This is a genomic window from Verrucosispora sp. WMMA2121, assembly GCF_027460185.1.
Taxonomy (GTDB): Bacteria; Actinomycetota; Actinomycetes; order Mycobacteriales; family Micromonosporaceae; genus Micromonospora; species Micromonospora palythoicola.
On the sequence record NZ_JAPZBH010000004.1, the window covers coordinates 344765 to 457898 of the forward strand.

General features: G+C 71.9%; 104 protein-coding genes, 2 tRNA genes, 1 pseudogene and 1 riboswitch (2 of these 108 cut by a window edge). Of the genes and pseudogenes, 47 read left to right on the plus strand and 60 right to left on the minus strand.

Annotated elements, in window-relative coordinates:
- Positions 1 to 346 carry the 5' portion of a carbonic anhydrase gene (locus O7605_RS02185; protein ID WP_269737657.1) on the minus strand. 311 nt of this gene lie to the left of the window's left edge, so the window shows 346 of its 657 coding nt (coding positions 1-346); it begins with the start codon at positions 344 to 346; the stop codon falls past the left edge of the window.
- A gap of 149 nt (positions 347 to 495) precedes the next feature.
- Here O7605_RS02185 and O7605_RS02190 point away from each other — a divergent pair, with 149 nt between their 5' ends.
- The 6 genes from O7605_RS02190 (at position 496) to surE (ending at position 8042) form a co-directional block, all read left to right on the plus strand.
- A complete protein-coding gene (locus O7605_RS02190; RefSeq protein WP_269737658.1) occupies positions 496 to 1419 on the plus strand; it encodes an alpha/beta fold hydrolase in 924 nt (307 codons plus the stop codon).
- Positions 1420 to 1516: 97 nt separating this feature from the next.
- Positions 1517 to 3631, plus strand: a complete 2115-nt coding sequence (locus O7605_RS02195) for a HelD family protein (RefSeq protein WP_269737659.1) — start codon at positions 1517 to 1519, stop codon at positions 3629 to 3631.
- Positions 3632 to 3714: 83 nt separating this feature from the next.
- A complete protein-coding gene (locus O7605_RS02200; RefSeq protein ID WP_269737660.1) occupies positions 3715 to 4632 on the plus strand; it encodes a cation diffusion facilitator family transporter in 918 nt (305 codons plus the stop codon).
- Between the two features lie 152 nt (positions 4633 to 4784).
- Positions 4785 to 4916: riboswitch (cyclic di-AMP (ydaO/yuaA leader) on the plus strand.
- 4 nt (positions 4917 to 4920) lie between these two features.
- The gene (locus tag O7605_RS02205; RefSeq protein ID WP_269737661.1) at positions 4921 to 6024 is read left to right on the plus strand and encodes a coiled-coil domain-containing protein; all 1104 of its coding nucleotides are present in this window, start codon (positions 4921 to 4923) and stop codon (positions 6022 to 6024) included.
- 216 nt (positions 6025 to 6240) lie between these two features.
- Complete coding sequence (locus O7605_RS02210; RefSeq protein ID WP_269737662.1) at positions 6241 to 7221, plus strand: 1-phosphofructokinase family hexose kinase; 981 nt, start codon at positions 6241 to 6243, stop codon at positions 7219 to 7221.
- The gene (gene surE, locus O7605_RS02215) at positions 7218 to 8042 is read left to right on the plus strand and encodes a 5'/3'-nucleotidase SurE (protein WP_269737663.1); all 825 of its coding nucleotides are present in this window, start codon (positions 7218 to 7220) and stop codon (positions 8040 to 8042) included. Before O7605_RS02210 ends, surE begins: the two co-directional genes overlap by 4 nt.
- Before the next feature lie 27 nt (positions 8043 to 8069).
- Here the strand turns inward: surE and O7605_RS02220 are convergent, their stop codons facing one another.
- Complete coding sequence (locus O7605_RS02220) at positions 8070 to 8435, minus strand: STAS domain-containing protein (RefSeq protein WP_210826839.1); 366 nt, start codon at positions 8433 to 8435, stop codon at positions 8070 to 8072.
- A 336-nt stretch (positions 8436 to 8771) separates the two neighbouring features.
- Here O7605_RS02220 and O7605_RS02225 point away from each other — a divergent pair, with 336 nt between their 5' ends.
- From O7605_RS02225 to O7605_RS02240, 4 genes are all read left to right on the plus strand, one after another.
- Positions 8772 to 8924 carry a hypothetical protein gene (locus tag O7605_RS02225; protein ID WP_269737664.1) on the plus strand — a complete coding sequence of 51 codons (153 nt, stop codon included), beginning with the start codon at positions 8772 to 8774 and terminating at the stop codon, positions 8922 to 8924.
- Positions 8925 to 9113: 189 nt separating this feature from the next.
- Entirely contained in the window at positions 9114 to 9527 is a 414-nt protein-coding gene (locus O7605_RS02230; RefSeq protein WP_164449346.1) for a hypothetical protein, read from the plus strand.
- Between the two features lie 416 nt (positions 9528 to 9943).
- A complete protein-coding gene (locus O7605_RS02235; protein ID WP_269737665.1) occupies positions 9944 to 10633 on the plus strand; it encodes a BON domain-containing protein in 690 nt (229 codons plus the stop codon).
- 77 nt (positions 10634 to 10710) lie between these two features.
- Complete coding sequence (locus O7605_RS02240) at positions 10711 to 11256, plus strand: DsbA family protein (protein WP_269738680.1); 546 nt, start codon at positions 10711 to 10713, stop codon at positions 11254 to 11256.
- A gap of 103 nt (positions 11257 to 11359) precedes the next feature.
- Here O7605_RS02240 and O7605_RS02245 read toward each other — a convergent pair whose 3' ends face one another.
- Complete coding sequence (locus O7605_RS02245) at positions 11360 to 14149, minus strand: LuxR C-terminal-related transcriptional regulator (RefSeq protein WP_269737666.1); 2790 nt, start codon at positions 14147 to 14149, stop codon at positions 11360 to 11362.
- A 181-nt stretch (positions 14150 to 14330) separates the two neighbouring features.
- On the opposite strand from O7605_RS02245, the gene O7605_RS02250 reads away from it, so the two are divergent.
- From O7605_RS02250 to serS, 5 genes are all read left to right on the plus strand, one after another.
- Positions 14331 to 14834 carry a hypothetical protein gene (locus O7605_RS02250; RefSeq protein WP_269737667.1) on the plus strand — a complete coding sequence of 168 codons (504 nt, stop codon included), beginning with the start codon at positions 14331 to 14333 and terminating at the stop codon, positions 14832 to 14834.
- Positions 14831 to 15985: an alcohol dehydrogenase catalytic domain-containing protein gene (locus O7605_RS02255; protein WP_269737668.1), complete on the plus strand. Its 1155-nt coding sequence runs from the start codon at positions 14831 to 14833 to the stop codon at positions 15983 to 15985. Before O7605_RS02250 ends, O7605_RS02255 begins: the two co-directional genes overlap by 4 nt.
- A 43-nt stretch (positions 15986 to 16028) precedes the next feature.
- Positions 16029 to 17219: a saccharopine dehydrogenase family protein gene (locus tag O7605_RS02260; RefSeq protein ID WP_269737669.1), complete on the plus strand. Its 1191-nt coding sequence runs from the start codon at positions 16029 to 16031 to the stop codon at positions 17217 to 17219.
- Between the two features lie 89 nt (positions 17220 to 17308).
- Positions 17309 to 18388 carry a MerR family DNA-binding transcriptional regulator gene (locus tag O7605_RS02265; protein ID WP_443083892.1) on the plus strand — a complete coding sequence of 360 codons (1080 nt, stop codon included), beginning with the start codon at positions 17309 to 17311 and terminating at the stop codon, positions 18386 to 18388.
- Between the two features lie 101 nt (positions 18389 to 18489).
- Positions 18490 to 19770, plus strand: a complete 1281-nt coding sequence (serS, locus tag O7605_RS02270; RefSeq protein ID WP_269737671.1) for a serine--tRNA ligase — start codon at positions 18490 to 18492, stop codon at positions 19768 to 19770.
- A gap of 127 nt (positions 19771 to 19897) precedes the next feature.
- Here the strand turns inward: serS and O7605_RS02275 are convergent, their stop codons facing one another.
- The 3 genes from O7605_RS02275 to O7605_RS02285 form a co-directional block, all read right to left on the minus strand.
- Positions 19898 to 20485, minus strand: coding sequence for a TlpA family protein disulfide reductase (locus tag O7605_RS02275; protein WP_269737672.1), 588 nt, complete (start codon positions 20483 to 20485; stop codon positions 19898 to 19900).
- Positions 20486 to 20546: 61 nt separating this feature from the next.
- A complete protein-coding gene (locus O7605_RS02280; RefSeq protein WP_269737673.1) occupies positions 20547 to 22013 on the minus strand; it encodes an NADH-quinone oxidoreductase subunit NuoF family protein in 1467 nt (488 codons plus the stop codon).
- Positions 22010 to 23815 (minus strand): ferric reductase-like transmembrane domain-containing protein, encoded by a 1806-nt coding sequence (locus O7605_RS02285; protein ID WP_269737674.1) that lies wholly within the window; start codon positions 23813 to 23815, stop codon positions 22010 to 22012. The genes O7605_RS02280 and O7605_RS02285 overlap by 4 nt, the downstream gene beginning before the upstream one ends.
- A 255-nt stretch (positions 23816 to 24070) precedes the next feature.
- Between O7605_RS02285 and O7605_RS02290 the strand changes: the two genes are divergently transcribed.
- Both O7605_RS02290 and O7605_RS02295 read left to right on the plus strand, forming a co-directional pair.
- Entirely contained in the window at positions 24071 to 25519 is a 1449-nt protein-coding gene (locus tag O7605_RS02290; protein ID WP_269737675.1) for an alpha-amylase, read from the plus strand.
- A gap of 277 nt (positions 25520 to 25796) precedes the next feature.
- A complete protein-coding gene (locus O7605_RS02295) occupies positions 25797 to 26651 on the plus strand; it encodes a L,D-transpeptidase family protein (RefSeq protein WP_269737676.1) in 855 nt (284 codons plus the stop codon).
- A gap of 51 nt (positions 26652 to 26702) precedes the next feature.
- On the opposite strand, the gene O7605_RS02300 is transcribed toward O7605_RS02295, so the two are convergent.
- Positions 26703 to 28799 carry a prolyl oligopeptidase family serine peptidase gene (locus tag O7605_RS02300; RefSeq protein WP_269737677.1) on the minus strand — a complete coding sequence of 699 codons (2097 nt, stop codon included), beginning with the start codon at positions 28797 to 28799 and terminating at the stop codon, positions 26703 to 26705.
- Between the two features lie 166 nt (positions 28800 to 28965).
- Between O7605_RS02300 and O7605_RS02305 the strand changes: the two genes are divergently transcribed.
- The 3 genes from O7605_RS02305 (at position 28966) to O7605_RS02315 (ending at position 30853) form a co-directional block, all read left to right on the plus strand.
- A complete protein-coding gene (locus O7605_RS02305; protein ID WP_269737678.1) occupies positions 28966 to 29172 on the plus strand; it encodes a type II toxin-antitoxin system VapB family antitoxin in 207 nt (68 codons plus the stop codon).
- Positions 29169 to 29588: a PIN domain nuclease gene (locus tag O7605_RS02310; protein ID WP_269737679.1), complete on the plus strand. Its 420-nt coding sequence runs from the start codon at positions 29169 to 29171 to the stop codon at positions 29586 to 29588. The genes O7605_RS02305 and O7605_RS02310 overlap by 4 nt, the downstream gene beginning before the upstream one ends.
- Positions 29589 to 29707: 119 nt before the next feature.
- Positions 29708 to 30853, plus strand: a complete 1146-nt coding sequence (locus tag O7605_RS02315; RefSeq protein WP_269737680.1) for a site-2 protease family protein — start codon at positions 29708 to 29710, stop codon at positions 30851 to 30853.
- 25 nt (positions 30854 to 30878) lie between these two features.
- On the opposite strand, the gene O7605_RS02320 is transcribed toward O7605_RS02315, so the two are convergent.
- Positions 30879 to 31433, minus strand: coding sequence for a Uma2 family endonuclease (locus O7605_RS02320; RefSeq protein WP_269737681.1), 555 nt, complete (start codon positions 31431 to 31433; stop codon positions 30879 to 30881).
- Between the two features lie 59 nt (positions 31434 to 31492).
- On the minus strand, positions 31493 to 32728 hold the full coding sequence (locus O7605_RS02325) for a D-arabinono-1,4-lactone oxidase (RefSeq protein WP_269737682.1): 1236 nt from the start codon (positions 32726 to 32728) through the stop codon (positions 31493 to 31495).
- Between the two features lie 59 nt (positions 32729 to 32787).
- Between O7605_RS02325 and O7605_RS02330 the strand changes: the two genes are divergently transcribed.
- Entirely contained in the window at positions 32788 to 33216 is a 429-nt protein-coding gene (locus O7605_RS02330; protein WP_269737683.1) for a hypothetical protein, read from the plus strand.
- Positions 33217 to 33304: 88 nt separating this feature from the next.
- Here O7605_RS02330 and O7605_RS02335 read toward each other — a convergent pair whose 3' ends face one another.
- The 4 genes from O7605_RS02335 to O7605_RS02350 form a co-directional block, all read right to left on the minus strand.
- On the minus strand, positions 33305 to 34234 hold the full coding sequence (locus O7605_RS02335; protein WP_269737684.1) for an LLM class F420-dependent oxidoreductase: 930 nt from the start codon (positions 34232 to 34234) through the stop codon (positions 33305 to 33307).
- 100 nt (positions 34235 to 34334) lie between these two features.
- Complete coding sequence (locus O7605_RS02340; protein WP_269737685.1) at positions 34335 to 35030, minus strand: ABC transporter permease; 696 nt, start codon at positions 35028 to 35030, stop codon at positions 34335 to 34337.
- The gene (locus tag O7605_RS02345; protein ID WP_269737686.1) at positions 35027 to 35947 is read right to left on the minus strand and encodes an ABC transporter ATP-binding protein; all 921 of its coding nucleotides are present in this window, start codon (positions 35945 to 35947) and stop codon (positions 35027 to 35029) included. Before O7605_RS02345 ends, O7605_RS02340 begins: the two co-directional genes overlap by 4 nt.
- The gene (locus O7605_RS02350; protein ID WP_269737687.1) at positions 35944 to 36303 is read right to left on the minus strand and encodes a GntR family transcriptional regulator; all 360 of its coding nucleotides are present in this window, start codon (positions 36301 to 36303) and stop codon (positions 35944 to 35946) included. Before O7605_RS02350 ends, O7605_RS02345 begins: the two co-directional genes overlap by 4 nt.
- 149 nt (positions 36304 to 36452) lie before the next feature.
- Between O7605_RS02350 and O7605_RS02355 the strand changes: the two genes are divergently transcribed.
- The gene (locus O7605_RS02355; RefSeq protein ID WP_269737688.1) at positions 36453 to 36980 is read left to right on the plus strand and encodes a SigE family RNA polymerase sigma factor; all 528 of its coding nucleotides are present in this window, start codon (positions 36453 to 36455) and stop codon (positions 36978 to 36980) included.
- Positions 36977 to 38128, plus strand: a complete 1152-nt coding sequence (locus O7605_RS02360) for a hypothetical protein (RefSeq protein WP_269737689.1) — start codon at positions 36977 to 36979, stop codon at positions 38126 to 38128. Before O7605_RS02355 ends, O7605_RS02360 begins: the two co-directional genes overlap by 4 nt.
- 95 nt (positions 38129 to 38223) lie before the next feature.
- Here O7605_RS02360 and O7605_RS02365 read toward each other — a convergent pair whose 3' ends face one another.
- Both O7605_RS02365 and O7605_RS02370 read right to left on the minus strand, forming a co-directional pair.
- Entirely contained in the window at positions 38224 to 39261 is a 1038-nt protein-coding gene (locus O7605_RS02365; protein WP_269737690.1) for a hypothetical protein, read from the minus strand.
- On the minus strand, positions 39261 to 39530 hold the full coding sequence (locus tag O7605_RS02370) for a hypothetical protein (RefSeq protein WP_269737691.1): 270 nt from the start codon (positions 39528 to 39530) through the stop codon (positions 39261 to 39263). The genes O7605_RS02365 and O7605_RS02370 overlap by 1 nt, the downstream gene beginning before the upstream one ends.
- Before the next feature lie 268 nt (positions 39531 to 39798).
- Here O7605_RS02370 and O7605_RS02375 point away from each other — a divergent pair, with 268 nt between their 5' ends.
- From O7605_RS02375 to O7605_RS02385, 3 genes are all read left to right on the plus strand, one after another.
- Positions 39799 to 40167, plus strand: a complete 369-nt coding sequence (locus tag O7605_RS02375) for a YciI family protein (RefSeq protein WP_269737692.1) — start codon at positions 39799 to 39801, stop codon at positions 40165 to 40167.
- Positions 40164 to 41441, plus strand: a complete 1278-nt coding sequence (locus tag O7605_RS02380) for an RNA polymerase sigma factor (RefSeq protein WP_269738681.1) — start codon at positions 40164 to 40166, stop codon at positions 41439 to 41441. Before O7605_RS02375 ends, O7605_RS02380 begins: the two co-directional genes overlap by 4 nt.
- Before the next feature lie 77 nt (positions 41442 to 41518).
- On the plus strand, positions 41519 to 42208 hold the full coding sequence (locus O7605_RS02385) for a dihydrofolate reductase family protein (RefSeq protein ID WP_269737693.1): 690 nt from the start codon (positions 41519 to 41521) through the stop codon (positions 42206 to 42208).
- Between the two features lie 25 nt (positions 42209 to 42233).
- Here the strand turns inward: O7605_RS02385 and O7605_RS02390 are convergent, their stop codons facing one another.
- Together O7605_RS02390 and O7605_RS02395 are read right to left on the minus strand one after the other, a co-directional pair.
- Complete coding sequence (locus O7605_RS02390; protein WP_269737694.1) at positions 42234 to 43472, minus strand: acyl-CoA thioesterase/bile acid-CoA:amino acid N-acyltransferase family protein; 1239 nt, start codon at positions 43470 to 43472, stop codon at positions 42234 to 42236.
- 42 nt (positions 43473 to 43514) lie between these two features.
- Positions 43515 to 44411 (minus strand): aminoglycoside phosphotransferase family protein, encoded by an 897-nt coding sequence (locus tag O7605_RS02395; RefSeq protein ID WP_269738682.1) that lies wholly within the window; start codon positions 44409 to 44411, stop codon positions 43515 to 43517.
- Positions 44412 to 44598: 187 nt separating this feature from the next.
- Here O7605_RS02395 and O7605_RS02400 point away from each other — a divergent pair, with 187 nt between their 5' ends.
- Positions 44599 to 45684 (plus strand): hypothetical protein, encoded by a 1086-nt coding sequence (locus tag O7605_RS02400; protein ID WP_269737695.1) that lies wholly within the window; start codon positions 44599 to 44601, stop codon positions 45682 to 45684.
- Positions 45685 to 45749: 65 nt separating this feature from the next.
- Here the strand turns inward: O7605_RS02400 and O7605_RS02405 are convergent, their stop codons facing one another.
- Complete coding sequence (locus O7605_RS02405) at positions 45750 to 46658, minus strand: LysR family transcriptional regulator (RefSeq protein WP_269737696.1); 909 nt, start codon at positions 46656 to 46658, stop codon at positions 45750 to 45752.
- A gap of 70 nt (positions 46659 to 46728) precedes the next feature.
- On the opposite strand from O7605_RS02405, the gene O7605_RS02410 reads away from it, so the two are divergent.
- The 6 genes from O7605_RS02410 to O7605_RS02435 all read left to right on the plus strand — a co-directional run bounded on the left by O7605_RS02410 (position 46729) and on the right by O7605_RS02435 (position 52485).
- Entirely contained in the window at positions 46729 to 47631 is a 903-nt protein-coding gene (locus O7605_RS02410; RefSeq protein WP_269737697.1) for a dihydrodipicolinate synthase family protein, read from the plus strand.
- Between the two features lie 92 nt (positions 47632 to 47723).
- Positions 47724 to 48131 carry a YciI family protein gene (locus O7605_RS02415; protein WP_269737698.1) on the plus strand — a complete coding sequence of 136 codons (408 nt, stop codon included), beginning with the start codon at positions 47724 to 47726 and terminating at the stop codon, positions 48129 to 48131.
- A 6-nt stretch (positions 48132 to 48137) separates the two neighbouring features.
- The gene (locus O7605_RS02420; RefSeq protein ID WP_269737699.1) at positions 48138 to 49283 is read left to right on the plus strand and encodes an RNA polymerase sigma factor; all 1146 of its coding nucleotides are present in this window, start codon (positions 48138 to 48140) and stop codon (positions 49281 to 49283) included.
- 223 nt (positions 49284 to 49506) lie between these two features.
- Positions 49507 to 50085 (plus strand): LemA family protein, encoded by a 579-nt coding sequence (locus O7605_RS02425; protein ID WP_269737700.1) that lies wholly within the window; start codon positions 49507 to 49509, stop codon positions 50083 to 50085.
- 14 nt (positions 50086 to 50099) lie between these two features.
- Positions 50100 to 51611 (plus strand): DUF2207 family protein, encoded by a 1512-nt coding sequence (locus O7605_RS02430; protein WP_269737701.1) that lies wholly within the window; start codon positions 50100 to 50102, stop codon positions 51609 to 51611.
- Positions 51612 to 51636: 25 nt separating this feature from the next.
- Positions 51637 to 52485 carry an aminoglycoside phosphotransferase family protein gene (locus tag O7605_RS02435; RefSeq protein ID WP_269737702.1) on the plus strand — a complete coding sequence of 283 codons (849 nt, stop codon included), beginning with the start codon at positions 51637 to 51639 and terminating at the stop codon, positions 52483 to 52485.
- 93 nt (positions 52486 to 52578) lie between these two features.
- On the opposite strand, the gene O7605_RS02440 is transcribed toward O7605_RS02435, so the two are convergent.
- The 4 genes from O7605_RS02440 to O7605_RS02455 are packed head-to-tail and all read right to left on the minus strand — an operon-like array spanning position 52579 to position 54867.
- Positions 52579 to 53343 (minus strand): ABC transporter permease, encoded by a 765-nt coding sequence (locus O7605_RS02440; protein ID WP_269737703.1) that lies wholly within the window; start codon positions 53341 to 53343, stop codon positions 52579 to 52581.
- Positions 53340 to 54152, minus strand: a complete 813-nt coding sequence (locus O7605_RS02445) for an ABC transporter ATP-binding protein (RefSeq protein ID WP_269737704.1) — start codon at positions 54150 to 54152, stop codon at positions 53340 to 53342. The genes O7605_RS02440 and O7605_RS02445 overlap by 4 nt, the downstream gene beginning before the upstream one ends.
- Positions 54149 to 54529, minus strand: coding sequence for a DUF1048 domain-containing protein (locus O7605_RS02450; RefSeq protein WP_269737705.1), 381 nt, complete (start codon positions 54527 to 54529; stop codon positions 54149 to 54151). Before O7605_RS02450 ends, O7605_RS02445 begins: the two co-directional genes overlap by 4 nt.
- Positions 54530 to 54531: 2 nt before the next feature.
- Positions 54532 to 54867 (minus strand): PadR family transcriptional regulator, encoded by a 336-nt coding sequence (locus O7605_RS02455; RefSeq protein ID WP_269737706.1) that lies wholly within the window; start codon positions 54865 to 54867, stop codon positions 54532 to 54534.
- Positions 54868 to 55360: 493 nt separating this feature from the next.
- Here O7605_RS02455 and O7605_RS02460 point away from each other — a divergent pair.
- Positions 55361 to 55516 (plus strand): annotated as a pseudogene (locus O7605_RS02460) (cupin domain-containing protein); the annotation flags it as partial.
- Positions 55517 to 55570: 54 nt separating this feature from the next.
- Here the strand turns inward: O7605_RS02460 and O7605_RS02465 are convergent.
- Complete coding sequence (locus tag O7605_RS02465) at positions 55571 to 55711, minus strand: hypothetical protein (RefSeq protein WP_269738764.1); 141 nt, start codon at positions 55709 to 55711, stop codon at positions 55571 to 55573.
- A gap of 514 nt (positions 55712 to 56225) precedes the next feature.
- Here O7605_RS02465 and O7605_RS02470 point away from each other — a divergent pair.
- Complete coding sequence (locus tag O7605_RS02470) at positions 56226 to 57065, plus strand: hypothetical protein (protein ID WP_269737707.1); 840 nt, start codon at positions 56226 to 56228, stop codon at positions 57063 to 57065.
- On the opposite strand, the gene O7605_RS02475 is transcribed toward O7605_RS02470, so the two are convergent.
- Positions 57031 to 57507 (minus strand): DUF488 domain-containing protein, encoded by a 477-nt coding sequence (locus O7605_RS02475; protein WP_269737708.1) that lies wholly within the window; start codon positions 57505 to 57507, stop codon positions 57031 to 57033. The genes O7605_RS02470 and O7605_RS02475 overlap by 35 nt on opposite strands.
- A gap of 284 nt (positions 57508 to 57791) precedes the next feature.
- Here O7605_RS02475 and O7605_RS02480 point away from each other — a divergent pair, with 284 nt between their 5' ends.
- Positions 57792 to 58100: a PASTA domain-containing protein gene (locus O7605_RS02480; RefSeq protein WP_269737709.1), complete on the plus strand. Its 309-nt coding sequence runs from the start codon at positions 57792 to 57794 to the stop codon at positions 58098 to 58100.
- Positions 58101 to 58436: 336 nt separating this feature from the next.
- Here the strand turns inward: O7605_RS02480 and O7605_RS02485 are convergent, their stop codons facing one another.
- Entirely contained in the window at positions 58437 to 59042 is a 606-nt protein-coding gene (locus O7605_RS02485; protein ID WP_269737710.1) for a TetR/AcrR family transcriptional regulator, read from the minus strand.
- A gap of 132 nt (positions 59043 to 59174) precedes the next feature.
- Between O7605_RS02485 and O7605_RS02490 the strand changes: the two genes are divergently transcribed.
- Together O7605_RS02490 and O7605_RS02495 are read left to right on the plus strand one after the other, a co-directional pair.
- A complete protein-coding gene (locus O7605_RS02490) occupies positions 59175 to 60278 on the plus strand; it encodes an aldo/keto reductase (protein ID WP_269737711.1) in 1104 nt (367 codons plus the stop codon).
- Positions 60279 to 60522: 244 nt separating this feature from the next.
- Positions 60523 to 61440 carry an NADP-dependent oxidoreductase gene (locus O7605_RS02495; RefSeq protein WP_269737712.1) on the plus strand — a complete coding sequence of 306 codons (918 nt, stop codon included), beginning with the start codon at positions 60523 to 60525 and terminating at the stop codon, positions 61438 to 61440.
- 167 nt (positions 61441 to 61607) lie between these two features.
- On the opposite strand, the gene O7605_RS02500 is transcribed toward O7605_RS02495, so the two are convergent.
- From O7605_RS02500 to O7605_RS02520, 5 genes are all read right to left on the minus strand, one after another.
- A tRNA-Ile gene (locus O7605_RS02500) sits at positions 61608 to 61681 on the minus strand.
- A gap of 120 nt (positions 61682 to 61801) precedes the next feature.
- Positions 61802 to 63499, minus strand: coding sequence for an insulinase family protein (locus tag O7605_RS02505; protein ID WP_269737713.1), 1698 nt, complete (start codon positions 63497 to 63499; stop codon positions 61802 to 61804).
- Positions 63496 to 64446 (minus strand): tetratricopeptide repeat protein, encoded by a 951-nt coding sequence (locus O7605_RS02510; RefSeq protein WP_269737714.1) that lies wholly within the window; start codon positions 64444 to 64446, stop codon positions 63496 to 63498. The genes O7605_RS02505 and O7605_RS02510 overlap by 4 nt, the downstream gene beginning before the upstream one ends.
- 46 nt (positions 64447 to 64492) lie before the next feature.
- Entirely contained in the window at positions 64493 to 65728 is a 1236-nt protein-coding gene (locus O7605_RS02515) for an NAD(P)/FAD-dependent oxidoreductase (protein ID WP_269737715.1), read from the minus strand.
- Positions 65729 to 65851: 123 nt separating this feature from the next.
- Positions 65852 to 65924: transfer RNA gene (locus O7605_RS02520), tRNA-Asn, on the minus strand.
- Between the two features lie 276 nt (positions 65925 to 66200).
- Here O7605_RS02520 and O7605_RS02525 point away from each other — a divergent pair.
- Together O7605_RS02525 and O7605_RS02530 are read left to right on the plus strand one after the other, a co-directional pair.
- Entirely contained in the window at positions 66201 to 66584 is a 384-nt protein-coding gene (locus O7605_RS02525; RefSeq protein WP_269737716.1) for a hypothetical protein, read from the plus strand.
- Positions 66585 to 66757: 173 nt separating this feature from the next.
- On the plus strand, positions 66758 to 67936 hold the full coding sequence (locus O7605_RS02530) for an ROK family transcriptional regulator (RefSeq protein WP_269737717.1): 1179 nt from the start codon (positions 66758 to 66760) through the stop codon (positions 67934 to 67936).
- A 37-nt stretch (positions 67937 to 67973) separates the two neighbouring features.
- Here O7605_RS02530 and O7605_RS02535 read toward each other — a convergent pair whose 3' ends face one another.
- The 17 genes from O7605_RS02535 to O7605_RS02615 form a co-directional block, all read right to left on the minus strand.
- Positions 67974 to 68981: a sugar phosphate isomerase/epimerase family protein gene (locus tag O7605_RS02535; protein WP_269737718.1), complete on the minus strand. Its 1008-nt coding sequence runs from the start codon at positions 68979 to 68981 to the stop codon at positions 67974 to 67976.
- Between the two features lie 250 nt (positions 68982 to 69231).
- Entirely contained in the window at positions 69232 to 70953 is a 1722-nt protein-coding gene (locus tag O7605_RS02540) for a ThuA domain-containing protein (protein WP_269737719.1), read from the minus strand.
- An 80-nt stretch (positions 70954 to 71033) separates the two neighbouring features.
- Positions 71034 to 73874: a PQQ-dependent sugar dehydrogenase gene (locus O7605_RS02545; RefSeq protein ID WP_269737720.1), complete on the minus strand. Its 2841-nt coding sequence runs from the start codon at positions 73872 to 73874 to the stop codon at positions 71034 to 71036.
- A gap of 252 nt (positions 73875 to 74126) precedes the next feature.
- The gene (locus tag O7605_RS02550; RefSeq protein WP_269737721.1) at positions 74127 to 75194 is read right to left on the minus strand and encodes a polyprenyl synthetase family protein; all 1068 of its coding nucleotides are present in this window, start codon (positions 75192 to 75194) and stop codon (positions 74127 to 74129) included.
- A complete protein-coding gene (locus tag O7605_RS02555) occupies positions 75191 to 76579 on the minus strand; it encodes an alkaline phosphatase family protein (protein WP_269737722.1) in 1389 nt (462 codons plus the stop codon). The genes O7605_RS02550 and O7605_RS02555 overlap by 4 nt, the downstream gene beginning before the upstream one ends.
- A complete protein-coding gene (gene eboE, locus O7605_RS02560; protein WP_269737723.1) occupies positions 76576 to 77850 on the minus strand; it encodes a metabolite traffic protein EboE in 1275 nt (424 codons plus the stop codon). The genes O7605_RS02555 and eboE overlap by 4 nt, the downstream gene beginning before the upstream one ends.
- On the minus strand, positions 77850 to 78698 hold the full coding sequence (locus O7605_RS02565; protein ID WP_269737724.1) for a TatD family hydrolase: 849 nt from the start codon (positions 78696 to 78698) through the stop codon (positions 77850 to 77852). Before O7605_RS02565 ends, eboE begins: the two co-directional genes overlap by 1 nt.
- Positions 78698 to 79315: an EboA domain-containing protein gene (locus O7605_RS02570; RefSeq protein ID WP_269737725.1), complete on the minus strand. Its 618-nt coding sequence runs from the start codon at positions 79313 to 79315 to the stop codon at positions 78698 to 78700. The genes O7605_RS02565 and O7605_RS02570 overlap by 1 nt, the downstream gene beginning before the upstream one ends.
- A 70-nt stretch (positions 79316 to 79385) precedes the next feature.
- Positions 79386 to 80321, minus strand: coding sequence for a sugar phosphate isomerase/epimerase family protein (locus O7605_RS02575; RefSeq protein WP_269737726.1), 936 nt, complete (start codon positions 80319 to 80321; stop codon positions 79386 to 79388).
- The gene (locus tag O7605_RS02580; protein WP_269737727.1) at positions 80318 to 81295 is read right to left on the minus strand and encodes an SCO3242 family prenyltransferase; all 978 of its coding nucleotides are present in this window, start codon (positions 81293 to 81295) and stop codon (positions 80318 to 80320) included. Before O7605_RS02580 ends, O7605_RS02575 begins: the two co-directional genes overlap by 4 nt.
- Positions 81279 to 82439 carry an inositol-3-phosphate synthase gene (locus O7605_RS02585; protein ID WP_269737728.1) on the minus strand — a complete coding sequence of 387 codons (1161 nt, stop codon included), beginning with the start codon at positions 82437 to 82439 and terminating at the stop codon, positions 81279 to 81281. Before O7605_RS02585 ends, O7605_RS02580 begins: the two co-directional genes overlap by 17 nt.
- A 501-nt stretch (positions 82440 to 82940) precedes the next feature.
- On the minus strand, positions 82941 to 84116 hold the full coding sequence (locus tag O7605_RS02590) for a Gfo/Idh/MocA family protein (RefSeq protein WP_443083893.1): 1176 nt from the start codon (positions 84114 to 84116) through the stop codon (positions 82941 to 82943).
- Positions 84117 to 84170: 54 nt separating this feature from the next.
- On the minus strand, positions 84171 to 85223 hold the full coding sequence (locus tag O7605_RS02595) for a substrate-binding domain-containing protein (protein ID WP_269737730.1): 1053 nt from the start codon (positions 85221 to 85223) through the stop codon (positions 84171 to 84173).
- 90 nt (positions 85224 to 85313) lie between these two features.
- Positions 85314 to 86432, minus strand: a complete 1119-nt coding sequence (locus tag O7605_RS02600) for an ABC transporter permease (RefSeq protein WP_269737731.1) — start codon at positions 86430 to 86432, stop codon at positions 85314 to 85316.
- On the minus strand, positions 86429 to 88003 hold the full coding sequence (locus tag O7605_RS02605) for a sugar ABC transporter ATP-binding protein (RefSeq protein ID WP_269737732.1): 1575 nt from the start codon (positions 88001 to 88003) through the stop codon (positions 86429 to 86431). Before O7605_RS02605 ends, O7605_RS02600 begins: the two co-directional genes overlap by 4 nt.
- Positions 88000 to 89178: an ROK family transcriptional regulator gene (locus tag O7605_RS02610; RefSeq protein ID WP_269737733.1), complete on the minus strand. Its 1179-nt coding sequence runs from the start codon at positions 89176 to 89178 to the stop codon at positions 88000 to 88002. Before O7605_RS02610 ends, O7605_RS02605 begins: the two co-directional genes overlap by 4 nt.
- Positions 89179 to 89361: 183 nt before the next feature.
- Positions 89362 to 90483 (minus strand): YihY/virulence factor BrkB family protein, encoded by a 1122-nt coding sequence (locus O7605_RS02615; RefSeq protein ID WP_269737734.1) that lies wholly within the window; start codon positions 90481 to 90483, stop codon positions 89362 to 89364.
- A gap of 693 nt (positions 90484 to 91176) precedes the next feature.
- Between O7605_RS02615 and O7605_RS02620 the strand changes: the two genes are divergently transcribed.
- From O7605_RS02620 to O7605_RS02640, 5 genes are all read left to right on the plus strand, one after another.
- Positions 91177 to 93291 carry a TRAP transporter permease gene (locus O7605_RS02620; RefSeq protein WP_269737735.1) on the plus strand — a complete coding sequence of 705 codons (2115 nt, stop codon included), beginning with the start codon at positions 91177 to 91179 and terminating at the stop codon, positions 93289 to 93291.
- A gap of 17 nt (positions 93292 to 93308) precedes the next feature.
- The gene (locus O7605_RS02625; RefSeq protein ID WP_269737736.1) at positions 93309 to 94328 is read left to right on the plus strand and encodes a TAXI family TRAP transporter solute-binding subunit; all 1020 of its coding nucleotides are present in this window, start codon (positions 93309 to 93311) and stop codon (positions 94326 to 94328) included.
- 62 nt (positions 94329 to 94390) lie between these two features.
- Positions 94391 to 96808: a sensor histidine kinase gene (locus O7605_RS02630; protein WP_269737737.1), complete on the plus strand. Its 2418-nt coding sequence runs from the start codon at positions 94391 to 94393 to the stop codon at positions 96806 to 96808.
- Complete coding sequence (locus O7605_RS02635; protein WP_269737738.1) at positions 96809 to 97231, plus strand: roadblock/LC7 domain-containing protein; 423 nt, start codon at positions 96809 to 96811, stop codon at positions 97229 to 97231. It abuts the gene before it with no gap.
- Positions 97228 to 98196 (plus strand): TAXI family TRAP transporter solute-binding subunit, encoded by a 969-nt coding sequence (locus tag O7605_RS02640; RefSeq protein ID WP_269737739.1) that lies wholly within the window; start codon positions 97228 to 97230, stop codon positions 98194 to 98196. The genes O7605_RS02635 and O7605_RS02640 overlap by 4 nt, the downstream gene beginning before the upstream one ends.
- Positions 98197 to 98340: 144 nt before the next feature.
- Here O7605_RS02640 and O7605_RS02645 read toward each other — a convergent pair whose 3' ends face one another.
- From O7605_RS02645 to O7605_RS02655, 3 genes are all read right to left on the minus strand, one after another.
- On the minus strand, positions 98341 to 99300 hold the full coding sequence (locus O7605_RS02645) for a hypothetical protein (protein WP_269737740.1): 960 nt from the start codon (positions 99298 to 99300) through the stop codon (positions 98341 to 98343).
- 124 nt (positions 99301 to 99424) lie between these two features.
- A complete protein-coding gene (locus O7605_RS02650; RefSeq protein ID WP_269737741.1) occupies positions 99425 to 99616 on the minus strand; it encodes a DUF397 domain-containing protein in 192 nt (63 codons plus the stop codon).
- Positions 99607 to 100410 carry a helix-turn-helix domain-containing protein gene (locus O7605_RS02655; RefSeq protein WP_269737742.1) on the minus strand — a complete coding sequence of 268 codons (804 nt, stop codon included), beginning with the start codon at positions 100408 to 100410 and terminating at the stop codon, positions 99607 to 99609. Before O7605_RS02655 ends, O7605_RS02650 begins: the two co-directional genes overlap by 10 nt.
- Before the next feature lie 674 nt (positions 100411 to 101084).
- On the opposite strand from O7605_RS02655, the gene O7605_RS02660 reads away from it, so the two are divergent.
- Entirely contained in the window at positions 101085 to 101321 is a 237-nt protein-coding gene (locus O7605_RS02660) for a flavin reductase (RefSeq protein WP_269737743.1), read from the plus strand.
- A 327-nt stretch (positions 101322 to 101648) separates the two neighbouring features.
- Here O7605_RS02660 and O7605_RS02665 read toward each other — a convergent pair whose 3' ends face one another.
- From O7605_RS02665 to O7605_RS02705, 9 genes are all read right to left on the minus strand, one after another.
- The gene (locus O7605_RS02665) at positions 101649 to 102458 is read right to left on the minus strand and encodes an ABC transporter permease (protein WP_269737744.1); all 810 of its coding nucleotides are present in this window, start codon (positions 102456 to 102458) and stop codon (positions 101649 to 101651) included.
- Between the two features lie 9 nt (positions 102459 to 102467).
- A complete protein-coding gene (locus O7605_RS02670; protein ID WP_443083860.1) occupies positions 102468 to 103265 on the minus strand; it encodes an ABC transporter permease in 798 nt (265 codons plus the stop codon).
- A 19-nt stretch (positions 103266 to 103284) separates the two neighbouring features.
- On the minus strand, positions 103285 to 104217 hold the full coding sequence (locus O7605_RS02675) for an ABC transporter ATP-binding protein (RefSeq protein WP_269737746.1): 933 nt from the start codon (positions 104215 to 104217) through the stop codon (positions 103285 to 103287).
- Between the two features lie 47 nt (positions 104218 to 104264).
- Positions 104265 to 104801: a hypothetical protein gene (locus O7605_RS02680; protein ID WP_269737747.1), complete on the minus strand. Its 537-nt coding sequence runs from the start codon at positions 104799 to 104801 to the stop codon at positions 104265 to 104267.
- A gap of 2 nt (positions 104802 to 104803) precedes the next feature.
- Positions 104804 to 106669, minus strand: a complete 1866-nt coding sequence (dnaG, locus tag O7605_RS02685) for a DNA primase (protein ID WP_269737748.1) — start codon at positions 106667 to 106669, stop codon at positions 104804 to 104806.
- 178 nt (positions 106670 to 106847) lie between these two features.
- A complete protein-coding gene (locus tag O7605_RS02690) occupies positions 106848 to 108431 on the minus strand; it encodes a BCCT family transporter (protein WP_408631903.1) in 1584 nt (527 codons plus the stop codon).
- A 198-nt stretch (positions 108432 to 108629) separates the two neighbouring features.
- Positions 108630 to 109475, minus strand: a complete 846-nt coding sequence (locus O7605_RS02695) for a siderophore-interacting protein (protein WP_269737750.1) — start codon at positions 109473 to 109475, stop codon at positions 108630 to 108632.
- 53 nt (positions 109476 to 109528) lie between these two features.
- Positions 109529 to 110770 carry a deoxyguanosinetriphosphate triphosphohydrolase gene (locus tag O7605_RS02700; RefSeq protein WP_269737751.1) on the minus strand — a complete coding sequence of 414 codons (1242 nt, stop codon included), beginning with the start codon at positions 110768 to 110770 and terminating at the stop codon, positions 109529 to 109531.
- Positions 110767 to 111120 carry a VOC family protein gene (locus O7605_RS02705; RefSeq protein ID WP_164449447.1) on the minus strand — a complete coding sequence of 118 codons (354 nt, stop codon included), beginning with the start codon at positions 111118 to 111120 and terminating at the stop codon, positions 110767 to 110769. The genes O7605_RS02700 and O7605_RS02705 overlap by 4 nt, the downstream gene beginning before the upstream one ends.
- A gap of 290 nt (positions 111121 to 111410) precedes the next feature.
- Between O7605_RS02705 and O7605_RS02710 the strand changes: the two genes are divergently transcribed.
- Positions 111411 to 111911: a roadblock/LC7 domain-containing protein gene (locus tag O7605_RS02710; protein ID WP_269737752.1), complete on the plus strand. Its 501-nt coding sequence runs from the start codon at positions 111411 to 111413 to the stop codon at positions 111909 to 111911.
- 210 nt (positions 111912 to 112121) lie between these two features.
- Here the strand turns inward: O7605_RS02710 and ppdK are convergent, their stop codons facing one another.
- Positions 112122 to 113134, minus strand: the 3' end of a protein-coding gene (gene ppdK / locus O7605_RS02715) for a pyruvate, phosphate dikinase (protein ID WP_269737753.1). Its footprint extends 1750 nt past the window's final position; only the last 1013 of its 2763 coding nucleotides appear in the window; its start codon lies off the right edge, out of view; it ends in the stop codon at positions 112122 to 112124.

Below are 113134 nucleotides of genomic sequence, written 5' to 3' on the forward strand. Positions count from 1 at the left end.
TCACCAGCGGCACGCCCAACACCTCGACCACGTACTCGATCGAGCCCAGCACCGCCCGGTCCAGCACCTGCGCCCCGGTGCGGATGACGCAGATCGATCCGAAGGTCTGGTCGAAGATCGCCTCCAACGGCACCCGCGAGTCGATGCAGCCCAGCACCACGGCGTACGGCTGCTGGTCGCCCGAGGCGGTCGCGGCCGCCGCGGTGACGTCGTGGCCGTGCACCGGTTGCCCGCTGACGAACCGCCGGTTGCCGGCGAGCAGCTCGGCCAGGGCCGCGCGCGGCGTGCCTCCGCGGGCCTGGCCAGCGAGCGCGGAGCCGGCGGGTGTGCCACTCCTGGTTGCCATGCCTCTCAGCCTGGCCGCGTCGTCGCCCCGGCGGAGCCGATCGACGAGATCTTCTCAACACCCCGGTTGGCGTGTTGTCATGACGGGTAGCCGGTGTTACCACCGGGTATCCCCGGTGTTACGCAACCGTGCGCCGTGGGGAGGTGGCAATGCCGGAGCCGACCGAGGTACGGCTGGGCGACGACGTACGCCTGCACGTGGAGACCACCGGCCCGACCGACGCCGAGGTGACCGCCGTGCTGCTGCACGGCTGGACCCTGGACGGACGCAGTTGGCACCGGCAGCTGGCCGCCATCCGCGAGACGTTCGGCTCGGTCCGGGTGGTCACCTACGACGCGCGTGGGCACGGCCGGTCCAGCTGCATGGCCCTACCCACGGCCACCCTGGCCCAGCTCGGTGACGACCTGGCCGCGGTGCTGGACACGGTGGCGCCCACCGGCCCGGTGGTGCTGGTCGGCCACTCGATGGGCGGCATGACGATCATGGAGTACGCACACCGCCACCCGGACCACTTCTCCCGGCGTACCGCCGGTCTGGTCTTCGTCTCCACCACGGCCGAGGGCCACACCCACACCGTCTACGGCCTTTCTCCCCGGATCGCCCGGATCATCCGGCTGGCCGAGACCACCGGCGCGGGAGTCCTCGCCCGCTGCGGTGCCTGGCGACCGCCCCGGGCGCTGCTGCGGGCGCTGCGCCCGAGCATCCGGTGGATGCTCTTCGGGGACCGCTGCGACCCCACGGACATCCGGCTGGTCACCTCGGCCGTCGCCCGCGCCTCGCTGCGGTCGATCGGCGGGTTCCGGGCCTCCATCGGCACCCAGCACCGGCTGGACACGCTCACCGCGCTGGCTCACCTGCCGGCCGCGGCACTGGTCGGTGACCGGGACCGGCTCACCCCGCCGCCGTGCGCGGAGTCGATCGCCGCCGCGCTGCCGGCCACCGACCTGACCGTCTGCCCCGGTGCCGGACACATGCTGATGATGGAGCGGCCCGAGGAGGTGAACGCCGCCCTGGCCGGCGTGTTGCGCCGGGTTCTCGATGATCTCCCGGCCGGACGGCGCGTCTCCGGCTGACCGCCGACGACCTCGGCCAAGGTGCCCCTCCGGCCAGGTCGGACGCGGGGCGTAATCTCGTGCGGTTGGTCGGGCGGCGTCACGAGGAGAGCGAGCGGTGGACCAGAGCACCCTGGATCAGGAGATCGCCGCCGAGCAACGGCATCTCGACCGGGTGTACGCGCGACTGGCCGAGCTGCGCCGATCCGCCGTCCGCGCGGAGCGGGAGGGCTACCGGCTCGCCCGGGTCGGCAACTTCGGTGCGCTCGTCGAGCGGGACGCGATGGTCTTCCACGCCGCGCAGCGACGTCACCTGCTCGACGCCGAGTACGAGGGGCTGGTCTTCGGCCGCCTCGACCTGCGGGACGGGCAGACCCTGTACGTCGGGCGACTCGGTATCCGCGACGAGGACGCCACCACTCTGGTGGTGGACTGGCGGGCCCCGGCCGCCGCCGCCTTCTACCAGGCGACGCCGGCCGAGCCGCTCGGCGTCGTCCGGCGCCGCACGATCCAGTCCAGCCGCGAGCGGGTCACCCGGATCGAGGACGACCTGCTCGACCCGGACGCCGCCCCACCGGACATGCCGGTGGTCGGCGACGGCGCGCTGCTGGCCACGCTGTCCCGGACCACCGGACGCGGCATGCGGGACATCGTGGCCACCATCCAGCGCGAGCAGGACGAGGCGATCCGCTCCCCCGGCTCGGGAGTCACGATCGTCTCCGGTGGCCCGGGCACCGGCAAGACGGCGGTGGCGCTGCATCGCGCGGCGTACCTGCTCTACACCGACCGCAGCCGGTACGCCGGGGGCGGCATCCTGGTGATCGGCCCCTCTTCCGTCTTCGTCGAGTACATCGCCTCGGTGCTGCCGTCGCTCGGTGAGGACACCGCCACCCTGCACTCGCTGGGCACCCTGTTCCCCGGGGTGGTGGCCACCCGCACCGACCCGCCCGAGGTGGCGGCGGTCAAGGGTTCACTGCGGATGCGCCGGGTGCTGGACCGGGCCGCCCGGGACGCGGTGCCCGACGCCCCGCCCGAGCTGCGCCTGCTGTATCGGGGCACGCTGCTGCGGCTGGAGCGGGCCGAGCTGGACGCCATCCGGGACCGCGCGCTGCCCCGTGGCGCCCGCCGCAACGAGGTGCGTCGGGCCGGCTTCGACGGCGTGCTCGCCGCGCTCTGGGCGCAGGCCCGCCGGCTGGGCATCGCCGGGCTGCCCGAGCAGCGTGCCTTCGAGGACGAGCTGATCGACCGGACCGATTTCCGCGACTTCCTGAAGGCGTGGTGGCCCCGGCTGCACCCGCGGCACGTGCTCGCCTGGTTGGCCGATCCGCAGCGGTTGCGCCGGTACGGCGCGGGACTGCTCTCGGGTGCCGAGATCCGGCTGCTCGGCTCGGCGTACCAGGGGTTGGCCACGGACGGTCTGACCGTCGCCGACGTCGCGCTGCTGGACGAGCTGGACGCGCTGCTCGGCAAGCCGATGCGCGCCGCCCGCCCGAAGCGGGACCCGTTCCAGCTGGCCGGTGGGGTACGCGAGCTGAGCACGTTCGCGGACCGGCAGCGGGCCGCCCGGCAGGCCGCTCGGGAGCGCCCGGAGGACTACCGCGACTACGCCCACCTGGTGGTCGACGAGTCCCAGGACGTCTCACCGATGCAGTGGCGGATGGTGGGCCGGCGCGGCCGGTTGGCGTCCTGGACGGTGGTGGGCGACCCGGCGCAGACCGCGTGGACGGGGGATCCGCAGGAGTTGGCCCGGGCCCGTGACCAGGCGCTGGGTCGCCGTCGTCGGCACCGCTTCACCCTCACCACGAACTACCGGAACTCGGCCGAGATCTTCGCGGTGGCGGCGGCCGAGATCCGGCGGGCGTACCCCGATCTCGCGCTGCCCACCGCGGTCCGCTCCACCGGGATCGATCCGGTGCGGCTCGTGGTGCCGGCCCCCGATCTGGAGGCGACCGTCGTGACGGCCGCCAGCGCCCTGCTCGGCGAGGTGGAGGGCACCGTCGGGGTGATCACCCCGGTGCCCCGACGGGACCGGGTCGCGGCCTGGCTGGGGGCGCGTGGCGGCGATCGGTTGCAGGTGGTGACCAGCCTGGAGGCCAAGGGCATGGAGTACGACGGGGTGGTGCTGGTCGCCCCGGCGGAGATCCGGGCGGAGCCCGGGTCCGGTGTCCGTACTCTCTACGTCGCGCTGTCCCGGGCCACCCAGCGGCTGACCACCGTGGACCCGACCGGGTAGCGATCGCGAGGCCGGACGGTTGCACTCATAGCGATGTTGGCATAGGTCCGTCCCCGGCTCGCCGGACGACGGAAGGTGTCTGGGTGGGCGCCGGCCATGACCACCACCACGCTGCGGTGTCGACCGCCGCGCGCCGCCACTCCGGCCGGCTGTGGGCAGCGTTCGCCCTGCTCGGTGCGCTGACGGTGATCGAGGCGGTCACCGCGTTGCGGACCGGTTCGCTGGCCCTGCTCTCCGACGCCGGACACATGTTCACCGATGTGCTGGGCATCGGGATGGCCCTCGCGGCCGTGGCCGCCACCCGGCGGGCCGACACCGATCCGCAACGCACCTTCGGGCTCTACCGGCTGGAGGTGCTCGCGGCCCTGGCCAACGCGGTACTGCTCTCGGGCGTCGCGGTGTACGTGCTGGTCGAGGCGGTACGTCGCTTCGGGGATCCGCCCGAGGTGCTCGCCGGCCCGGTTCTGGTGGTGGCGGCGCTCGGCCTGCTCGCCAACCTCGCCGCGTTCGCACTGTTGCGTCCGGGCGCGCGGGAGAGCATCAACCTGCGGGGGGCCTACCTGGAGGTGCTGGCGGACCTGCTGGGCTCACTGGGGGTGATCGCGGCCGCCCTGCTGATCGCGGTGACCGAGTGGTGGTGGGCCGATCCGGTGGTGGCGGTCGCGATCGCCGTGTTCATCCTGCCCCGGACCTGGCGCCTGGGCCGGGCGGCGGTACGCATCCTGGTCCAGGCCGCACCGGAACACCTGCAGGTCACCGCCGTGCACGACCGGCTGGCCGCGGTGCCGGGCGTGGCCGGCGTCCACGACCTGCACGTCTGGACGTTGACCTCCGGCATGGAGGTCGCCTCCGCACACCTGACCGTCAGGCCGGACGCCGATGTCGGCACCGTCCTGGCGGCGGCCCGTTCGGCGCTGCACGAGGACTTCCAGATCGAGCACGCGACCCTCCAGGTCGAGCCGCGCACCGACCCCGGGGGTTGCGGGGCGGTGCGGTGGTGACCAGGCCAATCGGGGAAAAGTAGGTTGTTGTCCGATTTGCTCTGGTTCACTAGTCAACAACCGAACACCAGCAGTAACAGCAGCTGCACCGGTCACGTGCGCACCGGTAGGCTCTGACCCGGCCATCGCCAGGCGGCACCCACCGGTGCCGGCGGCGGCCGCCGCCTAATCGCCCGCCAGGGCGAACCGGGGAACCATGTTCCTGGGGTGTATCCGCGCCAGCGGTAGGGATCTTCCGTCCCGAACCCGTCAGCTAACCCGGTCGGCGGCTGACGGAAGGACATGTGCATGCCAGCAGTGGCAACGGTAAGACCGGCCGCCCGTACGGCGGCCCTGATCGCCGCCGCGCTCGCCCTCACCCTCGGCGTCGCGCTGGCTCCCTTCTCCCCAGCGACCGCCGCGCCGCAGGGGTTGCGGGCGGCGGCACCGGGAGATGTGGACGACGAGGGTGGCACCCCGGCACTACGGGCCCAGCTGGAGGCTGCCAGCAAGGGCTACCTCGACGCCAAGACCGCGCTCGACCGCTCGGTGAAGCGGCAGAAGAAGCTGGCCGAACGGCTCAAGACGACCGAGAGCCAGGTCGCCGAGCGCGGTACCAACGTCGCCGAGATTGCCGCGCAGGCGTACCGCACCGGACGGCTGGGTGCCGCTTCGGCGCTGCTCAACAGCGGGTCACCGGCCGGTTTCATGGATCGGGCGGCGGCGCTGGACGCGGTGGCCGCGAACGAGGACCGCGCGCTGCGGGAACTCCAGACCGCCCGGGACGAGGTCAGCGCCACCAAGCAGGCCCTGGACGCGGAAATCCAGGAGCAGCGCAAGCAGGTGGCCGTGATGGCCAAGCGCAAGGACCAGGCCGAGCGGGCGTTGACCGTGGCCATCGAGCGGGACGAGGCGGCCGAGCGGGCCAGGGCTGCCGAACGGGCCGCCCGGTCACCGTCGCGTAGCGGCGGGTCGAGCCCCACCGCCAAGCCGGCTCCGCGCAACTCCGACGGGTCGTGGCCCTCGGAGTCGTGCAGCGTCAACGACCCCACCCCGGCCAACGGCTGCATCACCCCACGCACCCTGCACGCGTTGAAGCAGGCCAAGTCGGCCGGCTTCACCCGGTACGTCTCCTGCTACCGCTCCGGCGGCTCGGGCGAGCACCCGAAGGGTCGGGCCTGCGACTTCGCGGCCCAGAAGAACGGCTTCGGCGGGGACGCGACCGGCGGTGACCGCTCGTACGGCAACAACCTGGCGGCGTACTTCGTCAACAACGCCGACCGGCTCGCGGTGCTCTACGTGATCTGGTACAGGCAGATCTGGTTGCCCAGCAGCGGCTGGAAGTCGTACAGCGGTGCCCGCGGCGACCCGTCCAGCGACCACACCAACCACGTCCACCTGTCGGTGTACTGACCTCCTCGTCGCGCCGGGTGAACCGCTCTTCACGAGCGGTTCACCCGGCGTTGCGTTTTCCGGTCGGCCGGCGGGGCACCGTCCCTTCGGCACGCGTCGACGCGTCTCGTTGGATACCGTCGTACCAGGAAGCGGTATTTGTCCGCTAGCGGGAGGAACGCCCATGGACGAGCGAATCGCCAGGCCCGGCGACGGTACGGACGACGGAGTGCGTTCGTGAGCGGCCGCGTCATGATCTTCGCGCCGACCCCCCTGCTGACCGTCACCATCGACCAGCCGAGCGACGCGCCGGAGCTGCACCTGCACCCGGGCGGGCAGGGGGTGTGGCAGGCCAGGATGGTGCTGTCCCTCGGCGTGGAGGTGGTGCTCTGCGCGGCACTCGGCGGCGAGGTCGGGCAGGTGCTGGAGCCGTTGCTGGTCAGCGAGGGAGTCGATCTCAAGGTGGTGGCCCGCGACTCCGGCGGCACCGGCGGATACGTGCATGACCGCCGCGAAGGTACCCGTCGGGAGGTCGTCGACGTGATCGGCCAACCGCTGAGCCGGCACGAGCTGGACGAGTTGTACAACCTCGCGCTCGGCGAGGGCCTGCGCGCTCCGGTGAGCGTGTTGAGCGGGCCGAACCATCCGTCCCTGGTCCCCGCCGACCTCTACCGGCGCTTTGCCGCCGATCTCGGCGCCAACGGCGGCCGAGTGGTGGTGGACCTCTGCGGCGAGCATCTGACGGCCGTCCTGGACAGCGGGGTCTTCTTCCTCAAGATCAGTCACGAGGAACTGCTCGCCGACGGCCGGGCTGCGGGCGACGACGAGGAGCAGCTCACCCGCGCCATGTACGACCTGCACGCCTCGGGCGCCGAGAACGTCGTGGTCAGTCGGGCCGACAAACCGGCGTTGGCGCTTGTCGACGGCGAGGTGTTCGAGGTGCTGATGCCGCGGCTGGAGGCGGCCGACCCACGCGGGGCGGGCGACTCGATGACCGCCGGGGTGGCCGCCGTGGTGGCCCGGGGCGGCGATGTGCGCACGGCGATCCGCACCGGCGCGGCGGCCGGCGCACTCAACGTCACCCGGCACGGCCTCGGCACCGGCCGACTCGACTCGATCAACGGCCTCGTCGACCGGGTCCGACTCGAACCGGCGGGCAGCCGTCCGCAGGAGCGGACCACCCCCGACGAACTGGCGCAACGGGCGGGTGGCCGGTGAGGCTACGGGTCCTGATCACCAACGATGACGGGATCGCCGCGCCGGGCATTCAGGCGCTGGCCCGGGCGGCCGTCGACCGGGGCCTGGACGTGGTGGTGGCCGCCCCGCTGGAGGAGGCCAGCGGCACCAGCGCCGCGATGAGCGCGATGGAGCAGGACGGGCAGGTGGTGGTCCGCGAGCATCCGCTGCCGGAACTCGACGGCGTGCCGGCGTTCGGCGTCGGTGGCTCACCCGGATTCATCGCGCTCATCGCCGTGCACGGTGCCTTCGGACCGCCGCCGTCGGTGCTGCTGTCGGGCATCAACCGGGGCGCCAACGCGGGACGCGCGGTGCTGCACTCCGGCACGGTGGGAGCCGCCTTCACCGCCGCCGCGAACGGCTGCCGGGCGATGGCGGTCTCGCTGGACGTGCTCTCGGCCGGTGAGGCGACCGCGGCCAGCGGCGGTGCCGCGGTGGCGGCTGCCGCCCGGGTACGCGACGCCGAACGGAACTGGGCCACCGCCGCCCGGGTCGCTCTGGACCTGCTGCCCCGGCTGACCGCGGCGCCGACGGAGAGCGTCCTGAACGTCAACTCGCCGGATCTACCGCTGGGTCGGCTGCGCGGGGTACGCCGGGCCACCCTGGCGACCTTCGGCCAGGTGCAGATGACCGTCGCCGAGTCCGGGCACGGCTTCGTACGCACGTCGTTGGAGGAGCCGGGCCAGGCGGTACAGCCCGGCACGGACCTGGCTCTGCTCGCCGACGGTTACGCCTCGGTGACCGCGGTGCGGGCGATCACCGAGGTGGCTGACGTGGACCTGTCCGGCATCGACGGGGAGTGACCCGGCCCGTCGGCCGGTCGGGGCGGGTCAGGCCCCGGGGACCACCTCGGAGGCCGTGGCGGCCCCGGCGTAATAGGGCTCGGGCGCGCCGAAGAGACCGAGCAGACCGGTCACCCAGAGCTGCCGGTGGACGAACCGGCTCGGCTCGGTGACGATCAGCTTCACTCCGCTGACCTCGGCGGTCTGGAACCCGGCGACCATGGCGCTGATGCCCACCGAGTCGATGAAGGTGACCAGCCGCATGTTGAGCTCGATCCGGGCCGGCCGCCCCTTGGCCAGCACCTCGGCGATGGCCTCTTTCACCTCGTACGCGGTGTCGACGTCGATCTCGCCTCGAGGGGCGATCTCGATGACACCACCGGGCCGAACCGTCTGCAGGATCGACAGGCTCACGCGAGCACCTCCACTCGCCCGTACGACGGGCGCCTCATCAGTACGCGGGCCGCGACCGACAGTATTCCTTCAACCGCCTCGGTCGCCACCCCTCGGGATGAGCAATTCACGGACAGGGGCAGGGCAAATCACCCATATCCGAACTTTATTGGCTTTATCACTTGGCGCTCGGGCATGCCGACGCCGCCGAACCAGGGTAGCGGGCCGAGGCCACCCCCGTCGTTTCCCGCTGGTGCCGGCGTGCCCCGCGAGAACCGGTCTGACCTGCGCGCGACGGACGAGGGTGGCGCGGTGTGCCTAGCATCACGGGTGACCCCTATGACGGGAGGACCCATCATGCTTCGCAGACTCGCCGCGCTCGCCGGTGTCGGTGCCCTGCTCGCCCTCGTGCTGGCCTGCGGATTCGGCGGGGGTGACGGTGACGACGACGACGATGACGACGACTTCGCCTTCGCCCGGCCAGCGGCGGTGGCGGTGGTCACCGGCTGACCCGGCCCGAGCCGGCTGCGGAGCGCACCCGGAGCATGCGCCGATTCCTCGGGGCCGGACGACAGCAGCTGAGGGTTTGCGGCCCGGCCGGTGGGGGCACAGCCTCCGATGCGAACCGCCACCGGCCGGACAACGCCGCCGACAGCTGATGCGCGCACCGGCTCCGGCTCTGTCGAGGAGGGAACCATCATGTTCGGAACACATCTGCTGGACCGCCGTAGCAAGCCGGAGCGGATCGCGGACCAGGCGTGGCAACACCTCGTCTCAGCGGTGAACAGCGCGGGCGACAGCATCCGCGACACCGCCCGCACCGCCCGCCACAGCTCCGCCGGTCTCGCCGGTGACGCCGGGGACCTGGTCGAGTCGGCCGCCGAAGAGGCCCGGCACCGCGCCAGCCTCGCCTTCGACGCGCTCGCCGGACGCCGGCCGGCGCTGCCGTGGACGTTGCTGATCGGTGCCGCCCTGGTCGGTGCGGCGGTCGGCTGGGCGGCCGGCACCGCCGCACGCGCCGCCGGAAGTCGTGACCGGGCCATGGAGGACATCGAGTTCGTCGACGTGGACCGACCCGACTCCCCCGCCGACCCCACCGCACCCGTCAACTGACGCATCCGGTGACGACGGGCCCCACCGACCGACGAGGCCGGGCGGGGCCCGTCGTGCTTCCCGACCGGCACCCTCACCAGCGAGCGCGGACGTCGGCCCGAGGCACCGTGTGTCGCCGGAACTGTCTCGGCCGCCGGCAGGGTCGTCGACGCCGTTCCTCGTCCGATCCGGGTGAGGCAGCCTCATCCGCACACCCACCAGGCTCGGTCGTGGCGGACCTGGCCAGCCGACCCGGACACGGGTCGCGCGCCGGGGCCTGCCTGGGCCGGACCCGGCGCGGGTTCTGCGCCCGGATCTGCCTGCGCCGGACCCGGCGCGGGTCAGGGCCGCGTGGGCGGCGGTGCCGCAGTGGCGAACGGTTCGCGGCGGCGCTGCCGCGCAGTCCGCGCCCACCCCTGCGGAGAAGGGAGCGACCGATGGCCAGCATCTCGACGATCAACCGCACCGACCAGGACATCCAGTCCGCGGTGCTCGACGAACTCGGCTGGGAGCCCCGGGTACGGCCGCACGAGATCGGAGTGGCCGTCACCGAGGGCGTGGTGACCCTGACCGGGAGGGTGGACAGCTACGCCAAGAAGTGGGCGGCCGAGCGTGCCGCGCACCGGGTCACGCAGGTGCGGGCGGTGGCCAACGACCTCGCGGTGCGACTGGTGACCGGTGCCGAACACACCGACCCGGAGATCGCCGCCGCGGTCCAGCACGCCCTGCGGTGGCAGGCGTTCGTGCCGGTCGACGCGCTCGACGTGACGGTTTCCCAGGGCTGGGTCACCCTGCACGGCGAGCTCGAGTGGGAGTACCAGCGCCGCGCCGCCGAGCGGGCCGTCGGCCAGCTGAACGGCGTACGTGGGGTCAGCGACGGCATGACCGTCCGGCCGCGGGTACGCCCGGACGGTGCCCTCCTGGCCCGGCGCATCGTGGACGCGCTGGCCCGCAACCGCGCCACCGACGCCGAGCAGGTGACGGTACGCGTGCACGGCGACACGGTGCTGCTGGGCGGGCTGGTGCACTCGATGCCGGAACGCGCCGAGGTGGAACGGGTCGTCTGGTCCGCACCCGGCATCCGGGAGGTGCAGAACCACATCGCGGTCGCCCCGGTGCTGCGCTGAGCCGTGGCGGAACCACCCGGGTCGGGTGAGCCGCGCTCACCCGACCGGACCCGAGGCTGGGGGATATGACCGACCAGCTGACCACGCCCCTGCAGGTGACCGCGCGACTGCGCACCCCCGTCACGGAGCACGACCACATCCGTGGTCCGCGCAGCGCACCGGTGACGATCGTCGAGTACGGCGACTTCCAGTGCCCCTTCTGCGGCCTGGTCCACGCCAACCTGACGGAGGTGCTGCGGCAGCGCGCCGACACCGTCCGGCACGTCTACCGACACTTCCCGATCACCAATGTGCACCCGTACGCCGAGCGGGCCGCCGAGGCCGCCGAGGCCGCCGGGCGGCGCGGCCGGTTCTGGGAGATGCACGACTGGCTCTACGACCACCAGGACCAGTTGGATCCGGTGCACCTGACGCTCGGCGTCGAGCAGCTCGGCCTGCCCGTCGACGAGGTCGAGGCGGAGATCGGACGCCACGCGCACGGCGACCGGATCCGGCACGACTTCGTCGGCGCCATTCGCAGCGGCGTGGACGCCACCCCCACCCTCTTCGTCAACGACATCCGCCACGACGCCGACTTCTCCCCCGCCACCCTCCTCACCGCCATCGACGCCGCCACCCCCTGACCCAGGTTGATCATGAGGTTGTTGTCGCGCCACGCCGAACGGCGGGACGACAACCTCATGATCAACGAGACGGTCGCGGGGTGGGGCGGGTCGGGTGGGCGGGTCAGATGAGGTGGAGTTGGCGGGCGCGGCGGACGGCGTCGCGGCGGCGGGTCGCGTCGAGTTTGCGGTAGATGTTGCGGACGTGGGTCTTGACGGTGTTGACCGAGACCGACAGCTCCGCCGCGATCTCCACGTTGGAGAGGATGCTCTGCAGGTAGCGCAGGATCGTCAGTTCCCGCTCGGTGAGCGGCTCGTCCAACGGTGCCACCACGTCGTCGGCGGTGTCGGTGCCGCCCGTCGGCGCGGCCGGTGTGTCGACGGCGCGTACCAGGTCGCTCACCAGGGACCAGTGGGCGGTGCCGGAGTCGAGATGGGCGGCGAGCAGCTCCCGCACTCCCGGCTCGGCCCGCAGGAACGGACGGCGGTGATCCTCCGGTGCGGCCAGGTCCAGCGCCTGCTCCAACATCCGGCCCGCCCGACGGTCGTCACCGGCCCGGACGGCCAGCACCGTGGCCAGCAGGGCGGCGTCGAGGCGTACCGGCAGCGGCCAGTCGGCCGCCGGTGCGGCGGTCCAGTCCGGCAGCAGCCGGTCGGCGGCACGTGGGTCACCGGCCCGAAGCTCGGTCCGGGCCGCGGCGACGGCCAGCGCCGCCGACGCGCCGGTCGCCGGTTCGGACGTCCGGTCGCCGGCCAGCTCCCGGGCGGTCCGCACGTCGCCCCGCGCGCTGTGCAGATCCAGCTCGGCCGCGCGCAACCACGCGCCCAGCTCGCCACCGCGCACGCCCCACCCGTCGCGGGCCTCCACCAGCAGCCGGTGGCCGACGCTCAACTCACCCTCGTCGTGGCGCAGCCACGCGCGGCACCAACCGGCGACCGCGCCGGGCACCGGATCGCCATCGGCAGGTGCGGCCAGCCCCAGGTGGGCCTCGGCCTCCACCGGCTGGTCCCGGTGCAGCGCCACGACCGCCAGCGCCAACTGCGCGTACCCGCAGTCGCGCAACGCCGCCCAGCCCTGCCCGGACGGCAGGGCGAGCGCCGCCCGGGCCGCCTCCTCCGCGGCGCGCAGGTGCCCACGCAGTGCCGCGACCAGCGACCATCGGCTGGCGCAGACCAGCTCGGTGCGTGGACGTCCCGCCGCACGGGCGGCCACCAGAGCTTCGGCGAAACCGCTCGCCGCGCCGGTCAGGTCGCCGTCGTCCAGCGCCAGCAGGGCCAACGCGGCACCGCTGACGGCCCGCACGTCGGCGTCCTCACCGGCGTGGCCGCGCATCCCGGCGACACCGCCGCCGGTTGGCGGCGCGTCGGAGCCGACGACGGCACCACCGACCTGCCGGTCGCCGGTCGGATGTGCGCCGTCCGTGGCGAGCAGGTCGGCGGCTGCGGCGCGTACGGTCTGCGGATCGTCGGCCAACCGGGCCAGGGTGAGTTCGACCGCGGCGACCAGCCGACCGAACCGGGCCCGACGCGGTTGTGGCAACCGTCGGGTGTGTCCGCCGGCCTGCCGAAGGTAGGCCACGGCCGCTGCGACGTCGCCGTCGAGGGCGCGTTCGGCGGCGCAGGCCAGCGCGAGTTCGGGGTCGCGCTCCACCGCTTCCGGCGGGGGTGGCGAGGGCGCCGGTCCGACGCCGGCCGGCCGCTCGTAGGGCATCAGTTCCGGCCACTGGATCACGAACAGGTCGGTGGCTGCCGTCCAGTCACCGGCGGCGAGCGCGTGGCGCAACGCGGCGGCGGGCCGGCCGTTGCCGGCGTACCAGCCGGCCGCCCGCAGGTGCAGGTCGTGCAGCTCGTCCACGGGCAACCGGGTCAGTTCGCGGTGCAGCAGGTCGGCCACGAGCGGATGACACCGGTACCAGAGCGGCCGGCCGCCGTCATGGTGCAGCAGCCCGCTGTCGGCGGCCAGCGTGCTCAGGCGTTCCTCGGCGTCCGTGGCACCGCTGAGCGCGGCGGCCAGATCCGCGCAGACGGCGTCGACAATCGCCGCTCGGCGCAGCAACTCCCGGTCCCCCGGCGCCAACCCGGCCAACGGCTCCGCCCGCAGATAACCCGCGATCTCCGGCTGGTCGGCGCCGAGCTCGCTGATCCACCGCTCCGGGTCCGGTCGTTCGCGCAGGGCGAGTGCGGCGATCCGCAGCACGGCCGCCCAGCCCCCGGTCCGCTGCCGCAGCCGGGCCACGGCGGCGGCCGGTACCGCCACCCCGTGTGCGGTGAGCAGGTCGGCGATCTCGTCGCCGGTGAAAGCCAGGTCGTCCGGACCGATCTCGGTCAGTTCCCCGGCCAGCCGCAACCGGTGCACCGCCAGCGGCGGACCGCTCCGTCCGGCCGCCACCAGCCGCAGCCGCTGCTCGCTGTGGCGCAGCAGGAACTCCAGACCGGCCAGCGCCGCCGGTTCGGTGATCCGGTGCAGGTCGTCCACGATCAGCACCACCGACCGGTCCCGGGCGGCCAGGGCGGCGGCGAGGATCTCCAACTCGTCCGGGCGCGGCGCCCGGTCGGGCAGCGGCGTTTCCGCCGGGTCCACGACGGAACGCAGCGCGGCACCGAGGTACGACCAGAGGCGGTCCGGGTCGTCACCCGCCTCGACCGACACCCAGGCCGGCATCGGGGTGCCCGGGTCAGCCTCCTGCCGGGTCCCCCGCCAGGTGGCCAGCAGCGTGGTCTTGCCCCAGCCGGCGGGTGCCCGGAGCAGGGTGACCGGGCGGCTCACCGCGTCGTCGAGCAACCGGGCCAGCCGGGGCCGCAGGACCATCGGTTCTCCCGGCACGGCGGGTGCCAGCCGGGAGGCCAGCAGGGGTGGGCCGCCCGGTGCTCGGACCGCCGTGTCGACCCGGACGGTGCTGCGGTCATCCGGCATCCGGCCCACCCCCACGGACGCGTGTTTCCTCCCCCGGTCCTGCGGCGGGCGGTTACCCGACCCGCGTCGGTTCACCCCTTCCGGGGGAACCGGGTTCACCCGGAACGTGGCGACACTGGCGATGAGCTGGGCGGACGCGTCGCGGATCCCACCGAATCAACCGCCGACGCCGCTCGGTGTCATGGGACGACACGGTCGGGAGCGGGGGCTGGAGGTACGAGTGGGACGGGTCGGGACAGTTGTCGCGGTGGCCGGCACTCTCGGCGTGGCGGCGGTCCGGGCCGCGCGTACCGCCGTCCTTCGGCGGCGGGCCCGGCCCGCCCGGCGCGCCCCGGGCTGGCAGGTGGTGACGATCGACCGGCCACCGGAGCAGGTGCTGCCCGCCGCGGTCTGGCCGGAGCCGCTGCGCCGCCTCGACGGTGCCGTCGAGGTCGCGGTGCGGCGGGCGCCGGGCGGCCGGGGCACCGAACTGGCGGCTCGGCCACGGCCGCACGCGGCCTGGCCCGGGCTCGCCGCGCACCTGGTGGGCGACGATCCCGGCCTGCTGGTACGGCGGACGCTGTGGCAGGTCAAGCAGCTCGCCGAGACCGGTGAGGTGCTGCGTGCCGACCGTGTGCCGGGCGAGCGCGGGCCCGTGGTGCCGGTCGGCACCTTCCCACCGCCGACGGACGGGCGGTCACCGTGAGAGCGCTGTGCTGGACCGCCGACGGCGGGTTGGCCGTAGGCCAGGTCCCCGATCCGGAGCTGCGCAACGACCACGACGTGATCGTCCGGGTGCGGCGCAGCGCCACCTGCGGCGCCGACCTGCCGCTGCTCACCGGTCAGGCGCCGGGTCTGGCCGCCGGCGACGTGCTCGGCCACGAGTTCCTCGGCGACGTGGTCGAGGTGGGTGCCGCGGTACGCCGGCACCGGATCGGCGACCGGGTGGTGGTCTGCGCGTCGGTGGCCTGTGGTGCCTGCTGGTACTGCCGGCAGGGGCTGCCGTCGTGCTGCGACAACGGCAGCACCGATCCGAGCACGAGCGAGGCGGAGTGGGGTCATCCGGTGGCGGGCTGTTTCGGCCAGCCCCGCGCCGCGGGTGGCTTCGCCGGCGGCCACGCCGAGTACGTACGGGTGCCCTACGCCGATGTCGGAGCGTTCCCGGTGCCGGAGTCCGTCGGTGACGACCGGGCCCTGTTCGCCTCGGACGCCGCACCGGCCGGCTGGTTGGGCGCCGAGGCGGGCGAGGTGCGGCCCGGTGACGTGGTGGCGGTGTGGGGAGCGGGCGCGGTCGGTCAGCTCGCCGCCCGGGCGGCCTGGCTGCTGGGCGCCGAACGGGTGGTCGTCGTGGACCGGCACCCCGCGCGGCTGCTGATGGCGCGGCAGCACGTCGGCGCCGAGACCATCGACCGGCGGAACGCCGACGTCGCGGCACAGCTGCGGGATCTCAGCGGTGGTCGCGGGCCGGACGTGTGCGTCGAGGCGGTCGGCGGTCCCGCCGGGGAACACCGGTCGCTCGCCGACCGGTTCACCGGCCGCGCCCGGCTGCCGGAGGCGGTCCGGGAGGCGGTGTACGCCTGCCGCAAGGGTGGCCGCGTCTTCGTGCTCAACGGCGGTGTCCGTCATGTCGACGCGTTCCCGGCCGGCGCCGTGGTGCACAAGGGGCTGGCCGTGCGCGGCGGACGCCAGCACGGCCAGCGACACATCCCGATGCTGCTGGACCGGATGGCCCGCGACGAGCTGCGTACCGAGTACCTGGCCACGCACCATTTCCCGCTGGACCGGGCCGCCGAGGGATACGCCCTGTTCCGGGACCGGCCGCAGGAGTGCGTGCGCGCGGTGTTCACCCCGCACTGACCGACGACGGGCGGACCGGCGGCGACGATGGCATGATCGCGGGATGGCTGCCCAACGGTCGTACGACGTGGTGCTGTTCGGGGCGACCGGGTTCACCGGCGGGCTCACCGCACGCTACCTGGCCCGGCACGCGCCGCCCGGGTTGCGCTGGGCGATCGCCGGGCGCAATCCCGACAAGCTGGCCACGGTCCGGGACCAGCTGGCCGCGATCGATCCGTCGCTGGCCGGGTTGCCGCTGCTCACCGCCGACGTCACCGACCCCGCCTCGCTGCGCGCCGTGGCCACCGACGCCCGGGTGGTGGCCAGCACCGTCGGCCCGTACGTCCAGCACGGTGAACCGCTGGTGGCCGCCTGCGCCGCCGCCGGCACCGACTACCTCGACATCACCGGCGAGCCGGAGTTCGTCGATCGGACGTACCTGCGCCACCACGCCGAGGCGGTACGCACCGGCGCTCGGCTGGTGCACGCCTGCGGCTTCGACTCGATCCCGCACGACCTCGGTGTCTGGTTCACCGTCAAACAGCTTCCCGCCGACGCCGCGATAACCGTGGACGGGTACGTACGTGCGGGCGGGCGGTTCTCCGCGGGTACGTACCACTCGGCGCTGACCGCCTTCTCCCGTACCGCCGAGGCGTCGCGGGCGGCCCGCGAACGCCGCGCCGCCGAGCCTCGCCCCACCGACCGCCGGGTCCGGGCCGTGCCGGGCCGGCTGGCCCGCTCGCGGGACCTGCCGGTCTGGGCGGTGCCGCTGCCGACGATCGACCCGCAGGTGGTCCGCCGCTCGGCGGCGGCCCGCCCCGAGTACGGTCCGGACTTCCGCTACCGGCACTTCGCCGCGGTGCGGCGGCTGCCGACGGTGCTGGCCGCCGGCGCGGGGCTCGGTGCCGTGGTCGGGCTGGTGAAGCTGCCGCCGACCCGACGCTGGCTGCTCGGTCGGCTCGCCTCCGGGCAGGGACCGAGCGCCGAGCAGCGGGCGAAGTCGTGGTTCAGAGTGCGGTTCGTCGGCGTCGGCGGCGGTCGCCGCGTGGTGACGGAGGTGGCCGGCGGCGACCCCGGCTACGACGAGACCGCGAAGATGCTCGCCGAGTCGGCGCTCTGCCTGGCCTGCGACGACCTGCCGGCCACCGCCGGTCAGGTCACACCGGTCACCGCGATGGGCGACGCGCTGCTGCACCGACTCACCGCCGCCGGCATCACCTTCCGGACGTTGGAGGAAGGAACGGCGCCTTCCTGACCTCTGCCGGCCTCTGCCGGGCCCCGCGAGCCGGTCGGGCTTGACCCTCGACCAGGTCGAGGGGGCAGGATCGGGCCGTGGACAGTGACCTGCGCAGCATCGGAGAGCTGGCCCGGGCCAGTGGGCTGACGGTGAGCGCGCTGCGGTTCTACGACGCCGCCGGGGTGCTGATCCCGGTCCGGGTCGATCCGGTCACCGGGTACCGCTGGTACGCCGACGACCAGGTGGCACCGGCCCAGCTGGTGGCCGGGCTGCGTCGGATCGGCCTGCCGGTCGCCGAGATCGCCCGGGCGGTACGCGCGGAACCTCCGGTGGTGCACCGCCTGATCGAGTCGCACCTCGGGCGGCTGGCGGACGGGCTGGCCGAGGCGCGTGCCGAGGCCGCCCGGATCCGTCGCCTGCTCACCGCCGACCATGCCCCGCAGGTCACCCGGCTCGTCCTGGCCGGGCAGGAACTGTCCGCCGCCGTGGACGCCGTGCGGTTCGCGGTCGGCACCGACCCGGCGCTGCCGGGACTGGCCGGTGTGCTGCTCGACGTGACCGACGAGGGTGTCCGGCTGGTGGCGACCGACCGGCACCGGATGGCGGTGGCGACGGCCGGTGCGACGGTACGCGGTCCGGCGGTGCGGGCGCTGCTGCCGGTGGCCGCCGTCGACCGGTTGCGCCGGCTGTCCGGCGAGGCGGCCACCGGCGAGGTGCGGCTGACGCTGGTCGGCCGGCAGGTCGTCGCCGACGTCGCCAGGCGTCGGTTGCGGGTGACGACCCTGCCGTACGACTTCCCCGACTACCACGCCCTGTTGCCGGGAACGACGGGCGCGCCGGCCCGCCGGGTGCCGGTCGACGCGCCGTGGCTGGTCGCCGCACTGCGCTCCGGCACCCCCACGGTGACCCGTGAACACGCGGGCGGCCCGCTGCCGGTGACCGTGCTGGGGCTGGGTGGCCGGGACCCGCTACGCCTGCTCGGCCCGGACGAACTGGCCGACAGCGGTGCCGGTCGGGCCGAGGTGGAGCTGCGGGTCGGCGTCAACGGGGAGTACCTGCTCGACGCGTTGCGCGCGGCGGGTGGCCCGCGCCTGGTGCTGGAACTGGACGGCCCGGTCACCCCGCTGGCCATCCGCCGCCCCGACGATCCGGCCGCCTTCTCCGTCCTGATGCCGATCCGGCTCTGACCGCCGGATCCGGGGAAGCGGGTGCGGGAGGCGGGGCGATTCGGGCGCGACGGTAGCATCTGGAGGTCCACCCGAGCCCGGACGGAGGCGTACGGAGCAGCATGCTCGACATGGAGTTGATCCGGAAGGATCGCGACGCGGTGGCGGCCGCGCTGGCGAAGCGGCTGGACGCCGCCGAGGTCGACCGGGTGCTGGCGGAGATCCAGCAGCTCGACCGGGAGCGCCGCCGGCTGATCACGGAGATCGACGGGGAACGCCAGCGCCGCAAGGCCGAGGCCCGGGCGTACGCGCAGGCGAAACGGGCCGGTGTCGAGCCGCAGGTCACCTCGGAGGCCGGTCGGAAGCAGGTCGCCGAACTCGAGGCGGAACTCGACGAGGTGCAGGCGCGGCTGCACACCACCATGAGCGAGCTGCCCAACCTGCCGGCCGAGGACGTGGTGCCCGGCGGCAAGGAGGCCAACCGGGTGGTGAAGACCTTCGGTGCGCCACCGGCCATCGAGAAGGTCCGCGACCATGTCGAGTTGAGCCGGATGCTGGGTCTGGTCGACCACGAACGCGGCGTCAAGCTCGGCGGCTCCGGCTTCTGGATGTACACCGGCCTGGGTGCCCGGTTGGAGTGGGCGCTGGTCAACTGGCTGATCGAGCGGAACATCGAGGCCGGGTACGAGTTCCTCCTGCCGCCGCACCTGCTGCTGGACAGCGCCGGTTTCGCCGCCGGCCAGTTCCCCAAGTTCTACGACGACGTGTACCACCTGGACAAGCAGTCCGCGCCGCGCGGACAGTTCCTGCTGCCGACGGCGGAGACGGCGATCCTCGGTGCGTACCAGGACGAGATCCTGGAGACCGCGAAGCTGCCGCTGAAGGTGTTCGCGTACACCCCGTGCTACCGGCGCGAGGCGGCCGGCTCGCACTCCGACGAGCGGGGCACCGTGCGGGGCCACCAGTTCAACAAGGTGGAGATCTTCCAGTTCACCCTGCCCGAGCAGGCCGACGCGGCGCTGGAGCAGATGGTCAGCCATGCGGAGAGCCTGGTCGAAGGGCTGGGTCTGCACTACCAGCGCAGCCTGCTCGCGGCCGGCGATTCCAGCGCCTCGATGCGTAAGACGCTGGACATCGAGGTGTGGATGCCCAGCACCGGGAAGTACAAGGAGGTCTCGTCGGTCTCCTGGGGCGGTGACTACCAGGCCCGCCGGGCGGCGATCCGCTACCGCGAGCCGGGGGGCAAGCAGACCCGCTTCGTGCACACCCTCAACGGCTCGGCCCTGGCCACCAGCCGCCTCCTCCCGGCCATCCTGGAACAGTTCCAGCAGCCCGACGGCTCGGTCCTGGTTCCCGAAGTCCTCCGCCCCCGCCTCAACACCGACCACCTGACCCCCCGCTGACCCCACCCCCACCCCACCCACTCACCCACCCACCCACTCGTATTGATCATGACGTTAGCGGCAGTCCTGGAGATCAACAGCGCCGCTAACGTCATGATCAACAGGGCGGTGGGTGGGGTGGGGCGGGTCAGGGGGTGGCTAGGGCGGTTACTCGGCGGGTGAGGTCTTCGCCGTCGAGCCAGCCCTGGTGGATGATCCGGCCGTCGCGGTCGATGATGACGAAGGTGCTCTGCTCGACCACCTCGAAGCGGCGCCAGATCGCTCCCGCACGGTCCTCGATCTGCGGCATCGGGCCCAGTTCGAACTCGGTGACGAAGTCGGTCATCGCCTTGCGTTCGCCGAGCCCCGCGACACCGATGATCGGCACGGTCTCCCGGAAACCGGGCTCGATCTCGGCGATCGTCCACGCCTGGCTGGCGCAGGTGGCACACCAGGGTGCCCAGAACCAGAGCACCACCGGTCGGCCGGCCAGGGTGGCGGCGTCGAAGGCCGCGCCATCCAGGGTGGTGCCGGTGAACCGCAGGGTGTCCGGCACCGGGACGGTCGGCCCGGCCGACGGGGACGCGGTGTCGACGGCGGTGGACGGCGGGCCACCGGCCGGCGGGGCCGCCTCGGCGCCCGGACCGGCACCACATCCGGCGGTGGCCAGCACGGCGGCGAGCAGGGCGGCGGTGACCGCCCCGGTGAACCGTCCCGTCGGTGGCAGCGACCCCATCCGCGTCTCCTTCGATCCACTCACCCGTCAGCCGGCAGCGGAGCCGCCGCGGTCGGTGCGCTCAGGCATCGGTCAGCCGCAGTGCCAGCGCCGGGCAGACCTTCACCGCCTTCACCGCACCCTCCCGCAACCAGGTCGGTACGGGGGTGGGCGGGAACGCGGGGTACCCGTTCTGGTCGAGCCGGATGAAGTCCGGCACCACGTGGGCGCAGAGGCCGTGCCCGTCACACCGGGACCAGTCCAGGACCAGCTTCTGCGGGTCGGGATCGGGGGCGCCGGGCAGGCCCATCATGCCCTTGACCCGCCGACCGCAGCCCTCGCCGGTGGTGTGCTTCTTCAGGTCGTCGGCGAAGACCTCCATCGCCGAGAGCGCGAACCGGGACGTACCGTCGGGGTGGCTGCACGCGCCACGGCCCTTGACGTCGCCGGCGGCGGCCCGGACGACCTCCACCGGCGCGCTGCCGGAAACCGCCAGGTCGACGGCGCGGGCCAGGTCGGGCAGCCCCCGCTTGCACGGGCCGCACTGCCCGGCGGACTCCCCGGCCAGGTAACGCACCACCTGCGCCGCCTCGCCCAGTGGGCAGGTGTCGTCGGCGAGCGGGACGATGATGCCGGCGCCGAGCGTGCCACCGACCGCGGCGAGGCCCTTGCGGGAGACCTCGGCCCGCTCGGCCGCCTCCCTGGTGATCCACTTGCCGTGGTAGCCGCCCATGAGGATGCCGGGGCCGTCCGGCACCTCGCACAGTTCGAGGATCTCGGCCAACGGGGTGCCGGCCGCGCACTCCACCACCGCGTGCCGGTTCGCCGCGCCGGTGACGCTGAGCAGCACCGTGCCGGGTTCGTCGTCGGTGCCGAGCGCCGCGTACTCGTACGGGCCGAGTCGGGCGGCGACCGCCACCTGGGCGTACGTCTCGGCGTTCGACAGCAGGGTCGGCAGCCCGCCGACGCCGGAGTCGCTGGCCCGCTTCTTGGTGCCGGGCGGGATGTGCGGCAGCCCGTTGATCCCGTTCACCAGCGCGCCGCCCTCACCGCTGATGAACCGGTGCGGCACCGTCACGACGCTCGTCGGCACCGGCATCCGGCGCTCGTCCAGAGCCTCCATCAGGGACTCCCGGCCGACCATGTCGTCGGCCACACAGAGCACGATCTCCTCGGCGTCCAGCGCGAACGCGGCGAGCGCGGCACCGTCGAGGATCAGGTGCGGCGCCCGGGTGAGCAGGACCTTGTCCTTCCAGCTGGCCGGCTCGCCCTCGGTCGCGTTGACCACCACCACGGGCGGCAGATCCTGGCGTTCACAGGACTCCAGCACCGCCCGCAGCTTGCGCGCGAACGGGAAGCCGGCCCCGCCCTTGCCCTTGAGCTGGATGCCCTCGGCCAGCCGCAGCAGGTTGGACGGCTCCATCGGGCTGATCGGGCCGTGCACCATCTCGTGAGCGCGCAGGTCGAGCCGGCCGAACTCGGCGAACCCCGCGGTGAGCCGGGGCTCACCGACGGCGGCCACCGGGGGAACGGTGGTCCGCGTCGTCACTTGGCCTCGCCCCGCAGCCCGGCCCAGTAGGCGCCGTCCACCGAGTCCGGATCCGCCCGCCGGCGGCGCCGACTCTCCGCCGAGGAGGCTCGGCGGGCCCGCCGGGAGGCGAGGTCGACCAGGGTCGGGGTGTCGTCGTCGGCCACGTCGTCCGGGGCGTACCGGGCCGGCGGACGCCAGTAGTCGGTCTCCGCCTCCGGCAGGTCGTCCTCGGCGCTGTGCCGCCCTCCGCCGCTGCGCGGCTCGGCGGAGATCGGCGAGCCGGAGATGGGTGCACCGGAGATCGGGCCGGCCGAGATCGGGTTGCTCGACTCCCACCGCCGAGGGCTGTCCCACGGCTCCTCCGGCTCATCGACCATGCGCTGCGGCGGGGCCGAGTACCGGCTGTCGGGCCGGGACCGGCGGGAACGGCCGTACTCCTCCTCGTCGTCGGGGTCGCGGCGGCGGCGCACCGGCTCCTCGTACTCGTAGTCCACCAGGTCCTCGTCGCGGCGGGCCGCACGACGGCCCACCGGCTCGCGCTCCACCTCGCGCCGCGACCGGCGGCCGGTCGGTTCCTCGTCGCGCCGGGACCGGCGGACCACCGGCTCCAGGTCCTCCTCCACCCGCGCCGCTCGCCGCCCGGTGGTCTCCAGATCCTCGTCACGGCGGGCGGAACGCCGGCCGATCGGCTCGGCATCGCGGCGCCGACGTGCCACCGGTTCCAGCACCTCGGTCTCGCGGCGCACGACCCGCTCCAGTTCCTCCTCCTCGCGGCGCGAGGCGCGCCGGACGACCGGCTCGAACTCCTCGTCGCGACGGTCCCGGCCGGACCGGACCGGCTCCCGCAACGTGCCCGGCTCGGGGACCACCGGCACGGTGAACCGTTCCGGGTCGTTGCGCCGGATGGTGGGGCTGGCCCAGGTGCCGGAGGTGCTGTCGGCCCAGCTGGTGTCGCGACGGACCCGCTTCTCCCGGCCGTCGTCGGCTTCCTCGCGCCGGCCGGTCAGGGTGCCCAGCAGGGACTTGCCCCGGGTCTCCTCGGTGGACTTGGCCCCGCTCATGACCTCGTTCAGCACCGCGGCCTGCTGCTGCTCGCGGCTGCGCCGTTGCAGGGTGACCGAAAGGCGGACCATCAGGGCGATCACCACCAGCAGTACGCAGGCGAAGTAGCTCAGGCCCACCCAGGTGGCCGGCGGACGGCCGGCGAGCAGGCCGTGGAAGATGGCGAACGGCCAGGACACGTACGCCATCGAGTGCAGGGCACGCCACACCCACTTCGGGCCGACATCGGCGAACCGGGCCCGGATGATGCCGGTCCAGAGCACACCCACCATGAGCAGCGCGGCGATGGTGCCCAGTCCGACATAGAGGCCCCGGCCACCGACGAACGGCACCGCGGCGTCGGTCATCCCCGCCCGGCCGCTGGCGATCTTCGTGATGACGTGGAAGGCCAGCCCGGCCACGCCGAGGATGCCGGTCGCCCGGTGCGCGGACTGCAACAGCACCCGGTGCCGGATGAGCAGCACCAGCCGGTCGGTGGCGAGCAGCCCCATCATCACCGTGAGGCTCAGCGCGACAAGCGCGATCACGCCGGCGAAGAACTCGGTGAAGAAGAAGCCCATCGCGTACATCTTCTGGCCCGCGCCGGTGAGCATCGTCAACGCCCACAGCGCGGCGAGCCCGGACGCGGAGAGCGCCATGATCTGGCCGCGGGACCGGACGCGGATCCCTCGACTGCTGCTGCTGGTACGTACGGCAGCTGCCTTCTCGTTCTGCGTAGCCCGGACCATCTGCTCCTCGATCGTCTCGCGGCGGCGCACCGCCGGCCGACCTGTTCCCCACTCCAGTACGCAGCGCGGCTCCGGTCGGATCAGTGTCGTAAGAAAAAATCTGGTCGAGTTGTCGAACCGCCCCGCCGCCCGGCGCGTATAACGGCCCCGCCGCCCACCGTCCACACCAGTGCATTGACAGGCGTTGAAATCGGCTTGTAACCTTTCTGAAATTTTCAGTCCCGGTTGCAAGGTCCGGGCAACCCGCACCACCTCCCCCGTCCCCCGGCACCCCTGGAGCACCCGATGCATCGACGTCGACTCCGCCCGGCGATCGCCGCCCTCGCCCTGATCGCCGGCCTCCTCGCCCCCGGCGTGGTGACCGCGCCCCCGGCCGTCGCCGCCCCGAGCGGCGGCAAGAAGGTCATCGCCAACCTCTTCGAGTGGAACTGGCCCTCCGTCGCCAGCGAGTGCGCCAGCACCCTCGGCCCGAAGGGCTACGGCTTCGTCCAGGTCTCACCACCCCAGGAGCACGTACGCGGCAACCAGTGGTGGGTGGCCTACCAGCCGGTCAGCTACCGGATCGAATCCCGCAAGGGCACCCGCGCGCAGTTCAAGTCCATGGTCGACACCTGCCACGCGGCCGGCGTGAAGGTGATCGTCGACGCGGTCGTCAACCACATGTCTGGCCAGGCAGGCGGCGGCACCGGCTGGGCCGGCTCGACCTACCAGCACCACGTCTACCCCGGCATCTACCAGTCGCAGGACTTCCACTACTGCGGGCGCAACGGCAACAACGACATCGTCAACTACACCGACCGCTACGAGGTGCAGAACTGCGAGCTGGTCAACCTCTCCGACCTGAAGACGGAGTCCGACTACGTCCGCTCCCGGCTGGCCGCGTACCTCAACGACCTGCTGTCGCTCGGCGTGGACGGATTCCGGCTGGACGCCAGCAAGCACATGCCGGCGGCCGACATCGCCAACATCCGTAGCCGGCTCAACCGGTCGGCGTACATCGTGCAGGAGGTCATCTACGGCGCGGGCGAGCCGATCACGCCGAACGAGTACACCGGCAACGGTGACGTGCACGAGTTCCGCTACGGCAAGGACCTGGCCCGGGTGTTCCGCTCCGAGCGGCTGGCGTACCTGCGCAACTTCGGCGAGGGCTGGGGACACCTGCCCAGCGGCGTCTCCTCGGTCTTCGTGGACAACCACGACACCCAGCGCGACGACGGCGGCGTGCTCACCTACCGCGACCGGGGCATCTACGCCCTCGCGAACGCCTTCATGCTGGCCTGGCCGTACGGCTCCCCGACGGTGATGTCGAGCTACACCTTCAGCAGCCGCGACGCCGGCCCGCCCTCGGACGGCAACAACAAGACGCTCAACACGGTCTGCTACTCCGGCTGGGAGTGCGAGCACCGCTGGCCGGTCATCGCGAACATGGTCGGCTTCCGCAACGCCACCGAGGGCGCCGGGGTCAGCAACTGGTACGACAACGGCAACAACCACATCGCCTTCAGCCGCACCGGCCGGGGCTACCTCACCATCAACGACGAGGGCTCCGCGATCAACGGCCGCTCCTACTACACCGGACTGCCCGCCGGCCGCTACTGCGACATCATCCACGGCACCTTCACCAACGGCACCTGCTCCGGCCCGGTGATCACCGTCGACGCCAACGGCTGGTTCGCCGCCAACATCCCCGCCCACGACGCCATAGCCCTCCACCTCAACGCCCGCCTCCCCTAACCAGCACCCCTTCCCCACCCCTTCCCCGCCGCCGCCCTCCCCGCCGCGACCCGCCGCGACCGCCGCGACCCGCCGCGTTGATCAAGAAGTTTCGGTCGCCCCGCCCGCGGACCCAGACGCAAACTTCTTGATCAACACGCCCGCAGCGGCGGGTGGGGGTGGTGGCGGGGTTGGGGTTTTGGGGTTGTTTGGGGGTTTCGGAGGGTAGGGTGGGAGGGTGGGAGTTTTGGGGGTTTTGGGGTCGCGGGGGCGGCGGGGGGTCGCTGTCGGGTTGGGCGTGGCGGTGCTGATGGGTGGGGCCGCGTACACGGGGTGGGCGCTGACGCCGACGCCCGGGGCGGCGCCGGTCGCTGGGCCCACCGGAGACGCGGTGGTGCCGACCGCGGAGGTGCCGCCCTCGGCCGACGCCGAGCGGGTGCTGCCCGCCGCACCGGCGCCGGACGGACTGCCGGAGATCGACTACGACCCGGCCCCAGCCGGTTTCCCCGACGACCCGGACGCCCTGGACACCGCACCGCTGACCCGGGGCCTGCACCCGACCCGCAGGATCGCCGCGTACGACGCGCCCGGTGGGCGGCCGCTGGCGTTTCTGATGCCGACGATCAGCGAGGTGGAACTCACCGTGCCGATCGCCCGCCGCGAGTCCGGCTGGACAGCGGTGCTGCTGCCCTCGGCCAACCGCAAACTGGCCTGGCTACCACCCGGCGGCTTCCGTACCGTCGCGCTGCGCGACCAGATCGTGGTGGAACGGACCCCGTTCCGGCTGACCTGGTACCGCGACGGCACCGCGCAACGATCCTGGCCGGTGAGCCTCGGCCAACGCGGCCAGGAAACCCCGCTCGGCCGGACCTTCGTGCTGGGCCGCACCCCACCACCGGAGTCGGTCTACGGCGGCGTGGACATCTACGCTCTCGGCTCGATCCCCGACGACCTGGATTCGGTGCCGGCCGGGCTGCGCGGCGCGCACATCGGCATCCACACCTGGTACCACGACGGGGAGCTGGGCCAGCAGACCACGAACGGCTGCATCCGGTTGACCGCCAGCGGCCAGCGCCTGCTACTGGAGAAGGTGCGTCCGGGCACGCCGGTGGTGGTCGTCGACGAACTGCCCGCCCCACCCTCCACCGCCTGAGCCGACCTGCTCGGCGCTCCGGCGAGGTCCACGAGCACCGCCGCGCCAGAGTCAGTGACCGGCAACCGACGTCCGGTCGTGCGGTCGCAGCGGTTGGCGCGGCAACCCGCCGGTTGACGGGACCAACCGTCGCCAGAGGAACTCCAGTGACAAGGCCTCGATGAACGCGCGCTGCTCGTTGTTGGCCGCCGCGCCGTGCCCGCCCTCGACGTTCTCGTAGTAGGCCACGTCGTGACCGTGCTCGCGCAGCCGGGCGGTCATCTTTCGGGCGTGTCCGGGATGCACCCGGTCGTCGCGGGTGGAGGTGATGAACAGGACCGGTGGGTACCGCACCTCGCTTCGCACGTTGTGGTACGGCGAGTACTCCCGCAGGTAGGCCCAGTCTTCCGGAACGTCCGGGTCGCCGTACTCGGCGATCCATGATGCCCCGGCCAGCAGCCGGTGGTAGCGGCGCATGTCCAGCAGCGGAACGTGCGCGACGACGGCACCGAAGACGGTCGGGTAGCGGGTCAGCATCACGCCCATCAGCAGGCCACCGTTGCTGCCGCCCTCGATGCCCAACTGGTCCGGCGTGGTGATTCCCCGGGCCACCAGGTCGGTGGCGATCGCCGCGAAGTCCTCGTACGCTCGGGGCCGGTTCTCCCGCAGCGCGGCCCGGTGCCAGCGGGGGCCGTACTCCCCGCCGCCCCGGATGTTCGCCACCACGTAGCTGCCGCCGCGCGCCAGCCAGCCCCGGCCGGTGATCCCGCCGTAGCCGGGAGTCATCGACACCTCGAAGCCGCCGTACCCGTAGAGCAGCGTCGGCCTGGCCGCCGCCTCCGGATCGCCGACCACGAAGTAGGGCACCCGGGTGGCGTCGGCGGAGGTGGCGAAGAACTGGCGTACCGCCAAGCCGTCGGTGTCGAAGAACGCCGGTGCCCGCTTCAGCGTCTCGACGCTGCCACCGACCTGCCCGAGGCGCAGGGTGGCCGGTTGGAGGAAGCCCTCCGAGGCGACCAGATAGGCGTTGCCCGACTCGGGGTCGGTCTCGACAAGGCAGCCTTCCTCGTCCGGCGGCACTCCCGGCAGCGGTTCGCGCCGCCAGCCGTCCTCGCCGGGGGTGAGGATCTCCAGCCGACTGTGTACGTCGGTGAGCGTGGTCAGGATCAGGTGGTCACGGGTCCAGGCGAAGCCGCCGAGTGAGGTGTGCTCGTCGGGTCGGAACAAGACCGTCAGCTGCCGGCTGCCGGCAAGGAACGCGTCGAAGCGGATCGCCAGCAGGGCACCCGGCGGGTGGGTCGACTGACCCAGTGTCCACGGCGTGCGCGGCCAGACCAGCAGCCATTCCCGGTGTACGTCCCAGCCGGCGTCCTCGGGCACCGGGATCCGGACCCACTCCCCCGACCCGGTCAGCAGGTAGCTCTCCGCCCGGTAGAAGTCGAGGCTGCGACCCACGAAGTCCCGCTCGAAGCCGGGCGTCGGGTCATGCCAGCCGTGCGCGCCGACGTCCTCGGTGGCCGCCTGGTAGACCAGTTCGGCCTCGGCCAGTGGGGTGCCGCGCCGCCACCGCCGGATGGTGCGGGGATAGCCGGAGTCGGTCAACGAGCCCGGCCCGAGGTCGGTGCCGACGAAGATCTGGTCCGCGTCGATCCAGCACACGTCGGTCTTGGCCTCGTCGATGGTGAACCCACCGTCCACGAACGCCCGGTCGACCAGGTCGTACTCGCGCACCACCACCGCGTCCGCGCCGCCCCGCGACAGACTGACCAGGCAGCGCCGGTGCCGCGGTGGCAGCGTCCGCGCACCACCCCAGACCCAGTTCTCGCCCTCCCGCTCGGCAAGCGTGTCCAGGTCGAGCAGGACGTCCCAGTCCGGCTCGGCCCGGCGGTACTCATCGAGCGTCGCACGTCGCCACAGCCCGCGTGGATGGGCGGCGTCGCGCCAGAGGTCGTAGTAGTAGCCGTCGCCGCGCCAGGCCGGGTACGGGATGCGGTCGTCCGCGTCGAGCACCTGCCGGATCTCGGCCTTCCGGACCGCGAACGCCGGGCCGCCGGTCAACGCCGCGACGGTCTCGGCGTTGCGGGCCCGGACCCAGGTCGCGGCCTCCGGGCCGTCCAGGTCCTCCAACCAGAGGTACGGGTCATCACTGTCGTCGGTCGAGATCGCCACCCTCGAACTATCGCCGACGTACCTTTCGGCACCGGACTCGGCTGCTGTCGACATGGCGACTCCCATGGCAGGGTCGCCCGCTGCCACGCGCTGAGCTTCCCCGGCTAGGTATCAGAATCACCCGAACTTGATATCATCCTGGCGGCGAAACAACCTTGGGGGCGACATGTCCAGAACGATCCTTGACGTCGATGACGAACTCCTCGCGCAGGCTTCCAAGATCTTTGGCACGACCACGAAGAAGGCGACCGTCAACGCAGCGCTAAAGGCCGCGGTCGACCGGGAGAAGCGACGTGAGTTCGCCGACTGGCTCAAGAGCGGCGGCCTGCCGGATCTCACCGGACAGGCCGGTACCAGACCGGACGCGGCGTGAGTCGGGAACTGTATCTGCTCGACAAGTCCGCTCTGGCCCGCTGGCCCAAGCCGGTAGTCGCGCCAGTGCTCGACGAACTTTCCGAACGTGGCCTGCTGGCGGTGTGTGGCTCGGTCGAGATCGAGGTGATCCAGAGCGCCCGGACGGTCAAGGACGCGCAGCGTGCTCGCTGGTTACTTGGCGGCTTCCACTGGCTCCCCACCCCCGACGAGGTCTGGGACCGGGCCGTCGAGGTGCAGCTCCAGGCGCTGCACAAGGGTAATCATCGGGCACTTTCCATGGCGGACCTACTGATCGGCGCGACCGCCGAGCGGCACGGAGTCACCGTGCTGCACTATGACGGTGACTACGACATGATCACCGCCATCACCGGCCAGCCCACCACCTGGGTCGTGCCGCCCGGCACCGCAGACTGATCGACCCAGCCGCCCGCCGGAGGCAGCCACCCCCTCACGGCACCGGAAAATGGACGACGCAGCGGATCGGTGACGTCCGGCCCTGGCATGGGCACGGGCTGCCGGGGTATGACCGAGACATGAGGGCGAGTTTCCGGCTCGGCCGGATCGCGGGCGTACCGGTCGGGGTCAACTGGAGTGTCCTGGTCATCTTCGCGCTGATCTGGTGGGGGCTGTCGGCCAACCTGTTCCCCGAGTCGTACCCGGATCGGTCCGTGGTCGCGTACCTGCTGGCCGGGCTGACCGCCGCGGTGGTCTTCTTCCTCGGCCTGCTCGCCCATGAGGTGTCCCACGCGGTGGTGGCCAAGCGCAACGGCCTGGGCGTGCAGGGGATCACCCTGTGGCTCTTCGGCGGGGTCGCCGAGTTGCGCGGCGAGGCCCGCTCCCCCGGCGCGGAGCTGCGCATCTCCGGGATCGGACCGCTGGTCAGTCTGATCATCGGCATTTTCTTCGGTGCCATCGCGACGCTGCTCGCGCTGGCCGGGGTGCAGGGGTTGCTGCTGGGCGTGATGGCCTGGCTCGGCGGCATCAACCTGCTGCTGGCCGTGTTCAACATCCTGCCGGCGGCACCGTTGGACGGTGGGCGGCTGCTGCGGGCGGCGGTGTGGAAGGCCACCGGCGACCGGACCCGCGCCACCGTGGTGGCGGCCCGGGCCGGTTGGATTCTCGGTCTGGCACTCATCGGGTTCGGGCTGTGGCGGTTCCTCACCGGCACCGGCACCGGCGTCGGCGGGTTGTGGCTGGCGTTGATCGGCTGGTTCCTGATCGGCGCGGCCACCATGGAGGAGCGGCAGGCCAGAGTGGGCGACGCGCTGCGTGGCATCCGGGTCGCCGACGTGATGACCCCGCAGCCGCAGACCGCGTCGGGCGAGCTGACGGTGGCCGACTTCGTGGACAACTACCTCTTCGCGTACCGGCACACGGCGCTGCCGCTGATCGAGGACGGCCGGCCGGTCGGGCTGGTCACCCTCGACCGGGTACGCGGCGTGCCGTCCGGCGAGCGGGGCAGCACCACCCTGGCGGCGGTGGCGTGCCGCGCCGACGACCTGGTGCTCGCCTCTCCCGACGAGCCGCTCACCGACCTGCTGCCCCGGCTCAGCGAGTGTGCCGACGGCCGGGCGCTGGTGGTCACCGACGGCCGACTGGTCGGCATCGTCTCCCCCAGCGACATCAGCCGCGCCGTGCAGCGCAGCAGCATGCGCGACCAGCTCACCACCGGCCGCTGACCGCCGGCTGCCGGCTGCCGCTGTCTCAGTCGAGATGGTCGGCCGGGGCGGTCTGCAGCAGCCAGGCCAACGGCATGCGGGCCTGCTCGACGTACCGCCTGTCGCCGCCGAGTTCGTGCAACGTGACCGTCTGCGCCCCGTCCCGGTCCACCACCCAGTACCGGGGGATGCCGGCCCCGGCGTACTCGCGCACCTTTGTCACCGAGTCCATCGCCTCGGAGCCGGGCGACACGATCTCGATCACGAGCGCGACGTCAGCCACCGCCGACCACACGCCACGCCGGGGAGGTTTGCGCCAGACGCTGAGGTCCGGAATCCGGCCACCGTTGCCGTCCGGCCCGGGGATGCCTACACCGACCGCCTGGAGCACCTGTTCCGCAGGCCAGCCCGCCATGATCAGCCAGGCGAACAGACGGCTCGCGATCGTCGCGTGCTCCGAGTCGGGCGACGGCATGACCGACAGGACACCCTCGGGGCTGGTCTCGTAACGGTGACCGTTCGCGTCGGCGGCGTTCATCGCCGTCACGTCGTCGAGCGTCACGACGGCGGGCATGTGCATGCCGACAGCCTCAGCGCTCATGCGCCCACCCTAGTTCGATGTCCGGGCACGTCCACCGGGCCGCGCCGCGTCGGCCCTGGTCAGCGGGGAAACAGCTGGTCGAGTTCCTCGGTGCGGAACCTGCCCTCGGGGTCTAGGCGGGCCACCAGCGCGGCGAACTCGGTCCAGCGGGGATAGGTCTCGGCGATCGTCCCGGTCGGCATGGTGAAGACCTTGCCCCAGTGCGGCCGGGGCGCGAACGGGGCCAGCGCCCGCTCGACCTCGGCGACCACCGGCAGCACCGCCGCCGCGTCGGCGATCCAGGTGAAGTGCACCGCGAGGCTGTCGCGGCCGTACTGCGGGCTGAGCCACAGCTCGTCGGCGGCGATGGTGCGCAGCTCGCTGGTCTGCGCGACCGGGGCGATCAGGTGCGCCACCTGGTCCAGCGCGGCGAGCGCGTCGGCGGCCATCGCGCGGGGCAGGTGGTACTCGGACTGCAACTCGTCGCCGTTGCTCGGGGTGAAGCCGAGCCGGAAGTGCGGCAGCCGCTCGTGCCAGGGGCCGGGCACGCCGAGCTGCTCGGTGCAGTTGACCATCGGCATGCCGGGCACCGGGTGCCAGGGCCGGTCGGCCGCCGTGGTGCCGAGCCAGTCCGCCGGAGGTTCCGGCTGGTGCGCGAGCTGCTTGCACCAGACCTGGGTGCCGCGGGTGGAGCGCCAGTCGGTGAAGACACTGACGCTGTACGCCGAGGCGAGCGCCTCGTCCAGCGCCTCACGGGGCAGGTCGAGGCGGACGTACTGGCGTATCTCGAAGGTGGGCACCACGTCCAGGGTGAGCCGGGTGACGATGCCCAGCGCGCCGAGGGAGACCACCATGCCGGTGAAGTCGGGGTCGGTGCGGTCCACGGCGAGCAGGTCACCGGCGGCGGTGACCAGTTCCAGCCCGGCGACGGCGGTGGCCAGGTTGCCGACGGTCTCGCCGGAGCCGTGGGTGCCGGTGGCGACCGCGCCGGCCACCGAGATGTGCGGCAGCGAGGCGAGGTTGGCCAGCGCGTACCCCCGCTCGTGCAGCCAGGTGGCCAGGTCGCCGTAGCGCAGCGCGGCCGGCACGTGCACCACCCGCCGCTGTTCGTCCAGGTGCGGGGTGGCCGGCAGTCCGGCCAGCGTGACCAGGTCTCCGGTGGTGTCGCCGAGCCGGTTGAAGGAGTGTCCGCTGCCCACCGCCCGGAGTCGGTCGCTGCCGGCGACCAGTTCCCGCAGCTCGTCAACGGACGACGGCTGATGGAACGCGCGGGCCGCGTACTCGACGTTGCCGGCCCAGTTGCGGTGCGTCGACACTTACGACCCCCTCTGCCCGCCGGCGGTTACCGCCGGCTCCGTCGGGGAACCCTACGCCGATGAGCAGCTACCGTGATCCCGCCCCTCGTGGCGACGTTTACCCCTCCGAGGAGGAGATCGATCCGGCCGGCAACGGCGTGGAGCCCGCCACCGGTCCCGCCGGCACCCTCGACGGCGCCGCGGTCACCTGGTCCGACGCCGGACCGTGGGCGAGCCAGCCGGACCCGCAGCCCATCCCCACCCCGGAGCCGGTGCCGGAGCCGCCGCCCGCCCCCGGACCGCCGCCCCGGGTCGACGCCGGCGCCCGGTCGATCGTGACCCGGCACATGGACGGTTCGGTCCAGGTGGTCACCGACTTCGACGGCGACGGCGTGGCCGACCAAGTGCAGTTCGACCTCGACGGGGACGGGCTGCCGGACGTCACCTACCTCGACCGCGACCGGGACGGCCAGCTCGACACGGTGCTGCGCGAGGAGCACCGGGTCTGAGATCGGCTCCGATTGCGGCATGCCGGTGTCGCCGGGGCGGCTGATACCCCGGCTTGCCGCAATCGGAGCCGCCCCGTGCTGGCCGGCGTCAGAGCTGCCGCATCACCTCGGCCGCGACCAGGTCCAGGTGGTCCAGGTCGGTCAGGTCCAGGACCTGGAGGTAGAGGCGCTGGCTGCCGACCTCCGCGTACCGGCCGATGGTGTCGATGACCTCGGCGGGCGTGCCGGCGAGGCCGTTGGCGCGCAATTCGTCCGGTTCCCGGCCGATCGCGGCGGCCCGTCGCGCCACCTCGGCGTCGTCCTTGCCGCAGCAGAGCACCAACGCGTTGGACCAGGTCAGCTGCTCCGGGTCGCGGCCGATGTCGGCGCAGGCGGCGCGGACCCGCGCGAACTGTGCCACCGTCTCGTCGATCGAGACGAACGGCAGGTTGAACTCGTCGGCGTAGCGGGCGGCGAGCTGCGGCGTACGCTTCGCGCCCTTGCCACCGAGCAGGATCGGCGGGTGTGGGCGCTGCACCGGCTTGGGCAACGCGGGCGAGTCGACCACCTGGTAGTGGCGGCCGGTGAAGTCGAACGTCTCGCCCGACGGGGTACGCCACAGACCGGTGATCACCGCGAGCTGCTCGTCCAGCCGGTCGAACCGCTCCCCCAGCGGCGGGAACGGGATCCCGTACGCCTGGTGCTCGGCGTCGTACCAGCCGGTGCCGATGCCCAGCTCGACCCGCCCGCCGCTCATCTGGTCGACCTGCGCGACGGTGATGGCGAGCGGGCCGGGCAGCCGGAACGTCGCGGCGCTCATCAGCGTGCCGAGCCGGATGGACCGGGTGTCCCGGGCCAGCCCGGCCAGCGTCGTCCAGGCGTCGGTGGGGCCGGGCTCGCCGCTGACCGACCCCATCTTGAGGTAGTGGTCCGACCGGAAGAAGGCGCCGAAGCCGGTCTCCTCGGCGCGTCGGGCCACGGCGAGCAGGTCGTCGTAGCTGGCGCCCTGCTGAGGTTCGGTGAAGATCCGCAGTTCCATGGGTCGAGCATAGGTAAGCGGCAGGTGTGTCGCTTTGCCTCGTGCCATGGTGCGTCGACGGCCGGCGTCCGCCCCGCCTCGGACGCCGGCCGGTCGACGGTCAGGGGGTCGCGCGTCGGATGGTCAGGTAGCTGAGGCCGGCGAGCAGCACCGTGAGCAGCGCCGGCCAGCCGACCAGCAGCGTCCACCCGGGCTGGTCGGCGAACCAGCCGCCGATCGCCGACCACCAGCCCCGCCAGGTGGCGAGCACGACGAGCCCACCGATCCCGGCCAACGCGACGGTGCTCAGCATCAGCAGGCCGTTGACGCCCCACCGCTTGAAGACCAGCGCGATGGCGATGCCGATGAAGCCGAGCAGCAGGAACGGGATCGCGAAGCCGAGGAACCGCAGCACCGGGTTGTCCACCAGCAGGAAGGGAATGCCGAAGAAGGTCAGGTTGACGCCCCACCCGTCGGTGGCCTCCTCGATCACGGCCAGCAGGTAGAGCACCGCCCCGTAGCTGATCGCCTGCCCGAGGTAGTTGAGCACGTTGCCGAGGTAGAAGCTGCGGCGGGAGACGCCCAGCCCGATGGCGAACGGGAAGTCCTGGGTGATCGCGTTGACGCTGGCCACGAACATCACCACGTAGATGCTCATCAGCCCGCCGGTGGTCGGCTCGAAGTCGTCGGCCTCGTTCATCGCGCTGAACAGGGCCAGGTTGATGAGGAAGCTGAGCGCGAGGATCCCCCACGGCCAGCCGACCACGCTGCGCCAGCCGATGAACTGGAGCCGGGCCACGGTCAGGGCGCGGTTCATCGGACGGCCTCCTTGTCTGCCACGGCGGCGCCACCGGCCGCGTGCCCGTTTGTCGAGGTGGTCAGGCGTACGACGATGTCCTGCAACGAGGACGCTTCGAGGTCGAGGCCCAGCGACCGGGCGCGGTCGTGCGCGGCCAGGCCGAAGTCGCCGCGTACGGTGGCCCGGGCCGTGCCGCCGAGCGAGGCCCGGTGCAGTTCGGTGCCGGTACGGGTGAACTCGTCCACCGCGGCGACCGGACCGGAGACGGTGACCACCTGGCCGCGCAGCGCCTCCGCCTCGACGTCGAGCAGGAGCCGACCCCGGTCGATCAGCAGGACGTGCTCGATCAGGTCGCTGACCTCGTCGATGAGGTGGGTCGACAGCACGATGGTGCGGGGATGCTCGGTGTAGTCGGCCAGCAGGTGGTCGTAGAAGAGCTGCCGGGAGACGGCGTCCAGGCCCAGGTAGGGCTCGTCGAAGAAGGTCAGCGGAGCGCGCGAGGCGAGCCCGACGACGATGCCGAGCGCGGAGAGCATGCCCCGGGAGAGCTTGCGGACGTTGCGCCCGCGCGGCAACTGGAACACGTCGACAAGTCGCTGGGCGAGCGCCTCGTCCCAGCCCGGATGCACCAGGCGAGCCGCCCGCAGGACATGCGCGACCCGCAGGTGCGACGGGTAGGTCTGGCTCTCCTTGATGAAGGAGATCCGGGAGAGCACCTGTTCGTTCTCGTACGGGTGCTGCCCGAAGACGCTGACCTCTCCACTGCTGGCGAAGTTCTGCGCGGTGAGGATCTGCATCAGGGTGGTCTTGCCGGCACCGTTGCGCCCCAGCAGGCCGTGGATCCGATGCTCGGCGAGCGAGAAACTGACCCCGTCCAGGGCGGTGACTCCCTGGTACCGCTTGGTCAGCTCGGTGACGGTGACGACCGCGCTCATCGGCCATCCTCCCAGGTGTCGATCATGCTCTTGAGTTCGGCCGGTTCGATGCCGAGCTTGCGCGCTTCGGTCAGCAGCGGCCGAACGTACTGTCGGGCGAACTCGTCGCGGCGCCGGCCGCGGAGCTTCGCTCGGGCGCCGGGAGAGACGAACATGCCGATTCCTCGCTTCTTGTAGAGAGTTCCGTCGTCGACCAGCTTGTTGACCCCCTTGGCGGCGGTCGCGGGGTTGATCCGGTGGAAGGCGGCCAGCTCGTTCGTCGAAGGCACCTGGCTCTCCTCGGCGAGCGTCCCGTCCAGGATCGAGTTCTCCAGCAGCTCCGCGATCTGGAGGAAGATCGGCCGGCCGTCCTCCATCACGTCCACCATCCCCAGTCGCCACACTGGTTGGCTGGTTCATTACTCATGTAACTAACCATGCAACCTGAGCGGCGGTGCTGTCAAGGGATGGATGGCGGCGTTAACCTTCCGGCCCGACCGGCGCGTCTACCTGTCGGGAGGTACGCATGACCGACAGGTATCCGGCGCCACCGGAGGGCTTCGCCGATTTCGTGGCGGCCCGGTCCGCCGCGCTGCTGCGCTCCGCCTGGCTGCTCACCGGCGACGCCGGCCGCGCCGAGGATCTGCTCCAGACCGTGCTGGCCGGGGCGTGGCGACGCTGGTCGACCGTGGTCGCGGCCGAGCATCCTGAGGCGTACCTGCGGCGGGCACTGTTCACCACCTACGTCTCCTGGTGGCGACGACGGTGGCGGGCCGAGTTGCCGGCCGCCAGGCCGCCGGAGGACACCGGACCCGGTGACCTGGCCCGCGAGTCGGCCGACCGGGACGCGGTCCGCCGGGCGCTGGCCCGGCTCAGCCGCCAGCAGCGGGCGATCGTGGTGCTGCGCTACGTCGAGGACCTCTCCGTGGAGCGGACCGCCCAGGTGCTGGGCTGCTCGCCGAACACGGTGAAGGTGCAGTCGTCGCGTGCCCTGCGCAGCCTGCGTACCGATCCGGACCTGAGCCTGTTCACCAACCGGGAGGTCGTGCCGTGACCCGTGACGACGAGGACATCCGAGGGCTGCTCGCCGGGGCCGTACCGCCGCTTGCCGCACCGCGTAACCGGGTCGCCGAGGTCGGCGTGCGGGTACGCCGGCACCGTCGCCGAGTGGCCGGCGGCGCGGCGGCGGCGGTCGCGCTCACCGTCGGCCTGGGCGTCGGCCTGCCGAACCTGGTGGCCGGTCCGGACGGCGAGCGGGTCGCGCCGGTGACCACACCCAGCCCGCGTGGCGAGGCGTCCTGCCCGACAAGTCTCGGCGACCGCCCGGACCTCGCGTCCGTGCGCTACGGCGACGACGAGCCGCTGGTCCCCACCGGAGCGGTGGAGGTCATCAGATGCCAGGTGCCGGTCGGCAGCGGCCCCGACCCGGCGTACCGGCTCGGACCCCGCACCCTCACCACCGGAGTCGACGAGATCGTCCGACTGCTCAACTCCCAGCCACCGACCCAGCAGGACGGACAGGGTAGGCCGCTGCCGGACGGTCAGGAGCTGCGGTGCACGCGGAAGGCCACCACCGACGAGACGGTCCTGGTGTTGCGCTACCCGGACCGGGACCCGGTCACGGTCTGGACGGACTACAACTGCCGGGTGACGGTCACCGCCACCCACGGCCGGGGGACGGATATCCAGGTCGCCATAACATTCCTCGACCGGTACCGGGCGCAACTGGCGGCGACCACCGATCCCGCCTCCGTCACCAGCCCGGCCTGCCCGGCCACCTTCCCGGTCGAGCGCATGCGGAAGAACTCCGGGCACCACCCGCCGAACTGGATCAGGTTCAACAACACCGACCCGTACCGGTCCCTGCCGGACCCACTCGTCGAGTTCACCGCCTGCCGCTACGTCGCGCGGGGCGAGCTTGGGGAGTTGGCCGTACAGCAGCGGCGGCGCACGGACGCGGACCAGGTGCGAGCCCCGCTCAATGGCGCCTTCGACAGGTCCTCGAAGAGCAGCGACTGCGGCGACTGGCCGGACTACCAGGAACCCACCGTATTCGACACGCTCACCGTGGCCGATGTCACCGGAGAGACGGCCGAGTTCTGGATCCGGCACGAGCCGTGCCGCAGCGTCAACAACAACGAGCTCACCCCAGAACTGTTGGACGTCCTGACCGACCTGCTCGGCCAGCCGCCGTCGCGGTGAGCCGGTGCGACGCGGGTCGGACCTGACGGGGGTCGGCCCGCCGCGCACGCCGACCCGGTCCGGCAGTCACACCGGACCGGGCCGGCGCACCGGGATCAGCCGTACGGTGGGCGGGCGTACGCGGCCCGCAGCGCGGCCAGCCCGGTCGACTTCGGGCTGAGGGTGCCCCAGCCGGAGTTGAAGTAGTTCGTCCTGGCGATCAGGGGGCCGCGCTCGGCGTTGAGCCGGGCGATGGCCGGCGGCACGGTGGCGATCCAGGCCGCCTGGTCGGGAATCTCGATGACCCGTACACCCCACTCGGCGATCAGCACCGGACGGGACAACGCGACCGGGCCCAGATCGGCCACCGCCCAGTCCTTGGTGCGCCGGAACCGTTCCAGCGCGGTGTGGCTGGCGTTCGTGGCGTAGACGTTCCACTGGAGGTAGTCCAGCCGGGTCATCAGCGCCTCCGGGTGGGTGCGCCGGAAGCAGTCCCGGTTGAAGCCGCCGACCCCGACCGAGAAGGTGCTGCCCTGCGGCAGCCCCTTGGCCCGGAACCAGTTGACGATGTACGTCACCGCCTGCACCGACCGGGCGTCCGACTCGGCCCAGGTGTACGCCTTGCCGGCCTCCGTGGTGCCGAACTCGTGATCGGTGTCCAGCTCGGAGGCGAGCTGGATGTTCACCCCGAAGCCCATGGTCCGGTACTGCGACAGCGCCCGAGCCAGCAACCCGTCGCACTGCCCGGCGAGAACCTGGCCGTAGCCGTACGCCTTCGGCCAGATCGCGCCGGGCCGTTGCTGGATGGTCATCGCCGGGGCGGGAACCGTGTACCGCACCCCGTCCACGGTGAAGGTCTGCGGCCCGGTGTCGGGCGCGCCGTAGTGCTTCAGTTCGAGCACCATGTTGATCTGCACCCCGGCCCGCCCCAGGGTGATCAGCCAGGGTCGCTCGTAGCCGGGGAAGATGTAGGCGTCGGCGAAGCTGCGGTACTGGGTCAGCGACCGGAAGTTGCCGCCGGCCATGTCGGCGGTCGGATCCGCACCACCGGAGAGGTAGTAGCCGCCGAGCACCGGCGGCAGCACGGTGTAGGCGACGCTGGCGGTGGCGGTCCGACTGGCGGAGTCGCGCACGGTGACGGTCACCCGCGGCATCACGCCACCGCCCGGTAGACAGCCACCGCGCCGTCGTCGGAGACCCGGGACCAGGTACGCCCAGAGTCGTCGGCGACGGTGACGGTGAGCGGGTCGATCACGGCGGTCACCGAGACGGGGGCGCTGCGGTTGCCCTGCGCGTCGGCCACCGTGACCGTCACGGTGAGCCGCTGGTGGTCCGCGTCGCCGTAGTTGACGGTCAGCAGCATCTGCTCGCCGGGTGAGTAGATGGTGGGGTTCATCGAGGCGTTGGCGGTGGGAGCGGCCATGGCAGCTCCTTCCTGGCTTGGTCGTCGCGACCAGCGGTGCAGCTACCGTCGGTGCGGCTGGTCGGCGACGGCGGGCCGGCGCCGGGCGGCGCGGCGGCGCCCCGGCGTTTCCGTGCTGGCGGCCGGCGGGGCGTCACCGCCCCGACTCGGCCGGAGGATCGGATGTGGCCCGCCATCCGCAGCCTCGCTACCTGCTACAACAATGCGTCGGGGCAGGCCACGCCGTCCTGTCCGGTTACGGACATATCGACCATTATGGAGGCGACACGTGAAGTATCTGATGCTGATCTACGGCAACGAGGAGATCTGGGGCAGCCTGCCGGACGGCGACCTGGCCACGTTGATCGGTCAGGTCGACGCCTTCAACGAGGCGTTGCGGGCCTCCGGTGAGTTGGTCGACGTGCAGGGGTTGGTGTCCCGGCCCCGGTCGGTGCGGATCACCGCCGACACTCCGGTGGTGACGGACGGGCCGTACCTGGAGGCCAAGGAGTACGTCGGGTCGTACTTCGTGGTCGACGTCCATGACGAGCAGCGGGCGTTGGAGATCGCCCGGGCCTACCCGGGTCTGCGGTTCGGCACCTCCGGCGGCGGCATCGAGATCTGGCCGCTGATGGCCGGCGACGGAGCGGACCGCTGAGTCTCGACGGGGCCACCGTCGAGCTGCTGCGCCGGCTCGCACCGCAGGTGCTGGCCACGTTGGTGCGCCGGTACGGCGACTTCGGCCGGGCCGAGGACGCCGTGCAGGAGGCGCTCGTCGCCGCCGTGGAGAGGTGGCCGCTCGACGGCGTACCCGAGCAACCGTCGGGCTGGCTGCACACCGTCGCCGCCCGCCGCTACGTCGACCTGGTGCGCACCGAGGTCGCCCGCACCCGCCGCGAACGTACGGCGCTGGACCTCACCCCCCGCGACGCGCTCGTCGTCCCCGCGCCCGACACCGTGCCACCCCGGGACGACCTGCTGGAGTTGTTCCTGCTCTGCTGTCACCCATCGCTGCCCGCGCCCGCCCAACTGGCACTGACCCTGCGTGCGGTGGGTGGGCTCACCACCGCCGAGGTCGCCGCCGCCTTCCTGGTGTCGGAGCGGACCATGGGGCAACGGATCTCGCGGGCGAAGCTGCGCCTGCGGGCGGCGGGTGCCCGGTTCGCACCGCCACCGACGGCGGAACGCAAGGCCCGGCTGGCCGTCGTACGCCAGGTGCTGTACCTGATGTTCAACGAGGGATACAGCGCCAGCAGCGGCCCTCAACTGCGCCGCGCCGAGCTGACCGGGCAGGCACTGCGGTTGACGCGCCGGCTGCACGAGCAACTGCCCGACGACGCCGAGACGACCGGCCTGCTCGCGCTGATGCTGCTCACCGAGGCCCGAGCGGCGGCCAGGGTCGACCGGGACGGCGATCTGGTGCCGCTGGCGGAGCAGGACCGCCAGTTGTGGGATCGGGTGGCGATCGCCGAGGGTTGTGCACTTGTCGAACGGAGTCTGGCCGCCGCGCCACCGGGGCCGTACCGGGTCCAGGCCGCCATCGCGGCGGTGCACGCCGAGGCGCCGAGCGCCGAGGCCACCGACTGGCCCCAGGTGCTCGCCCTGTACGAGGTGCTGGAGCACCTCGCACCCAACCCGGTGGTCACGCTGAACCGGGCGGTGGCGGTGGGCATGGTGCACGGGCCCGTCGCCGGGCTGGCCCTGCTCTGCGAGGTGGAGTCGGGGCCGTTGGCCGGGCACCACCGACTGCACGCCGTCCGCGCCCACCTGCTGGAACTCGCCGACGACCGGCCCGCCGCGGCCGCGCAGTGGCGGGCAGCGGCGCAGCACGCCGGCAGCGACCCCGAGCGGCGGTACCTGCTGCGCCGAGCCGCCACCGCGAGTGACCCGGACCGTCCACCATGTGAACCAGGTCACCTTCGGGGTCGGTAGAAGCGTGCCGTACCGCTCCGATCCACAGGTGGATCGGCACCCACGGTGGGTGCCGTCGCACCCGGGAGGAACAGCACATGACGAAGGTGACCGCCCAACTGTCGGTGTCGCTGGACGGCTGCTACGCCGGCCCGCAGCACGACGGCGTGGGCGACTGGCTGCGGTCGGCGGAGAGCCACGGCTTCTTCCGGGTGACCCGGTGGGCCACCGAGGCGATGGCGTGGCGCGAACGGCAGGGTTTCGCCGGCGGCCGGCACGACGCCGACTCCGAGATCATCGCCGAGTCGTTCGCCGCGGCCGGCGCGTACGTGATGGGTCGCCGGATGGCCGACGGCGGCGAGGTGCCGTGGGGCGACGAACCACCGTTCCGCGCTCCGGTCTTCGTGGTGACCCACCGGCCCCGCCCGACGTTGCACCGCCAGGGTGGCACCAGCTTCACCTACGTCACCGACGGGCTGGCCAGCGCGGTGGCCCAGGCCCGGGCCGCAGCCGGTGACCGGAACGTCGCGGTGGCCGGCGGGGGCAGCCTGGTCCGGCAGGTGCTGCGGGCGGGTCTGCTCGACGAACTGGAGTTGCACGTGGTGCCGGTCGTCCTCGGTGCCGGGCTCCGACTCTTCGACGACCTGGCTCTCGACGACTTCGAGGCGATCGAGCTGACCCCCGAACGGGTACTCGCCAGCCCGCACGTCACCCACGTCCGGTACGCGGTGCAGGGTCGCGCCCCGCTGGTCCTCGACGACCGCGGCCGCGGCACCGGCACCCCGTAGGCCGTGCCGTCGGCCGGTGGCGCCGTCAGCGGGTGGCGAGGAAGCTGAGCACCTCGGACCACCCGTCGCGGCGGGCGGCGGCGTCACCGGCCCGGGAGCCGCCGTGGATCTGCTCGCCGGTGCGGCCCTGGTGCACCGTCTTCGACGGCAGGTACGGGAAGGTGCCCACGCCGTGACCGGCCTCCGGGTAGAGCAGCACCCGGTGGGGTGGACCACCGAGGGCCAGCACCAGCTCGGCGGCGTAGGTCGGCGCGTCCCAGAGCAGGTCGTCCGCCCTGGCGATGGCCAGTACCGGTCCGTCGATCCGGTCGACGGGTATCGGGCCGCTCGGTACCGGCCGGCCACGGTAGGTCCAGGCGGGCGCTCCGGTGTACGGGTAGCCGAGGTGGACGATGCTGCTCGGGGCGTAGGCGACGACGGCGCCTACCAGGTCAGGGCGCTGTTGCGCCAACAGCAACGCGGCCTCGGTGCCGCGCGAGTAGCTCATCACCGCCACCTCGCCACCGGCGTGCGAGGCGAGACGTTCGGCGGCGGTGACGAAGTACTCCAGCGGGATGTCGTGCAGGCTGTCCGGCAGCCCCGGCGCGCCGAAGTAGCCCAGGCACAGCACCGGGTGCCCGCGGGAGGCGAGCAGCGGCGCGTCGTACAGCCCGCCGACGCCGCCCTCCGAGCCACCGAACCACAACACCCCGCGCCGTCGCGGCACATCCGGCGGCGGCAGGACGAGCAACCCGTGAACCCCGTCGGCCGCCCGGGTCAGCTCGGTGAAGGAGACCGGACCCGCCGTCCAGTCCCGTCGCACGGTGACGGTGGCGGGCGCCCGCCCGCCACGCGAGGCCGACAGCCGGACCGGGAAGTCGCGCCGTACGTGCGGCCAGACCGGTGCGAAGTAGGAGGCGTCGCCGTCCAGCGGATCCATCGACCAGAACAGACCCATCGGGTCGACACCCGAGTAGGAGCCGTGCACCGGTGCGTCCCGCGACACGTCCACCACACCGTCGGCGTCGGCCACGAACGTCGCCGCCGCGCGCCACCGACGCCCCGCGTGATCCCGGGCCTCGGCGGCGATCTCCGCCCGTTCCCTCGCGGCCAGCCCACTCACCCGTACCCGCAGCGGCTGGTCGACGAGCGCCACGGCCGGCGTCACGTCCAGCCGCAGGCGCGGCGCGCCGCCCCTGCCCCGATCGCCGACGAGGAGGGTCGCGACCACCAGCCCCACCAGGACGGCGGGCAGGATCCGGGACGTTCTCGACCAACGCGGCATCGACCACACCGTATGTGCGGCTGTCCACCCCCACGACGGGTGCTATTCGGCGAGGATCGCACGGAGGCGGGCCCGGCATTCGGCCACGAACGCCGGGTAGCTGTGCTGGTAGTACGCGATGCCGCTGGCGGCCACGGCGATCGCCCAGGCGCGGGCGCGTAGCCAGGTGGAGTCGTCCACGTCGACGGCGTCGCGGTAGGCGTGGCGGGCCTCGGGCGGCAGATCCCACACCGGGGCGTGCTCGGCGTCGGGCAGGCCGACCGACAGGCCACCGAAGTCGATGACCGCGTGCAGTCTGCCGTGTCGGACCAGGAGGTTCGTGGGCCTGAGATCGCCGTGCAGCCACACCTGCGGTCCGGACGGTTCGGGCCGGGCGAGCCCCGCCTGCCACATCCGTTCCAGGGTGTCGACGTCGATCTGCGCGCCGACGATGGTCCGGCAGTCGGCGAGGGCTCGGCCGATCCAGTCGGCACAGGGCCGCAGGTGTCCGCCCCGGTACCAGCTCAGGTCGCCCGTACCGGTCGCCCCCATGAGGTCGACGCCGTGCAGCTCCCGCACCACCCCCGCCAGGTCGGTGCCGAAGGCCGCCCAGTCCGAGACGGTCTGCGGCCCCGCCTCCTCGCCGTCGATCCACCGGTAGACCGACCAGGGAAGCGGGAAGGCGCTGGCGGGAACGCCGGTGTGCAGCGGTTCCGGGATCCGGAAGCCGAGCCGGGGGGCCAGCCGGGGCAGCCAGCGCTGTTCCTTGCGCAGCGACGGCGCCTTCTCGGCGGTGCGCGGCAGCCGTACGAGCAGGTCGGCGCCGAGGCGGTACATCGTGTTGTCGGTGCCCGCGCCCGCCAGGGACAGCGGCAGATGCGCCCACTGTGGACATTGCTGCGTCACCAACGCACTGACGACATCCTCGTCGACCGGAATCTCACCCTGGTGCAGCGGCACACCGAGATCCTCGCGCCGGACGCGCGGGTGGGCCACCCAATTCTCGACGCTGCGGGCGGCGTCGCCGGCCACCCGGTCGGACCGGTGCCGGGCACCCGTCCCGTCGGTTGTAGGCAAGCCGACTGTGACCTTGACCGATACCCGGAACAGTGGAAAAAGCATCGACTACCACCGATTGGAGTGGCCCATGTCTCTCCGACTCCGTCACCTCTGCGCCGCCCTGGCCATGGTGCTGGCCGCGACGCTGGCGGTCCCCGGCGCACCGGCCGCCGCCGCCACCGCCGACCGCTTCGGATTCGCGTACGTCGCCGATCCCACCGTGCCGGTCTGGACACCGCTGCCCGCGGCGTACCAGTTCGGCAGTTGGGCTGCGGGCCCGGTGGCCACCGGCGGCAAGGTCGCCCCCGGCCGTTTTCTGGTGCGGTTTCCGAACATCGGACTGGGCGCCCGTGGCAACGCCCATGTCACCGCCGTGGCCAGGGACGGCCGGTTCTGCCAGCTCGTGCGGTGGGGCAGTTCGGGCGCCGACGAGATCGTCGACGTGCAGTGCTTCCGACCCGGCGGAACCCCGACCGACACCCCGTTCACGGTGTTGTGGACGGTGAGTTCCGGCGTCCTGCCGGCCGGCGTCGGGGCGTACGCCTCGGCGCAGGTGTTGTCGAACGTCCTCGCGCAGTCGTACAACTCGGCCGGCGCACCCGTCACCGTCGCCAACGTCGGCGTGGGCATCTACGCGCTGCGCTTCCTGGCGGTCGGCACGGCCGGCACGCTCTCCGGGAACGTGCAGGTGACCGCCCAGCAGCCGAACGCCCAACCACGCCGCTGCAAGATCCTTCGCTGGGGCGCGACCGGCCCGGACGTGCTGGTCTACGTCGCCTGCCACGATCCGGCCACCGGTGCTTTGATGAACAGCGACTTCACCGCCTCGTTCCATCGGGAGCGCTCGGTCTACGCGTCGTTCGGCCCACCGAAGTACTTCGGGTACCTCGCGACGCCCTTCGTCGGTCCGACGAACTACTCCCACCCGCTCGGTGTGGGCGCGAACGGCTTCGGTCCCACGGGTCTCGGCACCTACACGGTCAAGTTCCCGGCCCTGCACGAGAAGAGCACCACGGCGCAGGTGACCGCGATCGGTGACGACCCCTCGTACTGCACCATCCAGTCCCGATGGGCGCAGTTCGGCAGCGACGCGGTGCTGCCGGTCTCCTGCTTCAGCAACGCCGGCCGGCCGCAGGACAGCGAGTTCAGCTCGACCTTCTCGTCGAGCGTCTGAGCCCGGCGGTCCCCGCCCAGAGCACGCTGGGCGGGGACCGGCGGCGGGTGCGACGCGGCGGCGTCTCAGGACCCGGCCGGGTGCTCGCCGGGCAGGTCCGAGGCGGCGACCCGCAGCGCGGCGACGCTCGCGGCCACCGCGGGATGGCCACCCGCACCCTGCCGGTAGGCGATCCGGGTACGCCGTCGGATGGTGAGCGGGACCAGAGTCACCCCGGCCGGCGGCCGCCCGACAGCCAGTTGCGGCACCAGACCGACACCCTGACCGGCGGCGACCAGGGCGAGCACGGCGGTGAAGTCGTCCGCGTGGTGACGCACCGTCGGGCGGAAGCCGGCCAGTTCACACGCGTGCAGGGTCACCGAGTGACAGAGCGTGCCCGGGCTGCCCACGATCCAGTCCGCGTCGCGTACCGAGCGCATCGGGTCGCCGGTGAGGTTCCGGTCCGCCCCGACGGCCAGGTGGACCGTCTCCTCCAGCAGTGGCACCGAGTCCAGGGCCGGGCCCGCCTCGACGGGCACGATGTCGTAGTCGTGCACGAGCGCCACGTCGAGGCGGCGGTCGCGCAGCGCGTCGGGCACCGCGACCGGGTCCAACTCGGTGACCATCAGGTCGAGCGCGGGATGGTCACGGCCGAGCGCGACCAGGGCGGGCAGCAGCAGGGTACGCACCGCACTGGGGTACGCGCCGATGCGTACCGTGCCGCAGAGCCCGCCCCGCGCGGCGACGAGAGTCGCGTCGGCCGCCTCCAGCGCGGCGAGGACGACCTCGGCGTGCCGGACCAGCGCCACCCCGGTGGGGGTCAGGGCGACCCGCCGACCGGCCCGCTCCAGCAGCGTCACACCGGCCTCCCGTTGCAGCGCGGCGAGTTGCTGGGAGACGGCGGACGGGGTGTAGGTGTGCGCCTCGGCCACGGCGGCGATGGTGCCGAGGTGGGAAAGATCCCGCAGCAGGCGCAGGCGACGGACGTCAAGCATCAGTTCAGCTTACGCATTTGGTGAGTAATCGGAGCTGGTGCTTCACCTTCTTCGGTCGGAGGCTGAAGGCATGACACCAGCCGGTCTCTACGTACCCATGATCACCCCGTTCGACGAGAGCGGCGCGATCGCACTCGACGCACTGCGCGCACTCTCCCGAGAGGTGCTGACCGCCGGCGCGGCCGGTCTGGTCGCCCTCGGCACCACCGCCGAGCCGCACGCCCTCGACGCCGCCGAGCAGCAGCTGGTGGTCGACGCGATCGCCGCGATCTGTCGGGAGCACCGGGCCGGTCTCCTGGTCGGCGCGCACACCGCGCCGGAGCTGCGGGCACTCGCCGGGCGACCCGAGGTCACCGCGGCGCTCTGCCTGGTCCCGCCGTTCCTGCGCCCCGGCGAGGAGGCGGTACTCACGCACTACGCCCGGCTGGCCGAGGAATCACCGGTGCCGCTGGTCGCGTACCACGTTCCGTACCGCACCGGGCAGCAGCTGGGCGCCGACACGTTGCGCCGCCTCGCCGGGCTGCCCGGCCTGGCGGGTGTCAAGCACGCCGTCGGCGGCATCGACGCCGACACGATCGCCCTGCTCGCCGACCCGCCGTCCGACTTCGCGGTGCTCTGCGGCGAGGACGCGTACGTCTCGCCGCTGCTCGCCCTCGGCGCGGCCGGCGGGATCCTCGCCTCCGCGCATCTCGCCACCGCCGACTATGCCCACCTGGTCGCGGCCTGGCGGTCCGGCGACGTCGCCCGGGCCCGGCCGCTCGGCCACCGGCTCGCCACCCTCTCGGCCGCGCTGTTCGCCGAACCCAACCCCGCAGTGGTCAAGGCGGTCCTGCACGCCCAGGGCCGGATCCCGACACCGCTCGTCCGCCCTCCGCTGCTGCCCGCCACCCCGGCGGCCACCGCCCGGGCGCTGACCTGCCTGGCCGGGGCGTCGGACGAACCGGCGTGCGGGACCGCCGACGATCCTCAGTGAAAATCTTCCGCCGGCATGTCGAGAAGCCGGGCCGTGCTCCGTCCCTGCTACGAACGCGGCCAGAATGGCCCGTAGTTGACAAGGAGCATCCGATGGCCAAGTACCTGTTGCTCAAGCACTACCGTGGCGGCCCGACTCCGCTGCACGACGTGCCGATGGACCAGTGGACGCCCGAGGAGATCTCGGCCCACGTGCAGTACATGCGCGACTTCGCGGCTCGACTCGAAGACACCGGCGAGTTCGTCGAGGGACAGGCGCTCTCCCCGGAGGGCACGTTCGTCCGCTACGACGGCGAGGGACGACCGCCGGTCACCGACGGCCCGTTCGCGGAGACCAAGGATCTGATCGCCGGCTGGATGGTGATCGACGTCGACAGCTACGACCGGGCGCTGGAGCTGGCCGGCGAGCTGTCGGCGGCGCCGGGTGCCGGTGGGAAGCCGCTGCACGAGTGGCTCGAGGTGCGGCCGTTCCTCACCGAGCCGCCGACCATCTCGGAGTGACGCACGGTGGATGAGGCCGTCCTACGGACCCTTACTCCCGCCGTGATCGGCATCCTCGTCCGTCGCGGAGTCGACTTCGCGACGGCCGAGGATGCCGTGCAGGACGCGCTGGTCGAGGCCGTCCGGGCATGGCCGACGGACCCGCCGCGCGACCCCAAGGGCTGGCTGGTGGCCGTGTCCTGGCGAAAGTTCCTCGACGTGGCCCGCTCGGACACCGCACGGCGCCGGCGCGAGGCCCAGGTGGAGGTGGAGCCCGCGCCCGGACCGGGCGGGCCGATCGACGACACGCTCGCGCTCTACTTCCTGTGCGCGCATCCGTCGTTGACCCCGGCCTCGGCGGTGGCGCTGACCCTGCGGGCGGTCGGCGGCCTGACCACCCGGCAGATCGCCCGGGCCTACCTGGTGCCGGAGACGACAATGGCGCAGCGGATCAGCCGGGCCAAGCGGACCGTCAGTGGCGTCCGGTTCAACCAGCCCGGGGACGTCGGGACTGTGCTGCGCGTGCTCTACCTGGTCTTCAACGAGGGCTACTCCGGCGATGTCGACCTCGCCGCGGAGGCGATCCGACTCACCCGCCAGTTGGCGGCCAGGATCCGACACGCGGAGGTGGCGGGTCTGCTCGCGCTCATGCTGCTGCACCACGCCCGCCGGGCGGCGCGAACCACCGCCGACGGCCGCCTGGTGCCGCTGGCCGAGCAGGACCGGGGCCGCTGGGATACCCGGCTCATCGCCGAGGGTGTGCAGATACTTCAGAACGCCCTGGCCCGCGACCGCCTGGGCGAGTTCCAGGCGCAGGCCGCCATCGCCGCGCTGCACACCGACGCCCGCACCGCCGAGGAGACCGACTGGGTGCAGATCGTCGAGTGGTACGACGAACTGGTCCGCCTCACCGACAGCCCGGTGGCCCGCCTCAACCGGGCGGTCGCGGTCGGCGAGGCCGACGGAGCACGAGCCGGCCTGGCCGCCCTGGCGGACCTCGACCCCGCCCTGCCCCGGTACGCCGCTGTCGCCGCGTACCTGCACGAGCGGGACGGCGACCTGGTCACCTCGGCACGGCTCTACGCCGAGGCCGCCCGATCGGCGCCCAGCCTTCCCGAGGTCGAACACCTCACGCGGCAGGCCGCCCGGCTCAACGCGCTGCTGCGCCGGTAGGTGGTGCATCCGCCGCGTTGGGCCACCGAGAGCAATGCCTTCTTCACGATCGTTCCTTGAGGATCCGGGCGATGTCCCCGTTTCCTGCCGCCGCCGGCAGGGTGCCAGCCATTCGCCCGATTGCGGACGGCTTCCGGTGTGCCCATGCTCAGGCCAGTCGGGGAGGTCGTCGACGGGCCGTCGGATCGTCGAGGTGGTCCACGACGGGATTCGGGGAGTTCGGGTGGAGACCGGTTCCATCATCGGGGCCACAGGGCTGTTCTGCCTGGCGGCGGTGTTGATGATCGGCTGGGCGCTGAGCGCCTACAACCGTCTGGTCCGCCAACGCAACCAGGTGCAGGCGTCGTGGGCGCAGATCGACGTCCAACTCAAGCGTCGGTACGACCTCGTGCCCAACCTGGTCGAGACGGTCAAGGGCTACGCGGCGCACGAACGCGGCACGTTGGAGGCGGTGCTGGCCGCCCGTGCCGGCGCGATGGCCGCCGCCGTCACGCCCGGGGTGGCCGTCCGCGCGGGAGCCGAGGAGGTGCTGACCCGAACGCTCGGCCGGCTCCTCGCGCTCGCCGAGGCATACCCGGACCTCAAGGCCAACCAGAACTTCGCGGCCCTGCACAGCGAACTGACCCGGACCGAGGACAAGATCGCCTACGCCCGGCAGTTCTACAACAGCGCTGTTCAGACGTACAACACCAGTGTGCAGTCCGCACCGATCAACCTCATCGCCGGCCTGGGCGGTTTCCGCACCATGAACTACTTCGAGGCGCTCGACGGTGAACGCGCCGCCGTCCAGGTGCGCTCCTGACGGGAGTGGGCCCGGTGGATCTCCGACTGCTTCTCGATCTGGCCGCGAGCGCGTTCGCAGTCGGGGCCTGGTTCGGCGCGTACGGCCTGGTCCGCGCCGTCACCCGACCGGCCGGTCCGGCGCCCGCGCCGGCCACCATGGAACTCGGGAACGAACCACCCGCCGTGGTCAGTCTGCTGGTCAACCGGTGGTCGGTGACCGAGGACGCGGCCGAGTCGACTCTGCTCGATCTTGCCGCCCGTGGCTTCCTCGAGTTACGCCAGCCCGACGACGATCCGACGCGGACCACCCTGCACCTGCCGTCGAGCCCGCCCGACGACGGGGAACTGCGGCCGTACGAGCGGCGGGTGCTCGACCGGGTACGCGGGCTGGCGGTCGACGGCGTCGTACCCGTGACCGCGCTGACCTTCCGCGACCGGGCGCAGGCGCAGGTATGGAACAGACGGCTGCGAGCGCAGGTCGTCGCGGACGCCCGGGCCGCCGGGCTGTCGCGGCGGCGCTTCGGCCCCGCCGTGACCAGCCTGTTGACCGCCGCCGCCGGGGTCGTCGCGGTGGTCGTCGTGGTGATGTTGTGGCGCTACGGGAGCTTGCACAGTACCGACGGAAACCCGGCTGTCGGAGCCGGAGTCGTCGTCTTCGCCGTACTCACCGCCATCGCGGGACTGTCACCGGGCGAGCGCGACACGCCACGCGGCCGCCAGGTGGCCGCACACTGGCTCGGAGTGCGGGACTGGCTGCGTGGACACGAGCAGTTCGACGAACTGCCTCCGGCGTCGGTGGCGATCTGGGACCGCTACCTGGGCTACGGGGCGGCCGTCGGCGCCACCCGCCGGACCAGCGCCCTGCTCGACCTCGGGATGGGCGACCGGAAACTGGTCTGGTCCTCGCTCGGTGGCAGGTGGCACCGGGTCCGGGTACGGTACCCGCGCTTCTCCCTCCGTTACGGTCAGACGGTGCCGAAGCTGCTGCTGCGCGCGGCGATCAGCGTCGCGGTGGGCGCCTTCCTGCTGAAGGTCTTCGGCCCCGACCTCGATCTCGGGCCCACATCGGACGATCAGCCGCAGCGGATCGTCACGTTCGTGACCGCCGGCCTCGTCGTCGTGGGCCTGATACTGCTGGTGCTCGGTGGCCACACGTTGGTGCGCGGTGTCGCGGACCTCGTCACGGAGCGGACCGTCACCGGCGAGGTGCTGTGGCTGGAGGTGTGGCGCACGACGAACCAGGGTGAGGACCGGCCGGCCCGACCGTGGCTGCACTACCTGGCGGTGGACGACGGCACCGGCGACCGCACCACCGCCTGGGGCCTGCCCAGCCGGTGGGCCGGTGACTGCCGCGACGGGGACGTCGTCACCATCCGGGTCCGCCCGTGGACCAGGCGAGTGGTCGCCTTCGCGGTCGTCGGTCACGGCCGGTCCCGACGGCTGGTCGAGCCGCTCGGCACCGACCAGCGCCGCACCTCGGCGACGGAGTACGGTGGCCCGGCCGGACGTCCCCCGGCAGCCGCTCAGGGCAGCGGGACGACGTAGGACTCTAGGCGACGAAGTAGGGCGGATGGTCGAGCGGGAGATCCTGACGGGCGGCGGCGTCAACGAGGTCATTCGGATCGGCGACATGGTGCGTCGACCCACCGGCCCTTGGTCCGCCCGGGTTCACGACCTGCTGCGGCAGCTCGCCGCCCAGGGCTTCACGGCGGCACCCCGCGTACGCGACACGAGCGAGCCCGGGTTCGAGCTACTCGATTTCCTGCCGGGCGAGGTGTCGAACTATCCGCCGACCCCCGCGGCGGCCTCGATCGACGCGTTGGAGAGCGCCGCCGCGCTGCTACGGGCTTACCACGACGCGACGGCCGAGTACGCGCGGCGAGCACCGCGCGACGGCTGGCAGGTGGCGGCGACCGAGCCGGTCGAGGTCATCTGTCACGGCGACTACGCCCCGCACAACTGCGTGCTCGACGGCAACCGCGTCGTGGGCATCATCGACTTCGACCATGCCCAGCCCGGGCCCCGGATCTGGGACGTCGCCTACGCGGCCTACCGCTGGGTGCCGATGACCGCACCGGAGAACACCGACGGCTTCGGAACCACCGAGGAACAGGCCGCCCGGCTGCGCACGTTCTGCGACCGGTACGGGCTGGACGACAACGCACGAGCCGACCTGGTGGACATCACCGTGGCCCGGCTGCACGCACTTGTCGAATTCATGCACACCCAGGCAGCCGCCGGCAACACCGCCTTCGCCGGTCATCTCGCGGATGGACACCACATCCAGTACCTCAACGACGCGAGGTACGTACGCGCGCAACGCCTGGTCTTCGAACGTGCCCTGCTTCGCGGCCGACCGGGTGACCTGCGTGACGAGGGCCGCCGCCGTAGCGACGATCGGCGGTCGGGCCACCACTGACCGTTCGGCCGGACTCACCCGTCGAGTGGCCGGAGCACGCGAAAAGGCGGCGCCGCATCCACTGTGGACGTGACGCCGCCTTTCTGCGCTCGGCTAGCTGATCTTCTTGCGGTAGATCGCTGTCGCGCCGAGGTACGCGACCACGAGCAGCCCGACGCACCAACCGAGGGCGATCCACAGGTCGTTGCCGACGGGTTCCTGGGCGAACAGCGCGCGGAGCGTGTTCACGATGGACGTGACGGGCTGGTTCTCGGCGAACCACGCGACCGGGCCGGGCATCGAGTCGGTGGGGACGAACGCCGAGCTGATGAAGGGCAGGAAGATCAGCGGGTAGCTGAAGCCGCTCGCGCCGTCGATGGTCTTGGCGGTCAGGCCCGGCATCACGGCGATCCAGCTGAGGGCGAGGGTGAACAGGATCAGGATGCCGGCGGCGGCCAGCCAGTCGACCACGGACGCGCTGGTGCGGAAGCCCATGATCAGCGCGACGCCGATGACGATCACGAGCGAGGCCAGGTTGGCGATGAGCGAGGTCAGGACGTGCGCCCAGAGCACGGAGGGACGCGAGATCGGCATCGACTGGAAGCGCTCGAAGATGCCGCCCTGCATGTCCAGGAACAGCCGGTACGCGGTGTAGGCGATGCCGGACGCGATGGTGATGAGCAGGATGCCGGGGAGCATGTAGTTGATGTACGACTCACCGGTGCCGGTGTTGATGGCTCCGCCCAGCACGTACACGAAGAGCAGCAGCAGCGCGATCGGGGTGATCGCGGTGGTGATGATGGTGTCCGGGCTGCGGAGGATGTGACGCAGGGAGCGGCCGGTGAGGGTTCCGGTGTCGCTGAGGGCGTGGGCGGTCATCGGGATTCCTCTCCTGTGGGCGTGGCCGGCTGGTCGGCGGTGTCACTGGTTTCGCCAACGAGGACGAGGAAGACGTCCTCGAGGCTCGGCTGCTTCTCGATGTACTCGACCTTGGCGGCCGGGAGGAGTTGCTTCAGCTCGGTGAGGGTGCCGTTCTGGATGATCGTGCCCTTGTGCAGGATCGCGATCCGGTCGGCGAGTTGCTCGGCCTCGTCGAGGTACTGCGTGGTCAGCAGGATGGTCGTGCCACCTTCGGCGAGCTGCTTCACCGTCTGCCAGACCTCGATGCGGGCCTGCGGGTCGAGGCCGGTGGTCGGCTCGTCGAGGAAGACGACCGGCGGGTTGCCGACCAGGCTCATCGCGATGTCGAGCCGGCGGCGCATACCGCCGGAGTACGTGCCCGCCTTGCGGTTCCCGGCATCGGTGAGCGAGAAGCGGGCGAGCAGATCGTCGGCGATCGCGCCCGGGTCCTTCAGGTGACGGAGCTTCGCGACCAGGATCAGATTCTCCCGGCCGGTGAGCACCTCGTCGACCGCGGCGAACTGGCCGGTCAGGCTGATCGACTTGCGTACCTCGGCCGGCGCCGAGGAGACGTCGAACCCCTGGACGGTGGCGGTGCCGCTGTCCGCCTTCAGCAACGTCGACAGGATCCGCACCAGCGTGGTCTTGCCGGCGCCGTTCGAGCCGAGCAATGCGAAGATGCTCCCCGCCGCCACGTCGAAGTCGACGCCCCGCAGCACGTGCAGGTCCTTGAAGGACTTGGTGATGGCCTGCACCCTGATCGCTGGTTCGCGAGCCGTGGTGGTCATTCGCTCTTCTCCTCACCGTTGTTGTGGTCAGCAGCGTCGATCGCCTTCCGCAGGCGCTCGCGCTCCTTGTCAATCCACTGCCTGCCGGCGTACGCCTGCAGGAACGTCTCGGCGAACTCGACCGGGTCGTCGCCGACGATCGCGCGGACCGGCGTTCCGTCGGCGACGGCGCGCTCCCAGAGGTCGACGAAGTCGCCGAGCATGGTGGTGAGCGTGTCGCCGTCGAGAATCGCGCCGTGGTACATGAAGTACCGGTGCAGCGCCTTGGCCGCGCCGCGATAGGGCTCCGGCAGGGCCTCGATCCGGGCCATGAGGGCCCGGTACTGCTTCTTCTGCTCGAGCGACCCGACGAGTGTCTCGATCCACTTCGCGGCCATGCTCATGCTCCCTGGTCGTGTTGGTTGCCGTTGTGGTGAAGTTGCTCGATGCGGTCCGCGAGGACGCGCCACGTCCTCCAGAACTCGGTGAGTTGCTCGCGCCCCTTCGCGTTGAGCGTGTACACCTTCCGTGGGGGGCCCTTCTCGGAGGGGACCTTCGCCACGTCCACGAACCCACGCTGCTCGATGCGGACGAGCAACGCGTAGATGGTGCCTTCCGCGATGTCCGAGAATCCGCGGTCGCGCAGCCACGCGGTGATCTCGTAGCCGTACGCGGACTCCCGCGCCAGAATCGCCAGGACGATGCCTTCGAGCGTGCCCTTCAGCATCTCCGTCATCTGGTTGCCCACACCATCGCCCCCTCGCTACCAAGCGTCGCTGACTACCAGTAGACAGTAACACTAGGTACCGGTAGATAGCAACGCTGAATACCGAGGGGTTTCGGGGCGGTGGGACTCGACGCCGCAGTCCGCGCGTGGACCGCCGTCGCCACGGGTTGTTTCCTCGGACTCGGCCGGCGAAGCCCTCACGAGTCTGGGCCTGCCGCGTAAGTGTCGACTGCGCCTCGACGGAGACGACGTTGCGATCAAGCCGGACCTCCTGGTCAGAGCCCAGTGCGCAATCGATCGAGTCGGCGACCACACCGCCGCCCACTTCATCGAAGATTATTGCAGCTAGATCAGCGGTGGTGGAGGACCCGAACCACCATGTGGACCTTGCCTTTCCAGACGCCGGAGAAGGGCGAAAGGTCCGCCGTTCCGGCAGCTCCGCGACCGCCGCACAGGGCAGTGATCCAGCAGGCGCTCGGTGGCCGAGGCCGGGTGCCGCGCCGTGCGGCGCCGCCGGGCACAATTGGCCCGTGGACGACGTCGAGACGAGATCGAGTTCACCCTCCGAGGCAAGAAGCACGTCGTACGGGCCGGCTCCACGATCAACATTCCGGCCAACGCGCCGCACAACTTTCGCAAGACCTCAGGTGCACCGGCCCGCATGCTCTACATGTGCACCCTGGCCAGACGCGGGCCGCTCACCCGCCTGCTCCTAGCCGCTGACCCGCTGCAACAACGCCACCAGGGCGTAGACCACTCCGACCCACGCAGCCACCTGCCCTGCGCGGAAAAAGGCAGTGCCGGCGAGAAGGAATTTCATTCTCGCGGCCTTCTCAGCTTCGTCGGGGTTCATGGCGATCTCTCCACGTCTCGGCGCTCCGAGGCTGATCCTTCATCATCTGGCTCGCGATGGGAACGGCCTGATGTTGATGAACCACCCCTACGTCACCGGGAGCCCTACCTGGTCCCGAGCATGAGCCCCAAGCCGAACAGGAGAAGACCGAGGATGGTGGATGCAATGGTGACCGCATTCCACCCTGAAAACGTCCGGCGCGCCCAGTCCTCGAAATCAGATCTCACCAGCTGAGCAAAGCACCCCGACCCGAACGTCGCAAAGGTTGTCAACGCTGGCTGAACTCTTGGCTCCTCTGCTTCGGCCGAATGTTGACCTCTCGCCCGCCGTTGAACAGGGAAAACGGCTGGTGGCGCGGGCGGGACTCGCAGCCGCGACTACAGCCACTTGAACCACTCATGGCGTCGCACCACAAGCGGCACCACGCGCTCTATGCCGGTCCGTCGATCCGTGAGAATCTTAATCCCTCGCGTGACCGCACGGCTACCTACGGTTATCTCCGCTGGAGGCGCGAATGGCCCAGATGTCGCTCTTCGGTCCCAGTGGGGCCGGACCTGACCCGAAGCCGACCGACGACCGCACTGTACGGCTACAGCTCCTGATAACTGTTAAGGCTGCGCCCAACCCCTCAGAGAGGTACGGAGAGACCGTCTGCGTAGCGGGGCTGCGGACGGACGTGCTGAAACCGACGTGGGTGCGCCTCTACCCGATCAACTTCCGCCATCTGGACAGCGACGAGGCGTTCAAGAAGTACGACATCGTCTCCGTTGACGTCAAGCCGGCACGGCAGGACCAGCGGCGCGAAAGCTGGAAGCCGATCATGGAGCGGTTCCAGAAGGAGCGCCATCTCGACGGCTGGAGGTCGCGACGGCCGTTGCTTGACCCAGCTGTAGAGGATTCGATGTGCCGCCTCAACCGCGACGCCCAGGAACGCGCTGACGCGCAATCGCTGGCACTCGTGCGCCCCAAGGAGGTTCGCGGCCTCAAGGTCACGCCGCACCCCGGCTGGAGCGCTGACGAGCAGCGCAAGATTGAGGCTTACGCGAGTCAGCCCGACCTCTTCAGCGGCCGGAGCAGGTTCCCGCTACAGGCGCCACGCTTCAAGGCGGCGTACCACTACCGCTGCCACGAGCCTGGGTGCCACGGACACAAGCAGCACGTCATCGACTGGGAGCTGGTAGCGCTACAGCGTCGGCTCGCCGGCTACTCGGATGCCGCGCTGCGGGAAGCTCTGGAGGCCAAGTTTCTGCGGGAGATGTGTGCGCCGAATCGTGACGTCGCCTTCTACGTCGGCAACCAGGCCAAGCGCGTGCACGTCTTCAGCGTGCTGGGCGTGTACTGGCCGAAACGATAGGCATCCGGCGTTCGATGGCGCCTATCACGACCTGGCGGTGACAGCGACGCTCATCCGCCTCGAAACAGAGCAGCGCCACCAGCTCGCGTTGCGCCGTCTCCGCGAGCGCGTCGAGCGCCGCCAGTGACTCAGAGTGCTCCAGCCGAGAGGCGTACACCGCCCGCGCGGATCGCAACTCTTCGGGGTTGCCACCAAACCCAGGGCGGTTCTCCTTCGGGTTACCAAGCTCCCGGCGATGCTCGTATGCGATGCCCTGCGTCGCGAGCGCCTGACCGAGGGCCGACTTGCTGAAGCCGCGCTTGCGCGAAATCGGCGTCATCCGGATATCAACTAGGCGTGTGACGCCCATGTCCGCGAGGCCGTTCACGAACTCATCGATGGAGCGACCCTCGTAGCCGACACCCAGGATACCGGCCCGGTGACTTACGGCTAAGGCGCTCATCGGGACACCCTTTCATGACTCGTCGGCCAAGACCATCGGAACGGCCGAGAAATGCGCCACCCTTAACACCCGCGAGCGGTGGCGACCGCAGTTGGCGACGGGTCGATCCGAGTACTCTCGCCCCCGCAGACCGCGGTCCTCTTGTGTACTGGTCGCGGACCGCGCTGGTGAGGTGTCCACTAACGTCGCCCCAGCACGTCTTCTCGCGCGACGTCCTGTGCGGTGTGACTCTCAGGGAGGCTGGCGTGGTCTGGATTGGCCCGGCGGGTGAGAGGGAGACGAAGGTGCCTGACCTTGTCGGCCTGACCGTCGAGGCCGCATCGCAGGTCGCTACGGATCATCATGTGAGAATGACCAGCGGTGATCCGGACGGGCCGCCGCTGAGTGAGTTGACCTCATCGGGCGTATGGCTCATCACAGGCCAGGAGCCGGCAGCCGGGACGACGATGCGCCGCTATGGCTCGATGGTGGTCGCCGTTGAGGAGGTTCCGGACAACCTGGCCGGCGACCGTGAACCGCGCCGCCCGTCACCTCGTCTGGACGGTCTCGGTGCCGAACTGGAGCCGGCCACAGACAGTAATTCAACCCGGTAGACGTTCGTGGCAACCCACCAGCCGTCAGCCTTCGGTTCGGTGAGTCGGTTCGCGTCGCAGGACAGGCACCCTGCGAAGATCGATGCTGCTGTCGGCCGGCGTCGGTGACAGCCGTGCACCTGTTCGCCCCGTCGGTCGCTGTAGCTCGTCACTCTCCGTAGGCCGGTTCAGCTGTACGGATGGCTGCGAAGCCAAGCCGACGACCGAGCACCGGAGCCAGCGTCGGACTTCGGCCATTAGAGGTTCGCATGGCGGCTGCGGCAAGGCCAGGAACCGCAGGTCAGTTGAATGCGTGGGCCGGAGGTACCGCCATGCGAACCAGCCGCCGACCGGGCGTCAGGCCGTGCGGGCGCCAGCCCGCAGGCGTTCGATGGTGAGGTCGAGAACGGCCTCGAGGTGATCGATCTTCCCGGTGGAGAGCAGCAGCAGTACGCCGCCCTGAATGCCGGCCAGCAGCGCCGCTGCGGCGCGGTCGGCGTCCACCTCGGCGGCGATGTCCCCGGTCGACTGCATATGCCGGATGCCCTCGGTGATCGCCGCCTGCCAGCGCCACATGAGCCCGGTCACGATGGCCTGGGCGCCCGGCGCGCGCCGGCCGGTCTGACCGAGCAGACCGTTGAGCGGGCACTTAACTCCCTGCGCGAGGTAGCGCTCGATGAGCCGGTCGCGCCACGCCAGCCAGGCCGGCCAGGAGGTCAGGTTGCTGAGCATCGGCTCCTGGTCGATGAGGACCTGGTCGGCCTCGTGCTGGGCCACCGCGAGCAGCAACTCCTCCTTGCCACCGGGGAAGTAGTGGAAAAGTTGACCCTTGCTGGTGCCGGTCTGGGCCATCACGTCCTCAAGGCGTACCTCATCGACGCCGCGCTCCCGAATTTCGGCGGCCGCGCCGACGACGATCCGCGCCCGGGTCGCCTCGCCCTTGCGGGTCAACGCCCGTGTCATTGGGACCTCCTGGTCTGCATCTGCGGGTCCAACCCTAGCTCAGGTTTGGACTTGCAGGTCCATTTTTAGCGAGCAAAGGTCTGGACACGCGGTCCGCACCCGGGCCGACACCATGATCGGGAGGACGCAACGATGAACCACTACTACCTGCTCGGGCGGTCCGGTCTGCGAGTCAGTCGGCTGGCGCTGGGCACCATGAACTTCGGCGTCGACGGTTTCCATGCCGCGTACGGCAAGCTCGAGGAGGAGGCCGAGCCGATCTTCCGCCGATACCTGGAGGCGGGCGGGAACTTCATCGACACGGCGGACTTCTACACCGCCGGGGAGAGCGAGAAGATCCTCGGCCGCCTGATCGACCAGGCCGGCGACCGCGAGCGGCTCGTGCTCACCAGCAAGTTCACCAACACCGTCGACCCGACCGACCCGAACGCCAGCGGCAACGGCCGCAAGCACATCATGCGGGCCGTGGAGGCGTCGCTGCGTCGGCTCGGCACCGACTACATCGATCTGTACCTGCTGCACACCTGGGACCGGATCACCCCGGTCGAGGAGGTCGTGCACACCCTCGACGACCTGGTGCGCGCCGGCAAGATCCGGTACGCCGGCCTCTCCGACGTGCCCGCCTGGTACGCGGCCCGGGCGCAGAGCTACGCCGAGGCGCACGGCCTGGCCCCGATGATCAATCTGCAGCTCCCCTACTCCCTGGTCGGCCGGGGCATTGAGGCGGAGTACGTGGCGATGGCCCAGACCGTCGGCATGGGGCTGACCGCGTGGAGCCCGATCGCCAGCGGCCTGCTCAGCGGCAAGTACCGGCGCACCGGCGACGGCCTGAGCGGGACCGGCCGGTTGACCAATCCCGAGGCCGGAGGTCGCGCGGTCAGCCCCAGCGAATGGCAGGTCATCGAGGCCCTGGAGAGCGTGGCCGCCGAGCTGGGTCGCAGCATGGCCCAGGTCGCGATCAACTGGGTCGCCACCCAGCCAGCCGTCGCCTCGGTGATCATCGGGGCGAGCAGCGCCGAGCAGGTCGGCAGCAACTTCGAGGCGCTCGACTTCGAGATTCCCGCCGACGCCCGTCGCCGCCTCGACGAGGCCAGCGCCCCGATCCTCGGCATGCCGTACGGCATGTTCACCCCGCAGTACCAGTCCTGGGTGGTGAGCCCCGGCCTCGGCGTCGGCGACAAGCCGGCCGGCTACGCCCCGCCGGTGTTCAACGGCGCCGCTCAACCCACCAAGTGAAGGAACCTGACATGACACAGAGCAACGACACCCTTTTTTCGTGAGTTCGTCGAGGCGTTCAACACCAAGGACGCGGACCGCCTCGCGCCCTACCTGCACCCCGACGGCAAGATCGCCGCCCGGCGCGACCACAACAACCCGCAGTACGCCAGCAAGCTCGTCAGCGGCTGACCCGCCCGCGCGACCGTGGCCACGAACCCGCCCCCGGGTCTCGTGGCCACGGGCCCGACCTCCTGGAGAAGACATGCACGCCATCCGGATGCACGAGTACGGCGGACCGGAGGTGCTCCGTTACGAGGAGGCCCCGATCCCCGTCCCCGGGCCCGGCGAGGTCCTGATCAGGGTCGCCGGCACGTCGTTCAACCCGGCGGACGCCATCATCCGGGCCGGAATCCTGCGCCACTCTCATCCCGTCCGGATGCCGCACATCCCTGGCACAGACGTCGCTGGCACGATCGTCGAACTCGGCGCGGGCGTCACCGACCGCGCGACCGGCGACCAGGTCATCGCGGCTCTGCCGCGGCCGGCGGACGGCGCTACCGGGGAGTTCACCCTCGCACCGGCGGCGACGGTGGTTCCCGCGCCAACGAGCATCCCGCTCGCCGACGCCGCCGCCCTCCCGGTCGCCGGGCTCACCGCCTGGCAAGGCATCCACGACCATCTGCGGGTCCGGCCCGGTCAACGCATCCTGATCAACGGCGCAGGCGGCGGCGTCGGTCGGTTCGCCGTGCAGTTCGCCAAGCTGGCCGGTGCCACCGTCGTGGGCGTCGCAGGCCCGGCCAGCATCACGGCAGCCCAGTCGGCTGGCGCCGACCAGATTCTGGACTACACCGTCGACCGGCTGACCGAGCCGGTCGACGCGGTGTTCAACACAGCACCCATCGACGGGTCCGGCCTGAACCTGCTCGTCACCCTCATCGAGCCGGAGGGTCAACTGGTCTCCATCACCTCGTCCGCGTCAACGGACCGCCGCCACGCGGTACGCGCGATGGTCATGACCGTCCGCCGGGATCCCGCCCAGCTCGACGCGATCGCTCGCCTGGCGGATGCGAACCAAATCTCGCCGGGCGTCAGCGAGCGTCTCCCGATGACCGAGATCGTCGAGGTGCACCGTCGTCACAGCGCCGGCCGCCTCTCGGGCAAGGTCGTGCTCAGTCACTAGGCCCGGCACGGACGGCGCAGGCGGATTGGGCCAGTTGCAGACCGAGCCGACAGCCAGCGAACCGCTCGAAAAGCGTATGGCGTCCACTACTCCTCCAGGCGCCACTCCGGCGGTTCACATGGTGACCACATCCCGCCACGAACCAGCAGGTCAGGAAAACGGCTGGGTGGGGCGGGCGGGACTCGAACCCGCGACCGAGGGATTATGAGTCCCCTGCTCTAACCGGCTGAGCTACCGCCCCGGTACCGGGGCGGATCTTATCCCGCCCGGTCGATCACCGGCCAACGCACCTTCCCGACATTGCGGTGCGGTCCGAACGGACCGGACCGCTCGGAAGGGATTCAGCGTCGACGGCCTTCCCTCACCGGCGTCCCCTTCGCCTCAGCAGCACGATGGGCAACGCGAGGATAACAGCGAGCAGCCAGCCGATCACGACCGCACCCCACAGTACGGCGACGTCCTCCTCGGCGGTGGGGCTGATGAACATGCCGATGGTGAGCAGCAGGGTGAACCCACCCACCACAAGCGTGGCGAGGCCGCTGAGCACCATCAGCAGGATCTCCCACCCGGCCCGCTTCGGCCGGGCCAGGTACGCACGGGCCTCGCGGAGGGCACGCGGTTGCGGGATGTTCTCCGGGTCGCGGGGCGGCATGGTGATCTGCCGGTCGATCGGCACCCCGCTGTCGATGACGCTCATCGCCGCCGGATGCGTGTCGAACAGGGTCGGCTCGATGTGCAGCACGATCGCGTCGTGGCCGATGAGTTGCCGGGCGCCGTCGGGCCAGGCGAGCATCGCGGCGCAGTCGGCGTACCGGACGGTGAGGGTGCCGCCGGCACCGACGTGGCTGACCCCCTCGGTGCCGACGAGCAGCCGACCGTCGTCGTCACGGGCGTGGTAGGTGGTGCCTGACACGGCCGACTCCGACGAGGTGGGCGCGGCGGTGAGGCCCGCCCAGTCGGCGCGGGTTCCGTCCGGCACCATCAGCAGTGCGGAAGCGTACGCCTCCTGGGCGACCTCGTGCAGGTCCGTGACGGTGACCGCCTTGAGTTCGGCGAGGTGCTCGTCGATCGTGTGGTTCGGTTCGCCGGTGAGCAGGTTGAAGGCGTACGCGGGCAGCCGCGCGGCGTCGAACTCCGCGGTGGCGTACATGTCGACCCGCTTGGCCACCGCGGCGTCCAGGTCGCTCTGCTCGATCCGTCCGATCCGCAGCTTGGCCAGCACGTCGATGAACCCGCCGACGACCGCGTCCTGCTTCTCGGCGAGGGCGTCGGCGAGGGCCCGCAGGTGGGCGTGCCCGTCGCCGCGCGGTTCGTAGCCGGTGTTGATGGTGTAGGAGAGCCCGGCGTCCTGGCGCAGCGCCCGGAACAGCTCGCGCTCCAGCACCTCGGCGAAGACGGTAGCGGCGGCCCGACGCCGCACCACGGCGTCGAGCACCACCGCCCGCGAGCCGTGCACGAAGTACGCCGGGGTGGTCGGCAGCGCCGACGAGGCGGCCGGCACCGGCTGCCGGGTGCCGGTGGGCAGGTCCAGCCGCAACCCTTCGGGCACCCGGTCACCGGCGATCCACAGCACCGCGTTCTCCCGGGTGAACCAGCGTGCGGCCCACTGGCGCAGTTCCTCGGCGGTGAGCCCGCTCAGCCCCCATTCCGGGTAGCTGCTGAGCCCGTGGTCGCGGGCACCGTGACGCCACAACGGGATGTCGTCGATCGCCGAACCTCCCCGGCTGCTCCACTCGGTGCGCAGGATGTCCTTCTCCACCTCCAGCCGGGCGGTGGGCAGGTCGGTGAGGTTGGCGCAGACGGAGGTCAGGAAGGTGGCGATGTCCGCCGCCGAGCCCTGCATGTGGAAGGTGGTGAAGACTGGTCCGGTGGCGCCGTTGAAGTGGTAGTCGGCGCTGCCCAGCGGCGCGAGGACGAGGTGTTCGAGCAGGTGGGTGATGCCGTGGCGGGCCAGCGTCTCGTCGGCGGTGCCGACCCGGAAGGTCAGCCCGGCGCGCATCGACCCGCCGGTGGGGGCGAGCAGGGTCGGCACCCCGTCGGTCTCCAGGTGTTGGATCACGGCCGTCCACCCTTCGCGTACGCCTTGTCGCGGAACCGCTGGAACTGCCGCACCGCGTCGCCGAAGTAGCCGAACATCGACTCGTCACCGAGGTGTCCGAGGGCGGCGAACTGCTGCGCCGCCGGTGTCCACTCCTGCATGAGGCAGAAGGCGAGGGCGAAGGTGCTGCGTACCTGGACCCAGCCCCAGCCGTGGCGGAACTCGCGGTGCCAGACGGAGCGCTGGGCCGCGTCGTGGATCTCGGCGCGTACCCGCTGTCCGCGGAGGAACTCACCGGCGGCGGACAGGTTGCCGTGGTCGAGAGCCTGTTCCAGGTGCGCCTCGACGATGAGGACGGCGTTGGGCGCGCCGGCCGGCGCGGCGTCGGCGCACTCACGGGCGAAGGCGTGCGTCTTGTCCCAGGTGCCGCTCCACTTGGGACAGAACTGCTGCAACAGGGAACCCTGTGCCGGCAGGTGGTGCGGGTGCGCGGCGGCGAGCCGGTCGTAGCGGCGCCGGGCCTCGGCCTGGCCGAGTTGCAGGCCGCGGGCGCTGGTGACCCGCTGGGTCCAGGCTGCCGCATCCTGCGGGTGACGGGCGGTGGCCTCGATGAGGATCTGCTCGGCCCGACGCAGATGATCGAAGAACTGGGCGAACTGTTCCCGGCTGACGTCCTGCGCCCGGCTGGCCGTCCGGATCCGCCATCCGGCGTGGATCAGGTGTGCCCCCAGCATGGCCGCGGCCACCGGGTCGTCCGGTCGCTCGGCGAGTGCCTTCCGCAGGAGCGGCTCGGCGTCCGGTGTGTCACCGACCTCGCCCACGAGGACCGTCCGACCGTAAGCGTCCTGGGCGTCGACGAGGGCGCGCAGCGCCGGCCAGTCACCGGCGGCCAGCGCGCCACGGGCGGCGGCCACCTGGGGGTACGCCGCCGCGGCGTCGAGAACCGGCGGCGGGAGGGGTGCGGGCATGGCGAGGATCATAGGTGATCATCTTCGCGTCGGTGACCCCGAATTCTCAGTGCTGACGCAGGTGCCGCAGGGCGGCTCCGGCGGTGCGCCAGCCGCTGGCGAGTGCCCCCTGGATGGACGGGCTGTCGCGGTGGTCACCGGCGACGAACAGTCCGTTTCCCAGCCCCACCGGCTTTCGTAGCCGGCCCTGTGGCGGCGGCGCGGCGGGCAGCGCGGCGGGGATCGTGACCGTGGTCAGGTGCGCCCAGTCGGCGGTGGGCCGCCCGTACAGCCGGGTCAGTTCCAGCCGCACGGCCGGCTCGGTCGGTACCGACGGCCCGACCACGGAGGTGGCGATCAGGTGCCGGCCGGTGGGCGCGTAGCCGGGCACGGCGTGGCTGACCACGACCGTGTTGGCGATCATCTCGCGGCGGTCGCCGTCGAGGAGCAGGATCGGCTCGTCCAACGGTGGCTCGGTGGCCGCGTGGTAGAAGGTGGTGTATGCGTGCATGCGCACCGGGGGCAGGTCCAGCAGCCGGGTGGCGGCGGGCGGGTCGGCGGCGACGATGACGGCCCGGCAGCGCAACTCGCCGGCGGTGGTCCGGACGCGACCCGGTGCCACCTCGGCGACGGCGGTGTTCAGCTCCAGCAGCCCGGTCGGCAGCGGCGCGGCGACGGCCCGGGGCAGCGCCGCCATGCCGTCGGCGGGCAGGCCGACCCGGCCCCGGGCGAACGAGCGCAGCACCATCGCCAGGACGTGGCTGGAGGTGGCCAGTTCCCGGTCGAGCAGCACGCCGGAGAGGAACGGACGGAGCAGGTCCTCGATGATCGCGTGGGAGAGGCCCGCGCGGCGCAGCGCCGCCTCGGCGGTGGTCTCGGGCCGGGCGAGCAGACGTTCGGGGGGCAGCGTGGCGTAGCTCGCGGCGAGAGCGGCGAAGCGCAGCCGGTCGGGCAGGGAGCCGACGGGGGCCAGAGCGGTGCCCGGACCACCGGCGGGCTCGCGCAACGGGTTGACCAGTCGCCGCAGCTGACCGCCCTTGCGTACCAGCACTCCCGGGACGAAGTAGCCGAGGTCGAGAGCGTCCACGTCGAGCAGCGCGCCCAGCCGGGGGTAGGCGGTGTTGAGGACCTGGAATCCACGATCGAGCAGGAATCCGTCGACGGCGTCGGTGGCGACCCGACCACCGAGCCGGTCGGTGGCCTCGACCAGCCGCCAGGGCACGCCGGCGCGGTGCAGGCGGCGAGCCGCGGCGAGGCCGGCGAGACCGCCGCCCACGATCACCACGTCGGTGTCAGTGGACATCGGGTACCAGCGTAGACCGGTTGGCCTGGTGCCGCCTTGCGAAGATCCGGGGTGACCCCGGTCGGCTGGGTCCGGCCGACGCCCACCGGTTCGGGCCGGTGGGCGTCCTGGTGAGCAGTGAAGCTCCCCCGTTTGGACTCGAACCAAAAACCTGCCGGTTAACAGCCGGCTGCTCTGCCAATTGAGCTACGGGGGACCGCAACAACGCCCGGAGCGGATCGCTCCGCACCGCGCGCCGGGCACAAGAGTACAGGACGTCGGGGGGTGTTGGTCCAGGGGGTTCATCGGCCATCACCGAGCCGGCCGGTGGCCGTTTACCAGACAAATCGTCATCCTGGCACAAGGAGGTATGAGCGGAGAGCAGGATGGGTAGTTAGCTGCCGACGACAGGACGCAGGCGCGAATCGATCAGTCCCGCCACCGGGCCTCCCGGGAGCGGGACGACGGCGCGTCAGGTACGAAAGGAGCCGCCATGCGCGGAAAGATCATGTTCCTTGGCGGGCTGGCTGCAGGGTTCGTCCTGGGCGCCCGTGCCGGCCGGGAGAAGTACGAGGAGCTGGTGGTCCGGGGCCGCAAGGTGCTCGACCACCCGACCGTCCAGGAGGCGGCCGGGGTCGCGCAGGCCCAGGCGAACCGCCTCTACCACGAGGGCAAGGACAAGCTCGGCAACTCCAAGCTGGGCGAGAAGTTGAACTCCAACGGCAAGGAAGCGCTCACCCCGGCCGACGACACGTTCGCCGGTACGCCGGCCACGGCCGGCAGCAAGTCGGGTTCCGGCACGTCGAGCTCCGCTTCGACGTCCACCACCCCCCGCACCAAGCCGACCGGTACCGGAGCCAACGGCAGCACGCTCTGAGCGGCACACGCTCTGAGTACCTCGGACGGGCCCGGCCACCGACCTCGGTGACCGGGCCCGTCCGTACGCCCGCCCGGCGGCAGACCGACGCGGCCAGGCGTTGACGCTGTCGGCTTCGGTTGGCCACTGGTCCGAAACACCGGCGTGGAACACTTCGTCCGGAGGTGGTCGAGATGGCCCTGGTCCGGCCGGAGAATCCGCAGCAGGCACGGTTGGTCCGGCTGCTGCGGGACGAGGGCCCCCGGTCCCGGGTGGAGCTGGGTGACCTGCTGCGCCTGTCCCGGACGGCCCTCACCACCGAACTGGACGGGCTCGTCGCCCGCGGGCTCGTCGAAACCGCCGGGCCGGCGGCGTCCCGGGGCGGGCGCCGGTCGTCGTTGCTGCGCCTCTCCGGCGGCGTGCGCTTCGCCAGCGTGGTGGTCGCCACCGACCGGGTCACCGTCGCCGTCACCGACGGCGAGCTGAACGTGCTGACCGAGACCAGCGAGGTCGCGGACGTACGCGACGGGCCGGAACCGGTGATCGGCCGGGCCATCGAGCTGGTCGACAAGCTCCGCGCCGAGCTGGGCGTCACCGAACTCACCGGGGTCGGTGTCGCCCTTCCCGGGCCGGTCGACGGCGGCACCTCCACCGCACCGGCCGTCCTGCCTCGGTGGCAGCGTTTTCCGGTCCGGGACGCCTTCGCCGCCGAACTGGGCTGCCCGGTGCTCGTCGACAACGACGCGAACGTGCTCGCTCTCGGCGAGCGGCACGCCGGCATCGGCCGTACCGTCGAGGACTTCCTCTACGTGAAGCTCGGTACCGCGCTCGGCTGCGGGCTGGTGCTCGGCGGATCGCTCTACCGGGGCGCGACCAGTAGCGCGGGCGACATCGCGCACCTACCGCTCGGCGAGGAAGGGCCGCCCTGCGCCTGTGGGGAGACCGGTTGTCTCGAGGCGTACTGCGGCGAAGTCGGGTTGGTCCGGGCGGCGCTGGCCGTGGCCCGGTCGGACCGCTCCCCGGTGCTGGCCGCGCGCGTCGCCGAGACGGGCTCGCTCACCGTCGCGGACGTGGTCGCGGCCGCCACCGCCGGGGATCCGGCCACCCAGCTCCTCGTCCGCGACGCCGCCCGTCGGCTCGGTCGGGTGCTGGTGGGCCTGGTCAGCTTCTTCAACCCCGGCATGGTGGTGATCGGCGGCGCACCGGACGGACTCGGCCACCTGCTGCTCGCCGAGATCCGTGGCGTGGTCTACCGACGGTCGGCGCCGCTGGCCACCGGCACCATGCCGATCGTCCTGTCCGACCTGGCGGGTCGGGCCGCCGTGGTCGGCGCGGCGTACCTGGCCAGCGAGCACGTCTTCAGCGCCGGTTGACCACGGGGGCCGGCTGCGGGCCGGCCCCCGGAGGCGTTCAGTCCTTGCTGCTGAAGGCCGCGTCGAAGGCGGCCGACGGCGCGTCGAAGGCGAGCCGGCGGACGAACTGGAGCGCCTCGGGTGCGCCGACCAGCCGGTCCATCCCGGCGTCCTCCCACTCGATGGAGATCGGGCCGGAGTAGCCGATGGCGTTCAGCGCCCGGAAGCAGTCCTCCCACGGCACGTCACCGTGGCCGGTGGAGACGAAGTCCCAGCCTCGGCGCAGGTCCGCCCAGGGCAGGTGCGAGGCCAGCCGGCCGCGACGGCCGTCACCGGTACGCACCTTGGCGTCCTTGCAGTCGACGTGGTAGATCCGGTCGGCGAAGTCGAAGATGAAGTTGACCGGGTCGAGTTCCTGCCAGACGAAGTGCGACGGGTCCCAGTTCAACCCGAACGCGGGCCGGTTGCCGATCGCCTCCAGGGTCCGCTTCGTCGTCCAGTAGTCGTACGCGATCTCACTGGGGTGCACCTCGTGGGCGAAACGCACCCCGACCTCGTCGAAGACGTCGAGGATCGGGTTCCACCGGTCGGCGAAGTCCTGGTAGCCGCGTTCGATCATCTCCGGCGGCACCGGCGGGAACATCGCCAGGGTGTGCCAGATCGACGAGCCGGTGAAGCCGACGACGGTGTCCACGCCGAGCTTCGCCGCCGCGCGGGCGGTGTCCTTGATCTCCTCTGCGGCCCGCTGGCGTACCCCCTCGGGCTCACCGTCGCCCCAGATCCGGGCGGGCAGGATGCCCTGGTGCCGCTCGTCGATCGGGTGGTCGCAGACCGCCTGGCCGACCAGGTGGTTGGAGATCGTGAAGACCTGGAGGTTGTGCTTGGCGAGCGTCTCCCGCTTGCGTTCGACGTACGAGTCGTCGGCCATGGCCTTGTCGACCTCGAAGTGGTCGCCCCAGCAGGCGATCTCCAGGCCGTCGTAGCCCCACTCGGCGGCGAGCCGGCACACCTCGTCGAACGGAAGGTCGGCCCACTGGCCGGTGAACAGCGTGATCGGTCGCGCCATGTGTCCTTTTCCCCTGTCGTGTTGGGGATTCCGTTTCCTGCGGGACCGGGGCGAGGGATGACCGGATGGGTGACGGCCTCGACGGTGCGCCGGTGGACGCGTTCGCGCCTGGGGCCGACGGGTTGCGCCTCCCGTCGACTCACCGGCCACCTCGCGGTCGCCGTCTCTCACTCTAGGCGGGTCGCGGGCGGTTCGAAAGAGCCCCGGTGCGACGGGGTGACCGTCGCACCGGGGCGGTGAAGCTACCCGGTTACGGCAGCACCCAGCGCTGGTTGGCGCCGGTGTGGCAGGTCCACAGGTGCACGGCCTGCCCGTCGGCGGAACTGTTGTTCGACACGTCCAGGCACTTGCCCGAGTTCGGGTTCCGCAACGTGCCGTTGGACTGCGCCGACCAGTTCTGCGCACCGCTGCCGTTGCAGGTCCAGAGCTGGATCTTCGTGCCGTCCGCGGAGCCGGCACCGTTGACGTCCAGGCACTTGCCCAACGCCCGGATCGTCGAGTTCGGCGTCACCGTCCACGTCTGCGCCGCCGAACCGTTGCAGGTGTAGATCTGGATCTGCGTACCGTCGGCCGTACCCGCGTTACGCACATCCAGACACTTACCGGCCAACCCGGTGATCCGGCCGGTGCGGACGTCACCGCCCGGCGGCGGGTTCGAGCCGCCGAGTTCCTTGATCCGGATATTGCGGAAGGACACGTCGTCGCCGGTGCCGTGGTTCTGGATGCCGATGTGCCCGGCCAGCGACCGGACCGGGTCGGTGTTGGTGAAGTCGTTGATCTTCGCGCCGTTCAGGAAGACCTGGAGACGCTCCCCCTCCACCAGCAGCTCGTAGGTGTTCCACTCCCCCGCCGGGTTCAGCGCGGCGTCCCGGGCGGCGAGGTCGGCGGACTTGAAGCCGTAGACCGCGCCGGTGGTGCGATCGGCGGCGTCGGTGGGGTCGATCTGCACCTCGTAGCCGTTGTTGATGGCGGAGTTCGGGTCGCTCGACGGTGGGAAGCCGATGAAGACCCCGGAGTTGTCGTCACCGGCCACCCGCCAGTCGAGCTTTAGCGAGTAGTTGGTGAACTGCTTGGCGCTGTGCCAGAACAGCCCCATCCCGCCGACCGAGGTCAGCGTGGCGTCGGAGTTGCTGAAGCTGCCCGGACCGGCCTGGGACCAGCCGCTGGTCGAGCCGTTGTAGAGGGTGGTGTAGCCGGTCTCCGGCCGGCAGTCGGCCTTGGTGCGGCCGGCCGCGTACCGGATGCCGCCGAGCAGGTGCGCCCGGAACGCCGGTTCGGCGTACGACGCCTGGGTGTGGCCGCCGCCGGTGTAGAAGGACCGGCCGCCGTTGTACGTCTTGCACCAGGCGATCGGGTGGTCGGCGCCCATCACCCCGCCCGAGTACGTCGACTCGTTGAGGTTCGCCAGCACCCGCGCGTTGGCGCGGGGGTTGCTCTGGAAGTCGTACCACTCGTCGGTGCGGACCCAGTTCTGCGGCAGGTGGGCGGTGGCCGCGTGGGCGCGGTTCTCCACCCGGACGGTGGCCTGCTGGATGGCCGGGTGGGAGCGGAAGTACGCGCCGACCAGGTTGCCGTAGAAGGACCAGCCGTACTCGGTGTCGGCGGCGGAGTGCACGCCGACGTAGCCGCCACCGGCGCCGATGTACGACTCGAAGGCGCTCTGCTGGCTGTTGTTGAGCACGTCGCCGGTGGTGTTGAGGAAGATCACCGCTTCGTACTGGGCGAGGTTGCCGGTGGTGAAGACGCCGGCGTCCTCGGTCGCGGTGACGGTGAAGCTGTTCGCCGCACCCAGGTCGCGGATGGTCTGGGTGCCCACCGCGATGGAGTCGTGCCGGAAGCCGGCCGTCTTGGAGAAGACCAGCACGTCGTACGGGGCGTCGGCGGCGCTGGCCGGGGTGGCCGGGGTGGTGCAGGCGAGTACGGCGAGGGCGGCGGTGGCCAGGCCGACGGTGGTTCGGAGGAGTCTGCGCATGTCGCTCTCCCAACGATTGGTGGTGTCAGGAGGGGCCCCTGTTTCCTACCCTAGGCGTTGACCAGGGGCCCCTCCTCTGATCAGGGCAGGACCCAGCGCTGGTTCGCGTTGGTGTGGCAGGTCCACAGGTGCACGGCCTGCCCGTCGGCGGAACTGTTGCTCGACACGTCCAGGCACTTGCCCGAACTCGGGTTACGCAACGTGCCGTTGGACTGCGCCGCCCAGTTCTGGGCACCACTGCCGTTGCAGGTCCACAACTGGATCTTCGTGCCGTCCGCCGAGCCGGCACCGTCGACGTCCAGGCACTTGCCGAAGGCCCGGATCGTCGAGTTCGGCGTCACCGTCCACGTCTGCGCGGCCGTACCGTTGCAGGTGTAGATCTGGATCTGCGTACCGTCGGCCGTCGCCGCGTTGCGCACATCCAGGCACTTACCGCCCAGGCCGACGATCGGACCGGTTCCGCCCGTGCCACCGCTGCCGGTGGTGAAGGTGAACGAGTCCAGGTCGTAGAGCGAGCCGGTCCCGGTGCCGGCGAAGGTCAGGTAGAGCGTGGTGGTGCCGGACGGCGGGTTGCTGATGGTGCCGTTGACCGTGGTGAAGGTGTCCCAGGCGCCGGTGACCGGGACGGTGGCCGAGCCGAGCACGGTGCCGGTGGCCGAGCCGGCGCGTACCTGGAGGGTGCCGCCGGAGCCGGCCGAGGAGACCCGGGCGCTGAACGACGTCACGTTGTTGATCCGGTACGGCTCGAACGCGATCCAGTCGCCGTTGTTGATGTTGCCGACGGTCTTGCCGCCCTCGGCGGCCGCCTTGTCGAAGGTGGCGATGCCGGCGGAGGTCTTGTAGTGCTCGGCCTGCCGGCTGCGGGGCTGGAGGGTGTGCTGGGTGTGCGTGGTGAGCCCGCCGGCATCGGTGTACTCGGCGTCGAAGATGGCGAAGATGTTCGCCGCGTAGTCGTGCTCCCCGTCCACCGGGATCGTGATCGAGCCTGAGCAGCCGTTGCGCGAGGTGATCTGGTGGCCGTGGCTGTCGTGGCCCAGCACGTAGGTCATCTTGACCTTGGTGCAGTCGATCGTGCCGTCCTCCGGGTCGGTCACCGTGATGCTGAACGGCACGGTGTCGCCGAAGGAGAACAGCGATCCGTTGACCGGGCCGTTGATGGTGACCGTCGGCGCGGTGTTGCCGACCCGGATCTGCACGCTGGCGGTGCCGGTGGCGCCCTGCGGGTCGCGGACGGTCAGGGTGGCGGTGTAGCTGCCGTTGGTGGTGTAGGTCTTGCTCGGGTTGGCCGCCGTGGAGGTGGTGCCGTCGCCGAACGCCCACGAGTAGGTCAACGCCCCGCCCTCCGGGTCCGACGACCCGGCCGAGGAGAAGTTCACGCTCAACGGGGCGACCCCGGAGGTCCGGTTCGCCGAGGCGACCGCCGTGGGTGCCCGGTTGCCTCCGGCGACGTAGTCGTAACGGTAGAGCGCCGAGTTGGCGTCGCCGTTGAAGTAGCCGGTGCCGTAGTCCAGCACGTAGAGCGCACCGTCCGGGCCGAAGGCCATGTCCATGACCTGCTTGCCGTTCCACGGGAACGACGCGTCGATGGCGCCCACCGAGCCGTCGCTGTTGACGTGGATCGGCTTGATCCAGCCTCGGCCGAACTCACCGGCGAAGAAGAGCCCGTCGAAGCTCTGCGGCCACTTGGTGGTCGACGTCGACGCCGCGTTGTAGCGGTAGACCGGGCCACCACTCGGCGACTCGGAGCCGCCGCCGAACTCCGGCGGACTGCCGGCGTCACCGGCATAGCGGATCCAGGACGGCTTGGCGGCCGGCAGGGTGGTCAGGCCGGTGTTGCGGAACGAGTTGTTCGTCGCGCCGCCGGTGCAGTTGTACTTCGGACCGGCGGTGCCGTTGGCGAAGTTCCACTCGGCGTACGTCTCGTTGCTGGTGTTGGTGCCGGTGCAGTACGGCCAGCCGTAGAAGCCGGGGCCGGTGACCCGGTTGAACTCGACCTGCCCGCTGGGCCCGCGTGCGGAGGTGGAACCCGCGTCCGGACCGTAGTCGCCGACGTAGACGACGCCGGTCGCCTTGTCGACGCTCATCCGGAACGGGTTGCGGAAGCCCATCGCGTAGATCTCGGGGCGGGTCCGGGCGGTGCCGGGGGCGAACATGTTGCCGGCCGGGATCGAGTAGGAGCCGTTGGCGTTGACCTTGATCCGCAGGATCTTGCCGCGCAGGTCGTTGGTGTTGGCGGCGCTGCGTTGCGCGTCGTACGCCGGGTTGCGGTTGGTGCGCTCGTCCAGCGGCGAGTAGCCGCCCGAGTCGAACGGGTTGGTGTCGTCGCCGGTGGACAGGTAGAGGTTGCCCGCCGCGTCGAAGTCGATGTCGCCGCCGACGTGGCAGCACATGCCCCGGTCGGCGGGCACGTCGAGGACGTCGACCTTGCTGGACTGGTTCAGCGTGAAGTCGGCGTTGAGGGTGAACCGGGAGAGTCGGTTGACCCCCTGCCAGGCGGAGAAGTCGCTGGCGGTGGCCGGGGCGTCCCCGCTCGGGGTGGACAGTGGCGGCGCGTAGTAGAGGAAGATGTGCCGGTTGCTGGCGAAGTTCGGGTCGACGCCGATGCCCTGCAAGCCCTCCTCGTCGTGGGTGTAGACCGGGACGGTGCCGATCACCGTCGTGGTGCCGGCCGCGTCGGTGCGGCGCAGGGTGCCGTTGCGGGCGGTGTGCAGGACCGAGCGGTCCGGCAGCACCGCGAGGGTCATCGGTTCGCCGACCTCGGCCACGCCCTTGGCGAGGGTGACCTGCTGGAAGTCGCTGGCGACGATGGGGTGGGCGCGGGCCGGGGTCGGGCCGGCGATGGCGACGGTGCCGACTGTGACGACCAGGAGCAGCGCCGAAGCGCTGGTGGACCACCGTGCGGGGTGGCGGGTGGTGCGCATGGTGGACATCGCAGTGCTGTCCCTTCCTGACGAGTGCTTCTGCCAGGGCGGGGCGCGCGCCGTCGCGCCGGATGCCGTAGCGGGGGGTGCCGAGGGGGGTCCCGCGCCGCCGGTTCACCTCGACGAAACATTTCGGTGCTAGCGACGACACTAAGCGTCATTCGTCGATGTGTCTATATCTTCTGCCTGCCGGATACAGACTTTCGTCAGTTCGGTCAAAAGCCGCCCGGCGCCGCGTTGCCGCGGTGGCGCTCAGCGCTGGCGGTCGATGGCCTGTGCGGCCAGCTCCATCAGGGCGGTCCGACCCTCCGCGGAGACCTCGGTGTGTTCCAGCGCCGCCAACCCGGCCTCGGCGCGGACCTGGATCATCTGCTCGATCTTCCGGCGGGCCCCGGTGCACTCGATGATCTCGCGCAGCTCGGCGGCGCCGTCGGCGTCCAGGTCGGGATTGCCGAACAGCTCGCGCAGCCGGGCGCCCTGCACCCGGTCGGCGGCGTCGCGGGCCAGCGCCATCATCACCGTCGGCTTGCCCTCGCGCAGATCGTCCAGTACGGACTTGCCGGTGACCGCCGGGTCACCGAAGACCCCCAGCACGTCGTCGCGGAGCTGGAAGGCGTCCCCGAGCGGGTCGCCGAACTCGGCCAGCGCGTCCACCAGCTCGACGGGCGCACCCGCCAGCGCGGCGCCGATCTGCAACGGCCGGGTGACCGTGTAGCGGGCCGCCTTCATCCGGATCACCGTGAGCGCGCTGGCCACCGATCCGTCGCCCACCCCGGACACCAGGTCGAGGTACTCCCCCGCGATCACCTCGGTACGCATCAGCGCGAACATGGCGTACCCCTGGTGCACCTGGTCGGGGCTGAGCCCGCACTCGTGGAACATCTGGTCCGACCAGGCGGCGCAGAGGTCACCGCAGAGCAGGGCGGTGTTGCGCCCGTACGCCTCGGGGTCGCCCCGCCACGACGAACGGGCGTGCAGGTCGGCGAAGATCCGGTGCACCGAGGGTTCGCCCCGGCGACGGTCGCTGCCGTCCAGGATGTCGTCGTGGATGAGCGCGAAGGCGTGGAACAGCTCAAGCGCGGCGGCGGCCGCCACGATCGGCGTGCCGTCCGGGCCGCCCGCGCCGCGCCAGCCCCAGTAGCAGAACAATGGTCGCAGCCGCTTGCCGCCGGCCAGCACGAACCGGCGCAATGTGGTGAAGACGCCCCGTGGCGCGCCGTCCGGCCAGTCCGGATCCTGCCGGTCGAGGAAGGCGGTCAGCTCGGCGTCGAAGCGGGCCCGCAACCCGGCGGAATCGACAGGTGCCGCGGCGACCGTCACCGCCCCTCCGTTCCGGCCAGCTCCAGCAGCAGCCCCTTCACCTCCGTGGCGGCTATCCGGTCCCGGGCCACCGACGCGTCGGAGCAGAGCAGCACCGGCCCGTCGGCCGGATCGGCGGGCAGCCGGCCGTGTGAGCCCCGGACCGCCCGGGCGCCGGCATCCAACCCGACCACGTTCATCAGGTACCGCAGCCCGAGCTTCTTGCGAGCCAGCGCGGTGGCGGCCCGGCGCTTCGCCGCACCGGGTCCGGCGGGGTCGAAGAACAGCTCCGCCGGGTCGTACCCCGGCTTGCGGTGGATCTCCACCAGCCGGGCGAAGTCGGGCGCCCGCGCGTCGTCGAGCCAGTAGTAGTACGTGAACCAGGCGTCCGGCTCGGCCACCAGCACCAGCTCACCGGAGCGCGGATGGTCCAACCCGTGTGCCGCCTTGCCGTCGGCGTCGAGCACCTCGGCCACCCCGGGCAGCCCGGCGCAGAGCTTCGCCACCGCCGGCACGTCGGCCGGGTCACGCACGTACACGTGGGCGATCTGGTGGTCGGCGACCGCGAAGGCCCGGGAGGTCCACGGGTCGAGGTACTCCATGCCCACCTGGGTGTGCACCCGCAGCAGCCCCTCGGCGCGCAGCAGCCGGTTGACGTCCACCGGCCGGGACGCCTCGGTGATGCCGTACTCCGACAGCACCACCACCGTCGCGTCGCGGGCCTGCGCGGCGTCCAGCAGCGGCGCGAGCACGCCGTCCAGCTCCGCCGCCGCGGCGGCCGACCGGGGCGAGGCCGGGCCGAAGCGTTGCAGGTCGTAGTCCAGGTGCGGCACGTACACCAGGGTCAGGTCGGGCGAGTACCCGGTGAGGATCTGCTCGGCCGCCCGGCAGATCCAGCGCGACGACGGCAGGCCCGCGCCCGGCCCCCAGTAGGTGAACAGCGGGAAGGTGCCGAGCCGCTCGGTGAGCACGTCGTGCAGCTGCGGCGGGTCGGTGTAGCAGTCCGGTTCCTTGCGACCGTCGGCGTGGTAGACCGGTCGCGGCGTGACCGTCCAGTCCACGTCCGCGCCCATCGCGTACCACCAGCAGACGTTCGCCACCGTGTAGCCGGGCCGGGCGCGGCGGGCGGCCTGCCACAGCTTCTCCCCGCCGACGAGCGCGTTGTGCTGCCGCCAGAGCAGCACCTCGCCGAGATCCCGGAAGTACCAGCCGTTGCCGACGATGCCGTGCTCGGCGGGCAGGGCGCCGGTGAGGAACGTCGACTGCACCGAGCAGGTGACCGCCGGCAGCACGGTGCCCAACTCGGCGCGGAAGCCGGTGTCGGCGACCGCGCGCAGCCGGGGCATGTGTGCCAGCAGTCGGGGCGTCAGCCCCACCACGTCGAGCACCACCAGTTGCCGACTCATGCTCTAACCGCCTTTCGCGACTGCGGGGTCAGCCCGAGGGCGACCAACTCGTCCCGGGTGAAGGCCAGTTCGGCCGCGATCCCGGCGGCCAGCTCCGCGTCGGTGCGCGGCCGACGCGCGGCCGGCAGCACCCCCCAGGTGTACGTCTCGACGTCGAGGTGGTCGCACCCGGCGTCGGTACCGGTGAAGAGCGCGGCCAGCGCGGCGCGCAGCACCGGCAGGGTCGAGCCCAGCGGTGGTTCCGGTGGGGCGTGCAGCGGCACGTGGTAGTGCACCCGCCACGGTCCGGGCAGCGCGGCGGCCAGGGCGACGTCGAGATCGTCGGCCGCCCAGCCCGGATCCGCCGGATCGGCGAGCCCCGGGCCGGCGGTGGGTGCGGCCCCGTTGCCGGCGGCCGGCAGGGCACCGGTCGCGGCCGTCGATGCGCTGCCGGTCGCGGTGGCGCAGCCGGCGGAGCGGGTCTGGTGCAGGAAACGCGGCTCGACCCAGCGGCGCAGGGCGGCGGCGTCACCGGCCGGGTCGGTCGCCTCCAGCGCGGCGGACACCTGCACCTTGACCACCGGCAGGCCGGCGACGGCCAGCCGCGCCAGGGCGGCGGCCGGCTCCTCCCAGGCGCAGGCGAGGTGGGCCAGATCCAGGCAGATCCCGAGCCGGTCGGTGTCCATTCCGGACAAGGCGGCGACCGCCTGCGGGGTGCTCTCCACCACGCAGCCGGGCTCCGGCTCGAAACCGACCCGCACCGGCCGGCCGGTCTCCCGCTCGACGGCGGCGAGTCCGCTGGCGAGCTGGTCGAGCCGGCGACGGGCGGCCTCCGCGTGGCTGCGGTCCCACGGCGCCCGCCAGGCCAGCGGCAGGGTGGAGACCGAGCCGCGGACGGCGTCGTCGGGCAGCAGGTCGGCAAGTACCCGGGCCAGGTCGAGGGTGTACCCGAGCCGGTCGTCCGTGGTCCAGTCCGGACGGTACACCGCCCCCTTGACCACCGGAGCCTGGAAGGCCGCGTACGGGAAGCCGTTGAGGGTGACCACCTCCAGCCCGCGTACGGTCAACTCGGTGCGCAACCGGCGACGGGCGGCCGGATCGGCGGCCAGTTCGGCGGCCACCGGGGCGGCCAGCCACAGGCCCAGGCCGAGCGGGTCGGCGCCGAGCGTCTCGCGGACCGGTACCGCGTAGCGGTCCAGTTGGGCGACGATGCCGGCGAGATCCTCGGCGGGGTGCACGTTCGTGCAGTACCCGAGGTGGACGGTGGCCCCGCCGGGATGCCGCAGCCGCATCAGCTGCCGCCGCGCAGGATCGAGTTGCCGGCGAAGGTCGGCTCCGCGCGGTCGTCGCTCAGGTCGAGTCGTCCGGACTGCCCGTAGAACTCGACCGGGTTGCGCCACAGCACCCGGTCGACATCGTCGTCGGTGAAACCGGCACCGAGCATCGCCTCGCCGGTGGCCCGGGTGAGCAGCGGGTCGGAGCGCCCCCAGTCGGCGGCCGAGTTGACCAGCATCCGTTCGGTGCCGTACGCCTTGAGCAGCTCGACCATGCGCGGCGGCGACATCTTGGTGTCCGGATAGATGGAGAACCCGAGCCAGCAGCCGGTGTCCCGGACCAGTTTCACGGTCGTCTCGTTGAGGTGGTCGAGCACCACCCGCTGCGGCGCGATGCCGGACTCGGCGACCACCGCCAGGCTGCGCTCCACACCCCGGGCCTTGTCCCGGTGCGGGGTGTGCACCATCGCCGGCAGGTCGTGCGCCACGGCCAGGGCGAGCTGCGCGGCGAAGGCGTCGTCCTCCTCGGGCGTCATCGAGTCGTAACCGATCTCGCCGACCGCCACCACGCCGTCCTTCTCCAGGTAGCGGGGCAGCTCGTCGAGCACCGGCCGGCAGCGCGGGTCGTTGGCCTCCTTCGGGTTCAACGCGATCGTGGCGTGATGGCGGATCCCGAACTGCCCGGCCCGGAACGGCTCCCACCCGACCAACGAGTCGAAGTAGTCGGTGAACGAGCCGACGTTCGTACGCGGCTGGCCCAGCCAGAACGCCGGCTCCACCACCGCCCGGACGCCGGCGGCGGCCATCCGCTCGTAGTCGTCGGTGGTGCGCGACGTCATGTGGATGTGCGGGTCGAAGATCCGCATCACACCTCCCTGGGCTGGGGCTGGCTGGCGGCGGTGAGCCGGTCCAGCAGTTCGGTGGCGTCGGCGGGCATGCTCCGGCCGGCGGCCCGACGCTCGGCGGCCAGGGCGGCGAGCATCTCCGCCAGTTCCCCGTCCGCGCGCGCGTCGAGGTCGGCCACCGCCGCCAACGGCACACCGGTGAAGACGCACTTGAGCACGGCCTGTCGCCAGGCCGGCGGGTCGAGGTGGCGGGCGTACGGGCCGAGGGCCGCGGCGACCAACCGGGTGTCGTTGGTGCGGATCGCGTCGTGCAGCAGCGGCGTACCGGCCGCGCCGATCGGCAGCATCGGCAACGCCTTGAGCACGGCCCGTTTCTCGGCGGCGTCCCCGGTGCGGTAGAGCGTCTCGGCCTGCTCGGCGTGGTCGGCGGGCAGGCTGGCCAGCAGCAGGGCCCGGGCCGCCTCGTCGGCGGTCCAACCGGGCAGGTCGGGCAGGTCGTGTCGGCCGCAGCGGCGGCCGGCCGCCGGGAAGAACCGCGCGATGGCGGTGGGCTCGGCCGCGACGCGGTCCAGGGCCGTGGCCAACCAGTCCGGATCGGGTACGCCCCGCAGGGCCACCCGCAGCTCGTCCGCTGTCATCGCGTCTCCTCCCTCGTCCGCCGCCGTCGACGGCCGTGGCGGTGCTACCGCGTGCGTCCTGTGCTCTGCTTCACTCCACGCGTCGGTCGTCGTCCGGGTAGCGGATGCCTGGTGGTGCGCCGGTTGAAGCAGAGCAAAGGGCGTGCGGCGAGGCGGCGGCGCGCAGGAACTCCAGCGAGTGGGCCGCGACGGTGGGTGCGGCGTGCGAGTGTCGGGGCAGCTCGACCGCCACCAGGCCCCGGTAGCCGATCTCGCGCAGCGCGGCCAGCACCGGCGGGAAGTCGATCTCACCCGCGCCGAACTCCAGGTGTTCGTGCACCCCGCGCCGCATGTCGTCGATCTGCACGTTGACCAGGTGTGCAGCCACGTCACGGACACAGTCGGGTACCGGCCGCGGCTCCAGGCACCGGCAGTGTCCGATGTCGAGGGTGATGCCGAGGCGGGCCGGTGAGCCGAGGGCGGCGTGCAGCCGACGCCAGTCGGCGATGTCCTCGACCAGCATGCCCGGTTCCGGTTCGAACCCCAGCGTCACCCCGACGGCTTCGGCCGCCTCGACGACGGCCGCGCAGCCGGCGACCAGGCGGTCCCAGGCCACCGTCGGGGTGACCGTGTCCGGCCGGACACCGGCCCAGAACGAGACCGTCTCGGCGCCGAGATCGGCGCCGATCGCCACTGCCCGGCGCAGGAACTCGATCCGGCGCGTGGGGTCGTCGTGCAGCAGCGTCGGGGCGTGCTTGTGCCAGGGGTCCAGCAGGAACCGCGCACCGGTCTCGATCACCAGACCGAGGTTGAGGTCGGCGAGCCGGCGAGCGACGGCGTCGACGCGCACCGCCAGTCCCGGCGCGAACGGGTCGAGGTGATCGTGGTCCAGGGTGAGCGCGACACCGGAATAGCCGAGGTCGGCGATGACCGCGAGCGCGTCGTCGAGGCGGTGGTTGGCGAAACCGTTGGTCCCGTACCCGAAGCGCAGTTCGTCGGCGGACGTGTCGGGGCCGGCGGCCGTCATGTCGGTGACACCTTGCGGGCCAGCCGCCGGCCCAGCGGCGCGGCTGCCGCCACCGCCAGTCCGAGCAGTCCGGACCCGGCGCGGGCGGTCAGCGCCCCCTGCAGGGCCGGCAGGCCGGTGATGCCGGCGCCGACCGCCGAACGGACCCGTGCGGCGGCGGGCTGGGCCACCACCCGGGCCTGCGCGGTGCCGTAGCGGGCGGCGTACCAGGCGGCGAGAACAGCGGGCAGCGTCACCGCCACGGCACCGAGAAGACGCCGACCGTTCCCGACATCGCCGGTTCGCTCACCGTCGGTGCGGACGACAGGGGCGCGTCGGCCGGACCTCGCCGGGCCATCGGCCCGGAAGACGCTCGCGGTTAGCCGGCGGTCGGGCGGGAGCGCGGCGCTCGCGGCGACCAGGGCGGTGCCGGCGAGGGTGCGCAGCGGCAGGGTCCGGTCGGTGCCGCTGACCTCCCGGCGGGACAGCGCGGTGACGGTCCAGGTGTGCGCGGCGACGGTGACCGCCGCCGGCAGGGCCCGCGCCGTCCGGCCCCCGGCGGCGCCCAGCAGCACGTCCAGCCCCCGGCAGGTGGCCATCACCGCGGGACCGGCGGCGGTGTTCTTGGCCGCGAGGTCGTACCCCCACACGGCGGCCGCCAGTGGTAGCGCGACGGCGGTGGCCCGCCGGCCGCCGGCCGCGGCGGCGAGCCCGACACCGGCGACGGTCAGACCGGTGGCCAGGCCGACCGCGAGGCCGGGGCTGACCCGGCCGCTCGGTATCGGCCGCTCGGGGCGTTCCACGGCGTCCAACTCGCGGTCGGCCCAGTCGTTGGCGGCCATGCCGGCCCAGTACAGCAGCACCGACGCGGCGGCGAGGGCGGGGGTACGCGGACCGAGGGCGCCGGCCGCGGCGGCACCGGCGACCACGTCACCGGGCACGGAGAGCGCGGCCGGGGCACGGACCAGCTCGGCCAGGTCAGCCACGCGCGGCATCGGTGTCTCCGGCGTCGAGGCTGTCCGCGAACGCGCACAGCCGGGTCCACTGGTCGGCCAGCGAGTGGGTCACGGTGCCGAGCGGGTCCTTGAAGAAGAAGGCCAGGTCGTCGAGCGGACCGGTACGGCCGGCGGCGTGCGCGGCGGCGGTGAGCCGGGCCAGGTCGAGCACGAGCGGGGCGGCCAGCGCCGAGTCGCAGCCGTGCCAGGTGAACTCCAGCCGCATCCCGGTGCCCAGGAAACCGGCGAAGGTGATCAGATCCCAGGCGGTCTTGAAGTCACCGAGTTCCTCGACGTAACCGATCCGGGTGTCGCCCTGCGGCAGGTAACCGAGCGTCTCGCCGAGCACCCGTTGCTTGCTGCGCACCTTCGCGGCGTTGGCGTCGGGATCGGCCAGGGTGGCGCCGTCACCGCCGCCGAGCAGGTTGAGCCCGGACCAGGACCGGACGGCGAGGTGGCGCATCGCGAACATCGGGGCGAGCACCGACTTGAGCAGGGTCTCGCCGGTCTTGCCGTCGTGGCCGGCGTACGGCACGCCGTGGCGCTCGGCCAGTGCGGTCAGCGCCGGCAGCCGCAGCCCGGTCGACGGGGTGAAGTCGACGTAGGGGCAGTCCGCCGTGACGGCCGCGTACGCGTACAGCGAGCTGGGTGGCAGCACCTCGTCCGGCCCGCCGAGGGCGTCGCGCAGCGCGTCCGGATCGGCGTGCCCGGGATGTGCCGGCGGAGTCGGTTCGGTGGCGGCGACGTTCACCATCACCACCCGGGCCAGTTCGTGTCGCTGGCGGAAGGCGGTGAGGTCGCGGACGATCGCGGTGGCCCGGTCGGCCTGGGTTCCGCCGGTGGGAGCGGGGCGTAGCTCGCGTTCCACGGCGGCCAGTTCCTCGGGCAGCGCGGCAACCAGGCGGGCTGGCAGCACACCGGCGTCAGCGAGCGCCTCGGCGCGCTTGGCGATCGGCGTGGCGACCACGTCGTGGCCGCCGAAGACCAGGTCGGCGAAGCCCGGTAGGGCGGGGGTGCTGACCCCGGGCAGTTCGGTGACGCAGCCGGTCGGCCCGGTCAGCCCGGCACGCAGCGCGAGCGCCCCGACGATGCTGGTGGTCGCGACCGAGCCACGCGCCCCCACCAGCCAGACACCTGTACGCATAGCGCTCCTTCCGGTGCCCAGGAAACCGACATGCATCGATTGAACCTTGATATCAGGGAAAAGCTGAAAAAGATACGGGTTATGCCGATGCGCCCCGTCCGCCGCCCGCTCCGGTGCGACTCGCCGGCCGGCGTCGAGGTCGGCGGCGACGACGCCGGGCCGGCGTACCGGATGGGTCGGACGGACGGGGCTGGCAGGCAGGGACAGTCGGCGTCTCGCCCCTGCCTCCCCCGCATCCGGCCCGGTCGGGACGACGATGTCCCGATCGGACGACTCGTCGGACGCGGTCCGCCTGGCGGCGGGAGTCTCCAGGTGGACGTTCGGTGCACCGCTCGATGGGCGGCGGCCCTCCGGTGCTGCCGGGGAATCCCGGTCCGGCCGCACCGGAGGAACCGCATTGCTCGTGCCGCCGGTCGCCCGGGGCACGACCTCCGGACCCGACCCGTACCGGCCACGGGGCGCAACCGTGGCCGGCCCTCGCCGGTCGGCTCCGGAGGTGGTTCAGGCGGCGACCGGCGCCAGTGACGGCTCCACTGCGGCCCAGGACGAGCCCAGTTCGGCCGAACGGGTCACCGCGTCCAGCACCAGTTGCACCTGCAACGCCTCGGCGAACGAGGGCGACGGGTCGGTGCCGGTCGCCACCGCCTCGATGAAGTCGCGCATCTGGTGGGTGAAGGAGTGCTCGTACCCGATGATGTGTCCCGGCGGCCACCAGGCCGACAGGTACGGGTGCTCGGCCTCGGTCACCAGGATCCGGCTGAACCCCTGCTCGGCGGCGGGCCGGGTGGCGTCGAGGAACTCCAGCTCGTTGAGGCGTTCCAGGTCGAAGGCGACACTGCCCAGCGACCCGTTGATCTCCACGCGGAGCGCGTTCTTGCGTCCGGTGGCGAACCGGGTCGCCTCGTACGTGGCGAGTGCCCCGCCGTCCAGCCGGGCCACGAAGATCGCCGCGTCGTCGACGGTGACCGGGCCGGTGGCGGCCCCGGCCCCGTCGGCCTGCGCCGCCAGCCCGCTCGACTCGGCCGGCAACGGCCGCTCCTTGACGAAGGTCTCGGTCACCGCGCTGACCCCGCTGATCAGCTGTCCGGTGACGTACTGGGTCAGGTCGATGATGTGCGCGCCGATGTCACCCAGCGCGCCGGAGCCCGACACCTCCTTGCGGAGCCGCCAGACCAGGGGGAACTGCGGGTCCACGATCCAGTCCTGCAGGTAGGTGGCCCGGACGTGCCGGATCTCACCGAGCCGCCCGTCGGCGATGAGCTGGCGCATCAGCGCCACCGCGGGCACCCGTCGGTAGTTGAAGCCGCACATCGACCGCGCTCCGCCGGCCCGGGCGGTGGCCGCCGCGGCGGTCATCTCCCGCGCCTCGGCGACCGTGTTGGCCAGTGGCTTCTCGCACAGCACGTGCTTGCCCGCGGCGAGCGCGGCCAACGCGATCTCGGCGTGGCTGTCACCCGGTGTGCAGATGTCGACCACGTCGATGTCCGGGCGGTTCACCAGTTCCCGCCAGTCCGTGGTGTGCTCCTGCCAGCCGAGCCGGTCCGCGGCCTCGGCCACCTTCGCGGAGTCCCGGCCGCAGATGAGCGCCATCCGGGCCCGCGCCGGCAGGTCGTACACCCGGTTTACGGTCCGCCACGCCTGCGAGTGCGCGGCGCCCATGAACGCGTAGCCGACCATGCCGACCCGCAGTTCGTTGTTTGTCGTGGACAAGGTGGGTCTCCCCCCGTTGTGTCAGAACCCGAGCTTGAGGTAGTCGCTCGCGTTCTCCTTGGTGATCGTTTCGGAGGCGAGGACAATCTCCTTGGGAACCTGGAGTTCCACCAGGTCGGACATGCCCCGGCCCTGGCCGATGAGGCGGGCCAGCGAGATCGCCGAGGACGCCATCGACGGGCTGTAGGTCACCGTGGCCTTCAGCACCGTGTTGTCGGCCAGGATGTCCTCCATCGCCTTCTTCGAGCCGGCGCCGCCGACCATGAAGAACTCGTCGCGGCTGGCCTGGCTGATCGCGGCCAGCACGCCGATGCCCTGGTCGTCGTCGTGGTTCCAGATCGCGTCGATCTTCGGCTCCGCCTGCAACAGCTGGCTCGCCTCCTGCTGACCGGAGTCCGCGGTGAACCGTGCCGCCCGGCGGTTCTTCACCTTCAGGCCGTGCTGGGCCAGGGTGTCGTTGAAGCCCTGGGTGCGCTCCTGGGTCAGCTCCAGCTCGTCCATTCCGGCGATCTCGGCGATCACCGGGTTGCTCACGCCCTTGGCCTTGAGCTGCTCGACGATGAAGGTGGCCGCCGAGACGCCCATGCCGTAGTTGTCGCCCTTGATCTGCAGGCGGTACGCCTTGGCGTCGGGGAAGGCCCGGTCCAGGTTGACCACCGGGATGCCGGCCGCCATCGCCTCCAGCCCGAACGAGTTCAGCTCCTTGCCGTCGTGCGGCAGCAGCACGATCACGTCGGGCTTCTGCGAGATCAGGGTGGACAGCGCGGCCCGCTGGGCCGCCGCGTCCGCACCGGCCTCGACCGTCTTGAACTCCACGTCGGAGTACGCGGCGGCCTGCGACTTGGCGTTGTTGGTGATCGCGGCGATCCAGCCGTGGTCGGCGGCCGGCGCGGAGAAGCCGATGGTCACCTGCTTGCCGGGCTCGGCGTTGGCGTTGCCGTCGGCCGCCTTGGTCTGCGCCTCGGTCGGTGACTGCTCGTTGCTGGTACAACCGGCGAGCAGTACGCCGGCGCCGACGGCCGCCCCGCCGAAGAGCAGCCGGCGCCGCGACATGTCGCGACTGTGCTGGGTCATGACGACCTCCTGGTTATTCACTGGTGGGGATTTCGGGTGTACGAGGCCCGGCCACCGTCGGTTGCGCGGGTGGCCCGGATGCAGCGATGGTCAGCTCGTGGTGAGCCGGTTACGACGGAAGAACTGGGAGAGACTGCCGAACTGGATCTGCTGGATCAGGACGGCGGCGACGATGATGCCGCCCTTGACCATGTTCTGTGCCTCGGTGGAGAGACCGTTGATGGCGAAGAGGTTGGTGATGGTGGCGAAGATGATCACACCGAGCAGGGAGCCGACGATGGTGCCCCGCCCGCCGCTGAGCAGCGTGCCACCGATGATCACGGCGGCGATCGCGTCCAGCTCGTAGAGGTTCGCCATCGCCGCCTGGGCCGAGGTGGCCTGCGCGGTGAGCATGATGGCGGCGATGCCGCAGCACAGGCCGGACAGCGCGTACAGCAGCAGGGTGTGCAGCTTGACGTTGATGCCGGCCAGTCGGGCGGCCTCCGGGTTGCCGCCGACGGCGACCGTGCGCCGGCCGAAGGTGGTGCGGTTCAGCAGCACCCAGCCCGCGGCCACCACGGCGGCCAGGATGTAGACCAGCAGCGGAATGCCGAGCAGATCGGTACTGGCGATGCCGTTGATGGTGTTGTTCTGCGAAATCTGCGTCTGCTTCTGGGAGATCTCGGCGGCCAGTCCGCGTGCGGCGACCAGCATGGCCAGCGTCGCGATGAACGGCACCAGCCGCCCGTACGCGATGAGTGTCCCGTTGACCAGGCCGACCGCCACCCCGACGATGATCGCGGTGAAGATCATTCCGCCGGCGCCGAAGCTCTGGGTCGCCACCGTGGTGCACCAGACCCCGGCCAGCGCCACGATCGCGCCGACCGAGAGGTCGATGCCACCCCCGATGATCACGAAGGTCATCCCGACGGTGACCACGCCGACCACCGAGGCGAGCTTGAGGATGCTGAGCATGTTCGCCCAGACCCAGTCCGGGTTGGAGTACAGGTCCGAGCGGGTGGCCGCACCGATCACGAAGAGTGCCAACAGCACCCCGATCAGGGCGAGATTCCGCTTGGCTCCCTCACCGCCGTCACCGTGCCACCAGGAGAGGCCGCCGGTGGGGCCCGCCGTGGCGGTCGGCGTGGCGTGCCCCGCCGCCTCGGTCTCGGCCGGGTCCACCGGCGGCGACTGCGCCGGCAGCTTGGTCGTGGGCGGACTATCGGTCATGCCGCTGCGCCTTCCGTCAGGGACCCCGCCATGACGAGGTCGAGCACCGTGGGTTCGTCGAGTTCGTCGGCGGGGGCGGTCCGGACGACCCGCCCTTCCCGCATCACCAGCACCCGGTCGGCCAGGCCGAGCACCTCGGGCACCTCGCTGGAGACCAGCAGCACACCGACGCCCTGGGCGGCGAGCTGGCGGATCACCTGGTACAGCTCGGCCCGGGCACCGACGTCCACCCCCCGGGTGGGCTCGTCGAGCAGCAACAGCTTCGTGTCGCCGAGCAACCAGCGACCGACCACCACCTTCTGCTGGTTGCCGCCGGAGAGCGTGCGTACCGCCCGGCGGACGTCGCGCGGGCGCATCTCCAGGCTCTCGGCGATCCGGTCGGCCTCCGTCCGCTCCCGACCCATGTCGGTGAACCCGAAGCGGGCGTAGCGAGCGAAGGTGGCGAGGGTGACGTTGCGGTAGATCGGCTCACCGAGCAGCAGCGCCTGGCTCTTGCGCTCCTCGGGAGCCATGCCCATGCCGGCTTTGACCGCCGCGCCGACGCTGCCGGGTCGCAGTGCCCGGCCGGCCATCCGCACCGAACCGGTCTCGGCCGCCCGCGCGCCGTAGATCGTCTCCAGTAGTTCGGAGCGGCCCGAGCCGACCAGACCCGCGATGCCGACGATCTCTCCCGCCCGGACGGTGAGTGACACGTCGGCGAACTCGCCGGTACGGGTCAACCCGTCGACCTGGAGCAGTTCGTCGCCGACCACGGTTTCGGCGGGGCGGTCCGGGAAGACGTACTCGATATCGCGGCCGGTCATCCGGGAGACCAGGTCACTGGTCGGGGTCTCCTGGGCCGGCAGGTTCGCCGCGGTGGTCCGGCCGTCCTTGAGTACGGTCACCCGGTCGCCGATCTCGCGGATCTCCTCCAGCCGGTGGGAGATGTAGATGACCGCGATGCCCTGCGCGGTCAGCTCGCGGATGATCCGGAAGAGGTTCTCCACCTCGTCGTGGGCGAGCACCGCGCTCGGCTCGTCCATGATGATCAGCCGGGCCTCGTGGGACAGTGCCCGGGCCATGCTGACCACCTGCTTACCGGCCGACGGCAGGGCCCGCACCATCCGACCCGGTGGGATCTCGGCGTGACCGAGCCGGCCGAGGATCTCGCGGGTACGGCCGGCCATGTGGCCCCGGCGGATGAAGCCGAGCCGGCGGGGCTCGTGCCCCAGGAAGACGTTCTCCGCCACCGACAGGTCCCCGACCAGGTCGAGTTCCTGGTAGATGGTGGCGATCCCGGCGCGCATCGCGGCCTGCGGGTTGGCGAAGGCGACCCGTCCGCCGCACCACTCGACGTGACCGGAGTCCGGCCGGTGCACCCCGGCGAGCACCTTGATCAGGGTGGACTTGCCGGCACCGTTCTGCCCGAGCAGGCAGTGCACCTCGCCCGCGCGTACCTCGAGTTGCACCCCGTCCAGGGCGCGTACGCCCGGGAAGGTCTTGACCACGTCGGTCAGGCGTAGCACCACCTCGCCGGTGGTCGTCTCGACCGGCGCGCCGCCGGTCCCGCTCACGGCCTCGTGCCCGGTCATGCCGCCTCCCCGAAGGCCAGGTCGCTGGCGAGCACCGCGGCGCCGGCCACGCCGGCCCGTGGGCCGAGTTCGGAGAGCACCACCGGCAGGTTGCCGGTGGCCAGCGGCAGCGACCGGCGGTACACGACGCTGCGAATCTCGGCGAGCAGGATGTGCCCGAGCTGGGCGAGCCCGCCGCCGATCACGATCATCGAGGGGTTGGTGAAGCTGACCAGTCCGGCGAGCACGCCGCCGACCCGTCGGCCGCCCTCGCGGATGAGCTGGATGCAGGTCACGTCCCCTTCGAGGGCGCCGGCGGCGACGTCGAGGGCGGTGACGTCACCGTTGACCTCCAGCCGTTCGGCCAGGGCGGGTGAGGTACCCGCACGCGCGGCGGCGACGGCGTCCTTGGCCAGGGCCGCGCCGCTGAAGAGCGCCTCCAGGCAGCCGGCGTTGCCGCAGGAGCAGATCGGACCCTGCGGATCGACCTGGATGTGGCCGATGTCGCCGGCACACCCGTCGGTGCCCCGGTAGACGTCGCCGCTGAGGTAGATCCCGCAGCCGACACCCGTGCCGATCTTGACGAAGAGGAAGTCGTCGACCGAGTGGGCCACCCCGCCGTGCCGCTCGCCGATGGCCATGATGTTCACGTCGTTGTCGACCACCGCCGGGCAGCCATGCTCGCGGGTGAGCAGCTCGCGGACGGGGAAGCGGTCCCAGCCGGGCATGATCGGCGGCGAGACCGGCACGCCGTCACGGAAGCTGACCGGGCCGGGTACGCCGATGCCGACCGCGTCGAGTCGCTCGTAGACACCGTCCACCCGGGCCTTGTGCAGCAGCTCGTTCACGCGCTGGAGGGTCGCCTTCGGGCCGGAGCGGATGTCGGCCGCCTCCGCGTACGCCGCGACCGGCTCCAGTCGGCCGTTGACGACCTCGACGTCGATCGAGCTGGCGCCCAGATCGACGGCCGCGAAGCGCAGCTCCGGACTCAACTCGACGAGCGTCGACCGCCGACCGCCCCGGGAGGCCGCCTTGCCCGCCTCCGCCACGTAGCCGAGGGCGACCAGCCGCTCCAACTCGGCGAGCAGTCGGGGTCGGGGCATCTCCAACCGGTCGGCGAGTTCGGCCCGCGACAGCGCTCCCTCGTCGCGCAACAACCGCAACAGCCGGACGTGCAGGGGGTCGGCGTTGGGCACGGGCTCACCTCTCCCACCGGGGTGTGCACATCGACGATCTGCCGATGTGTGGTGCCCGACACAGTAGGAGGCTTCGGCCTGCGCTGTCCAGACCTTAGGGCATTCTGACGGCAACTTTTGCCTGATCTAGCAAAAGTTTCGGTGCGAGAGAGCGACTAGTTAGGTGGGGATGCGCCCGAAAGGTCACTGGGAAGGCGATTCACCACCCTTCGAGCGCAGCTTGCGGTCGTCGCGCAGCTCGACGTAGGGCTCTCGATCGACCGGTCGGAGGCCGCCGCTGATCGCTCGCGCCCGGGCCAACTCGGCATCGAGTTCCGCGCCGAGCAGGATCGCGATGTTGCTCAGCCAGAGCCAGACCAGGAAGATGATCACCCCGGCGAGCGCGCCGTAGGTCTTGTTGTACGAGCCGAAGTTGCCGACGTAGAAGGCGAACAGGCCGGAGACCGACAGCCAGATCAGCACCGCCAGCAGCCCACCGGGACTCACCCAGCGGAAGCCGCCCTGGCGGGCGTTCGGCGACGCCCAGTAGAGAATGGCGAACATCAGGCTGACCAGGACCAGCAGCACCGGCCACTTGGCGATGTCCCACACCGTCACGGCCGTACGCCCCACCCCGAGGGCGGCGCCGACCTCCTCGGCGAAGCGGCCGGTGAAGACCACGATCACCGCACTGGCCAGCAGCAGCACGCCGATCACCGCGGTCACCCCCACCCGGATCGGCAGGGTCTTCCAGATCGGCCGCCCCTCCGGCACGTCGTAGATCGCGTTGGAGGCGCGCATGAAGGCGGCGACGTAGCCGGAGGCCGACCAGAAGGCGGCGAGCAGACCGACGATCGCGGTCACACCGGCCAACCCGCCGTTCTGCGAGGCCTGTTCGATGGCGGCGTCGAGGATCTGGCGGATGTTCTGCTCGGGCACCGACTCCGCGACGGTGTCGCGTACCGTCCGGGTGGCCGACGGGCCCAGCAGTCCCAGCAGCGAGACCAGCACCAGCAGGCCCGGGAAGATGGAGAGCACGCCGTAGTAGGTGAGCGCGGCGGCCCAGTCGGTCAGGCCGTCGTCGCCGAACTCGCGCACCGTCCGGCGCAGCGCCGCCACCCACTCGCCACCCGACAGCCGGCCCGGGTGTTCGGGCGTGCCAGGGTCGGCGTCCGGCTCCGGCCGTTCCGGCGAGGCGCTGTCCGCATCCGACTCCCGCCGCGCCTCGCGGGCGCGCTCGGCACCCGACTCGTCCCGCCGCGCCTCGTGGGCGCGCTCGGACCCGGGGTCACGCCGGTCTGGACGGGAAGACTCCTCGGAGGCCATCGCCCCTCCCCTCTGCTCCGCTCGCGGTGATCGTCCAGGACACATGCCCAGCCACCGACGGGAAGTAACCCACCCGAACCCGGCACCCGCGGCAGGTCGACCGTCGGGCTGGTCGCCTCGGCCAGCCCGAGGCCGCCGGGCGAGGGTCGAACAGTCGGCCCGGAACCGCGATCTCACTCGCGGGAAATGCACCGCACTCGCTTCCCGTCGGCGGGAGCGGGGGCGAATGCGATCACTGCGGAAATGGTGGTCAGCGCCCGCCGGAGATCGCCCGACAGCCCGGCGAGGCGCTCCGGACGCACGCCGACCGACCACCCGAGGGCCGCCCACCACGTCGCGACCCAGGCGGTTCGAGTCGACACCGACCGTAGTTCTATGTACGGAGCGTAATCATCTGGATAGATCTTTCGACCCCAGCCAACCCTTTTTCGAAGGTCTTCAATGCGGCAAACCGGACATCATCGCCACTCTGTTCATGACCCCGCACCGCCCCCATCGGCGCGTCCGGGCCGATCATGAACACTATTCTTAATTGTTTCCTCTTGGTCAGCGCGAAAGAATGTGAAGTCACTCAGCGAAGCGATGGCCGACAATGTCCCCAACGCGGAGTCAATTCGCGTATCGTCCCCCCTCGTGTCGGCTATCCGATTCACCGAAGATTCCGGACCTCAGCATCACGGCGGGCACAGCCGAGTGGCGGAGGCGGCGGCGACCGCCCCGCGGACCGATCCGGCCCCGATCGATCCGACCGAACTCGCCGGCCGGTTCGAGGACGAGAAGCCGGGTCGGGTGTTGACCGGACCGGTCGCCCTCGCCCTGACCGCGGCCACCCTGGCGATCGGCCTGCTCGCGCTCTGGCAGGTGTTCCGGCCACTGGCGCAGGGCAGCAAGTACTACCTGATCTTCTTCCTGGCCGGCGTACTCCCGTTGGTCTTCCTCGCCTACCCGGCCGGCCTGCGGCCGCCGCGCCGGCTGCGGGCGGTGCTCGCGGGACGGCGGCCGGCGGCGTCGACTCCCGACGCGACCTCGACCGACCGGTCCGGGCCCAGCCGCGTCGACTGGCTGCTGGCCGTCGCGGCGCTGGCCGGCTGCCTGTACCCGGTGCTGCCGGTCGCCCTGGCCGGCGGTGGCGGCGGCTACGACGCCTTCCTCGACCGGCAGGGGCTGCTGGTCGGCCTGGACGTGGCGATGGGCACCGTCCTGCTGCTCCTGCTGCTGGAGGGTTGCCGGCGCACCACCGGCTGGATCCTGCCCGCCGTGTGTCTGGTCTTCCTCGGCTACGGCTACTACGGCGGCCTGCTGCCGCAGACCTGGGCGGTGGCGCACGCCGGGCTGGACTTCGGGCAACTGGTCGACGCCTTCTACAACTCCGACAGTGGCTTCTACGGCACCCCGCTGGACGTGGCCGCCACGTACATCGTGCTGTTCACCATCTACGGGGCGGTGCTCGACCTCTCCGGCGCCGGGCGGTTCTTCGTGAACCTCTCCGCCGCGGCGTTCCGGCGTTCGCGCACCGCCGCCGGTCGTACGGCGGTGGCCTCCGGGTTCCTGCTCGGCACCGTCTCCGGCTCCGGGGCGGCCACCACCGTCAGCATCGGCGCGGTCACCTGGCCGATCCTGCGTCGCTCCGGGTACCCGGCGGAACGGGCCGGCGGGATGCTCGCTGCCGCCGGCGTGGGCGCCATCCTGTCCCCGCCGACGCTCGGCGCGGCGGCCTTCATCATCGCCGAGTACCTCGGGGTGTCCTACCTCCAGGTGCTCGGCTGGGCGATGGTGCCGACCATCCTCTACTACCTCGGCATCGTGCTATCCGTGGAGATCGACGCGCGTCGCTCCGGCGTGCGTCCGGCAACCCTCGCGGCCGGTTCCGCCTGGCGGCTGCTGGCCCGTTCCGGGTACCACTTCGCCTCCCTGTTCGCCATCGTCGGGCTGCTCGCCGCCGGGCTCTCGGCCACCCGGGCCGTGGTGCTGGCCACCCTCCTCGCGGTCGCCCTGTCCTTCCTGGACCGGACGCACCGGCTCACCCCGGCCCGGCTGGTCGCCGCCCTCTCCACCGGCGTACGCGGAGTCCTCGCGGTCACCGTCGTCTGCGCGGCGGCCGGCGTCATCACCGCCACCACCACCAAGACCGGTCTCGGTCCGCAGGCCGCCGCGCTGCTGGTCGGCGCCGCGAGCGCGATCAGCTCCGAGCCGGCCGTGGTACTCGCGCTGACCGCGCTGCTCGCCGCCGTCGCGCTCAGCCTGCTCGGCCTGGCGGTACCGGTGACCGCGTCGTTCGTGATCGGCTGGGTGATCATCGGACCGGCCCTGCTCGACCTCGGAGTCGGCGCGCCCGCGGCCGCCATGTTCGTCTTCTACTTCGCGGTGCTGTCCGAGGTGTCACCGCCCACCGCGCTCGCCGCCGTCGCCGCCGCCGCGGTCACCGGCGGGCGGTTGGTGCCGACCATGTGGCACACCCTGCGGTACGCGCTGCCGGCGTACCTGATCCCGCTGGCGTTCGTCGTCACCCCGACCGGCCTCGGTCTGCTCGGCATCGGCGGGCCCCGGCAGATCCTCGTCGCCACCGTCGTGACGGCCCTCGGTGTCGCGGTGCTGGCCGTCGCGGCCGGCGGCTGGCTGCCCGGCGTCGGCCCGGCGGGCGCGCCGGAACGGGTGGTCGGCGTGGCCGCCGGCCTGACGCTGCTCTGGTTGCAACCCGTGCCCGTCGTGATCGGTGCCGTGCTGGCCGGCGTCATGACGGTGGGCGTGTTCGTACGTCGCGGATCCGCCGGCCCCTCCGGTGGGACGCGAGCCGGATCACCGGCATGAACAAGGAAGGAGACAGTGTGGGACGGATCAACGCGCGGCTCGTGGCGGGGGTGGGGGCCCTCACCCTCGTCGCCGCCGGCGCCGCCGGTTGCGGTGGCCGCCAGGGCGCCGCGGCCACGGACGACGCCGCGAGCGCCGTCACCTGCGAGGTGGCCGAGAACACCCGGGTGGGCATCGCCACCGGCAACGCCACCGGCGTCTACTACGTGGTCGGCAACGCCCTGGCCGGGCAGTTGTCCGACAGCACCGGCGGCCGGTTGACCGGCACCGCGGCCGAGACCGGAGCATCGGTCCAGAACATCGAACAGCTCGTCGGTGGCCAGTACGACGTGGCCTTCTCGCTGTTCGACACCGCCGTCAACGCGGTGGAGGGCAAGGACAGCTTCAGCGCACCGCAGCCGGTCGAGGCGCTGGCGCGGATCTACGACAACTACACCCAGGTGGTCGTCCGGGCCGACGCGGGAATCAACTCGGTGGCCGACATGCGCGGCAAGAAGATCTCGACCGGCTCCCCCAAGTCCGGCACCGAGGTCATCGCGAACCGGTTGCTGGAGGCCGCCGGCCTGAACCCGGCCACGGACGTCCAGGCCCAGCGGCTCGACCTCACCAAGACCGTGGAGGGCGTCAAGGACGGCACCGTCGACGGCTTCTTCTGGTCCGGCGGCCTGCCCACCGGCGGCGTCACCGACCTGTTCACCACCGCCGGCGACGAGGTGAAGTTCATCGACGTCACGCCGTTGCTGCCCAAGATGAGCGAACTGAACCCCGCGTACCAGGCCGGCACGATCGGCAAGGACGTGTACGCCACGTCGGCGGACACCCCGACCATCGTGGTCCCGAATGTGCTGCTCGTCCGCAAGGACCTCGACGCCAACGTGGCCTGCGCCATCACCCGGACCGTGTTCGAGAAGAAGGACGCGCTGGCCCAGGCCAATCCCGCTGCCAAGGGCATCGCCCTGGACTCCGCCCGCAAGACCGACCCGGTCGGTCTGCACCGGGGCGCGGCCAAGGCGTTGCAGGACCTCGGCGCGAGCTGACCGACGGCGGCCGGGCCGGCGCCTCCCCTCCGGCCCGGCCGCCCCTACCTCGGGAGACCCCCGTGCCGCTGTCCTCGCTGGCCCGCGTACGCCGGCACAACCGTCCGTCCGGCCACACCGGCCGACTCTGGTCGGTGCGTACCCAGCTGCTCGCTCCGATCCTGATCGCCACCGCCGGCCTGCTCGTGCTGGGGGCCATCCAGACCGGTGACGCCCTGGCCGCCTCCACCGACGCCGAACGGGCCCGGGTGCTGGCCGGTACCGCCACCGCCACCGTCTCACTCGTGCACGAGCTGGAACGGGAACTCGGCGAGTCGGCGGCGCTGCGCCAGCGCGGCGGAACCTCCGGCCGCCAGCTGGTCGACGCCCAGCGACGCCGGGTCGACGAGGCCGGCGAGCGCTACCAGAGCGCCAGCTCCGACGCCCGCCGCGCCGCGCCGGACCTCGGCCGCGACCTCGACGGCGTGACCGAACACCTCGACCAGCTCGACGAGGCCCGGATCGCCGCGCTCACCACCGACAACGCCGACGCGAGCTACGTGGCGCTCGTGGAGTCGCTGCTCGCCGTCGCCGACGCGCTGCCCGCCCAGCTACGCGACCCCGAGCTGGCCAACCGTGCCCGCGAGGTGGCGGCGGTCGCGGCCCAGGAGCACCTCGCGTCGCTGGAACGTGACCTGCTCCGGGCCATCTTCGTGCGAGGTGAGCTGGTCGAGGGCGAACTCGTCCGGCTGGGCCGGCTACGCGGCGCGCAGGAGCAGCGGCAGGCCGAGTTCTCCCGGATCGCCGGGGAACGTGCCGCCGACGCGTACACCCGACTGATCGCCGGCAGCGACGTCTCCACCGCGCGGCGGATGCGCGACAGTGCGTTGAACGCCGACACCGAGCCGGCCGCGCTGGCCGCCGACGGCGACGCCTGGTACGTCGCCCAGAGCGGTGCCATCCGCCGGTTCAACCTGCTCGGCCGGGAACTCTCCGACGAGTTGGACCGGCGTGCCGCCGAGTTGGCCACGGCCGCCCGGCAACGGGCGCTGGTCACCGGCGGAGCCACCACCGGCCTGGCGCTGGTCTCGCTGACCGCCGCCGCGCTGCTGGCGGTCCGTACCAGCCGTCGGTTGCGCCGGCTGCGGGTGGCGGCGCTGACCATGGCACACCGGGAGCTGCCCGAGCGGATCACCGCCATCGCGGCCGGTGACAGCGCCCCGGCCGAGGGCACCGCCTCGCAGCTCACCGCGGGAATCAGCCGCGGGCGCGACGAGATCGCCCAGGTGGCCGAGGCGTTCGACACCGTCAACCGGGCCGCGCTGCGGCTCGCCGGTGCCCAGGCCGAGCTGCGGATGGACGTGACCCGGATGGTCGAGGCGCTGGCCCGGCGGATCCGTACCCTGATCACCCGACAGCTGCGGCTGCTCGACGAGTTCGAGCAGGAGGAGACCGATCCGGACGCGTTGGCCCGGCTCTTCGCCCTCGACCACCTCGCCGCCCGGATGCGGCGTAACGGAGAGAACTTGCTGGTCCTGGCCGGTGGTGAACCGGGACGCGCACAGGACGGCCCGCACCTGGTGGCCGACGTCGTGCGCGGCGCCGCCTCCGAGATCGAGGAGTACGCCCGGGTCGAGATCGACGTGCCCACCGCCGGGGTGCACGGTTCGGCGGTCGGCAACCTGGTGCACCTGCTGGCCGAGCTGCTGGAGAACGCCACCTCGTACTCCCCGCCGCACACGCCCGTGCATGTGGACGGTCGACGCACCGTCGACGGGCTGACGCTGCGCGTACACGACCAGGGCATCGGCATCGGCGAGAACCGGCTGGCCGAGATCAACGAGCGGCTGCGCGCCCCGGCCGCATTGTCCAGCGCGGCGGCCGGCAGCATGGGCCTGCACGTGGTCGCCCACCTGGCCGCCCGGCACGGCATCCTGGTGCGGCTGCACAGCGCCGGTGCCGGGACGGTGGCCCAGGTGGACGTGCCGGAGTCGCTGCTGACCAGGATGGAGCAGCTCACCGGCCGCCCGAACCCCGTCGGTCGTCCGGCCGCTCCGGCCGTCGGCGCCTGGTTCCGGCACCGGGGCGCTCCCGCCGAGGTCGGCGCGGCAACGGACCGGTTAGACGTGCACCGGGCCCCGACGATGACGCTGCCGGTGGTGGGCAGCGGCGCGGCGGCCTGGTCGCCCGAGCAGCCCGGTCAACCGCACTACCGGCCGCCGGTTCAGCCCGTCGGCGTCGCGCCGGCCGGTCCGCCCGCGTCGGCCAACGGCACCCCGGCCCGGCGGCCCGGCGGCGCTCGTCGCGAGGAACCGACCGCGGCCGGCCTGCCCCGGCGGGTACGCGGCGGCGGCCTTCAGTCCGAACTGCACGACATGCCGCCGCCGCAGGCCGCGCCGGACCTGCTCGACCCCGAGGTGGTACGGGCCCGGCTGTCCGCCCTCTCCGCCGGGGTGGCCCACGCGATGCGACGAAACCAGCAGACGAACGGGAGACCCTAGATGACGCCCAACGGCAGCCCCGGCCTCGACTGGCTCCTGGCGAACTTCGCCGAGCAGGTACCGGACGTGTCGCACGCCCTCGCCGTCTCCGGGGACGGGCTGCGGCTGGCGGCCTCGCCGCACCTCTCGACCGACCAGGCGGACCAGCTCGCCGCCGTGATCAGTGGCCTGGCCAGCCTGACCGTCGGCGCCGCCCGGCTGATGTCCGCCGGCCGGGTCCGACAGCAGATCGTGGACATGGACGGCGGCGTACTGCTGGTGATGGCCGTCGGTGACCGCGCCCTGCTCGGCGTGCTCGCCGCCGCCGGGTGCGACCTGGGCCAGATCGGTTACGAGACGGCGACGCTGGTCCAGCGGGTCGCCGAGGCGCTCGAACCGGCGGCCCGGACCTGGGCGGACCACCCCGGCGGGGTGCCGGCGTGAACCGGGGGCGGCGGTGGGTGGCGATGCTGCTGGCGGTCGCGCTGGTCACCGCCTGCGGTGCGGAGCGCACCCCGGAGGTTCGGCCGTGGCACGACGGGCGCATCTTCCTCGCCACCGGCAACACCACCGGGGTCTACTACCAGCTCGGCGGCGGCTACGCCGATGTGATCAGCCGCCATCTGCCCGGCTACGAGGCGCGGGCGGAACCGACCGGGGCCTCCGTCGAGAACATCACCCGGCTGGTCGACGGCGACATGGAGATCGCCTTCAGCCTCGCTGACACAGCGGCGGACGCCACCGCCGGCCGTGGCGCCTTCGACGGACGCCCGCAGCCGGTCCGGGCACTGGCCCGGGTCTACAGCAACTACACCCACGTGATCGTCCGCGCCGACGCGCAGATCGCCGACCTCGCGGGACTGCGCGGCAAACGTGTCTCCACCGGTTCACCGAAATCCGGCACCGACGTCATCGCCGGTCGGCTGCTCACCGCCGCCGGCCTCGACCCGGAGCGGGACGTACGCCGAGCCCGCCTGTCGTTGCCGGAGACGGTGGCCCGGATGCGCAGCGGCACCCTCGACGCGATGTTCTTCTCCGGCGGGCTGCCCACGCCGGGCATCGCCGACCTGCTCACCGGCGCACCGGGCCGGTTCCGGCTGCTGCCGGTCGCCGACCTGATCGAGCCGCTCAGCACCACGCACGGCTCGGTCTACACCACCGCCGAACTGCCCGGCGACGCCTACGACACCCCCTCGGGCACCCCCACCGTCACGGTCGCCAACGTGATCCTGGTCAGCGCGGAGATGCCCGACGACCTGGCGTACGACCTGACGCGCCTGCTCTTCACCTACCAGGCCGACCTGGCCGTGGCGCACCCCGAGGCCCGTAACTTCGACCGCGAGTCCGCCGCCACCACCGACCCCATCCCCCTGCACCCCGGCGCCGCCCGCTACTACCAGGGCGGCTGACCCACTCACCACGGCGCCCACTCCCCACTCCCCGCTCCCCGCTCCCCGCTCCCCGCTCCCCGCTCCCCGCTCCCCGCTCCCCGCTCCCCGCTCCCGAGATCTTGGAAATTTCCCGTTAGGTCCGAACGGGAACTTTCCAAGATCTCAGCGGTTTGTGGCGCCGGGTTGCCAGCCGGCGGCCAGGAGGGCGCGGCGGACGGTGTCGGCGACCTGTTCCGGGTGGGCTCGGACCAGCCACGCGGGGAAGCGGAGAATGCGCTCCCCGGCGGTCCAGACGTCGTTCTGTCGGCGCATGTCGGCCGTCCACTGGCGTACGTCCATGTGGTGCGCGCCGTCGATCTCCGCGTGCACACCCCACTCCCGCCAGTACGCGTCCAACCAGCGCGTCCGGCCCGCCGCGTCGGTCCGTCGCTGTTGCAAATCGGGTCGGGGCAGACCGGCCCGACGACAGAGCCGGACGAAGTCGATCTCGCTCAACGCCTGAGCGCCACCGGCGATGTCGTCGATGGTCTGCCGGATCAACATCCGTCGAGGCGCGCGGGGCAGCACGTCCAGCACCGCGGCCAGTTCCTCCGGCAACACCCGCCGCTGCTGGCAGCCAGCTGCGAGCGTCTCCTGCGCCACCCGTGGCGAGGGCGCCCAACTGGCCGCGTCGACAAGTGCCCGCGCGGTGGTCGTCCGCGGCGGACGGGCGACCTGGAGATGCTCGGCAGGCAGGACCGATGTCCGGTGCACCACTACTGCGGTCATGTCGATCGGCAACTGACGCAGGATGGTCCGCCCGACCCGACGGGACGCCGGCACGAGCACGTGCAGCGGCTCGGGCCGCAGACCGCGTACGCCCGCCTCGATGGCTGCCGTGGCACCCGCGAGGACCGCACCCGCTCCGGCGGCGAGCACCGCCACCCACAACTGCTGATCCCCGGTCAACCGGCCGTTGCCGGTCAGCAGCAGCCCGCGACTGATCGCCCGCCACCGCCCGGAACGCACCAGCCCGCGCACGGTCCCGTCGGTCAGCACGGTACGGGCCTGGGCACTGGTGAGCACCCCGGCCTGCTCGAAGGCCAACCACTCCAGCGCCCCAGCCGCGTCATCAGGAACCATCCACCGACCGTGGCCCCCCGGCGGCCCCAAATCCACCAGATCTTGGACAGATTCCGTTACGCGCTAACAGAAACTCTCCAAGATTGACCAGTTAGGACGGTGGACGGCCGGGGCGTGGCGGGGGCTACGGGTGTACGGGAAGGTGAGCGACGAAGGTGCGCCACGCGGTGGGCGGGAAGGCCAACACCGGGCCGGTCGGATCCTTGGAGTCACGCACAGCCACCAGACCGGGCAGGTTGTCGGCCACCTCCACGCAGTTGCCGCCCTGCCCGTTGCTGCGGGTGCTCTTGCGCCATCGGGCACCGGTCATGTCCATGTCTCCGCCACTTCCGCGATCAGGTCGAGGGACTGCTGCTGTGATAGTGCCTCACCCCGGATTGACTCCCAAACCTCGACCATCTGCCGGACATGCTCGGCGCGGTCGACCACCTGGCCGTGGAGCTGACCCTCCTGGTAAACGACGTCCTCCCCATGCGGCGGGGTGGCGATCACGAAGGGGCCGTTGATGCCAGGGTAGGCCCCGACGGAGAGCGGCACGACCTGGATCCGGGCCCGGGGCAGCGTAGAGCCGACCTTCACCAGATACCGCAGTTGCTCGCCCATCACCTCGGTGTCGCCGATCCGGCGGCGCAGCACGTGCTCGTCGATGACGGCGGTTAACAGCGGCGGCCGATTCCGCGTGAGCACACCCTGACGGTCCAGCCGGGTCATCACCTGCTGCTCGACCTCGTCCGAGGCGAACAGGCCGCCGCTGGACAGCAGCGCACGGGCGTACCCCTCGGTCTGCAACAGTCCCGGCACGCAGAGCGGCTCGAACGAGCGCAACGCGGTGGCCTCGGCCTCGATGCCGGGCCAGTCGCGGAACCATGGCACCACTGTCTCCCGGCTGATTCGGCGCTGGATGCGCTCGAACCGGCCGTCTCCGCCGAACACGGTGTCGCTGCGACGGGCGAAGTCCAGGCTGGGCCGGCGCTCACCGGTCTCCACCTTGGCTACCAGCGCCGCCGAGTAGCTGAGCGCCTCGGCCAGCGCGCCCTGTGACATGCCAGCGCCGGCCCGGGCCAGCCGCAACTCCTCGGCGAAGTGCTCCAGCATCGACGAGCGCTCCACGGACACCCTCCGTACATCCTCGTACCGCCTGGGACCGGCCGTGGACGCGCTGGTCGTCACCGCGCCGAGCCTCCCACCGTAGTCGTGTCCTCACCAGACTGTCACGCAGCGGAACCGCTCACGGGATCGGACGGCGGGCGGAACCAGGCCGGGGCGCCGGCACACCCGACACTCGGCCGGCGCCCCCTCCACCTCGACGGAGGCTTCATGCGAATCAGGTTCTGGCGATGCCGGCCCTCAGCGACACCCGCGCCGCTCCCCCAGCGCACCCGGAACGCCCGACCCCTGCCACCGGCCTGGTGGCAGGACATGACCGACCAAGCCACCTCGACCAACCCGACACCCGGCAACTCCGGCCAGCCGCCCCACTGGGGCGCGCCGGGACCAGGCATGCGACCCACATCGGCCCCCGATCAACCAGCGCACCCGATACCGTCGCAGCGAAACCCGCGCCGCCCGACACCGTCGCAGCAAGACCCCGACCGCCCGACACCGTCGCAGCAAGACCCCCGTCGCCCGAGTTGGGCGGCGGCACAAACCGAGGTGTTCCCGCTCAACCGCCCGGGGCGACCGGGGTGGCTCACTCGGGCGCAGGAGTGGCGGGCCAACGGGGGTCGCTGGTCACCGCCCCGGGATGAGCCGTCGTCCCCTGGCGGCGAGCCGGAGCAGCGCTGATGCCCCGCTACCGGCCGCATATCGCGGCCCGCCCCTCGTGGCGGTGCCGGGTATGCGGGGCAGCCTGGCCGTGTTCGCCGGCCCGGCTGGCGCTGCTCGGCGAGTACCGGGAGAACCGGACCGGCCTGCTGATCTATCTCGGCACGATGATGTACGACGCGGCCGGCGACCTCACCGGCCAACATCCACCGGAAGCCCTGGCCGACCGCTTCCTCACCTGGGCCCGCCCCCGCTGAGGCACGGTCCGCCGCGCCGCCTCGCCCTGCACTGCACAGCACAGCACAGCACAGCACAGCACAGCACAGGTTGCGGTGCGGTGCGGGGCGGTGCCGAAAGCGTGGCAGTTCTTGCGCTCGACACGCCGACCGGAGGGTGCCTGGAGTGCCACACTTCCCGCTTCCCGCGTCGCCCCACAGGCCCCGCGCCCACAAGCCGCACCGCTCCCGAGGCCACACGCCCATGAGCCGCCCCGCGCCCACAGCACGCACCGCCCACAGCACGCACCGCCCACAGCACGCACCGCCCACAGGGCGCACCGCCAAGCGGGCCGGCAGGAGCGTCAGCTACTTGTAGAGCAGGCGGCCCATCCGGCGGGCGGCGATCAGCAGGCCGGCTGCCAGCACCGTGAGCAGATAGAGCACGTCGAGCAGCCAACTCCAGCCGCCGGTGTCGACGGTCAGCGCACGGATCAGGTGCACCGCCCGGTAGAGCGGAGTCACCTCGACCAGCCACCGCAGCACCGTCGGGTACGCCTCGGCGGGCACGAAGGTGCCGGAGAACAGGAACAGGATGAACTGCGCCGAGCTCATCAGGTCGAAATCCTGCCAGCTGCGCATGAACGTGGAGATCGCCATGCCGAGCGCGCCGAAGGCGAAACCGACGAGCACCGCCGCTGGGAACGCGGCGAGCGCGCGGGCGGGCACGGTCAGGTCCATCACCACCATCACCACGAGGAACGCGGCCGAGTACGCGCTGCCCCGCAGCATCGCCCAGGCCAGCTCGCCGAGGGCGATCTCGAACGGCTGCACCGGGGTGGCGATCACCCCGTCGTACAGCTTCATGTACTTCATCTTCCCGAAAAAGTTGAAGGTGGTCTCCGCCAGCGCGCCGGTCATCGCCGAGGAGGCGAGCATGGCCGGGGCGACGAAGGCCGCGTACGTGACGACCGCCCCGCCGGGCAGCGTCAGGTCGCCGATCAGCGCACCCACCCCGACGCCGATGGACAGCAGGTAGAGCAGCGGCTCGACGAAACCGGAGATGAGCAGCAACCAGTAGACGGACCGGAGGGCGGCGACGTTCCGCTCGGTGACCGACGCGGACCGGCGCGAGGCGGCCGAGACGTCGACCAGCCGGGGCAGCACCAGAGCGACCATGACCTTCTCCTAGACGACGAGCCGGCGGGTGAGGACGCGGCGGGCGAGCAGCCATCCCCCGGCCGCCCAGACGGCCAGGTAAGCCAGGTGGCCGGCGACCGACCAGTACGGTGCGACGCCGAGCACCGCCGCCCGGCACAGGTCCACGGCGTGCCAGAGCGGCGTGGCGTAGGCCAGCCAGCGCAGCGCCAGCGGCAGCGACTCGACCGGGAAGAACACCCCGGCGAACAGGGTCATCGGGATCACCGCGAAGCGGAACAGCATGGCGAGCCAGCTGTCCGAGTCGACCGATGCCGCGTACGCGAAGGTCGGCGCGGCGACGGCCAGCGCGAGCAGCGCCGCCACCGGCACCGTCAGCACCGCCCACGGCGACCGCAGGGCCCCCAGCACGCCGGTCACCAGGAGGAACGCGATGACGGAGGTCAGCACCCGGAACAGCACGAACCCCAGGTGGCCGGCGAGGATGTCGCCCACCCGCAGCGGCGACGAACGCTGGCCAAAGTAGATCTTCTGCCACTGGAGGTTGCCGAACACCGGCCACGTCGACTCGGCGATCGCCACCTGCAACGCCGTCGACGCGAGCAGCCCGCCGACGATCCACTCCAGGTAGGAGACGCCGCCGACACCCTGGTCGATGTAGGACCCGACGCCCAGCCCGAACCCGAGCACGGTGAGCGTGGGCAGCAGGAAGGACGAGAAGGCGCCAGCCCGCCAGGTGCGCCGGTAACCCACCAGGTGGTATTCGAGAACCCGCAGCGCCGGCACCCGCGGCAGGGCGCGTCGGTCCCGGGTCGGTTGTGCCGTCACGGCAGCCCCTTCCAGCATGTCAGTCGACGAGGGTGCGGCCGGTGAGGTGCAGGAAGACGTCCTCCAGGCTGCTGCGCCTGACCAGCACGTTGGCCGGGTGCAGACCGAGCGCGGCGACCTCGGCCACCGCCGCGTCCCCGTCGGGCACGTAGACCAGGATCCGGTCGGGCAGCACCTCGACGCGCTCCCCCAGCGCGTCCAGCTTGCCGGCGAACGCCTCCTGCGAATCGGCGGCGAACCGCAGCTCGACCACCTCGCGGGTGGCGTGCCGCTCGATGAGCGCGCGCGGCGACCCCTCGGCGACGATCCGGCCGCCGTCCATCACCACCAGCCGGTCGCAGAGCTGCTCGGCCTCGTCCATGTAGTGCGTGGTGAGCACCAGCGTGACGCCCTGCTGCTTGAGCCGGAACAGCCGTTCCCAGACCAGGTGCCGGGCCTGCGGGTCGAGACCGGTGGTCGGCTCGTCGAGCAGCACGATGTCCGGTTCGTTCACCAGCGCGCGGGCGATGGTGAGCCGCCGCTTCATGCCACCGGAGAGCGGCTCGACCTTGCTGTCCGCCCGGTCGCCGAGCTGCACGAAGTCGAGCAGCTCGGTGGCCCGGGCCCGGGCCACCCGGCGTGGGATGCCGAAATAGCGGGCGTAGGTGGTCAGGTTCTCCCGGACGGTCAGCTCCGGGTCGAGGTTGTCCAGCTGCGGACAGACGCCGAGCCGAGCGCGGATGGCCGGCCCGTCGCGCACCGGATCCATGCCCAGGATGCGCAGTTTCCCGCCGCTGGGCGGCGAGGTGCAGCCGACCATCCGCATGGTGGACGACTTGCCGGCGCCGTTGGGCCCCAGGAAGCCGAACGCCTCACCGGCGCGGACCTCCACGTCGATGCCGTCGACGGCGGTGAAGTCGCCGAACCGCTTCACCAGCCCCTGTGCCTGAATGAGTGGTCGCCCCGTGGTCACTCCCGGACCCTAGACACCCGGTCCGACACTTCCCAACGGATTAACCGTCAGAGGTCGGCGGGGGTGGTGGCGGTGCGGGCGGCGGCGACCAGGCGGTCGGTCTCGGCGAGGACGTCGGCGGCGTCCGTGGGGGTGCCGGGGTCGTAGTGGACCATCCAGGTCAGGCCGTCGCTGCCGGGCACCCGACGACCGACCACGCGGCCGGATCCGCCGGGCAGGGCGTGGTGCTGGGTGTACGCGACCGAGCGGGTGACCCGGGTGCGCACCTGGTGCGGCAGGTCACCCGGATCGAGCAGCAGGTACCGCTCGGCCGGCAGCTCGGCGACCACCAGGTAGCCGTCCCGTTCGGCGACCCGCTCGCCCGGGGTGACGGTCAGCTCCCGGCCCGACCAGACGGCCTTGACGACGTCGTGCCAGCCGATCCGGTGCCCCCGGCCGGGCAGCCAGAGCCCGAGGTTGGTGGCGACCACCACCCCGTCGCCCTCGCCGTTGCCGGCGGCGGCCCAGGCCAGCACCCGCTCGTCGCGCTCCAGCGGTGGCCGGTCGGCCGGTGGCAGTTTCGGCCGGCGGCGGAACAGTGGCATCCCTACAACCCTCCCGCCGCCTGCTCGCGCAGGGCACGGGCGTGCTGCTCCAGCGAGAGCAGCTCACCGAAGGCGGCGAAGTACTCGTCCTTGTTGTTCACCGGATTGATCCGCTGGATCCGGGACTTCAGCTCCCGGATCCGTGCGGTGACCGATCCCCACTGCAACCGGGCCATGGTGATCGAGACGTAGCGGGGGTCCGGCTCGCCGTCGATCCGCAGCGGTTCCACGGCCAGCTCACCGACCAGGGCCTGGGCGGCGAGGTCGTCGCAGGCGTCGCGTACCGCCTCGATCCACACCGCGCCGCCGGCGGCCGAGGCGACCCCGCCGGCCGCGGCGACCGCCGCCCGGACGGCCACGTGCACCGGGTGCCGGTAGTCGGTGGCCTCGACCGCGTCGAACATCGGCCCGGCCAGCACCGGCACCTGGAGGGCCAGCTTCAACGCCTCCCGCTCCACCATCGACTGTGGGCTGTCCACGCTGGGCTCGACCCGGGCGACCCGGGCGGGCGGACCGTCCGCCGGTCGTCCCGAGGCGGCGGTCAGCACCGCCCGCTGCACCGGCTCGATCTCCATGCCGAGGTCACCGGCGAGCTTGCGGACGTACTCCGGGCGCTTCTCCCGGTCCTTGAGCTTCGCCACCAGGGGCGCGGCCCGCCGCATCGCCTCGACCCGACCGTCGACGGTGTCCAGGTCGTACCGGCTGATCACGTGCCGCAGCGCGAAGTCGACGAGTGGCTCGCGGCGGGCGACCAGGTCGCGTACGGCCAGGTCGCCCTTTGCCAGTCGCAGCTCGCACGGGTCCATGTTGTCGGGGCTGACCGCGATGAAGGTACGCCCGACGAAACGCTGGTCGTCGTCGAAGGCGCGCAGCGCGGCCTTCTGCCCGGCCGCGTCCCCGTCGAAGGTGAAGATGATCTCGCCTGCGACGGCGTCGGTGTCCAGCAGCAGCCGGCGCAGCACGCCGATGTGGTCGGCACCGAAGGCGGTGCCGCAGGTCGCCACGGCGGTCGGTACGCCGGCCAGGTGGCAGGCCATCACGTCGGTGTAGCCCTCGACCACCACCACCCGCCCCTGCTTGGCGATCTCCCGTTTCGCCTGGTCGATGCCGTAGAGCACGTGGGACTTCTTGTAGATCGGTGTCTCGGGGGTGTTCAGGTACTTCGGGCCGTCGTCGTCGGCGAACAGTTTGCGGGCACCGAAGCCGATCACGTCGCCGGTCAGGTCCCGGATCGGCCAGAGCAACCGGCGGCGGAACCGGTCGATCAGGCTGCCTGAGCGGGCCGGGCGGGACAGCCCGGCGGTGACCAGTTCGTCGTGGCTGAAGCCACGCTGACGCAGGTGCCTGGTGAGCAGGTCCCATCCCTCGGGGGCGAAGCCGCAGCCGTACCGCTGCGCGGCGGCCCGGTCGAAGCCGCGCTCGGCCAGGAACTCCCGGGCGGGACGCGCGCCGGCGGTGGCCAACTGCGCGCTGTAGAACTCGACGGCGGCGGCGTGCGCGGCGACCAACCGCTGCCGCTGGCCCTGCTGCGGGCGGTTCGGTCGGGGTGCGGAACGGTCGTCCTCCACGTACCGCAACTGCAGGCCGGCGCGGGCGGCGAGCCGCTCCACCGCCTCGACGAAGCTGAGGTGCTCGGCGTCCATCAGGAACTTGATGGCGTCGCCACCGGCGCCGCAGCCGAAGCAGTACCAGACGTTGCGGGCGGGCGAGACGTTGAACGACGGGCTCTTCTCGTCGTGGAACGGGCAGAGCCCCTTGAGGTTGCCGCCGCCGGCCGACTTGAGCGTCACGGTGTCGGAGATGATCTCGGCGATGGACGTACGCTCGCGGACCAGCGCGATGTCCTCGTCCCGGATCCGCCCCGCCATGCCGCCACCTCCTCGACCTACATCCTGCCCTGCCCGCCCACGTCGCACGGAAGGGCCCCTTGGTGACGTCTCCGACAGCGGACGCACCCTTGCCGACACCATCGGCGCCGGGGCGCGAACACCGACGCCGCGCCGTTCCGGCGCGGAGGCGGAACGGCGCGGCGGGCGGGCGGGACGGTCAGCGAGGACGGCGACGCAGGTAGCGGCGTACCGGCGGCGGGTCCTCCTCCTCGTACGACCGGGCGGCGCGCACCGCGTCGGCCAGGCCGTGCGGGCGGGTACGCGCCGGGGCAGCCAGCAGTGGATCGCGGGCCATGTCCTTGACCAGGGCCACGGCCAGCCCGAGCATCACCACCACGAACGGCAACGCCACCATGATGGTGGCCTGTTGCAGCGCGTCAAGTCCACCGACGAGCAGCAGCACGGCGGCGACCGCGCCGATCAGGATTCCCCAGCTGACCACGACCACCCGGTGCGGGCGCAGCGCACCCCGGGAGGTCAGCGAACCGAGCACCAGCGAGGCGGAGTCGGCGCTGGTGACGAAGTACAGCGCGATGAGCACCATGGCCAGCACGCTGGTCAGCGCCGCCAGCGGCAGCGCGTCGAGCAGACCGAACAGGGCCTGCTCGCTGCTGGCGGAGGCGTCGGCGACCAGGTCACGTACCCCGGTGGCCTGCACGCGCAGCGCGCTGCCACCCATGATCGCGAACCAGACGGCGCTGGCGCCGCTGGGCACCAGGAGCACCCCGATCAGGAAGTGCCGCACGCTTCGGCCCCGGGAGATGCGGGCGATGAAGGTGCCGACGAACGGCGCCCAGGAGATCCACCACGCCCAGTAGAAGATGGTCCAGCCGCCCAGCCAGGCCGGGTCGGAGAACGCCCCGGTCCGGGTGGACATGAAGACGAGGTTGCTCAGGTAGTCGCCGATCGAGGCGGGCAGCACCTCAAGGGTGTAGATGGTCGGCCCGACCACGAAGACGAAGAGCATCAGCGCCACGGCCAGCACCACGTTCGTGGTGGACAGCCACTTGATGCCCCGGTGCAGGCCGGTGAAGGCGGAGATGACGAAGGCCAGCGTCAGTGCCCCGATCACCACAAGTTCCACCGCGGTGCTGTCCGGCACTCCGGCGACCAGGTCCAGGCCGGCGGCGACCTGGAGGGCGCCGAGCCCGAGGCTGGTGGCGGAGCCGAAGACGGTGGCGAAGACGGCCAGCAGGTCGATGACCTGGCCGACGGCGCCGTCGGCGCGGTCGCCGATGAGCGGCCGGAACGCCGCCGAGATCCGGTTCTGCCGGCCCCGACGGAACGTCGAGTACGCCAGGGCCAGCGCCACCACCGCGTAGATCGCCCACGGGTGCAGGGTCCAGTGGAAGAGGGTGAACTGCATGGCCGCCGACGCCGCCTGCCCGGTCTGCGGCGCGACGCCGGTCGCCGGTGGCGGTGTGGCGTAGTGCTGGATGGGCTCGGCCACGGCGAAGAAGACCAGGCCGATGCCCATGCCGGCGCTGAACATCATGGCGATCCAGGCCAGCGTGCTGAACTCCGGCTCGTCGTCGTCCCGGCCGAGCCGGATCCGGCCGAACCGGGACAGCGCCAGCACCACCGCCAGCACCAGGAAGGCGTTGGCCGCCACCACGAAGAACCAGCCGAACGTGTCGATCACCCAGGCCAGACCCGATTCGCCGACGCTCGCCAGCGAGTCACGGGCCAGCGCCCCCCAGAGCACCACGGCGAGCACCCCGCCGACGCCCAGGCCGAGCACGATCGGGTCGATCGCGCCGCCCTTACCGCCCGGTTCGGCGGTCTTCTCGTCTACCTGCTCGCTCATGGTCACCCCTGACCATCCTCCCGTTCCCCTGCCGTCGTGCTCCGACATTCCGGCTAATCGCACCCTGAGGGCCGACTTTCGGCCGTTCAGGGGCGCGTTGGGGTGCCACCTTGCCGGTAATCGAGCGCAAGGTCAACCGAGCGGCACGGGAAGACGGGGTTGTTCGTCGGCCTCGACCTGGCGGTTCCAGTCGGCCTTGGTGGCCCGCCAGCCCTCGTCGTCCAGGCCCTTGCGCCAGTAGCCGGAGATGGACAGCCACTCGCGGGGAACCGACCGTTCCACCCGCAGCAACCGACGCAACTGGCGGACGAACGACGCTTCACCGTGCACGAAGGCGTGCACCGTGCCGAGCGGGAACTCCAGCTCGCGCACCGCCGCCACCAACGCCTCGCCCACCGGGCGTACGCCCCGGTGCAGCCAGGTCAGCCGCACCGCGCCGGGGCTGGGCAGCGGCTGCTCGTCGGCCGGGCCGTCGACCTCGACGAACACGTGCGCGGGCGCACCGACGGGCAGCCGGGCCAGGGCGGCGGCGATCGCCGGCAGGGCGCTCTCGTCGCCGACCAGCAGGTGCCAGTCCGCCGCCGGGCTCGGCGCGTACGCCCCGCCCGGGCCGACGAACAGCACCTCGTCGCCGGGGCGCAGCGCGGCCGCCCACGGGCCGGCCAGCCCCTCGTCGCCGTGGTGCACCACGTCGACGGTCATCTCCCCGGCCACCGCGTCCCAGGCGCGGACCGTGTACGCGCGCAGCCGGGGCCACTGCTCGCGCGGCAGGTCGCGACGGATGGCGGCGAGGTCGATCGGGCGCGGGTGGTCGACCCCGGCCACCGGAAAGACGATCTTGATGTAGTGGTCGGTGTACTCGCCGACCGGCAGGCCGGCCAGTTCCTCCCCGCCGAGTACCAGTCGGACCACGTGCGGAGTGGGCCGCCAGGTGCGCAGTACGCGGGCGGAGGTGACCTTCTTCGGGCGATCCGTCATTCGGTTAGGCTAACCTCACTCACGGCGCACCGGTCAGCCCCGGGGCCACGATGTCAGCTTCTGATCAGACGGTCGTGCCAGGCCACGGCGGCGGGATCGGTCAGTGAGGCCACCTGGTCGATCACCACCCGCCGTCGACCTTCGTCGTCGGCCGCCGCCCGCCACAGCGGAGCGAAGACCGGATCGAGCGCTTCCGGTGCCCGCGCGGTCAGGGTTGCCACCAGCTCGGCGATGATCTCCCGCTGCCGCCGGTAGCGGCCCTGGGCACCGGGCCGACGCATCACGTAGCGCAGGGCGATGCCCTTGAGCAGCGCGCACCGGGCCCGCAACGGCCGGGGTACGACCAGGTCGGCCGCGTACCGTCGGTGTGGTCCCGGGCCGAAGCGTTCGGTGGTGGCGGCCACGGCGGTCGCCACGAACCGACCGGTCAGCACGCTGGTGGTGGCCTTGAGCGCGGCCTGGGCTCGGTGGCTGCCGTCGTAGCCGGCCAACGGGGCGAGCACCGGGTCGGTGAGCAGTCCGGTCAGCGTCTCCTCGAGATAGTCGGGCGACTCGGTCGAGTAGACGGCGGCGACGTCTTCGCAGAGCGCGGCCCGCTCGTCCGGGTCGGCGAGCAACGGCTCCAGCGTGAGGTAACCGCCGTGAATGCCGTCCTCGACGTCGTGCACCGAGTACGCCACGTCGTCGGCCCAGTCCATCACCTGCGCCTCCAGGCACCGCCGCGCACCGCTCGGGCAGCCCTGCCGCAGCCAGGCGAAGGCGGGCAGGTCGTCGGCGTACACCCCGAACTTGCGTTGGCCGGGTCGGCGGGTCCACGGGTACTTGCTCACCGCGTCCAGCGCGGCACGGGTCAGGTTCAGCCCGGCGGACGTGCCGTCCGGGGCGTACACCTTCGCCTCCAACCGGGTCAGCACCCGCAGCGTCTGGGCGTTGCCCTCGAACCCACCGCAGTCGGCGGCCAGTTCGTCGAGCGCGCCCTCGCCGTTGTGTCCGAACGGCGGGTGCCCGAGGTCGTGGGCCAGCCCGGCGGTGTCCACCACGTCAGGATCACAGCCCAGCCGGGCGCCCATCTCCCGGGCGATCTGGGCCACCTCCAGCGAGTGGGTCAGCCGGGTACGCAGGAAGTCGTCGGTGCCGGCCGTGTGCACCTGGGTCTTCGCGGCCAGCCGGCGGAACGCCGCGGAGTGCAGCACCCGGGCCCGATCCCGCTCGTACGGGGACCGGCCGTGCTCCGGATCCTTGACCGGCTCCGCGACCCGACGCGCCGCGTCCGGCTCACCGGACGCGGCAGTCAATCCCCACGCTGCCGCAACACGCAGAACTCGTTGCCCTCCGGGTCGGCCAGCACCGTCCAGTCGTCGCCGTCCTGACCGATGTCGACGTGCCGGGCGCCCATGTCGACGAGCCGCTCCACCTCGGCCTCCCGGTCGGTCGGCCGCAGGTCGAGGTGCAGCCGGTTCTTGCCGGCCTTGGCCCCGGTCACGGGTACGAAGACGATGCCCGGCAGCCGATCCGCGCTCTGCCGGATCTCCACCTCGTCCGGCCGCTCCTCGACCACCTGGTACCCGAGCGCCTCGGCCCACCAGCGGGCCAGCCGACCCGGATCACGGGCGTCGACGGTCAGGCTCTCCCAGACGGCGGTCATCCGGACACCGCCACCGCGACACCGACAGCCTCTGACAACTCGGTACGGGATCCCATCCGGCCACCCCTTCGCGAAACGACGGTCCACGGGCGAAGTCAGGTTACGCCCGGGGGCCCGGTTCGGCGCGCCGACGACCTGCCCCCGGCGGGTCCACATCCTCCGATCAGACGAGAGTTGCCGTCCGATTGCCATCGGTGACGGGATCGCACTCATCGACGTCCACGGGTAGCGTCGCCACTGCGGAACGTCACCTGTTGCGGCGAGACACGACCGGTGGGAGAGACACGATCGTGAACGCGGAAACGATGATGGGCACCGAGCTGCGCGGGCTGCGCCGACGCCGTCCCGAGGTCTCCGGCACGGTGCTCGCCGGCACGGACGGCCTGCTCATCTCCAGCGACCTGCCCACGACCGACGCCACTCACCTGGCGGCGCTGGCCGCGGCCAGCTTCGGCCTCGGGCACCGGATGGCGGCCACCGTACGGCAGGGCGAGTTCCACGAGTCCGTGGTGCACACCGCCGCCGGTTGCGTGGTCACCTACCCGGCCGGGCGGGACGCCCTGCTGACCCTGGTCACCGCACCGGGAGCGGATCTGGCGGCGCTGCGCGAAGAGGCCCGTGGGGTGGTCCGGCGTACCGGTCCCGCCCTGGCCGCCTGCCGCCAGCCGACGCTGCTGCCCCACCAGGCGGATCCGCACGCCCCGCTGGCGGCGCGCACCCCGATGGCCACGCTGCCGAACCAGCGCCCCCGCCGCGCCCAGTCCGTCACCTGGCGCCGCCCCCCGATCTGACCGCTCGATGCCGCTGGCGCACCGCCCCGTCATGCACCGTGCCGCCGTGCGCCGTGCGCCGTGCCGCCGTGCCGCCGTGCAGCAACATCGGGGATATTGCTGTCTCACGGTCGCTCGACACAGCAATCTCCCCGATGTTGCTCGCCTCACGGTGCAACGCATCGCGGCACGGCGGGTATGGGCTCGCCCCGGGCGGGGCGAGCCGTGTGGTCAGCGACTGTCGGAGCCGGTGGTGACGATGGCGGCCCGGCCGGCCTCCAGCCGCGCCACCGGCACCCGGAACGGCGAGCAGGAGACGTAGTCCAACCCGACGGAGTGGAAGAAGTGCACCGAGTCGGGATCACCGCCGTGCTCGCCGCAGACGCCGAGCTTGAGCCCCGGGCGGGCCGCCCGCCCCTCCTCGGCGGCGATGCGGACCAGCCGGCCGATGCCGTCGGCGTCGATGGACTCGAACGGTGAGATGCCGAAGATGCCCAGCTCCAGGTAGCGCCAGAAGAACGCCCCCTCCACGTCGTCGCGGGAGAAACCCCAACCCATCTGGGTCAGGTCGTTGGTGCCGAAGGAGAAGAACTCGGCCGCCTCGGCGATCTGCCCGGCGGTCAACGCCGCGCGAGGCACCTCGATCATCGTGCCGATCAGCACGTCGACGTCACTGCCACCGACCACCTCGGCGATGATCCGCTCGGCCTCGGCGCGTACCGTCTCCAGTTCCTGCACCGCGCCGACCAGCGGGACCATGATCTCCGGGCAGGCGGGGACGCCCTGGCGGGTGCACTCCACGGCCGCCTCGGTGATCGCCCGGACCTGCATCGCGAACAGGCCGGGGATGACCAGGCCCAGGCGTACGCCGCGCAGCCCGAGCATCGGGTTCTCCTCGTGCATCCGGCGTACCGCCGCGAGCAGCGCCTCCTCCTTGGCGACGTCCTCGCCGCGTTCCTGGGCGACCGCCACGTTGACGGCGAGCTGCTCCAGCGGCGGCAGGAACTCGTGCAGCGGCGGGTCGATCAGCCGGACGGTGACCGGCAGGCCGTTCATCTCCCGGAGGATCTCCACGAAGTCGGCCCGCTGCAACGGCAGCAACGCGGCGAGCGCCTCCTCCCGCTCGGCCGGGTCGCGGGCCAAAATGAGTCGTTCGACCAGCTCGCGGCGGTCGCCGAGGAACATGTGCTCGGTGCGGCACAGCCCGATGCCCTCGGCCCCGAAGCGCCGGGCCCGGGCCGCGT

What these genes read in the sequence shown, in the direction of transcription:
- O7605_RS02515 (WP_269737715.1), bottom strand. Translation starts at nt 65,728, where the DNA reads ATGTCCACTGACACCGACGTGGTGATCGTGGGCGGCGGTCTCGCCGGC.
- O7605_RS02340 (WP_269737685.1), bottom strand. Translation starts at nt 35,030, where the DNA reads ATGAACCGCGCCCTGACCGTGGCCCGGCTCCAGTTCATCGGCTGGCGC.
- O7605_RS02410 (WP_269737697.1), top strand. Translation starts at nt 46,729, where the DNA reads ATGACACCAGCCGGTCTCTACGTACCCATGATCACCCCGTTCGACGAG.
- O7605_RS02475 (WP_269737708.1), bottom strand. Translation starts at nt 57,507, where the DNA reads ATGAGCGCCTTAGCCGTAAGTCACCGGGCCGGTATCCTGGGTGTCGGC.
- O7605_RS02390 (WP_269737694.1), bottom strand. Translation starts at nt 43,472, where the DNA reads ATGCCGCGTTGGTCGAGAACGTCCCGGATCCTGCCCGCCGTCCTGGTG.
- O7605_RS02435 (WP_269737702.1), top strand. Translation starts at nt 51,637, where the DNA reads ATGGTCGAGCGGGAGATCCTGACGGGCGGCGGCGTCAACGAGGTCATT.
- O7605_RS02555 (WP_269737722.1), bottom strand. Translation starts at nt 76,579, where the DNA reads ATGAGTCGGCAACTGGTGGTGCTCGACGTGGTGGGGCTGACGCCCCGA.
- O7605_RS02400 (WP_269737695.1), top strand. Translation starts at nt 44,599, where the DNA reads ATGTCTCTCCGACTCCGTCACCTCTGCGCCGCCCTGGCCATGGTGCTG.
- O7605_RS02530 (WP_269737717.1), top strand. Translation starts at nt 66,758, where the DNA reads ATGGCCCTGGTCCGGCCGGAGAATCCGCAGCAGGCACGGTTGGTCCGG.
- O7605_RS02510 (WP_269737714.1), bottom strand. Translation starts at nt 64,446, where the DNA reads ATGCCCGCACCCCTCCCGCCGCCGGTTCTCGACGCCGCGGCGGCGTAC.
- O7605_RS02355 (WP_269737688.1), top strand. Translation starts at nt 36,453, where the DNA reads ATGACCGACAGGTATCCGGCGCCACCGGAGGGCTTCGCCGATTTCGTG.
- O7605_RS02665 (WP_269737744.1), bottom strand. Translation starts at nt 102,458, where the DNA reads ATGGTCGCTCTGGTGCTGCCCCGGCTGGTCGACGTCTCGGCCGCCTCG.
- O7605_RS02680 (WP_269737747.1), bottom strand. Translation starts at nt 104,801, where the DNA reads ATGCCACTGTTCCGCCGCCGGCCGAAACTGCCACCGGCCGACCGGCCA.
- O7605_RS02415 (WP_269737698.1), top strand. Translation starts at nt 47,724, where the DNA reads ATGGCCAAGTACCTGTTGCTCAAGCACTACCGTGGCGGCCCGACTCCG.
- O7605_RS02275 (WP_269737672.1), bottom strand. Translation starts at nt 20,485, where the DNA reads ATGGGGTCGCTGCCACCGACGGGACGGTTCACCGGGGCGGTCACCGCC.
- O7605_RS02190 (WP_269737658.1), top strand. Translation starts at nt 496, where the DNA reads ATGCCGGAGCCGACCGAGGTACGGCTGGGCGACGACGTACGCCTGCAC.
- O7605_RS02330 (WP_269737683.1), top strand. Translation starts at nt 32,788, where the DNA reads ATGAGCAGCTACCGTGATCCCGCCCCTCGTGGCGACGTTTACCCCTCC.
- O7605_RS02230 (WP_164449346.1), top strand. Translation starts at nt 9,114, where the DNA reads ATGTTCGGAACACATCTGCTGGACCGCCGTAGCAAGCCGGAGCGGATC.
- O7605_RS02290 (WP_269737675.1), top strand. Translation starts at nt 24,071, where the DNA reads ATGCATCGACGTCGACTCCGCCCGGCGATCGCCGCCCTCGCCCTGATC.
- O7605_RS02495 (WP_269737712.1), top strand. Translation starts at nt 60,523, where the DNA reads ATGCACGCCATCCGGATGCACGAGTACGGCGGACCGGAGGTGCTCCGT.
- O7605_RS02600 (WP_269737731.1), bottom strand. Translation starts at nt 86,432, where the DNA reads ATGACCGATAGTCCGCCCACGACCAAGCTGCCGGCGCAGTCGCCGCCG.
- O7605_RS02315 (WP_269737680.1), top strand. Translation starts at nt 29,708, where the DNA reads ATGAGGGCGAGTTTCCGGCTCGGCCGGATCGCGGGCGTACCGGTCGGG.
- O7605_RS02605 (WP_269737732.1), bottom strand. Translation starts at nt 88,003, where the DNA reads ATGACCGGGCACGAGGCCGTGAGCGGGACCGGCGGCGCGCCGGTCGAG.
- O7605_RS02445 (WP_269737704.1), bottom strand. Translation starts at nt 54,152, where the DNA reads ATGACCACCACGGCTCGCGAACCAGCGATCAGGGTGCAGGCCATCACC.
- O7605_RS02385 (WP_269737693.1), top strand. Translation starts at nt 41,519, where the DNA reads ATGACGAAGGTGACCGCCCAACTGTCGGTGTCGCTGGACGGCTGCTAC.
- O7605_RS02365 (WP_269737690.1), bottom strand. Translation starts at nt 39,261, where the DNA reads ATGCCGCGGGTGACCGTCACCGTGCGCGACTCCGCCAGTCGGACCGCC.
- serS (WP_269737671.1), top strand. Translation starts at nt 18,490, where the DNA reads ATGCTCGACATGGAGTTGATCCGGAAGGATCGCGACGCGGTGGCGGCC.
- O7605_RS02465 (WP_269738764.1), bottom strand. Translation starts at nt 55,711, where the DNA reads ATGAACCCCGACGAAGCTGAGAAGGCCGCGAGAATGAAATTCCTTCTC.
- dnaG (WP_269737748.1), bottom strand. Translation starts at nt 106,669, where the DNA reads ATGGCGGGGCGGATCCGGGACGAGGACATCGCGCTGGTCCGCGAGCGT.
- O7605_RS02470 (WP_269737707.1), top strand. Translation starts at nt 56,226, where the DNA reads ATGGCCCAGATGTCGCTCTTCGGTCCCAGTGGGGCCGGACCTGACCCG.
- O7605_RS02350 (WP_269737687.1), bottom strand. Translation starts at nt 36,303, where the DNA reads ATGGAGGACGGCCGGCCGATCTTCCTCCAGATCGCGGAGCTGCTGGAG.
- O7605_RS02440 (WP_269737703.1), bottom strand. Translation starts at nt 53,343, where the DNA reads ATGACCGCCCACGCCCTCAGCGACACCGGAACCCTCACCGGCCGCTCC.
- O7605_RS02490 (WP_269737711.1), top strand. Translation starts at nt 59,175, where the DNA reads ATGAACCACTACTACCTGCTCGGGCGGTCCGGTCTGCGAGTCAGTCGG.
- O7605_RS02695 (WP_269737750.1), bottom strand. Translation starts at nt 109,475, where the DNA reads ATGACGGATCGCCCGAAGAAGGTCACCTCCGCCCGCGTACTGCGCACC.
- O7605_RS02235 (WP_269737665.1), top strand. Translation starts at nt 9,944, where the DNA reads ATGGCCAGCATCTCGACGATCAACCGCACCGACCAGGACATCCAGTCC.
- O7605_RS02450 (WP_269737705.1), bottom strand. Translation starts at nt 54,529, where the DNA reads ATGGCCGCGAAGTGGATCGAGACACTCGTCGGGTCGCTCGAGCAGAAG.
- O7605_RS02405 (WP_269737696.1), bottom strand. Translation starts at nt 46,658, where the DNA reads ATGCTTGACGTCCGTCGCCTGCGCCTGCTGCGGGATCTTTCCCACCTC.
- O7605_RS02580 (WP_269737727.1), bottom strand. Translation starts at nt 81,295, where the DNA reads ATGCCGCGCGTGGCTGACCTGGCCGAGCTGGTCCGTGCCCCGGCCGCG.
- O7605_RS02645 (WP_269737740.1), bottom strand. Translation starts at nt 99,300, where the DNA reads ATGGTTCCTGATGACGCGGCTGGGGCGCTGGAGTGGTTGGCCTTCGAG.
- O7605_RS02590 (WP_443083893.1), bottom strand. Translation starts at nt 84,116, where the DNA reads ATGGTCGGCTACGCGTTCATGGGCGCCGCGCACTCGCAGGCGTGGCGG.
- O7605_RS02305 (WP_269737678.1), top strand. Translation starts at nt 28,966, where the DNA reads ATGTCCAGAACGATCCTTGACGTCGATGACGAACTCCTCGCGCAGGCT.
- O7605_RS02565 (WP_269737724.1), bottom strand. Translation starts at nt 78,698, where the DNA reads ATGCGGATCTTCGACCCGCACATCCACATGACGTCGCGCACCACCGAC.
- O7605_RS02635 (WP_269737738.1), top strand. Translation starts at nt 96,809, where the DNA reads ATGACGCCCAACGGCAGCCCCGGCCTCGACTGGCTCCTGGCGAACTTC.
- O7605_RS02595 (WP_269737730.1), bottom strand. Translation starts at nt 85,223, where the DNA reads ATGACCCAGCACAGTCGCGACATGTCGCGGCGCCGGCTGCTCTTCGGC.
- O7605_RS02345 (WP_269737686.1), bottom strand. Translation starts at nt 35,947, where the DNA reads ATGAGCGCGGTCGTCACCGTCACCGAGCTGACCAAGCGGTACCAGGGA.
- O7605_RS02535 (WP_269737718.1), bottom strand. Translation starts at nt 68,981, where the DNA reads ATGGCGCGACCGATCACGCTGTTCACCGGCCAGTGGGCCGACCTTCCG.
- O7605_RS02545 (WP_269737720.1), bottom strand. Translation starts at nt 73,874, where the DNA reads ATGCGCACCACCCGCCACCCCGCACGGTGGTCCACCAGCGCTTCGGCG.
- O7605_RS02225 (WP_269737664.1), top strand. Translation starts at nt 8,772, where the DNA reads ATGCTTCGCAGACTCGCCGCGCTCGCCGGTGTCGGTGCCCTGCTCGCC.
- O7605_RS02650 (WP_269737741.1), bottom strand. Translation starts at nt 99,616, where the DNA reads ATGGACATGACCGGTGCCCGATGGCGCAAGAGCACCCGCAGCAACGGG.
- O7605_RS02615 (WP_269737734.1), bottom strand. Translation starts at nt 90,483, where the DNA reads ATGGCCTCCGAGGAGTCTTCCCGTCCAGACCGGCGTGACCCCGGGTCC.
- O7605_RS02660 (WP_269737743.1), top strand. Translation starts at nt 101,085, where the DNA reads ATGCCCCGCTACCGGCCGCATATCGCGGCCCGCCCCTCGTGGCGGTGC.
- O7605_RS02575 (WP_269737726.1), bottom strand. Translation starts at nt 80,321, where the DNA reads ATGACGGCCGCCGGCCCCGACACGTCCGCCGACGAACTGCGCTTCGGG.
- O7605_RS02205 (WP_269737661.1), top strand. Translation starts at nt 4,921, where the DNA reads ATGCCAGCAGTGGCAACGGTAAGACCGGCCGCCCGTACGGCGGCCCTG.
- O7605_RS02705 (WP_164449447.1), bottom strand. Translation starts at nt 111,120, where the DNA reads ATGACCGCCGTCTGGGAGAGCCTGACCGTCGACGCCCGTGATCCGGGT.
- O7605_RS02525 (WP_269737716.1), top strand. Translation starts at nt 66,201, where the DNA reads ATGCGCGGAAAGATCATGTTCCTTGGCGGGCTGGCTGCAGGGTTCGTC.
- O7605_RS02540 (WP_269737719.1), bottom strand. Translation starts at nt 70,953, where the DNA reads ATGCGCAGACTCCTCCGAACCACCGTCGGCCTGGCCACCGCCGCCCTC.
- eboE (WP_269737723.1), bottom strand. Translation starts at nt 77,850, where the DNA reads ATGCGGCTGCGGCATCCCGGCGGGGCCACCGTCCACCTCGGGTACTGC.
- O7605_RS02455 (WP_269737706.1), bottom strand. Translation starts at nt 54,867, where the DNA reads ATGACGGAGATGCTGAAGGGCACGCTCGAAGGCATCGTCCTGGCGATT.
- O7605_RS02370 (WP_269737691.1), bottom strand. Translation starts at nt 39,530, where the DNA reads ATGGCCGCTCCCACCGCCAACGCCTCGATGAACCCCACCATCTACTCA.
- O7605_RS02485 (WP_269737710.1), bottom strand. Translation starts at nt 59,042, where the DNA reads ATGACACGGGCGTTGACCCGCAAGGGCGAGGCGACCCGGGCGCGGATC.
- O7605_RS02585 (WP_269737728.1), bottom strand. Translation starts at nt 82,439, where the DNA reads ATGCGTACAGGTGTCTGGCTGGTGGGGGCGCGTGGCTCGGTCGCGACC.
- O7605_RS02245 (WP_269737666.1), bottom strand. Translation starts at nt 14,149, where the DNA reads ATGCCGGATGACCGCAGCACCGTCCGGGTCGACACGGCGGTCCGAGCA.
- O7605_RS02250 (WP_269737667.1), top strand. Translation starts at nt 14,331, where the DNA reads ATGGGACGACACGGTCGGGAGCGGGGGCTGGAGGTACGAGTGGGACGG.
- O7605_RS02570 (WP_269737725.1), bottom strand. Translation starts at nt 79,315, where the DNA reads ATGACAGCGGACGAGCTGCGGGTGGCCCTGCGGGGCGTACCCGATCCG.
- O7605_RS02335 (WP_269737684.1), bottom strand. Translation starts at nt 34,234, where the DNA reads ATGGAACTGCGGATCTTCACCGAACCTCAGCAGGGCGCCAGCTACGAC.
- O7605_RS02260 (WP_269737669.1), top strand. Translation starts at nt 16,029, where the DNA reads ATGGCTGCCCAACGGTCGTACGACGTGGTGCTGTTCGGGGCGACCGGG.
- O7605_RS02320 (WP_269737681.1), bottom strand. Translation starts at nt 31,433, where the DNA reads ATGAGCGCTGAGGCTGTCGGCATGCACATGCCCGCCGTCGTGACGCTC.